Here is a 107,447-nt window from a genome sequence, read left to right on the forward strand (position 1 = left end):
GCGCTGCGCCGCCTCGGGCTGCGCACCTCGCTCGCCGCCACCTTCGGCGACGACGTCTACGGCGACTACTGCTGGGAGAGCCTCGCCGACGCGGAGGGCATCGACCTCTCGCCCTCCCACCGCGCCCCCGGCTGGCACTCCCCGGTCACCGTCTCGATGGCGTACGACGGCGACCGCACCATGGTCAGCCACGGCCACAAGGCCCCGGGCCCCGCGGTCCGCGTCGACGAGCGCCCGCGCTCGCGCGCCTGCATCACCTCCCTGTCGCCGGGACCCGTGGAGGACTGGGTGGTGGCGGCGCACGAGGAGGGCAGCAAGATCTTCGCCGACGTCGGCTGGGACGAGTCCGGCGTCTGGGACCGCGCCACCCTCGACGGGCTCGCGCGCTGCCTCGCCTTCCTGCCCAACGCCACCGAGGCGCAGCACTACACCCGCACCGACGACCCCGAGTCCGCGGTGCGCGCGCTGGCCGACCTGGTGCCGATCGCGGTCGTCACCAAGGGCGCGGGCGGCGCCGTCGCGATCGACTCCACCACGGGCGAGCGCGCCGACGTGCCCGCGCTGCCGGTGGAGTCGCTCGACCCGACGGGCGCGGGCGACGTGTTCGTCGCCGGGTTCACCACCGGCACCCTGGCCGGCTGGCCGCTGGCCGACCGGCTCGCCTTCGCCAACCTCACCGCGGCGCTCTCGGTCCAGCACTTCGGCGGCTCGCTCTCCGCACCTGGCTGGAGCGAGGTCGCGGCCTGGTGGCAGTATGCGACCCGGTGCGGAGGGCAGAGCGAGGACGTGATGCGCCGCTACGGCTTCCTCGACGACCTGCTGCCCGCGGGCACCGGGGCCCAGGCCCTGCGCAGGGCGACCCCGACCATCGGCTTCCGCGCACCGTGAGACCGTTCCCGCGCCGCCGTACGCCCGCAGCCGGGGGCAACGGCGCCGAAAGGAGACTCCCGACGATGAACTCCCACCGCCATCCGGTGGCCGCCAGGCGGCGGGCCGCCGCCGGGGCCGCGCTGGCCGCGGGCTGTGTGCTGCTCGCGACCGCCTGCGTACCGGGCACCGACGGGTCAGGGGCCACCGGGCCCGGCGGGACGAGCACCGCGGTGCCCGACCCGGCGAAGGCGGGCAAGGTCACCCTCACGGTGTGGGACCAGGAGATCCGCGGCGGGCAGAACGCCGAGATCCAGCGGCTCAACGCGGAGTTCGAGAAGGAGTACCCCAACGTCCGCATCAAGCGGGTCTCGCGCAGCTTCAGCGACCTCAAGACCACCCTGAAGCTCGCCATCTCGGGCAACAACCCGCCCGACGTCATCCAGGCCAACCAGGGCTACCCGGACATGGTCGCCTTCGTCCAGGCGGGCCTGCTCCAGCCCCTCGACAACTACGCAGGCATCTACGGCTGGAACACCCGCTACCCGAACACCCTGCTCAACCTGAACCGGGTCTCCGCCGACGGCACCAGCTTCGGCACCGGGCGGCTCTACGGCATCTCGCAGACCGGCGAGTACATCGGGGTCTACTACAACAAGGACGTCCTGAAGAAGGCGAAGGTCGCACTGCCCAGGACGTGGCCGGAACTCACCGCCGCCCTCCCGAAGCTGAAGGCCGCCGGGCAACTGCCCATCCAGTTCGGCAATCTCGACAAGTACCCGGCCATCCACACCTTCGGCGCCCTCGACGCCGCCGCCGGGGGCGGCCCCGGGAGCCGCGACAGCATCCTCGGACGCGGCAAGGGCTTCGACAACGAGGCGACCACCGAGGCCGCCCGCGCGCTCGCCGACTGGACGGCCAAGGGCTATCTGCCGAAGGGCGCCAACGGCACCGGATACGACGACGCCGCCAAGCAGTTCGCCTCCGGCAAGGGCGCCTTCCTCATCACCGGCACCTGGGAGCTGGCCGACCTGAAGAAGCCCATGGGCGACAAGCTCGGCATCATGCCCCCGCCGCCCGCCACCGCGGGCGGCAACCCCGTCACCACCGGGGGACAGGGCCTCGCCTGGTCCGTCACCTCCAAGACCAAGCACCCGGACGTGGCCGCCGCCTACCTCGACCACCTCACCGGCGCCCACGCCGCGAACGTGATGAGCCAGGAGGGCGTGCTGCCGATCATCCCCGGCTCCGAGGCCGCCACGCTGCCGAAGGACTCCGCCGACGGGCAGATGGTCGCGGGCTGGCAGGCACTCAACGCGCACGACGGGCTCGTCCCCTACCTCGACTACACCACCCCCACCTTCTACGACTTCCTCTCCGCGAAGCTCCAGGACGTCATCAGCGGCAAGCTCGACCCGGACCGGCTCGGACCCGACATGCAGAAGGAGTACGCCGCGTTCCTGGCGCAGCAGAAGAAGCGCGGCGGCGCCGAGGGCGGCGGCGCATGAGCACGGCGAAGACCCTGCCCGCGAAGGTGCGCGGCCGCTACCGCCGCAGATCGCCGGGCGAGCCGCGGCAGATCGGCTACCTCTACGTGCTGCCCGCGCTCGCCGTCTACGCCGTCTTCCTGCTCTTCCCCTTCGGCCAGACCGTCTGGCTCTCCCTGCTGCACTGGGACGGCCTGAGCGTCGCCACCTGGGCCGGGCTCGACAACTACGGCGACCTGTTCACCGATTCCTCGCTGCGCGCGCCGTTCCTGCACGCCCTGGTGCTGCTGCTGTTCTACGCGGCGCTCCCGGTGGTGATCGGGCTGCTGCTGGCGTCCGCGCTGACCCGCTTCCGGGTGCGCGGCATGACGTTCTGGCGGACCGTGCTCTTCCTGCCGCAGGTCCTCGCCATGATCGTCGTCGGCGTCACCTGGCGCTCGATCCTTTCCCCGGACGGGCTCCTCAACGACACCCTGCGGCTCGTCGGCCTCGACGGGTGGGCCAGGCCCTGGCTCGGCGACTCCGGGTGGGCGCTGCCCGCGGTCGGCGCGGTCGGCACCTGGGTGGAGACCGGCCTGTGCCTGGTGCTCTTCCTCGCCGGGGCGCAGCGCATCCCGCGCGAGCTGTACGAGGCGGCCCGTATCGACGGCGCGGGCGCGCTGCGGGAGTTCCTCACCGTCACCCTGCCGGGGCTGCGGCCCCAGACGGCGGTGGCGCTCACCCTCACCATCGTGGCCGGGCTGCGCAACTTCGACCTCATCTACATCACCACGAGCGGCGGCCCGGGGGACGCCACCTCGGTACCCGCGTACGAGGTCTACCACCGGGCGTTCGAACTCAGCGACGTCGGCTCCGCCGCCGCGATGGGGGTCGGGCTCACGGTGCTGATCTTCGTGCTGACCGTGGCGGTGTCGCGTCTGGTGGAGGGCCGAAACTCATGACAAGCCGTCTCGAACGCGGTGTCACCTACGTGATTTTGGCGCTGTTCGCCGTCGTCAGCCTCACCCCGGTGCTCGGCATCCTCTCCTCGGCGCTCGGCAGGCAGTCCTCGCTCAACACCGGCTTCTCCTGGCCGTCCTCGCTCAACTGGGGCAACTTCTCGGACGCCTGGAGCCAGGGCCACTTCGGCCGCTACCTCGGCAACTCGGTGCTGGTCACGGTGTGCGTGGTGGTCGGGGCCTCGGTGCTGTCGATCCTGGCCGCGTACGCCTTCGGGGTGATGCGCTTCCCCGGCTCGACCGTGCTGTTCTACCTCTTCGTGATCGGTCTGACGCTGCCCGAGGAGGCGCTGGTCGTCCCGCTCTACTTCGACCTGCGCGAGTGGGGGATGACGGACACCTACTGGGGCCTGATCCTGCCGCAGGGCGCCCAGTCGCTCGCCTTCGGGGTGTTCTGGATGCGCACCTACTTCCGGCAGAGCCCGCGCTCGGTGGTCGAGGCGGCCCGTATCGACGGCGCGTCGAGCTGGGGCACCCTGTGGCGGGTGCTGGTGCCGATGGGCAGGCCCGCCATCTCCACCATGGTCGTGATGCTGTTCATGTGGACCTGGAACGAGTTCCTGATGGCCCTGGTCATGGTCAGCGACGACGCCCACCGCACCGTCCCGCTCGGCCTCGCCTTCTTCCAGGGCCAGCACAGTTCGGACACCGCGCTCCTCGCGGCCGGCTCCGTGCTGATCGCGCTGCCCGTCGTGGTCGTCTACGTGGCCCTGCAACGCCGCTTCATCGCCGGGATGCTCACCGGGGCCGTGAAGGAGTAGCCGCCCGGGGCACGCGGACCGCGCATCCGGAGCGCCGCCGTGCCGGTGCGCGCGGCGGTCCCGGGGCCCGGCTCAGGCCGGGAGCAGCGGGTCGCCCCCGGCCGCCGCGGCCTCCGGCAGCCGCAGCCGCGCCGCCACGAGGGCCGCCTCGATGTCTCGGGTGCCGGTCGACACGCACAGGGTGTACGCGGTGTCGTCCAGCCGCCGCAGCGCCTCGGGCGAACCCTCCTCGGCGTACAGCGCGGTCAGCGACTCGTACCGCTCGATCAGGTTCCGCAGGACCGCGGGGTGGGCCAACAGCATCAGGGTCTCCTTGGGACAGCCGTGCGCCGGTCGTGGCCCCGGGGGTTCCCGGGTCCGTGCCTGGCGCCGTCGTACCGCCAGCATTCTCGTCCATAAGGTGCCTGCGTACGCCCGCGCCAAACCGCCTTGTTCTTCATTTCACATTCCCGGGGCCGCTCCCCGCCTCCCGCCCGCCCACCGCCGTACGCCGGTCCCGGGCGGCGGTGGACGGCCCCGTGACGGCCGGGGCGCCGGGGTCTATCGTCGGATTTCGGCCGCCACCGCACATCACCGCAGGGAGAGCCATGGACGCCGGTACCGATCCGCCCCGCGCGGCGCAGCACCCCGACGCCCCCCGGGAGGCCGGTACCGGGGCGGCGCTCGCCGAGCTTGCCGGGCTGCTGCCCGAGGGCGCCCTCGTCACCGACCCCGACGTGCTGGAGGCGCACCGCGGCGACCGGGCCCACTTCAGCACGCCCGGCGTCCCCGCCGCCCTGGTCAGGGCCCGCGGCACCGAGGACGTCTCCGCGGTGCTGCGGGTCGCCGCCCGCCACCGGGTGCCGGTGGTGCCGCAGGCCGCCCGCACGGGACTCGCGGGCGGCGCCAACGCCGTGGACGGCTGTGTGCTGCTCTCCGTCGAGCGGATGAACCGCATCCTCGACATCGACACCGTCGACCAGGTCGCCGTCGTCGAGGCCGGGGTCGTCAACGCCGAGTTCTCCCGCGCCGTCGCCCGGCACGGCCTGTTCTACCCGCCCGACCCCTCCTCCTGGGAGATGTCCACGCTCGGCGGCAACGCGGCCACGAACGCGGGCGGCCTGTGCTGCGTCAAGTACGGCGTCACCGGGGACTTCGTGCGCGGCATGACCGTCGTCCTGGCCGGGGGAGAGGTGCTGCACACCGGCCGCCGTACCGCCAAGGGCGTCGCCGGATACGACCTCACCCACCTCTTCGTCGGCTCCGAGGGCACCCTCGGGGTGATCACCGAGCTGGTGCTCGCGCTGCGCCCCGCCGCAGGCACCCCGCTCACCGCGGTCGGCTTCTTCCCCACCACCGCCGCGGCCTGCGCGGCCGTCAGCGACTACATGGCGGACGGCACGAGGCCCAGCCTCCTCGAACTGATGGACCGCCCCATCATCGACGTCGTCTCCTCCTACCGCGACCTCGGCTTCCCGCCCGACGCGGGCGCCGTGCTCATCGCCCAGTCCGACCGGGGCGACCTCGCGCCAGGCGACCTCAAGCGGTTCGCGGCGGCGGCCGAGCGGTGCGGCGGCGACACCCTCGTCTCCGGCGACCCCGCGGAGGCCGAGATGCTCCTCGCGGCCCGCCGCCTGGTGGGCACCGCGATGGAGAGCGTCGGGTCGTACCTCGCCGACGACGTGTGCGTGCCGCGCGGGCGGCTCGCCGAGCTGGTGGAGGGGGTCGCGGCGATCGCGGAGCGGCACGGGGTGCGCATCCCGTGCGTGGCGCACGCGGGCGACGGCAACCTCCACCCGCACGTGATGTTCGACCCGGCGGACGAGGAGGAGGCCGCCCGCGCCCACCGCGCCTTCGGCGCCGTCATGGACCTCGGCCTCGACCTCGGCGGCACCATCACCGGCGAGCACGGCGTGGGCAGCCTCAAGCGGGACTGGCTCGCCAAGGAACTCGGCCCCGTGGGGCTGCGCGTCCACCGGGACGTCAAGCGCGCCCTCGACCCGTACAACATCCTCAACCCGGGCAAGGTCGTCGACCTGCCCGGGTGACCCCCGGGGCCGCCGGGGGGGCTCAGCGCGCGGTGAGCGCGTACGCGGGCAGCGCCGCGTTGCCCCGCGAGCGGGCCAGCGCGCGCAGCACGTCGGCCTGGCTCTCCACCAGGTCCACCACCGCGGGCGGCACCCGGGGCCGCCAGTGCGGCGCGTCGAGCAGCGCGAGGCAGGCACCGACCTCCCAGTCCGCGTCCTGGAGGCCCGCCGTGTCCGCGCCCCGTACGCCGTCGGGCGTCCAGCCCGTGGCGGGCAGCAGCCGCAGCAGCGCCTCGCGGGAGAACGGGCTCCTGACGTTGCCGGTGCCGCGCACCCCGGCCGCCTCGACCTGCCCCTGGATCAGCACGGCCAGCAGATGTGGCAGTTGCGCCGGGGCGGTGGCGGTCAGGTCCCACTCGGCGAAGCAGAGCCGCCCGGCCCAGGGCCGCACCCTGGCCAGCGTCGCGGCCAGTACTTCGCGGGACGCGAAGTACCAGGAGCACTGTGACAGGACCACAGCGTCGAAGGCACTGTCAGGAAAGGAGACTGCGGGGTCCAGCACGTCGCAGCCGAAGCGGAATTCGAGCCGACCGCCCAGCGGACCGTCGCGCAGCCGCCGCGCGGAGGCGCCCAGGGTGACCGGCGCCCCGAACGACGGCTGCGCCACATCCACCCCGAGTACGCGCCCCGCGGGCCCGGTGGCCTCGGCCAGAACCGCCGTCATGTCCCCCTGGCCGCACCCCACTTCGAGCACCCGGGCGCCCTCCCGGAGGTCCCAGCCCGTCACGAGGCCCATCCGGAACCGGGTTTGGGCGAGCTGGACGTCCAAGTCCTCCTCGGCGGCGGCCATTTCACGCGCGACGGACTCGGCCCTCCCGGCGCTGTCCCCGGCCACGGCAACCCCTCCCGTCCACACTCCGCGACGCACCACGACCGGTTCGCCCGTTTTGGTGACGCCTGCTCCATTTGCGGGTGTCTGTGACGGATGCAACGCTGGAGGCACAGCCGTAGTAAGGAGATGATCTCATGATTACGGAGCGCACAGAGCCGCTAGAGGCGGCAGCTCTGGCCCCCGAGGTCGAGGAACTGCTGAACGCGGTCGAGCCGGACGGCGTCTTCCGGGACAGCAGGGAGTGCAAGAACGCGGCCGTCCTTCTTGGCGCCCTCGCGCTCGCGCCGCCCACCCCGCGCCCCAAGCCGGACCGCCGGTAAGGAGCCTCCATTGGCAGAGCAGGCAGACGGCACCGCGCCGTTGAGCGCTGTGATTGCCGATGCGGCGACCGGAGTCGCCCTCGCCCTGCGGGGCGAGGGCGACCCCTATGCGCTCTCCCGCCTCGTGCGGCAGGGCGAGGCGCTGGCATCGGCCGCCATCCGGGTGCTGGGCGCGGACGCGCTCGCCCCCTACGCGCTCGACCCCCGCGCCACCACTCCGGGACCCGACGACGAGAGCGCCCTCCTCGCCGTCCTCACCGCGTTCCCGCCCGGCGAGAACGCCACCGACGTGTCCGTGTGGAGCTACCGCGGCCTCGTCGAGGCATCCCACGCATACCTTCCAGGCGGCAACGGCCGCTGGCCCAGGCCGCCCGCGGCCGGCTCCGACTGGATCACCACCGACCCCTGGCCCCAGCTCTCCCACCGCGCCTCCCAGCTCGCCGCGCTGGCGCTGCCCGGCCTCTCCCCGCAGCTCGCCGACGCCCTCGCCACCCGCACCGACGACCTCGCCCGCGGCTTCGTACGCGCCGTGCGCCGCCGCGACTGGCTCCAGGCCGCCGGGCTCGGCCGCTGGCTCGCCAGGCTGCCCGACCCCGAAGGCTCCCTCGCGACACTGGGGCTCGACAACGGGCTCGCCTTCGTCGGCCACATGGGCGGCACCGACCCGCGCACCGCCCTCCACCTCGCCGCCGCCCGGCGCTTCCACGGACGGGGCCGGTGACCGCGCCGGCAGGCCCCGCGGCCGACGCCGCGCTCCTCGACCGGGTCACCGAGGGCTGTCTGGCCTGGCTGTGGGAGCACCGCGCGGGCTTCCTGCTGCCCGAGGACGTCGCCACCGACGCCGACCCCAACTACAGCGTCAAGCCCCTCGGCGAACTGGCGGAACTGAGCCACCTCGTACGCACCCTGCACCCCGACGCCGGGATCAGGGCGGCCGCGGGCGACCTGTTCGCCCACGCCGTGGCCCAGACCCGCGGCGGCGACCTCTTCACCCGGCTCATCGACCGCGACCCCCTCGCCACCTACCCCGTGGAGGTCTACGCCGCCTTCGCCCAGGGCGGCGTGCGCCACCCCGAGGTGGACGCGGTGCTCGCCACCACCACCGCGCTGCGCGGCTGGCAGGTGGCCCGCGGGGACCACACCAGGACCCTCGCCGTGCTCGCCGCGGAACGCCGCCTCGGACTGCCGCAGCACGCCGACTTCGCGACCGTCTTCGCCCACACCGCGCTCGGCTCGCTCCCCGAGCCCTGGACCCTCGACCGGCACGGCGCCTACGGCCTCACCCACGACGTCTTCCACCTCACCGACTGGGGCCGCGACCGCACCAGGATGCCGCCGCCGCTCGCCGCCTACCTCGGGATGTGGCTGCCCTGCTGGCTCGACGCCTGGTTCGAGGAGGAGCTGTGGGACCTCGCGGGCGAACTGCTCGCCGTCGCCGCCTGCCTGCCCGCCGCCCGCTACGACACCGCCGTCTGGGAACGCCTCGCCGCGGCCCAGGAGCCCGACGGCGCCGTGCCCGAGGCGAGCCCCGGCACCCCCGCCATGCGGCGCATGGGAGGCGGCTTCCTGCCGCGCTACCACTCCACCCTGGTCACCGCCTTCGCCGCCACCCTGGCCCGCGCCGCCGACCACCCCCTCGGGCACACCGGCGGCGCCCAGCACACCACCGGGGACCGCCCGGCACCGGAGAGCCCGGAGAGCGAGGTCATCACGTGACCGCATCACCCGCCCTAGTGCACGCCGTCGGCGACCGCGCGCTGACCTGGCTCGACGCCAACCGCGAGCAGTTCAGGCTGACACCGGGCGACCGCGAGAACAACCAGGCGCTGCTGCTGCGCCTCAAACCGGTCGCCGAGCTGACCATCAACACCCACGTCCTCTTCCGCGAGGGCGTCGCCGGCTCCCGCCAACGCGCCCGCGCCGGGGCCCTCCTCGACTTCACCTGGCGCGAGATCCTCGACGGCGGCAACATCCTCGCCGGACTCCAGCACGACGAGCCGCACTCGCCCGTCCCCCTGGAGCTGTACGCCACCTTCCACGAACTCGGCTACCGCCACCCGGGGCTGGAACGCGCCATCGCCGCGGCCCGCTCCACCGCCTGCTGGAGCGCCCTGGAGATCCTGCCCAACCGCAGGCTCGGCATCCTCAACGCCGAGCGCCGTGTCGGACTCACCCCGAGCGAGGACATGGAGGCCGCGCTGCGCCGCACCTGGCTCGGCCGCACCCCCGAGCCCTGGCTCTTCCAGTACCACATCGCCTACGACGTCACCCACACCGTCTTCCACATCACCAACTGGGGCCAGGTACCGGACCGTATCCCCCCGGACATCGCGGACTACCTCGCCCGCTACCTGCCCGCGTGGCTCGACGACTGGGCCGACCTCGAACACTGGGACCTCCTCGGCGAACTCCTCGTCGTGGACGGCTGCATCCCGCGGCCGGGGCTCGACCCCGCGATCTGGGAGCGCTACGCCGCCGCCCAGAGCGCGAGCGGCGCCATGCCCGTGCACCACGCCATGCCCGAGGGCGACCCCGTGGAGGTGTTCGACATCGTCCACCACTCCACCCTGGTCGCCGCGTTCGCCTCCGCCATGGCCACCTCACGCGCCATGGCCGCCGCATGAGCGCCCCGGAACCCGCCGTCGAGGCCGTCCTCGCCCGCGCCGTGGCCCGCGTCGACGCCCCCGACGCGGTCATCGCCGTCACCCGCGCCGGCCGGCACACCCTCGCGAGCGCGGGCGGCGCCACCGAGCGCGCGGGCCACCGCGACAAACTCCGCTACGAACTCGGCTCCGTGTCCAAGACGTACACGGGGCTGCTGCTCGCGGTGCTGGCCCGCGAGGGCACCGTCGGACTCGACGACCCGATCACCGCACACCTGCCGCACCCCGCATCCCGCCGCCGGGCGCTCGGCCGTATCACCCTGCGCCACCTCGCCACCCACACCGCGGGCTTCCACCGCATCCCCCCCGACCTGCTGGCCCTCGCCCTCACCCACCCGGGAGCCAACGTCTACACCGGCTACGGCGCGGCCCGCCTGCTGCGCGCCCTGGCCCGGGCCCACCCCCGGCACCGCCCCGGCACCCGCTGGCGCTACTCCAACTTCGGCGCCGCGCTCCTCGGCCCGGCCCTCGCCCACGCCGCGGGCACCGACTACCCCGCACTCCTCACCCACCGGGTGCTCGACCCCCTCGGGCTCGACGCCACCGGCCTCGCGGCAGCGGGCGACGGCGCCGACGCCCCGGGCTTCCGCGGCGACGGCCACACCCCGGCGCCCGCGGCCGACATGGGCGGCTTCGCCGCGGCGGGCTCCGTGCGCGCCACCCCCGCCGACACCCTGCGTTTCCTTGAGGCCCACCTCAGCCCGGGCCGCACCCCGCTCACCGCCGCCCTCACCGACGTCCAGGTGCCCCAACTGCGCCGGGGGGCCACCCGCGCACACACCCACACCCTCACCTGGTTCCAGCACCCGGCCCCCGGCGGGCCGCTGCTCTTCCATGCCGGGGAGACCCTGGGGCAGCAGGCGTTCTGCGGCTACCACCCGGCCACCGGCACCGGGCTCGCCGCGTTCGCCACCCGCAGGGGCAGGCACTCCGGCCTCGTCGACACCGCGTACGGGGCCCTGTACGAACTGGCGGGCACCGCCGACTGACCCACCACTTCCGGGCACTTACCGCCGCCCGGCGGCCGCCTCCCTGGCCCGCCGCGCCGCGTCCGCCACCGGGCCCCGGTGCAGCGGGCCGTGCCCCGGCAGCACGACGTCCGCGTCCAGCTTCCCGATGATGTCCAGCGACTCCAGGGCACCGGGGCGGTCGTGGTCGAACATCGGCAGCAGCAGTTGCGGGCCGACCCCGCCCACCGTGGCATGCCCGCCGACCAGCGCGTCACCGGAGACCACCACACCCGCCCGCGGCAGGTGGAACACGCTGTGCCCCCTGGTGTGGCCCGGCGTGTGCACCGGCACCGGACGCCCCGGCACGTCCAACTCCCCCTCCACGGGGTACGCCTGAGGGCTCGTCACGGCGCCGCCGTGCAGGGCGCCCAGCCGCACCGCGCCCACCAGCCAGGGCAGCACCCGGGGCCGCCACAGGTTCGGCAGCACCCCGGCGGGTGTCAACTGCTCCAGGAACTCCAGCCTGGCGTGCGGGACTTCAAGCTCGTGCAGCAGCACGGGGACGCCGTGCCTGGCACCGAAGTACTCGGCCGAGCCCACGTGGTCGATGTGCGCGTGGGTGAGGAGCACCGCGGTGACGTCCTCGGGCCGGTGCCCGAGCGCCGCGAGGGACCCTATGACCTCCTCGTGGTTGCCCGGGTAGCCGGTGTCCACCAACGTCACGTCGTCGCCGTCCGTGAGCACCACCCAGTTCACCTTGCGCCCGTACACCAGGTGCACGCCCGCCGCCACCTCGACCACGCCGTCCTGCCCCATGACCATCCCTGCCCGCGCTCGTCACCACCGGGCGGCCCCCGCCCGCGTCGGCCCGAGGATAGTGCTGGTGACGGGCGCTCAAGCACCCGGCCGGGGCAGGGGGCCAGGCAAGCGCGGCGGCGCGGCCCGCGGTCGGACGGAGCGGTCAGCGGGCCGGGCGCTGCCCCCGGGCGGCACCCTCGTCCATACGGTGCCCGCGGCGGGCGTCCCGGTCGAAGACGCCGAGGATGTCGCAGGGGCTGCCGTCGGAGCCGACCGCGTGCGGCAGCATGGTGGGAAACTCGGCCGCCTGGTTGGTCTCCACCCGCAACCGGCGATCGCCCAGCAGCAGCACCGCGGTCCCGGACAGCACCACAAGCCACTCGCGGCCCGGGTGGGCCCGCAGTCGCGAGGGGCTGTCGGGCGGCGGGCCCGTCAACCGCTGCCGTACCACCGTCACCCCCGGCTCCGCCTTCATGGGCCAGCTCATCCGCCCGTGTGCCGCGTCCACGGTGGGGTGTGACACCACGTCCTCCGTGGCCGTCTCGACCAACTGGTCGAGGGAGGTGTCCAGGGCCCTGGCGAGGGTGAGGAGCTGGTCCAGCGCGAGGCGCCGCCGCCCGTTCTCGATCCGGCTGAGCGAGGACTGGCTCAGCCTGGCGCGACCGGCCAGCTCCTCCAGGGACCAGCCCTGCGCCAGCCGCAGGGCGCGGATGCGCTTGCGCACCAGGCTGTCCAGATCGCCGTCTTCTTGCGTCATGGGCAACAGCCTATGCCCGTGCCGCAAACCGCGCCTACCGTCGACGCCGAGGGCCCCACCGACCCGGCAGGGCCCCGCGCAAAGGAGAGTACGGCCATGCCTGGGACCACACCCGACGACGCGAGGGACACCCTGCCAGCCGAGACCGCCGACGCCGTGGTGATCGGGGGCGGCGCCGCGGGCCTCAACGGCGCCCTGATGCTCGCGCGCACCCGACGCTCCGTCGTCGTCATCGACGGCGGCACGCCACGCAACGCCCCCGCCGAGGGCGTCCACGGGCTGCTCGGCCTCGACGGCACCCCGCCCGCGGAGCTGCTGCGCCGGGGCCGCGCCGAGGTACGCGGCTACGGGGGACGGGTCGTCACGGGCGAGGTGGCCTCCGCGGCCCCCGCCGCCCCGTCCGCCGACGGCGACCCGCGCTTCACCGTCACCCTCGCGGACGGCGCGGCGGTGACCGCGCGCCGGCTGCTGGTCGCCACCGGGGTACGGGACGTGCTGCCGCCGGTGCCCGGTCTCGCCGAGCACTGGGGCAGCGGCGTGGTGCACTGCCCGTACTGCCACGGCTGGGAGGTCCGCGACGAGCCCGTCGGTGTCCTCGCGACCGGCCCCGCCTCGCTCCACCAGGCCCTGCTCTTCCGCCAACTCACCGCGGACCTGGTCTACTTCACCGGCGACACCGCACCGGACCGAGACACCCTCGTCCGCTTCGCGGCCCGCGGCATCCGCGTGGTGGACACCCCCGTCGCCGGGGTCGAGTCCGGCGCGGACGGCATCACGGGGGTGCGGCTGGCCGACGGCGAACTGGTACCGCGCCGGGTACTCGCCGTCGCCACCACGATGCTGGTGCGCACCGAGGGCCTGGCAGGTCTGCGGCTCCCGGTGGAGGAGCTGCCGGACGGCATGGGCCGCCGCATCCCCTCGGGCATGGCGGGCGCCACCGAGGTGCCCGGGGTCTGGGTGGCGGGCAACGCCACCGACCCGACGGCCCAGGTGGGCGCATCGGCAGCCGCCGGGGCCCTGGCAGGCGCCCGTATCAACGCCGACCTGGCCGACGCCGACACCCGGGGGGCTTGAGCCGTACGGCGGGGGCAAGGTCCGCCGGGATGCCGGGGCCGTGGCGGAAAACGCGTTGCCGCCGCCGCACCGCCGCTGAGAGGATGCCGCCCGCCACCGACCACACGACGAGGACCACCCGAGAGGGGATCGATGACCGACGGAGCCCTTCCCCTGCGGCCGGCGGCCGTGGCGGACCTGCCCATGATCCTCAGGGCGGAGCGCGCCTACATGCGGGACATCGAGCCCGACCAGGAAGCCGGCTGGCTGAACGCGATCGACCGCAACCTCGAAGCGTGGATCGCGAACCTGGCCCGCACGGCCGTCGTACACGACGCCGACACCCCCGTCGGCTACGCCATGTGGACCCCCGCGGGCGACGACGCGCTCCTCATGACCGTCCACGTGTCGCCCTCCCGACGGCGCCGCAGGATCGGCGCACACCTGATGGACTGGTACGCCGAGGACGCGGCCCGCGCGGGCCACCGCGTCCTCACCCTCGGCGTGCACCGCGACAACCCGGCGAGGGCGCTCTACGAGAGCCGCGGCTACGAGCGTACCCACAGCGACGGCGACTACCTGATGTACCGGCGCACCGTCTGACCGGCCGTCGAGGAGACCGGCGGTGGCCGTCGTCGTGGAGCTGATCAGCTACCCCGTCAAGGGATGCGCGGGAACCCCGGTGAGCGGCACGCCGCTCACCGGGGCGGGCCTCGCCCACGACCGCGCCTTCATGGTCGTCGACGAGGACGGTGTGTACCGCACCCAGCGCCGCCACCCCGGCCTCGCCCTCATCACCCCCGCGATCGCCGCCGACGGCACCCGGCTCACGCTCGCCGCGCCCCGCCACGGCGCGGTGGACGTCGAGGTGACCACCTCGGCGCCGCGCCGCACCGTCGACCTGTTCGGCGCACCGCTCCGCGGAATCGACCAGGGCGACACGGTCGCGGGCTGGCTCTCGGACGTCCTCGGCGCGCCCTGCCGCCTGGTCCGGGTACCGCCGGAGCACGACCGGGTCACCGCCGGGGAACTCCCCGGCCGCCCCGGCTACGCCGACAGCGGCGCCGTCCACCTCCTGGCCCGCTCGTCCCTCGCCCTCCTCAACCGCCGCATGGCCGGGCGCGGCGCCCCACCGCTGCCGATGGACCGCTTCCGGCCGAACATCGTCGTCGACGGCGGGGACGGCGCGGCACCCGGCGAGGACTGGGCGGCACAGCCGCACGCCGAGGACCGCGCGCGCCGCCTCACCATCGGCGAGACCCGGCTGGGCTTCGCCAAGCTCGCGGTGCGCTGCGCGGTCACCCTCGTCGACCAGCGCACCGGCGCGCGCCATGGCCCCGAGCCGCTGCGCACCCTCGCCGACTACCGCAGGACGCCCGCGGGAGGCGTGGTGTTCGGCGCGAAGTTCTCCGTGCTGCGCACGGGCAAGCTCTCCGTCGGCGACGAGGTGGACGTCACCGAGTGGGCCCCCGCGCCGCACTGACCCCGCGGGCGCCAGTGCCCGCGGGCGCCGCTATCCGGGAAGCGGCGGCAGACAGCGGATCGCGCGGCCCCCGCCGGAGACGGTGCAGCGGCCCGCGGCGAACGGGACGAGGCACGCCCGCCCGGCCGGGAGGTCCAGCGCACGGCCGCTCTCCGGAGTCAGCCGCAGCTCCCCCTCCGTGCCCACGACCACCGCGAGGGACGGTTCGAGGACGGCGGGCCCGGCGACTCCCTGGGCCCGGAAGTACGGGTCCGCCGCCTCGGGGAGCAGCCGCTCCACCCCGGGCGCGAGCGGCACGGGCGCGGGCAGCCGCAGCGCCGCCAGCCGCTCGGCGCCCAGCGCGCCCCGGTCCACCGCGCTCAACGCCACGTCGACGCCGAGCCCGAGCCGCCACCCCGGCGACTCCTCCGGCGCCTCGGGGCCGCCGCGCTCCAGCATCAGCGACCAGTCCGTCGGCTCCTGCAACTCGACGAGGAAGATCCCGGCGCCGATCGCGTGCGGCACACCCGCGGGCACCAGGACCGCGTCGCCAGGACCCACCGCGATCCGGTTCATGGCCGCCAGCATCGCCGCGGCGTCCTGGTCGCGCACCCACCCGCGCAGCTCGTCGCGCCCCACCTCGCGCGCGAAGCCCAGGTGCACGGCGCCGTCCTGCGGCGCCGTGAGAACGAGCCACGCCTCCGTCTTGCCGTGCGCGCACCCCAGGTGCTCGCGCGCGAAGCCGCGCGAGGGGTGGTAGTGCACCGCCAGCCGCTCCCCGGCGTCCAGCAGCTTCACCAGCAGCTCCGTACCGGCGCCGAACGCCGCCTTGTGCGCGGGACCCAGATACCCCACCGGGTCCGCAGCCACCGCGTCCGCCAGCAGCACGCCGGAGGCGAGCCGGCTCAGGCCGAGCCCGTCCGTGCCGCCGTACGCCCGTGTGGTCGACCCCACCCAGTCCTCGCCGTCGAACTCCCCCTGGGGCGCCCCGCGGAACGCGCCGAGCCGGGAGCCGCCCCGGTAGAAGCGCGCCACGTAGTTCGGCGGAAGCAGCTCAGGGCCCGCCGCCGCCCCGGCCGGGGCTCCGTCCTCGTCCGGTGCGCCGCTCGCGGATGTCATGCCCGTCCCTCCCGAATCCCTTCGTGACGGCGCCCGTCCCTCGTGACACGGACGGCGCGCCGACCCGCCTCGGCCGTCCCGGGACATGTGGCGCGGCCACCCGCCCGGATCACGGCTGGACCCAGTATGTGCCCCGCGCCGCCAGGGGAGACGGGCGGCGCGGGGGGCGGTCCCGGGCGGGGGTCAGCCGCCCGGCTGGGGCGCGGGCGACGCGGCCCCGCCCGGCGCCACCGCCGCGGGGCGGCCGCGCGCCCACCGCCGGGCGAGCGCCGCGCACACCATCAACTGCATCTGGTGGTACAGCATCAGCGGCAGGATCATCAGCGCCGCACCGCCGCCGAACAGCACGGCCGCCATCGGCAGCCCGTTCGCCAGGCTCTTCTGCGAGCCGCACAGCACCGCCGCCGTCACCGACGGCGCGTCGAGCCCCAGGGCGCGCGCCGCGAGCCTGGTGCCCGCCAGCGCCACCGCGAGCAGCGCCCCCAGCACCAGCAGCAGCGCCAGCAGGTCGGGCGGGGCGATCCGGCCCCACACCCCCTGCTCCATTCCTGCGCTGAACGCCGCGTACACCACCAGCAGGATCGAACCGCGGTCCACCGGCCCGAACACCCGCCTGTGGCGGGCGACGAACCCGCCGATCCAGGGCCGCAGCACCTGCCCGGCCACGAACGGCGCGAGCAACTGCCCGCCGATGCGCAGGAGTCCGTCGGCCGACAGGGTGGCGCCCGCGCCGATCAGCCAGGTCGTCAGCAGCGGGGTGACCGCGAGCCCCAGCAGACTGGAGTAGGTGCCCGCGCAGATCGCCGCGGGCACGTTGCCCCGCGCGATCGACGTCAACGCCACCGACGACTGCACGGTCGACGGCACCACGCACAGGAACAGCACCCCCTCGTGCAGCCCCTGCGTCAGCACCCCGGGCACCAGCACGGCCGTGGCGAGCCCCAGCAGCGGGAACAGCACGAACGTCGCGCCCACCACCATGAGATGGAGCCGCGAGTGCCGCAGCCCCGCCACCGTCTCACGGGTCGAAAGACGCGCCCCGTACAGGAAGAACAGCAGCCCGATCGCGACGTCCGACGCCACGTCCACCCCGCCCGCCACCCGGCCGGACGCGGGCAGTACGGCCGCCAGCGCGACGGTGCCCGCGAGCGCGGCGACATACGGGTCCACGGCCCGCAGCACCCGCAGCGGCGCGGGCGCCCGGGGTGCGGCCTCCTCGGCGGAAGGGCTCATGCGGCGCCCTCCCCGTCCCCGTCGTCCTCCTCGTCGGGTACGTCCCTGTTCACCAGCGTGTCGATGACGTCCACCGCGCTGCCGTCGTGGTCGCTGCCCGCCGTGCCGTCGCCGTTCTCCAGGTTGGCCGTCCTGTCGACCTCAAGCCAGGAGTCGGCCTCGGAGTTGTCGATCTCGATCAGGGAGCCGTCGGCGAACGCCGTGCCCGCGGGCAGGGCGCCGTACCCGAACGCGGCGGCGGCCACGGCCGCCGCCGCGGCCAGGGCGCGCGAGGCGCCGGGCCGCGGCGGCGACGGCCGGGCGGCGTGCCGTCGCCTCACGCCGGAACCGTCACGGGGGCGGTGTGGTGCCGGCTGATGTTCCGCTCCAGCAGCTCGGTCGACTCCCGCACCCCGACCTCCCCGCTGTCGCCCGCGGTGTCCGGCAGCCTGCCGTCGGCGAACTTCAGCTCCGCGAGCGCCGTGTCCATCGCCCGGTGCGCGGCGAACAGGCACGGGGTGCTGTAGATCGCCACGTCCACGCCGAGCGCGGTCAGTTCCGACAGCGAGAGCCGGGGCGACTTGCCGCCCGCGATCTGGTTGAAGAGCAGCGGCTTGTCGCCGATCACACCGCGGATGCGGCGAATCCAGTCCACGCTGCGCACCCCGTCGACCAGCACCACGTCCGCGTCGGTCTCGGCCAGCGCCGCGGCCCTGCGCACGATCTCGGCCTCCTCCGTGGCGTCCGTGCGCGCCACCACCAGCAGGTCACGGCGCGACTCCAGCACCAGGTGCAGCTTCTCCAGGTACTCGTCGAGCGGCAACACCTGCTTGCCGTCGGCGTGTCCGCAGCGACGCGGACGCTTCTGGTCCTCCAGGATGACCCCGGACGCGCCGATGCGTTCGAGCCGCTGCACCACATGGCAGGCGACCTCGGGATCGACGTAACCGTCGTCGATGTCGACGAGCATGTGGTGCTGGGGGAAGGCGCCCCGCAGCCGCTCGGCGAAGGCCACCATGTCGGGCCAGGCGATGTAGCCGATGTCCGGCAGCCCGTAGTACGAGGCCGCGAAGCCGAAACCGGACACGAAGAAACCGTTGTAGTGCCCGGCGGCCACCGACGCCGAGTACATGTCGTAGATCCCGATCAGGGGAGTGGTCCCCGCTGCCGCGACCTCGTCGCGCAGTGCACTTCCGTATGTCACCGTTGCTGCTCCTGTCTGGGAGTGAGCGCCCGCGGCGTTGATGCGCCTTGCATATGTGTGAAGAAATTCCAACGCGGCGCGACGCTTCTTTACCAAGAATGGGACAGGTCTATGTATAGCGGATAGGGGGCCTTTGTCGTTCTTTGACACGACATGCCATGTGATGGCGCGTCAGCTCGGTTGACCAGGGCATCTGTCCCGCTCCGGCCCTTCCGCCGGTGCACGCCCCGGGGTGCGCGGGAACGCCGGGCGCGGTACTACGCCTCAGGCGGGCCGAGGGCGCGCCGGAGGCGCCGGGCGGCGCCAGGCCGCGACACGCGGCGGTCAGCCCTCCTCGCGCCGCAGCCCCATCAGCATCCGGTCGAGCACCGCACCGGCCTCCTCGCGGGCCCGCGCATGGTCCTCGGAGCGCGCGATGTACAGGCTCGCCTCCGAGATCAGGGCGCCCAGCATCCTGGTCAGCGGCCGGACCGGGAGCGGCTCGATCCTGCCCTCCTCCGCGGCCTGCGTCAGCGCCTCCGCCAGCAGCCCATAACCGTGCTTCTCGACCAGCTCGTCCCAGGCGCTGTGACCGAGCACCGCCGGGCCCTCGATGAGGACGATCTGCTGGAAGTCGGGGTCGGCGCAGGCGTCCAGGAACGACTGGAAGCCGGTGCGCAGCAGGGTCCAACTGTCCTGCGGATGCAGCTCCGCGCGGCGGATCTCCTGCTCGATCAGCCGCTCCGCCATCTCACGCGCGCACCGCTCCATGACCCCGCGGAACAGATCGGCCTTGTCCCTGAAATGGTGGTACAGCGCGCCGCGGGTGACGCGGGCGGCGCCGACGATGTCCTCCGTGCCCGTCGCGGCGTAGCCCTTGCCCGCGAACAGCCCGCGCGCGGCCTCGAGAAGGGCCTCCCGGGTGTCGGCGACATGCTCCGCCCGGCGGCTGCGGCCCGCCCTCGATCGCTCCATGCTTTCATTCTGTCCCATACAGGCTGTATGTTTGGCGCACGTTGTACGGGGACGTAAGCGGATCAGCACGAGACCTGAAGCGGGACCTCAGCGGGATCGGAGAAGTGGACCATGTCGCTTCCACTCAACCTCACCATCAAGATGGGCAGCTATCTGCTCAAGCAGAAGCTGAAGCGCCGGGAGAAGTTCCCGCTGATCGTGGAGGTCGAGCCGCTCTTCGCCTGCAACCTCGCGTGTAACGGCTGTGGCAAGATCCAGCACCCCGCGGGCGTGCTCAAGCAGCGCATGCCCGTCGCCCAGGCGGTGGGCGCGGTCGAGGAGTGCGGGGCGCCCATGGTGTCCCTCGCGGGCGGCGAGCCCCTGATGCACCCGCAGATCCACACCATCACAGAACAGCTTCTGAAGCGCGGCAAGTTCGTGGTGCTCTGCACCAACGCCGTCCTGCTGCCCAAGCACCTCCACAAGTTCAAGCCGCACCGCAACTTCGCGTGGATGGTGCACATCGACGGGCTGCGCGAGCGGCACGACGAGTCGGTGAGCAAGGAGGGCGTGTTCGACAAGGCGGTGGACGCCATCAAGCAGGCCAAGGCGGCCGGCTTCGCGGTGTACACCAACTCGACGTTCTTCAACAACGACACCCCCGAGGACGTCATCCAGGTCCTGGACTACCTGAACGACGAGCTGAAGGTGGACCGCCTGGAGATCTCCCCCGGCTACGCCTACGAGAAGGCGCCCGACCAGGACGGCTTCCTCGGTGTCGACCAGACCCGCGAGCTGTTCAAGAAGGCGTTCTCCGGCGGCAGGCGCCGCAAGTGGCGGCTCAACCACTCCGAGCTGTTCCTCGACTTCCTTGAGGGCAAGGAGGACTACGAGTGCACCCCCTGGGGTGTCCCGTCGTACTCCCTCTTCGGCTGGCAGAAGCCCTGCTACCTGATGGGCGACGGCTACGCCACCACCTACCAGGAGCTGCTGGACTCCACCGAGTGGGAGAAGTACGGCCGCGGCAAGGACCCCCGCTGCGCCAACTGCATGGCCCACTGCGGCTACGAGCCCACCGCCGTGCTCGCCACCATGGGATCGCTCAAGCAGTCCCTGCGCGCCGTCACCGGCGGCTGAGCCCCCGGGAAAACCGGGTGCCGACGGTGTCCCACGGCCCCTAGGATGGGGACCGTTCAGGTGCGAAGGCACCGGGTGCATCGTTTGGGGAACGAGAGACGCGGGTTCGAGTCCCGCCGCCGCCTCGCGGTGTAGCTCAACGGGCAGAGCACTGAGTCACCGGCGCCGACCTCGACCTCTGAACACCTGTGCGCGAGCCGCCCGCCCCGGGGGAACGGGCGGGCGGCTCGTCCGCATCCCCACCCCTCCCGGAGGGGCCACACCCCCGCCGGTTTGCGCGCGCCACGAGCCGAGGAGCCCATGGACACCTTCCGCGTCGGCACCCTCACCACCGCGCGCCTCACCCTGATCCCGCTCGCGCCCGAGCACGCCGACGAGATGGCCCGGGTGCTCCGCGACCCCGCACTCCACACCTTCACCGGCGGCGAGCCGCTCACCGCCGACGCCCTGCGCGAGCGCTATACGCGACTGGCCGCCGGGTCGCCCGACCCCGCGACACACTGGCTCAACCACGTGGTGGAACTGCGCGCCGAGCGCCGCCTCACCGGCACCGTCCAGGCCACCGTCACCCGTGACGGAACCGGACACACCGCGGAGCTGGCCTGGGTCACCGGCACCCCCTGGCAGCGCCGTGGCATCGCCACCGAGGCCGTACGCGCCCTCGCCGCCGCCCTCGCGGCGGCCGGGGCCGACGCCCTCGCCGCGCACATCCACCCCGGCCACCACGCCTCGGCCGCCGTCGCCACCGCCCTCGGGCTCACCCCCACCGACGAACGGCACGACGGCGAGATCCGCTGGCACCGCGCCCTGTGACACGGCCCGGCGCCCGATTGTCCGCTCCTTCCGGTTCATCGTACTTTTAGGGGAGTACGGATGATCAACGGGTGGCATCCGCCCGCGCCGCCGCGCAGGAGAAGGAGAGAGCCATGAGCGAGCCCGCCCCCGACGGCGCCGCCCCGTTCGACGTGACCGTGGAGATCCCCGGAGGCTCACGGAACAAGTACGAGATGGACCACGCCGTGGGCCGCATCAGGCTCGACCGGATGCTGTTCACCTCGACCCGCTACCCGGCCGACTACGGCTACATCGACGGCACCCTCGGCCGCGACGGCGACCCCCTCGACGCCCTCGTCCTCGTCGGCGAGCCCACCTTCCCCGGCTGCGTCGTCGCCTGCCGCGCCATCGGCATGTACGTCATGCGCGACGAGAAGGGCCCCGACGAGAAGGTGCTCTGCGTGCCCGCGGGCGACCCCCGCTACGCCTACGTACAGGACGTCGACGACGTCGCGGGCTTCGACCTCTCCGAGATCACCCACTTCTTCGAGGTGTACAAGGACCTCGAACCAGGCAAGTCCGTCGAGGGCTCCCACTGGGAGCCCCGCGCCGCGGCACGCGCCGAGATCGAGCGCTCCCGGCTGCGTGCCGCCACCCCGGGACCGCCCCTGTGAGCCACCGCCGCCCGCGCCGCGCCGCTACCCGGGCCGCCGGTACGCGTGCGGCGCCACCCCGGTCACCCGGCGGAACACCCGGCTGAAGTAGGCGCGGTCGTGGAAGCCCACCGCGCGGCCCACCGTGCCCACACTGTCGTCCGTCAGCAGCAGCCGCTCCTTCGCCCGCTCCACCCGCAGCCGGGTCAGGTAGTCCCAGAGGGTGAGCCCGAGTTCGCGGTGGAAGAGACGGCTGAGATGGTCCTCGCTGACCCCCGCCGCCCGCGCCACCTGCCAGCGCGACACAGGGTGGCGGAAGTGCTGCTCCACATAGACCAGCGCCTGCCGCACCGGGGTGCTGCCCAGCACTCTGCCGGGCCCGGCGCGCCGCGCCATCGCCCCCAGCAGCGCCTCCGTCTCCCGCGGTGTGAGCACCCCGCGGTGCAGCAGTACCAGACCGGGGTGGGGCTCCGCGCGCGGCACGTCCGCCGGGGTCAGCCCGTGCTCACGGTCCGCGAGCAGCAACACCGCGGGGGAAGGCCCCCCGCCGGGCGACGCGATGCGCTCCACCAGGTCGAGCCCGTCCATGTCCGCCAGCGTCCGCGCCACGATCAGCAGACACGGCGTCTCGTGCGCCAGCAGCGCGAGCGCCGCCGTGCCGTCCGCCGCGGTGCGCACCGCACGCCCCGGCAGCAGCCGGTTCACCAGCTCCCGCGCCTTCTGCCTGGCCGCCGCGTCCCCGTCCACGACCAGCACCGGGTCCCCGAGCCCGACCGGCCGCAGCGCCCCCAGCGCGCCCCCGAGGTCCGCCGAGGGGACCGGCTCGGCGAGCCCGTACAGCAGGAAGGGCGAGTGCCGCAGCGCGGACGCGTCGTGCAGCCGCCGCACCGCGGCCCACTCCCCGGGCCCGCCGCCGGCGTCCCACACCAGTGCGCCCGGCGGCCCGCCGCCCTCCGGCACCGCGGCCGTCTCGTCGCCCCCCGTCAGCGTCCGCAGCACGAGCCCGTGCGCGCGTGCCAGCTCCGCGGCCTCCGCCGGGGGCCGCCCCGCCGCGAGCAGCACCTCGCCGCCCGCCCGCCGCCCGTCGGCTCCCTGCCGCGCCGGGCCCGCGGGCGCGGGCAGCGGCAGCGTGAGGGTGAAGCCGGGGCCGCCCGCCCCGTCCGTGTCCAGCGTCACCGTGCCCCCGTGCAGCGCGGCGAGCCGCCGCGCGATGGCGGGCCCGAGCCGCATCCCCGCCCTGGTCGAGCCGAACGGCCGGAACAGCTCGTCCGCGTCCCGCGCGCTGACGTCGAGCCCGGGACACGTCAGCCGTACACACAGCACGGGAAGCAGCACCCGGGCGCTGAGCACCGCGGGCGCGCCGCCCGCCCGGTGCGCGGCGACCGCGCCCATCAGCGTCACCAGGATCTGCCGCAGCCGCGCCGCGTCCGCGCGCACCGCGGGCAGCCGCTGCGGCATGTCGAGCTGCCACAGGCGGTGCTCGCCAGCGGCCCTGGTGGCGGCCGCGTACGCGTCCAGCAGGACGGGGCGCGGATCGAGCAGCCGCCACGACAGGTCGAGCGCGTCGATCTCGGAGCGCGACAGGTCGAGCAGGTCGTCGATCAGCCGCAGCAGCCGCCCGGCCGCCGCGTGCACCCCGCCGGGCGCCCCGTCGGCCGCGGCGCCCGGATCGCGCGGGGCGCGGGCCAGGATCTCCTCGACCGGGGTGCGCAGTTCGTCCGTCGCGTTGTCCAGCAGCCGGGTCTTCAGCCGGCTCGCCTGCTCCGCCGCGTCCCGCGCCCCGCGCGCCTCCTCGAAGAGCCGCACCCCCTTCAGCGCGGCGCTGACCTGGTCCCCGAGCGCCCGGAAGCGCGCGGCCCTGCGCGGCGCCTCCTGCCGGGGGCCCGCGTCGAACAGCGCGAAGCCGAAGTGCTCGGCCCCGATATGCAGCGGCTCCGCCACCAGCGCGAACCGCTCACCGTCCGGCAGCGCCTCGTCAGGCAGCAGCCGCCCCGCGGGAAACGGCGCGTACACCGGGCCCGTGCCCGCCTCTCCTGCCGCCGCGAGCGGGACGAGCCGCGCGGGGCGCGCGCAGAACGCGGGCCGCTCCCCACCGTCCTGCCCACCGGGGCCGCCGTCCGCGAACCCCGCGCCCGCCGCGCCCAACCCGCCCCCGCCGTCCGACTCGTACAGCACCAGACGGCAACCGGACACCCCCGTGCCGGGCAGCGCCCTGGCGAGGGCCGCCGCCAGCTCCCCGGTGGTGACGGTGGTGGACAGCGCCGTGCCCAGTTCCCGCAGCCGCCTGGCGTCCTGCTGCTCGGCCCAGCGCTCGTACTCCAGCAGCCGGTGCGCCTTCTCCGCGACCAGCAGCCTCGCCTGGCCGAAGAGCCGCTCCGCGTGCGCCCTGCCGCTCAGCGGCAGCCGCGGCAGCAGCGCGTCCCTGGCGCGCAACAGCGCCGCGTCCCAGGCTGCGGCCGACTCGGCGCCGGTCACCTCGCCGTTCGCCACCCGTTCGAGCAGCGGCAGGAAGCCGCCGCCCGGCGGCGCGCCCTGGCGCCCCGGACGCGCCCCGAGGTCGGCGCCGAAGGCCGCCGCCAACTGCCGCCCGGCGCGCGGCATCGTCGCGAACCCGGCCCCCAGCGGCACGGGCCCCGCCTCCCGCCCGCCGCCGCCCGGTGCGGCCGTGCGCGGCGGCGACTGCGCCGCCAGCGGCGAGTGGCAGCCGCAGGAGCGGCGGGTGACCAGGGTGCCCGCGACGGCGGAGCGCGCGGGCGGCGCGGTGCCCCGCAGCCTGGCGACCAGGGTGTCCACCGCCTGCGCGCCCAACTCGGCGAACGGCAGCGACACCGAGGTCAGCGGGGGGTCGCTCAGCCTCGCCTCCATCGAGTCGTTGAAGCCGACCACCGACACGTCCTCGGGCACCCGCACCCCGCGCGCCGCCAGCAGCCGCAGCGCGCCGGCCGCCAGTACGTCGCTGCACGCCACCAGCGCGTCGAAGTCGTAGCCGGGCCGCAGGCCCCTGATGTCGAGCAGCACCCGCATCGCCGCGGCGCCCGCCGCGTCCGCGAACTCGGTCGCCGCCGCCACCAGCGACCGGTCGAGCGGCAGCCGGTTCCTGGCCAGGGCGTTCCGGTACGCGTGGTAGCGGTCGAGGGAGACCGGGTTGGCCAGCGGGCCCCTGATACAGGCGGGCCGCCGCCTGCCGTGCGCCGCCACCAGGTGCCCGACGGCCTCCCGCATCCCCGCGTGGCTGTCGCAGCGCAGCGTCTCGTGCCCGTCGAGGACGCTGTTGAGGCTCACCACCGGAAGATGCCGAAGCCGCCGCGCGAACCGTTCGGCCGTAGCCTCGCCCACCGCCGACACACCGAGCGTGGACGTCCAGGAGATGACCCCGTCCAGCCGCGCGGGGCCGACGAGTTCGTACAGCGCCGCGCGCGGCGCGCCGTCCGCGCGGACCTCGCCGCCGGGGAAGCAGACGACGTTGACACCGCTGCGCTCGGCGGCCTCCAGCACCCCCGACCAGAGGGCCGCGCCGACCCCCAGGTGGATGTCGGCGGTGACCAGGCCCAGGGTGTACCGGCCGCCTCGCGGGGGTGCGTGTTCCTGCATGGCCTGGCCTCCCTCGGCGCCGCCCGCGGCCCGCCCGGTGCCGTGCGCGCGTCCCGGCGCCAGGACCCTAGGCCGCGGCGCGTGTCCGGGCAAGGGCGCCTGGCCGCCCTGCCCGGACCGCACCCCCGGTCCCGCGGCCGGGGTCAGATCTTGCCGACGCCCGCCCCCGAGGTCACGATCGACTTGACCTGCTGCGGGTCGTCGACGGTGTAGGAGTACGGGATGTCGGCGACGGAGCCGCCGGTCTCGCCCTCGCCCGAGTCGACGAAGTAGTTGTCGACGGCCACCAGCGAGCCGGGGCCCGACTTGTCCTCACCGAGGTGGAAGGGGTCCTCGACGTTCTCGAAGTAGTTGCCCTCGACGCGGACTCCGGCGTCCTCGGTGGACGCGACGCCGTAACTGCTCACGTCGCTGTAGTAGTTGTTGAGCACGTGGACCGGGTTGCCGAAGCGGACCCGGGGGTTGCGCTGCACGGTGCCGTCGAACCAGTTGTGGTCGTAGGTGACGTGCAGCTTGCCGATGTCCTCGCCGCCGTTGTCGTCGCTGTGCCCGAGGAGCATGTTCTTGTCCTGGTCGTGCGCGCGGTTCCAGGACACGGTGACGTTGTCGGAGGCGCGCTTGATGTCGATGCCGCCGTCGTAGGTGTCGGAGACGTCGTTGTGGTCGATCCACACGTTCGTGGAGTACTGGACGTTGATCGCGTCGTCGTCGGAACCGGTGAGCGTGAGGTTCTGGATGATGACGTTGTCGACCTCGCTGACGTTGAGGCCGCTGCCGGTGATCCGTCCCGAGGTGCCCACGCCGACGACGGTCTTGTCGGAGGCCACCTTGGTCATGTCGTCCAGGTCGATGGTGCCGTTCACCTGCACGATGAGCGGCCCGTCGCTCTGTACGGCGTCCTCGAAGGCGGACGCGTCGGAGACGGTGACGGTGTCGCCGCCCGCGCCGCCCGTGGTGGCGGCGCCGAAGCCGATCGGTCCCGCCGCGAGGCCGGGGGAGTCGGCGGTGGTGGTACGGGGCGCGGCGGAACCGCTGGTGGCCGCGAAGGTGCCGAGGGTCACGGCGGCGACGGTGGCCGCCGCGACACCCGCGATCCGGAACTGAGCGCTCGTCCTGCGCATGACAAAACTCCGTTCATGGGGGAGGGGAGCCGGGCGCCCTGGGCGTCCGGGGACCCGGAAGGTACGGGGGGAAACGCGGGCGTTGAACGGTCGGGCGCGCACGGCCCGGCCGTGTCGGAGAGCAGAAGCGGCGGGAGAGCGCGGACGCGCACGGGCACGTCCCTCGCGCCGCCCCGACACCCGGTCCGGCGCCTGTGGCCGCCGCTCGCCGGTGTCCCGCCCCAGCGATGCTAGAGCGGCCCGTGTGGACGATGCCGGTCCCGGTGTGGACTATGGCGCGCTCCCCGGGTGCCCCCGCAGGCCCGCCCCGCACCGCCCCCGGATCTCCTCACCTGCCGTCCGAGCAGGGGTGACGGGGCGCATTCCGGCCCCCTGACGGACGTCCGCGCGTCGAATCGACCGGCCCGCGCGGCCCGGGGCATTGACCGGCGGGGGGCCCGCTCCTACCGTCGACGCGTCACTTCGTACGTCATATATGAGACATGAACCCGCACGACCCGAGGGGCCCATGACCTCCGTTCCGACGCCGATACCCTCCCGCACCCAGGTGGTGCTCGAAGAGATCAAGCACCGCATCCTGACCGGGCGGCTCAGCCCGGGGCAGGCCCTGGTGGAGAGCGAACTCGCCGCCGGATTCGGGGTGTCCAAGACGCCCGTCCGCGAGGCCCTGAAGACCCTCGCGGGCACCGGGCTCGTGGTGGTGAGCGAGTACCGGGGGGTCACGGTGCGCACGGTGGACGCGCAGATGGCACGGGAGGTGTACGACGTGCGGCTGCTCCTCGAACCCGAGGCGGTGCGCCGCACGGTGCGCGCCGGGGCCCCGCTCGACGCCGCACGCGACGCCCTCGCGCGCTCCGACGCCGCCACCGACACCGCGGAACGCTCCCTCGCCAACCGGGACTTCCACCGCGCCCTCTACACCCCCTGCGGCAACCCGCTGCTGGCCAGGACCCTCGACGAACTGCGCGACCAGGCCGCCCTGGTCGCCGTCGCCGCCTGGGCCGCCGAGGCGTCCTGGGAGCGCGAGGCACGCGAACACCGCCGGATACTGTCCCTGGCCGCCGCCGGGGACGCGGACGGCGCCGCCGCCGCCCTCCACGACCACGTGGCCGGGTTCGTCGCGCGCGCCTACCCGCCCGGCGCCCCCGCCGCACCCCCGAAGGACACCGGCACACCCCCGGCCCGCGCGGCACCCGACACCGCAGGGCCCACCGCTTCCCGCGCCGCGAGACCCCGCAAGTCCCCAGGAAAGGGCGGCAGTCCATGACGTTCGACACCCTGCGCACGGCGCTCGCCGAGGTGGTGGCGATCCCCGTGACGCCGTTCACCCCCGACGGCGCCCTCGACACCGCCGCCCACCGCGCCCTGCTGCGGCGGCTGCTCGACGCGGGCGTGCGCACCCTCACCCCGAACGGCAACACCGGGGAGTTCTACGCCCTCTCACCCGCGGAACGCGCCGCCGTCACCGAGCTGACCACCGCGGAGGCCGACGGCAGGGCCACCGTCATCGCCGGTGTGGGACACGACGTGCCCACCGCCGTCGCCGCCGCCCGCCACGCCGAACAGGCGGGCGCCGCCCTGGTGATGGTGCACCAGCCCGTCCACCCCTACGTCTCGGCCCGTGGCTGGGTCGACTACCACCGCGCCATCGCCGAGGCGGTGCCCGGCCTCGGCGTGGTGCCCTACGTGCGCTCCGAGCGGCTGCCAGGACACCGCCTCGCCGAACTCGGCGCACAGTGCCCCAACGTGATCGGGGTGAAGTACGCGGTCCCCGACGCCGCCAGGTTCGCCGGCTTCGCCAGGGACGCCGGCCTCGACCGGTTCGTCTGGGTGGCGGGACTCGCCGAGCCCTACGCGCCCTCCTACTTCTCCGCCGGAGCCACCGGCTTCACCTCGGGCCTCGTCAACGTGGCACCCGCCCTCTCGCTCGGGATGCTCGCGGCGCTGCGGGACGGCGACCACCCCCGCGCGATGAAGGTGTGGGAGCAGATCCGCCGCTTCGAGGAGCTGCGCTCCGCCGACGCCTCCGCGCACAACGTCACCGTCGTCAAGGAGGCGCTGGCCGCGCTCGGCCTGTGCGGACGCACCGTACGCCCCCCGAGCAGCGAACTGCCGGAAGCGGAACGGGCCGAGGTCGCCGCCATCGCCGCCCGGTGGACCGCGGGGGCGCCCCGATGACCACCACCCCGCCCCCCGAAGGGCCGCCGGGCACCGACACCGCACCGCCCGCGCTCCGCAGCGACCAGTGGTACCGCGGCCCGGGAGTGCGCTCCTTCAGCCACAACGCCCGCACCCGCCAGCTCGGCTACCTGCCGGACGAGCATCAGGGCAAACCCGTGATCGCCGTCCTCAACACCTGGTCCGACATCAACCCCTGCCACTCCCACCTGCGCGAGCGCGCCCAGGCCGTCAAGCGCGGGGTGTGGCAGGCCGGCGGGTTCCCGCTGGAGTTCCCCGTGGCCACCCTCTCGGAGACCTTCCAGAAACCCACCCCCATGCTCTACCGCAACCTGCTCGCCATGGAGACCGAGGAGCTGCTGCGGTCCTACCCGGTGGACGGCGCGGTGCTGATGGGCGGCTGCGACAAGTCCACCCCCGCGCTGCTGATGGGCGCCGCCTCCGCCGGGCTGCCCGCCCTGTTCGTGCCCGCGGGCCCGATGCTGCCGGGGCACTGGCGCGGCGAGGTGCTGGGCTCGGGCACCGACATGTGGAAGTACTGGGACGACCGCAGGGCCGGTCTCATCGGCGACACCGAACTCTCCGAGCTGGAGGCCGGGTTGGCCCGCTCGCCCGGCCACTGCATGACCATGGGCACCGCCTCCACCCTCACCGCCGCCGCCGAGGCCCTGGGTATGACGCTGCCCGGCGCCTCCTCCGTCCCCGCCGTCGACTCGGGGCACGAGCGGATGGCGGCGGCCTCCGGCATCCGCGCCGTCGGCCTGGTGCGCGAGGGACTGACGCCCCGTCATATCCTCACCCGCGCGGCCTTCGAGGACGCCGTCACCACCGTGCTCGCCCTCGGCGGCTCCACCAACGCCGTCATCCACCTCATCGCCATGGCGGGCCGGGCCGGTGTCACCCTCACCCTGGACGACTTCGACCGCGCCGCCCGCACCGTGCCCGTCCTCGCCAACATCCGCCCCGGCGGCGGCCCTTACCTGATGGAGGACTTCTACTTCGCCGGCGGCCTGCCGGGGCTCCTCTCCCGCATCACCGACCTGCTCCACCTCGACCGCCCCACCGTCGCCCACACCAGCCTGCGCGAGCAGCTCCACGGCGCCCTCGTCCACGACGACGACGTGATCAGGACCCGCTCAGAACCTCTCGCCGCCGAGGGCGGCATCGCCGTGCTGCGCGGCAACCTCTGCCCCGACGGCGCCGTCATCAAGCACATCGCCGCCGACCCCGCCCTGCTGCGGCACACCGGACCCGCCGTCGTCTTCGACGACTACCGCCAGCTCACCCGCACCATCGACGACCCCGCACTCGGCATCACCCCCGACCACGTCCTGGTGCTGCGCGGCTCGGGACCGCGCGGCGGCCCCGGCATGCCCGAGTACGGCATGCTCCCGCTCCCCGACTACCTCCTGAAGAAGGGCGTACGCGACATGGTGCGGATCTCCGACGCCCGGATGAGCGGCACCTCGTACGGCACCTGTGTGCTGCACGTGGCACCCGAGTCCCATGTCGGGGGCCCGCTCGCCCTGGTGCGCACCGGCGACCCGATCACCCTCGACGTCGCCGCCCGCACCCTCACCCTCGACATCCCCGACGCCGAGAGGGACCGCCGCCGCGCCGCCTGGACCCCGCCGCCCGAACGCCACGAGCGCGGCTACGGCGCCCTCTACCAGCGCGAGATCACCCAGGCCGACACCGGCTGCGACTTCGGCTTCCTCTCCCGCCCCGGCAGCGTGCCCGACCCCTACCCGGGCTGACCGCCGCCCCGGCCGACCCCGCCGACTCCCGGCGCACCCGCCCACCAGGGGTGCCGCCGCGACGAGCCCTGCCCGACCGCCCCCAGAACGGAGCAACGATGGCCGAGACCGCAGCGGTGGCGCCGCCACCGCCGCGCGGGAGACCCCCCGCGCCACCCGGGCGCCGCGGCCCCACCGCACCCCGGAGGCTGCCGTACCTGCTGCTCGCGCCCGCCGCCCTGCTGATGCTGGGCTTCATCGCCTACCCGGTGCTCAGCGTCCTCTCCACCAGCCTGCGCAACGACAACCCCACCAAACCCTGGCGCAACGGCTTCGCGGGGCTCGACAACTTCGTCACCGCGTTCACCGACGACCCCGACTTCTGGCCCTCCGTCGGCTTCACCTTCCAGTGGGTCGGCGTCCAGATCGCGCTGCAACTGCTGCTCGGCCTCGGCCTCGCCCTCATCGTCAACCAGACCTTCGCGGGCCGCGCCCTCGCCCGCGCCCTCGTCTTCTCGCCCTGGGCCGTCTCCGGCGTCCTCACCTCCACCATCTGGCTGCTGCTCTACAACTCCCAGACGGGGGTGACCCGTTACCTCGCCGACCTCGGCGCGGGCTCGTACGGCACCTCCTGGCTCTCCGACACCGGGACCGTCTTTCCCGCGGTGGTCGTCGCCGAACTCTGGCGCGGCGTGCCGTTCTTCGCCATTCTGCTCCTCGCCGACCTCCAGTCCGTGCCGAAGGACCTGTACGAGGCCGCGCAGATGGACGGCGCCGGAAGGGCGCGGCAGTTCCTGCACATCACCCTGCCCCACCTCAAGCACGCCATCGTGCTGTCCACCCTGCTGCGCGGGGTGTGGGAGTTCAACAACGTGGACCTCCTCTACACCCTCACCGGCGGCGGACCCGCGGGCGAGACCACCACCCTGCCGCTGCGGATCGCGTCCATCGCCGTCGACTCCCACGACTTCGGCTACGCCTCCGCGCTCACCACCGTCGCCTTCGTGGTGCTGCTCTTCTGCTCCCTGCTCTACCTGCGGCTGAGCAAGTTCGGAGGTGACCGGCCATGACGACGAGCCCCGCCGTGGCAGCGCCCCCTGGGAGCGCTCCCGCATCCCCCGTACCGCCCACCGCGCCGCCCCGCGGCCGCCGCAGGCCCTGGGACCGGCCCCCGCGCTGGCAGATCCACCTGCCGCTCGGCCTCTACCTCCTGTTCACCCTCGTCCCGTTCTACTGGATGCTGCTCTTCGCGGTGCGGCCCACCGGGTCCACCTCGCTGCTGCCCTGGCCGATGACCGGCGCGCACTTCGCCAAGGTGTGGACCGAGCGCGGCTTCGCCACCTTCTTCGCCAACAGCGCCGTCGTCGGGGTGTGCTCACTCGTCATGACCACCGTGGTCGCGCTCGCGGGCGGCTACGCGCTCGCCCGCTTCCGCTTCCGCGGCAGGAGCGCCTTCATGCTGGGCCTGCTCTGCTCCCAGTTCATCCCCGGCGCCCTGATGCTGGTGCCGCTCTTCCAGATCTTCGCCCAGCTCCGGATGATCAACTCGCTGGGCAGTGTGATCGTCGCCGAGACCGTCTTCCAACTGCCGCTGTCCATGATGCTGCTCAGCGGCTTCATCCGGAACGTGCCGCAGGCCCTGGAGGAGGCCGCCTGGGTCGACGGCTGCGGACGCCTCACCGCCTTCCGGGTGGTCGTGCTGCCGCTGCTGCGCCCCGGGCTCGTCGCCACCGGCTCCTTCGCCTTCGTGCACAGTTGGAACCACTTCCTGTTCGCCCTGATGTTCCTGTCCGCGCAGGACAAGCAGACCATCCCGGTCGGCCTCGCCACCCTGATGAGCGCCGACAGCGTCGACCTCGGCGCGCTCGCCGCGGGCGGTGTCGTGGCGGCCGTACCCGTGGTGCTGGTGTTCGCGTTCATCCAGCGGTGGCTGGTCACCGGCTTCAGCGCGGGAGCGGTGAAGGGATGACGCCGCACCGCACCGGCGCCGCACCGCGCCGCCCGGGCCACGGACCGCTGCCCGTGGTGCTCGCGGGCGGCCGGGGACACGGCCACTGGCACCTGGCCAACTTGCGCAGACTCCAGCGCGCCGGCCTTGCGAGACTCGCCGGAGTCTGCGACCTCACCCCGCTCTCACCCGCCGAACTGCGCGGCTTCGACCGGGTCGAGCAGTCCCCCGACCTCGGCGCCCTCCTGGACAGCACGGGCGCGGTGGCCGCCGTGCTCTGCACCCCCATCCACACCCACGCCCGCCTCGCCCGCACCGCCACCGACCGGGGCGTCCACCTCCTCCTGGAGAAGCCGCCCGCACCCTCCTACGCCGACTTCCTGCGCATCACCGACGCCGTCGCCGCCTCGGGTGTCGCCTGCCAGATCGGCTTCCAGTCGCTCGGCTCCGCCGCCGTCCCCGCCATCCGCCACCTCGTCGCGGACGGCGCCATCGGCGAGGTCACCGGCGTCGGCGCCGCGGGCGCCTGGGCCAGGGACGAGGCGTACTACCGGCGCGCCCCCTGGGCAGGGCGGCGCCGCCTCGACGGCGCCGACGTCGTCGACGGCGTCCTGACCAACCCCCTCGCGCACGCCGTCGCCACCGCCCTCGCCCTCGGCGGCAGCGGCCGCGGCGACGACGTCGCCCGGGTCGAGACCGAACTGTTCCGCGCCAACCCCATCGAGGCAGACGACACCTCCTGCGTACGGATCACCACCACGGGCGGCCTCCGCACCACCGTCGCCGCCACCCTCTGCGCCGAGCGGCCCGGCGAGCCGTATGTCGTCGTCTCCGGCAGCCACGGCCGCGTCACCTTCTGGTACAAGCAGGACCGGGTCCTCCTCCAGCGCGCGGGACACGGCCCCCAGGAGACCGGCCACACCAGGACGGACCTGCTGGAGAACCTGCTCGCCCACCTCACCACAGGAACCCCGCTGCTGGTGCCGCCCGCCGCCACCGGGGCGTTCATGCGCGTCGTCGAGGCCGTCAGACGCGCCCCCGAGCCCACCCCGCTGCCGCCCACCGCCTGGCACCACGGCCCGGGCCAGCACGCCCCCCGGCGCATCGTGCCCGGCATCGACGCCCTGGTCGACACCTGCGCGGACACCCTCGGCCTGTTCTCCGAGCGCGGCGCGCGATGGGCACACGCCACCGGGGCGGTGACACCGTGACCCGCACCCCCCTGCCCACCGGCCCCGTCGACGTGTACGCGCGCGGACGCGCCGTCGCCCGCTACGAGACCGAGGGCCCCGCCGACCCCCGCCTCGCACCCCGCCCCTACCTCCACCCGGTACGCACCCTCGGCGGCACCGTCGTCACCGAAGCCCTGCCCGACGACCACCCCCACCACCTCGGCGCCTGCGTCGCCCTCGCCGACGTCGCGGGCCACAACTTCTGGGGCGGCAGCACCTACGTCCCCGCAACCGGACCCACCCACCTCGCCAACCACGGCACCCAGCTCCACCGCGCCTTCACCGCCCGCACCCCCGGCGGCTTCACCGAACTCCTCGACTGGCACACCGCCGAGGGGCGCAGGCTCCTGCGCGAGGAACGCACCCTCACCGCCCTCCCCCTCGACGCCCGCTCCTGGGCGCTCGGCCTCGGCTTCACCCTCACCAACACCGCCGGCGCCCCGCTCTCCCTCGGCAGCTCCCACACCAACGGCCGCCGCGGCGCCGCCTACGGAGGCTTCTTCTGGCGCGCCCCCAGGGCCGCCGCCGCGCCCGACGTGTTCACCCCCACCGCGCGGGGCGAGGCGGCGGTGAGCGGCAGCCGCGCCCCCTGGCTCGCCCTCGCGGGCGACGGCTGGACCCTCACCTTCGCCGCCGCGTCCCGCGACACCCTCGCCGACGCCTGGTTCGTACGCGCCGCCCACTACCCGGGCGTCGGCTCCTCGCTCGCCCGCGAGCGGCGCCTCGAACTGGCGCCGGGCGCCGCGGCCCGCCGCCGCGTCCTGACCGTCGTCACCGACGGCCGCCCGCCCGCGGGCGAACTGGCCGCCCTGGTGCGCGCCGCGCTCGCCGCCCTGCCCGCGGACCCGGCCGTGCCCGGGGCCCGTACCGCACCACCGTCATGAGCACCCCGCCGGAGGAAGAAGGCCGACCATGAACAGAGCACCGGGCAGGACCCGGCCGCCGTACGCCCGCAGAGCCCGCGGCGCCGCCCTCGCACTCGCCCTGACCGCCCTCTGCGCGCTCACCGCCGGCTGCGGCGACGACGGCAGCGGCGGCGCGGGCGACAAGGGCGCCGAAGGCAAGGGCAAGGGCCACCTCACCTTCTGGGACAACAACGGCGGGGTGCGCACCGACGTCTGGAAGAAGATCATCAAGGACTTCGAGGCCGCGAACCCGGACATCCACGTCGCGTACGTGGGCGTGCCCGCGGAGAGCGCCCAGTCCAAGTACGACACCGCCATCCAGGGCGGCGGCCTGCCCGACGTCGGCGGCGTCGGTACCGCCACCCTCGCCGAGATCGCCGTCCAGGACGCCCTCGAACCCCTCGACGACCGGCTCGCCGACAGTCCCCTGAACGGCCAGCTCAGCAAGGCGATGCTGGACAGCGTCCGCGCGGCGGGCGGCGGCGACAGGCTGTACTCGCTGCCGACCTCCGCCAACAGCGGCACCCTCTGGTACCGCACCGACCTCTTCAAGGCCGCCGGGCTCGAACCGCCCACCACCTGGTCGAAGTTCTACAAGGCCGCCGACGCCCTCAGCGACCCCGGCTCCAACGCCTTCGGCTTCACCATCCGCGGCGGCGAGGGCTCCATCGCCCCCGCCCTCGACGCCATGTACGGGCAGTCCGGCATCACCGACTTCTGGCGCGACGGCAGCACCACCGTCGACGACCCCGCCAACGTGAAGGCCCTGGAACGCTATGTCGCGCTCTACAAGAAGGACACCCCGTCCGCCGACGTCAACAACGACTTCAAGAAGATGGTCGCCCAGTGGGACAGCGGCCGCATCGGCATGCTGAGCCACAACCTCGGCTCCTACCAGGACCACCTGGCGGCGCTCGGCGCCGGCAAGTTCCGCGGGCTGCCCAACCCCACCCTCGACGACGGCACCCGCGTCCAGGTGTCCAACCCCGTCGACGGCCTCGGCCTGTTCAAGTCGGGCAAGAACAAGGCCGCCGCCTGGAAGTTCATCGAGTTCGCCGCCTCCCACGAGTCCAACAGCGCCTGGAACGAGTCCGCGGGCTCCCTCCCCGCCAACACCGAGGCCGCGCAGGACTCCTGGATACAGCAGGCCGAGGCCACCAGGCTCGCCGCCGACGCGCTCGACGACGGCACCGTCAGGATCGTCCAACTGCCGTACTACCTGCCGGACTGGAACACCATCAGCAAGGCCGACAACGAGCCCGCGTTCCAGAAGGTGCTGCTCGGCCGGATGTCCGTGAAGGACTTCCTCGGCACCCTCGCCGACCAGCTCGACAAGGCCCAGGCCGAATGGCAGGAACAGCACGGCTGACACCCCGAGGAGCCGCACCGTGACCACCCCCTCCGCACACCCCGCCCCACCCGCACGGCCCCAGGCGCCTCCCGCCGCACACCGCGGGAGGCGCCTGCTGACCGCCGCCGCGGGCTGCGCCGCCCTGCTGCTCGCCGCCACCGCCGCCGCGGCCGCCCACACCGCCCCCCACGGCCGGGCCCCCGACCGCGCCGCCCTCGCCGAGCACGACGGCTGGGGCTCCGCCGACGGCGGCACCACCGGCGGTGCCGACGCCGATCCCGCCCATGTCTACGACGTGTCCACCTGGGCTGGGTTCAGGGCGGCCCTCGCCGACGGCGGCGACACCCCGAAGATCGTCAGAGTGCACGGCACCATCGACTCGGGGGCAGGCACCTGCGACGACTTCGCCGCGCCCGGCTACCGCCTCGACCAGTACCTCGCCGACTACGACCCCGCCGTCTGGGGCTACTCCGAGCCCGTCAGCGGCGAACAGGAGGACCTCAGGGCCGAGTCGGCCCACGCCCAGGCCGCGGCCGTCGAGACCGAGATCCCCGCCAACACCACCGTCGTCGGCGCCGGTCACGGCGCCGGGTTCACCGGTGCCTCGCTCCAGATCAAGGACGTCGACAACGTCATCCTGCGCGGCCTCACCCTGGAGAGCCCGCTGGACTGCTTCCCGCAGTGGGACCCCACCGACGGCGACACCGGCAACTGGAACTCCGAGTACGACAGCGCCGTGGCCACCGGCTCCACCCACGTCTGGATCGACCACGACACCTTCACCGACGGCGCCCACCCCGACTCCACCCTGCCCAGCTACTTCGGCCGCCGCTACCAGCGGCACGACGGCGAACTCGACATCGTCAGGGGCGCCGACCTGGTCACCGTCTCCTGGAACGTCTTCACCGAGCACGACAAGACCTTCATGATCGGCAACAGCGACGGGGCGGGGGACACCGACCGCGGCAGGCTCCGCGTCACCGTCCACCACAACCTCTTCTCCCACCTCGTCGAGCGCGCGCCCCGCGTCAGGTTCGGCCGGGTCGACACCTACGACAACCACTACGTGGCGGACGCCGACTACGGCTACAGCTTCGGCATCGGCGCCGAGTCCGCGCTCTACGCGGAGAAGAACGCCTTCACCCTGCCCGCGGGCACCGACCCGGGCACCATCCTCATGAAGTGGAGCGAAGCCCCCGTCACCACCCGGCACAACCTGGTCAACGGCGCCCCGGTGGACCTGGTCGCCGCCCACAACGCCGCCTTCCCCGACGCCCCCCTGACCGGCGGCGCGGGCTGGAGGCCGGCCCTGCGCACCGGGGTCGACGCGCCCGCACGGGTTCCCCACGTGGTGGACGGGGGCGCCGGGGCCGACCGGCTGCGCTGACCGCCAGGGGCCGGCCCTGCTCCTGGGGCCGGCCCCGCACCCGCCCCGGCTCCCGCCGCGCGACAAGGAGGGCTTAAGCCCCGGCCTCCACGATGGCACCGGCCCTTTCGTGGACCCCGTGAGTCGAGGTGGAGTGCTGTGAGCGAAGAGCGCCGTGTGGCGATCGTCGGTGCCGGGCCCTCGGGCCTGTACGTGGCCCAGGCGCTGGGCGCCCAGAAGTTCGCGGGCGGTGTCGACGTCCTGGAGATGCTGCCCGCGCCCTACGGCCTCGTACGGTACGGAGTGGCGCCCGACCACGCCAGGACGAAGTCCGTCACCCGCGTCCTCCAGCGCGTCATGGAGGCCCCGGGCGTCCGCTTCCTCGGCAACGTGCACGTCGGCGGCGACCTCTCCGTACCCCGGCTGCACGCGCACTACGACGCCGTGGTGTACGCCACCGGCGCCCGCCGCGACCGCGAACTCGGCATCCCGGGGGAGGAGTTGGCGGGCAGTGTCGGTGCCGCCGAGTTCGTCTCCTGGTACTCGGGGCACCCGCACGCCGGTGGCCCCGCGCTGCCCGCCGACACCACCACGGCCGTCGTCGTCGGCGCGGGCAACGTCGCGCTCGACGTCGTCCGCATCCTCGCCAAACGCGACGGCGAACTCACCGGCACCGACATGCCCGCGACCGTCCTCGACACTCTCGCCGCGAGCAAGGTCACCGACATCCACCTCCTCGCCCGCAGGGGTCCCGCCGACGCCAGGTTCAGCGTCGTGGAACTGCGCGAACTCGGCGAACTCGCGGGCGCCGACGTCGTCGTCGACCCACGCCAACTGGAGGGCATCGACCCCGAGCGGGCCGACAAGCCGGCCGCCAGGGCCAACCTCGCCCGCCTCCTGGAGTGGTCCGCGAGACCCCCCGAGGGGCGCCCGCGCCGTATCCACCTCCACTTCTGGTCACGGCCCGTCGCACTGCGCGGCGCGGGGCGCGTCGCCCAGGCCGTCGTCGAGACCCGTACCGGACCCGGCGCTCCCCCCGAACGCCGCATCCTGGACGCCGGATTCGTGGTCCGCGCCATTGGCTACCGGTCAACCGCCCTGCCGGGACTGCCCTTCGACCCCGAGCGCGCCCTCGTGCCCAGCGCGGAGGGCCGGGTCCTCGACGCCAACGGGGCCCCGCTGCCGGGCAGTTACGTCACCGGCTGGCTCAAGCGCGGCCCGTCCGGGGTGATCGGCACCAACAAGTCCGACTCGGCGGCCACCGTGAAGTCCCTCCTCGCCGACCTGCCGGGGCTGCCGCACCGCGCCGTCCTGGACCCCGCCGCGCTCCCCGCGGAGCTGGCCGCCGCCTCCGTACGGGTGGTCGACTGGGCCGCCTGGAAGCGCCTTGAGGCGCACGAGGCCGCACTCGGCTCCGAACGCGGCGCCCCCACCGTCAAGATCGCCGACACCGCCCGGATGCTCGCGGTCTGCCTCGGCGGATAGCCCGCGCTCCCGGGCGGCCGCTCAGGCGGGCCGGTCCTGGAGCACCGACAGCACATTGCCCGCGGGGTCGGTGAACCACGCGATAAAGGGGCCGGCCTCCCGCATGATGCCGCGCTCGTCCGCGGGCATCCCCGGGTACCGCGCCATCCGCACCCCGCGCCGCACCAGCTCGTCCACCGCCGCCTCGATGTCGTCCACCGGGAAGTTCAGCACCGTGAACGACGCCGGGGCGTGCTGCTCCCCCTTCGGGTACACCAGCACGGCGGCGCCGTCCGCGAGCCGCAGGGTGAGCATCCCGTTCTCCTCGGTGACGTCGAGGCCCAGGGTCTCCCCGTAGAACCGCCTGGCCCGCTCGGTGTCGTCCACCGAGAAGCCGCTGAACGCCTTGCTCCTGCCGAACATCGCCTGCCCCTTCCCGCACGGGTGCGCGGCCCGCCGCCGCGCCTCACGAAGGGGGGACCGGGGCACGGCCCAGGACTCATCGGCCGCGCCCCGGCGTGCTCGCCGGGGCGCGCGGCCTCAGTGGCGGTGCGCCGTCCCGGCCTCCTCGACGGGCCCGGGCGCCGTGCCCCCGTACAACTGCCGCTCGACCTCTTCGAGCGACCTGCCCTTGGTCTCGGGCACCAGCACCACCGTGAACGCGAGGGCCGCGAGGGAGACGCCCGCGAAGATGAGGAACGTCGCCGAGGAGCCGATGTCCGACACCAGCACCGGGAAGAACTGCGACACCAGATAGTTCCCGCCCCACAGCGCGAACGTCGCCACCGACGCCGCCACACCCCGCACCCGGGTCGGGAAGATCTCCGAGATGATGACGTACGTGACCGTGCCGAAGGACACCGCGAAGAACGCCACGTAGCCGAGTATCAGCGCGAGCAGCAGCGGCCCGTTCGGATGCTCCGCCCGGAACACCAGGCCCGTGCAGGCCAGCAGCACCGTCATCGCGCTCGCCCCCACCAGCAGCAGCGACCTGCGGCCCACCCGGTCGATCAGCCACATCGACAGCAGCGTCGCCGCCACCAGCACCACCCCGATCAGTACCGTGCTCGCGATGGCGTCGTCCGAGCCGACACCCGCGGACTTGAACACCTCGGGGGCGTAGTAGAAGATCGCGTTGATGCCGGTGATCTGCTGGAACAGGGCCACGCCGAAGCCGATGGCGAGTGTCCTGCGCAGCCGCGGCGTCCACAGGTCCCGCAGCCCCGCGCTGCGCTCCCGCAGCGCCGCCTCGATCTCCGCGAGCCCCCGCTCCGCGGCCGACGGCGTCGGTGTGATGCGCCGCAGCACCGCCAGGCCCTCGTCCCTGCGCCCCCGCCTGACCAGCCAGCGCGGGCTCTCCGGCACCAGGAAGAGCAGGAGGAAGAACGCCACCGCGGGCACGACACCCATCGCGAAGGTGTAGCGCCAGCCGTCGCTGGTGTTCCACGCGTCGCTGTGCGCCCGGGTGATGAGGGCGCTGATGCTGAACACCACCAGGTTGCCGATGGTGTTGAAGAGCTGGTTGTAGGAGACCAGCCGGCCGCGCCTGGACGGCGGCGCCACCTCGGCTATGTACAGCGGCGCGATGGTGGTCTCGGTGCCGATGCCGATCCCCACCAGGATGCGCGCGGCGACCAGCCAGTCGGCGCTGGGCGCGAGCCCCTCGCCGACGGCGCCGACCACGAACACCGCCGCCGTCGCGAGCATCACCTTCTTGCGGCCCACCACGTCGCTGAGCCGTCCCGCGATCACCACCCCGGCGATACAGCCCACGATGATGCTCGACGTCACCCAGCCCAGGCCTCCGGCCCCGAGGCCGAAGCGGTCCTGGATGAAGCCCGCGGAGCCCGAGATGGCGCCGTTGTCGAAGCCGAACAGGAAACCGCCGACGGCGGTGACGAAGGTGATGAGGATGACGTTCCTCATGTGTCCCGAGCCCTGCCGGGCGCTGCCGCTGTCCATGACGACCTCCGTCGGTTCCCTGTCGTGGCTGTGCTGTGTCGCCGGGCCGTGCGCGGGTCCGCGGCGCCCCGCGGCGGTCACGAGCGCACCTCCACCCGGGCGAGCAGCGCCGCGGGCGGGGCGTCGGGGGAGAGCCCCGCCCGCTCGCCCGCCGCGTTCGACGCGCCGCACGCCGCGGCCGCCCGCAGATGCCGCTCCCAGCCGCCGCCGGGAGCGCCGAGCATGCTGTGCACCAGGCCCGCGAGGAACGCGTCGCCCGAGCCCACCCCGCTGCGCGCCGCCACCGCGGGCGGTACCACCTCGTAGCGGGCCTCGCGGGTCAGAGCGACCGCGGGGGTCGCGCCGTCGGTGATGATCACGCAGCGGGACCCGGCCGCCAGCCAGCCGCGCGCCACCGTGTGCGGGTCGGGCCCCGGCGGCGGCCCGGCGAGTCCCGCCAACTCCTCGGCGTTCACCTTGACGACGTCGGGTCCCGCGGCGGCGCCCGCCCGCAGCGCCGGTCCGTGCGCGTCCAGCACGCTGGGCACGCCCCGCTCCCGGGCCCGTACGATCCAGCGCGCGTACTGGTCCTCCGGCACCCCCGGCTGGGTGCTGCCGGTGCACACCAGCGCCTCCGCGCCGTCCAGCGCCGACTCGAACGCCTCGTCGAGGAGCGCGAGTTCGGCGGCGGTGACGGGGTCGCCGACGGCGTTGTACACGGTGGCGCCCGCCGGGTCGCTGCGGTCGACGAGCACCTCGTTGACCCGGGTCGCGCCCGCCGTCTCCACCAGCGCGGCGGGCAGCGCCTCGGCCGCGAGCAGCTCAGCGAAGAGCCTGCCGGTGGCGCCGCCGCGGAAACCGAACAGCAGCGGCCCGGGCGCGGCGTGCGTCCGCGCGCTCCCGAGCACGTCGTACGGGCCCCCGGCGCGCAGCGTGGCCAGCACCCGGGCGACGTTGACGCCCTTGCCGCCCGCCAGGGTCGCGTCCCCCACCAGGCGGTGCACGGCGCCGGGCCGGTGTCCCGCGACCACGAGCAGCCGTTCCACGGCGCTGTTCACCGAGGCGATGGCGACGGTCATGAGACGTCCTCTCCGCGTGCCGGGCCCGGCCCCGCGCCGTCGAGCAGCGCGTCCCTGGCGACGGACGCCGCCCCGTGCGCCACCGGCTCCGCGTCCGGGCTCACATACAGCGGCAGCCTCCACCGGGCGCCGCGGTGCGCCGCCATCTCGGGGCGCCGGAACAGCGACCCCATCAGCGCGATCCGCCCGGGCTCCACCCCGGCGACCGCGCACATCTCCGCGAGGGCGCCGCCCGCGGTGTCCGCGAGCAGGTCGAGGCAGCGGCGCGCCACGTCCCCGGGGTGCGCCCCCGCGGTGAGCCCCCCGAGGTCGAGCAGGCCGCCGCTGCCGCCGGGGCCGAGCGCCACCGTGAGCGAGGGCAGCGGGTCCCCCGGCGCGTCGGCCAGCGCGGCGAAGAGGGCGTCGAAGTCGCCGCCGCACAGCAGGTCGGCGAGCAGCCGCACCACCTGTCCCGACGGCACGGGGCGGCCCAGTACGAAGCCGTCGGGCGTCCAGGACCGCTCGTGGTCGAGCCCCAGCTCATGGGAGCGGCGCCCCGGTGTGCGGACGTCCGTGGTCACCATCAGGTACTCGGAGGTGCCGATGGAGTCGAAGGCGCGTGCCCCGCTCACCGCGCCCACCCCGCGCGCCGCGACCACCTGGTCGTGCCCGCCGACCACGGCGCGCGCCCCGGGCGCGAGCGCCACTCCGGGCAGCGCCCGCGGCCGCAGGGCGCCCGCGTCCGCGCCGGTCGGCAGCACGGGCGCGAACAGCCCCGGGTCGAGTCCCAGCAGCTCCAGCGTGGGCCCGTCGGGGGCGAGCGTGTCGACGTCGAAGCACTGGCTGTGCGTGATCTGCGAGGACGCGGCCGTCCACTCGCCGGTCAGCCGGTGGGTGACGACGGTGCAGAAGTCGGCCCAGCGCGCGGTGGACCGCCACACCCCGGGCTCGGTGCGCCGCAGGTGCGCGGTCCGCTCGGGGGTCTGGTCCGCGCGGTGCCTGATGCCCGAGACCCGGTAGTGCCCGTACGAGTCGAGCAGTGCGGCGGTGGCGTCGTCGAGGGAGCTGCCGGGAAGGGTCTGCCACCAGCCGAGCGACGGGTGCAGCATCCGCCCGGCCCGGTCGAGGGCCACCGACTCCTCCTGCCCGAAGGAGGCCACCGCGGCGCCGCCCAGCGGCCCGTGCGGTGCCGCGGTGGTGGCCGCGTACCGGGCGGCGAGGTCACGGGCGCGCCGCCACACCGCCTCGGCGTCGTGGAACACCAGGCCGCCCGAGGTGGTGGTGGGGGTGCGGACCCGGTCGGCGGGCAGCGGGGTGCCGTCCTCGGTGAGGCCCGCCACCTTCAGATGGGTGGTGCCGATGTCGATGCCGAGAAACCACATCGTTCCTTGGCCTTCCTCGTGGAGTGCGGGAGCGGGGGGGGCGCGAGAAGGGGGCTTCGCGGGTGCTTCAGAGGCCGAGCTTGCCCGGGTTGAGGACACCGTCCGGGTCGAGCGCGTTCTTCAGCCGCCGCAGCAGCAGGTGCGAGGCGCCCAGGGAGCGCCGGGTGTACGGGGAGCGGGCGAGGCCGCCGCCGTGGTGGTGGGACAGCTCCGCGCCGTGGGCGAGCGCCACCCGCATCGCGGTGGCCCACACCTCCTCAAGGGCGGCCACCGCCGCGGTGTCGTCCCGCGCGCTGCCGCGCAGGATGAGGTAGAGCGAGGTGCCCTGGGTGTAGACGTGGGAGAAGTGTCCGAAGACCTCGTCGGCCAGCGGCGCCAGCGCCTCGCGCAGCGCCTCGTACAGCGGCACGACCCCGCGCCAGGTGTGGGCCACCTCGATGGTCTCCGCCCAGCCGCCGTCGGTGGCGAGCAGGTTCTCCACACCGGAGAAGTCGAAGCGGCGCTCCATCCATGTCCGCGCCCCCTCCGGGCCGAGCGGGCGCCCGCCGTGCTCCGCCACGATGTCCGCGAGCACCGCGGCCTCCGCCTCCGCCATCCGCCGCGGGCCCTGGACCCCGGTGAACAGCACCGGGCCCTCGATCCCGGGGTCCTGGAGCACGTGCCGGGCCTCCGCGGTGTCGTAAAGACGCAGCAGGAAGGGCCGCAGACCGGCCGCAGCCTGCGCGCGCAGCACGGCCACACCCGCCGCGACCGACGGCACCGCCCAGGTCTCCAGCAGCCGCGTCTCGGGCAGCGGGAACACCTTCAGGGTGACGGAGGTGATGACGCCGAGGGTGCCCTCGGAGCCGAGGAAGAGCTGCCGCAGGTCGGGCCCCATGGCCGCGCGCGGCGACGCGCTCAGGCGCAGCGTCTCCCCGGTCGCGAGGATCACCGTGTAGCCGGTGACCAGGTCCTCTATCCCGCCGTAGTACGAGGAGAACTGGCCGGTGGCGAGCGTGGCGAGCCAGCCGCCGACGCTGGAGCGGTGCAGCGACTGCGGCGAGTGGCCGAGGGTGAGCCCCCGGGCGTTCAGCTCCGTCTCCAGGGCGCCGCCGTGGTAGCCGGCCGACACCGTGACGGTCAGGTCCTCGGTGTCCACCGCGCAGGTGTCGGGCAGCGCCGACACGTCCAGCACGATCCCGCCCCGTACCGGCAGCGGCTGTCCCGTGACCGAGGAGCCGAGCGCCCGCACCGTGACCGGCACGTCGTGGTCGGCGGCCACCGCGAGCACCGTACGGACGTCGTCCTCCGAGCCGGCGGTGACGACCGCCTGCGCCCTGTGCTCGTGGCGGCCGAGCCGGTCGAGCTTGGCCGACAGCGGCCAGGAGTCGTGGCTCGACCGGTCGAGGGCCGCGTCGTCGGTGCGTACGGCACCGGCGCCGAGCCGGTCCGACAGCACGGCGAGGGCGGTCGGGACGGGGGAGTGGTCTGCCATGGGGGCTGCTCCTGTGTCGCACGGGTCCGGCGGCCGCGTGACGGGCACCGCGGGGGCCGCGCGGGGGACGGGGCGGCCGGGCCGGGGCGGCTCGATTGACAGCCGCCGTGCGGAATCCTAATCTCAAAATGCAATTCTCTGCAAGCTGCATATTGGAGTTCTCCTCATGGACGCACGAACCGGCAAGAAGATCCGCCTGGGGCGCCTGGTCAGGCCCGAGACCCACCGCGCCGTGGTGGTCGCGGCCTCCCACGGCGTCATGAGCGGACCGCCCGCGGGGCTGCGCACCATGGCCCAGATGCGCTCCGTCCTCGCCCGGCTGCGCGGGGCCGACGGCGTCATGGTGACGCCCGGCATGGTCCCGTTCGTGGAGGACACGTTCACCGGACGCGACCGGCCAGGGCTGATCCTCCATCTGGACTGGAAGAACCACGCACGCGCGGTCTACACCCCCGGCACCGACCGGCGCGCGGAGGGCGTGCTCGCCCAGCTCTCCGACCTGGAGGCGGTCGCCGCCGCCGGGGTCGACGCCGTCATGACCTACCTCTACGTCGGCCAGCGCGACACCGCGCTGGAGCGCGCCGAGGTCGAGCGCAACGCCCGTGTCGCCCGCGACTGCGAGCGCCTCGGCCTCGGCCTGATCGTCGAGCCGCGCTCGGCCCTCGAAGGCGACGACCCCGAGGCGCTGTCGGCGCGGGTGATGGCCACCTACTGCCGGATCGCCGCCGACATCGGCGCCGACCTGGTCAAGGCCCTGTGGCCCGGCTCGGCCGAGGCGTTCGCCGAGGTCACCGAGGCCACCTATGTGCCCGTGCTGCTCGCGGGCGGCCCCGGCGGCGACGACGCCCGCGGCACCTTCGAACTGGCCGAGCGCGCCGTCGCCGCGGGCGGCGGAGGCGTCATGTTCGGCCGCCGCGTCTTCAGGGCGGACGAGCCCGAGGGCGTGTTGTCCGGCCTGAACGCGATCGTCCATGATGGGGTGTCGGCCGCCGGGGCGGAGCAGTACCTCGGCTGACCGGCGGCGCCCCCGGGCGCGCACCGCACACCCACGGACCCCGAAAGCACCGCGAGACCGATGGCAGACACCGCCCCCACGACGACCGAACACACCGGCCAGGACCCGGCCCAGGCGATCGCCAGGGACGCGCTCAGGCTCGGCGTCGGGGGCCGGCTGCCGACCACCGTGCACTACCAGGAGGCCCTGGCGGTCGGCTCGGGAACCGTGCAGAAGGCGCTGCGGCGGCTACGGGCCGACGGGGCGCTGTCCCTGGTCGCCCGCGGCCACCAGGGCACGTTCATCACCGAGTCGGACACCGCGCTGCTGTGGACCGCGGCCCGGCTCGCCCCCGTGCACCTGCTGCTCCCGCCGAACGCGCCCCCCGAGTCCCTGCGCGTCGCGCTCGGCGTCGCGGACGTCTTCACCGGGGTCGGCGCCCTCACCACCGTCGGCCATCTGCGCGGCGCCGAGCCCCGGCTGCGCGCACTCGGCGAGGGCCGTGCCGACCTCACCCTGATGTCCGCCGGGGCCGCCGCCGACCTCCTCGGCGACGGCGCCCGCGCCGGGCACCGCGCGCTGCGCCTCGCCACCGGGAGCTACTACGCGCCCGGCAGCCTCGCCGTGGTCCGCCGCGCCGCCGCGCCCCCCGCCGCGGGCGGGCGCCCCCGTATCGGCATCGACCCGCGCTCCGACGACCACCAGCGGCTGACCCGGGCGCAGTTCCCGCCGGGCACCGCCGAATACGTCGAGACCGACTTCACGCACGTGCCGCGGGCCGTGCTGCTCGGCGAGATCGACGCCGGTGTCTGGCACACCGTCGACTCCCTCATCCCGCTCGACGCCGCGGGGCTCGCGGTGTCCCCGCTGACCCGCCCCGAGGCGCTGGCCCTCGCCGACGCGATCTCCCCCGCCGTGGTCGTCGCCACCGCGGACAGCATCCCCGGCGTCCTGCTGGAGCGCGCCGCGGGGCAGGGCGCCCTCGCCGCCCTGCCGGCCGGCGGCAGTCTCGCGGCGCTCGCTCCGCTGCCCGACCCGCTGCGGCTGCGCCTCGACACCACGGCACGCTGAGCCCTCAGTCGGGCAGGCCCGCAAGGAAGTCCGTGAGGGCGGCGTCGAACTGCGCGGGGGCCTCCATGTTCGGGTAGTGGGCGGTGTCCGGGATCGCCGTGGCGCGGCCCCGGGGGACGGTGCGCACGAGGCGGTCCGCCATGCCGAGGTGGTCGGGGGAGTCGACGGCGCCGTTGATCGCGAGCACCGGGACGCCGATGCCACGGGCCCGCCGCCAGGTGTCGCGGACGGGCACCCGGTGGTCGGGTTCGTCGCCGGTGTGCTTGGCGAGGGTGCGCAGCGTCATCTCCCGCACCCGGCGCACCACGTCCTTGCCGACCTCGTCGAGCGGGCGGTGCGGGCCCGCCACGAAATCGAGGAAGGCGTCGGCCACGGCCTCGATGTCACCGGCCGCCAGCGCGCGCTGCTGCCGCGCGAAGACGTCCAGGGTCCACGGGTCCTCGAAGGCCGGCTCGCTCGTGCCGACCCCGCTGACCACCACGGCCCGTACAAGATCGGGGTGTTCCAGTACGACGTCGACGGCGGTGCCGCCCCCCATCGAGAGGCCGACGAGGACGGCGGGCCCGGCGTCGAGGTGGCGCAGCAGCGCGGCGACGTCGTCGGCGGCGCGGAAGGGCCCGGTGGCGTTGGAGGTGGCACCGTGTCCCCGCGCGTCCACCGCGACGACCCGGTGGCGGGGCGCGAAGGCGCGCACCTGCTCGTCCCACATGGTGCTGTCGAGGAAGCCGCCGTGCAGCAGCACCAAGGGGCGGCCGGAGCCCTCGTCCCGGTAGGCGAGGGAGGCGTCGGAGGTGGTGAGGGTCACGGTCCGGGCGTTTCTGTCACTGCCAGGCATGCGACTCACGGTGTCAGCGGGACACGGGCGTTGGCAAGGCGGGCACGCCCGTGTCCCGCTGAGAGCGAACAGGCCCGGCCCCGCCCGGGTCCGTACGGCCCACCGTCAAAGAGACGCCGTCAGGGGAGACCAGCAGGGGAAGCGCTCAGAACAAGCGCTCAAGCGAATCAGGAGAAGTCGAGCACCAACCGGCCGCGCAGGCCGCCCGCTTCGAGCCTGCGGTGCGCCTGGGCCGCCTCCCCGGCGGGCATGACCTCCGCCACCCGCAGGCTCAGCACCCCCTGCTCCGCCTGCCGGCTGAGGGTGTCCAGCATCGCCGTGTCGCCCATCACCCCGGCCACGATGATCGGGACGACCCTGATGCCGCGCTCGGCGGGCCCCGGCCAGCCCCGCAGCTCGACGAGCGTGCCGCCGTCGGCGATCGCGGGCAGCACCTCGGTGGTCTGGAGCGATCCGTCCACGAGACCCGGCACCCCGTCGGGGACCAATGCCCGTACGGCGGACGCCACTTCGGCGCCCCGCTCGACCACATGGTCGGCCCCGAAGCCGCGCACCAGGTCGGCGTCGTCCGGGGAGGCGTCGGCGATCACGTGCAACCCGTCCGCCTTCGCCAGCTCGACCGCGTACCCGCCGACGGCACCCGCGGCCCCGGTCACCACCACGCTCGCGCCGCGTGGCAGGCCCAGGGCGTCCAGGGCCATCCGGGCCGTCGCCGCGTTCATCAGCAGGGTGGAGGCTTCGGGGAAGCCCACCCCTTCGGGCGCGGCGACCACGGAGGCGGCCGGGACCACGACGCGCTCCGCGTAGGCCCCGCCGTGCGCGCCGGTGAACAGCGTCATCGCCACCACCCGTTGGCCCACCGCGAGCCGTTCCACTCCGGGCCCGACCTGGTCGACCACGCCCGCGGCGTCCATGCCGGGCACGAACGGGGGCGCGGTGCCCTCCAGACGGGCGGCGTGGCCGCCGGTACGGAACATGACGTCCGTGGGGTTCACCGCGGCCGCGTGCACCCGGAGGCGCACCTCGCCGGGGCCCGCCTGCGGCTCGGGGAGGTCCAGCACCTCAAGGACGTCGGGACCGCCGAATGTTGTCAGACCGATAGCTCTCATGCCGGGCCAACCAGGCCGGGCACGATCTGATTCCGGCCCCGGCGCCCGTGTCTGCTGACGGGGTGTCAACTCACCGGCCTGCACAGCTCCGTGAGCAGGGGAGCGCCGAGCGGGCGGGTGAGCCAGTCCGCGGTGCAGGCGCGGTCGGCGAGCGTGCAGGTGAGGGCGAGGCGGTGCGGGGTGTCCAGGAACGCCACCTGGAGGCCGAGCGCTCCAGGCCCGCTCCAGCCGCCGCTCACCGCGACCGGCACCGGCCCCTCCGTGTCCACCGCCCAGCCGGGCTCCGCGGCGAGCCGCAGCCGCAGCGGCCGACCGCGCTCGGTGAGGGTGACCTCCCCACCGCCGCCCGCGGCAGCCACGCGCACACCGGTCAGCCCCGGCTGCGCCCCGCACCCACCGCCGCGCGGTGTGAACGACGCGTCCCGCCAGGCGTCCGCGGCCTCCGGCGGGGGAGCGGGCGCCCCCGCCACCGGGTCGAGCCGCAGCCGTTCCAGGCGCCGCGCAAGACCCGCGTCCCCCGACCCGTCGAGCGGCCCCGGCGCGAACGCGGGCAGCAGCTCCTCCCAGACGGCGTCGAGCACCTCCTGCATCCGCTCGGTGCCCCCGGTCAGGGCCACCACCGCGTCCTGCTCGGGCAGCACGAGGCAGAACTGCCCGTACGCCCCGTCGCCCCGGTAGCCGTGCCGCGAGCGCCAGAACTGGAGCCCGTACCCCTGCTGCCAGTCGGAGCGCGCCGCCTGCCCGTCGCGCGCGTTCGGGGTCTGCACCCGGGTGGCCTCGCGCACCCAGGACGCGGGCAGCAGCCGCCGGCCGCCCCACACGCCGCCGCGCAGATACAGCAGCCCAAGACGTGCCACGTCCTCGACGGTCGCGAACAGCCCGCTGTAGCCGATCTCCAGGCCGTCGGGGCCGCGCTGCCAGCCCACCGGGCCGATCCCGAGCGGATCGAGCAGCCGCGCGCGCAGATAGCCCGTCAGGGACCGCCCGGTCACCCGCTGCACCACCGCGGCCAGCGCGAAGGTCGCGGGCTGGTTGTACGCGAACACGGACCCCGGGTCGCGTTCCGGCGGCAGCAGCAGAAACCCGCGCAGCAGGTCGTCGGGCGACAGCGCGTGGGCGCGCTCGACGGTCTCCTCCTCGTGCCCGCTCGCCATCGAGGCCACGTGCCGCACCGTCATCGCCCTGCTGCGGGGGTCGGTGACGGCGCCGTCCAGCTCGGGGAAGTACGACAGCACGGTGTCGTCGAGGCCGAGCAGCCCGTCCCCGGCGGCGAGCCCCGCCGCGGTGCCGGTGAACGACTTGCTGAGCGAGTACAGCAGCCGCGGCCTGTCCCACTCGTACGGGGCCCGCACACCGGCGGCGACGAGCCGGTCGTGGCGCACCACGGCGAGGCCGTGCAACTCGATCCCGGTGCCCTCCACCCGGTCCAGGAAGGCGTGGACACCGTCCGCGTCGAGGCCCTGCGCGGCGGGGGTGCTGACGGAAAGGGGGGCGGCGGGCATTCCTCGGCTCCTCGGTGTCGGTGACAGCCTTGCGTACCACGCGCCCCGCCGCACCGGCGCCCCCGCACGGTGCCGCGGGGGCCGCGCTCAGAGCTTCCCGAGGTACCGGGCGTGCTCGTGGCGGGAGCTGAGGGTGCTGTGGTGGTCGGGGCCCAGCACACGCGCCCGGTCGGCGGCGACCTCCGCCATGAGCCGCGCCGCCAGCGCGTGGTCACCCGTCCGCGCGATGTTCAGGGCGTGCACATGGCGGGAGGTCAGGGTCCTGCGGTGGTCGGCGCCGAGCGTGCGGGTGCGGCCCGCCACCACCTCCGCCATGTGGCGCACCGCCTTGGCGTGCTCGCCCGCCTGCCCCAGGTAGTACGCGTGCTGGTGGCGGGAGACCAGGGTGTCCGGGTGGTCGAGCCCGTAGACACGGCCCTCGGTGGCGGCGACCTGCGCCATGAGGAGGGCGCCTTCCGCGTACTCCCCGGCGTCCGCGACATAGCGGGCGTGGTAGTAGCGCGACAGCAGCGTGCTGCGGTGGTCGGGCCCGAGGGTGAGTTCCTCTGCCGCGGCGACCTCCGCCATGAGCCGGGACGCCGCCGCGTACTCGCCGGTCTCCGCGAGGTTGCGGGCGTGGTAGTAGCGGGACGTCAGGGTCCTGTGGTGGGTGGCGCCGAGGACGCGGGCGCGGTCGGCGGCGACCTGCGCCATGAGGGCGGCGGCCTGCGCGTGCTTGCCCGACTCGCCGAGGTAGTAGGCGTGTTCGTGGCGGGAGAGCAGGGTGTCGGGGTGGTCGGGGCCGAGGACGCGCTCCCGGTCGGCGGCGACCTCCGCCATCAGGCGCGCGGCCCGCGCGTGCCCGCCGTCCTTCCCGAGGTCGCGGGCCTCGTTGTGCCGGGAGGTCAGTGTCTCGGGCGACTGCTGCCCGGTTACCGGCGGCTGCGGCGGCTGTCCCGCGGGCCTGGTCGGCGCGGGCACGGCGGGCCGCCCCGCGGGGCGCGGCGGCGCCTGCCGGTCGGGGGCCGTGGCGGGCGGCGCCTGCGCGGCGGGCTGCGGGGGGCCCGCGACGTGCCCGGGATCGGTGTACGCGACCGTGGGCGGCACCGCACGGTTCTGGATGAGCGTGGTCACGGCGGGCGGCCACGCCGAGGCGCTCGGCAGGTCCTCGGGCGGGTCCCAGTGCGCGGTGATCCGCTCCAGCAGCTCACCCAGCGTCGGCCGCTCGCGGGCGTTCTTCGCCAGGCAGTCCACGACCAGGGCGCGCAGCGGGCCGCGCAGGGACTCGATACGCGGCTCGGTGCTGATGACGCGGTACAGGACGGCCAGCGGCGGCCCCTGCCCGAACGGCTCGCCGCCGGTCGCGGCGAACGCGATCACCGCGCCCAGCGCGAACACGTCGCTCGCCGGGCCCATTTCACCGCCCTCGGCCTGCTCGGGGGACATGAACCCCGGTGTGCCGATGGCGAGTCCCGTGCCCGTCAGGGCCGTGCCCTCCAGCGCCCGCGCGATACCGAAGTCGATCACCCGCGGCCCGTCCGTGCCCAGCAGCACGTTCGACGGCTTCAGATCGCGGTGCAGCAGACGCGCGGCGTGGATGTCCCGCAGCGCCTCGACGAGTCCGGCGGCCAGCGGCCACACCGCACTCTCCGGCAGCGCACCGGCCTTCGCCACGGCCTCGTCCAGCGTGGGACCCGGGATGTAGAGGGTGGCGAGCCACGGCGACTCCTCCTGCGGCCCCGAGCCGACCACCGGCGCGGTGAACGCGCCGCTGACCGCCCGCACCGCCGTGATCTCCTGCTCGAAGCGGCGCTGGAACTCCGGCTGCAACGCCAGGTGCGGGAAGACCACCTTGACCGCCACGAGCCGCCCGCTCGGCGAGTGCCCGAGGAAGACCTCGCCCATGCCGCCCGCGCCGAGCCGCCCCCGCAGCACGAAGTCCCCCACCCGCCGCGGATCTCCCGCCCTCAACGGCTGCACCCGCGCCCCCCTTCGTCATGGCCGGCCCACGGGTGTGACCGCCCACCCGAGCCTTACCCAAAACACCCGCACGGCGCCACCGCACAGATGGACGAACCGGCGGCGCGGGCAGAATAAGGGGCGCCGCCCACCACCGTGGACGGCGCCCCCCGGGTCGCGTCAGCCGCGGGCCAGCGCGATCGACCCCGCGAGCCGCTCGCCCGCCTCGTAGACCATGTACGGGACCCCGTTCATGGTGCCGAAGCTCGGCGACGCGGAGCGCCCGTTGTCCGGCGCGCCGTCCAACGAGTCGTGGAAGACGCCGAGGTGGTCGCGGCGCGAGAAGTCGTTCCCGACCTCCGTGATCAGCAGGTCGCCCCCGCTCTCCTTGTCGGTGTTGTAGACGACGTACGCGCTCGACCCGTTCGTCAGCAGATGCGGCCCGCCGACGTTGACCGCGCCCACCGCCGCGTGGTCGATCAGCGCCTCCTGAGCGAACGTCCAGGAGCGCCCGTCGGCCGACCAGCCCCAGGCGATGTCGCGGTGGTCGGTGGTGTTGTTGCGCATGAACACCATCACGTAGCGGGCGTTCTTCGCCGGCAGGTCGTGGCGGAAGACGCGCGCGTACGACGTCTCCGTGGTGCCGGCGGGCTGCGTGGCCGTGGTCAGCACCTCGGTGTCGTACGTGAAGTGGACGCCGTCGGTGGAGCGCGCGAGCCGGGTGGTGGTGTTCTCGCCGTGGAAGTACAGCCACAGCTCCCGCTCGTCCTCGTTCCACAGCACGTGCGGCGACGAGACATGGCTGACGTCGTAGTGCGGGGACCACACGTTCGACACGATCGGGTTGTCGGGATATTCGGTGAACGGGCCTTCGAGGGAGTCGCCGTAGGCCAGACAGATCCCGCCGGGCGCGTCGTGCGGCGCGTAGTACAGGTAGTAGCGGCCGAGCGGCGAGGCCAGCTTGTCGTAGACACCCCGTATACAGGGGAAGATGATCTCCCCGGTGGGGTTGTACTTGAGCTGGTCGGGGCGGAGCAGGGTGCGCACGTACCGGTAGTCGGGGAAGCCTCCCGGCACCGCGGCGGCCTCCGCGGCGGCGGCGCCCGGGGCTGCGGCGGCGCGCGCCGCCGCACCGCCGAGGGCGAGCGCTCCGCCGCCCGCGGCGGCCCGGCGCAGGAAGACACGTCGGTTCACGGCCATGTTCCGGTCTCCTCAGGGTTGGGGGAGGTGCGAGAAACAGGACGGGACGGTTCTCGTGCGGCGCGCTACAGGTACGTCGCCGCGGTGACGCAGAGGCCGCCGAGGGCCACGCACCACACGTACGGCAGCGTGCGCGCCATGACCGCCTGGGGGCTGACGCCCGAGTACTGGGCGGCCCAGACGGTCTGGGTGCTCGTGGGGTCCGCGACCCCGAACACCTGGTTGTAGGAGGTGGTCAGGCCGAGGACCGCCACCGCCGGGTAGATCCCCGCGGCGATCAGCACCCCGGCAATGCCCGCGCCGAGCCCGTACACGTTCAGCGGCCCCCGGTACAGGCACAGCGGCACCAGGACCGTGAACACGATCACGAACAGCACCGGGTTGCCCGGGCTGACCGCCTTCACCAGCGGCTCCAACGCGTCGATGGAACCGGGCAGTTGCACCGCCGCCAGCAGGATGCCGATCGCCACGAACAGCACCATCGGCGGCGCCGCCACCTCGAAGGCGGAGTACAGCGTCCGCAGCATCCGCCGCGCCATGTCGCGGGGCCCCGTGGTGGTCAGCACCCCGAAGAGCACCCCGGCGAGCAGCGACGGAATGATCGCCAGCTCGAAGCCGAGCGCGAGCACCAGCGGCACCACCGGTGTGAACAGCGCGTACCACGGCGCGTCCCCGAGCCTGCGCGACCGCTTGGCCGGGGCGTCGAGCGACCGCAGCGACCAGGCGTGCTCCACGCCCCGGCGGCGGGTCTCCACCACGACGAACGCGATCGCGAAGAACGCCGCGAACGGGAACAGCTTGATCATGAAGTCGCGCACGGTGTCCACGGGCAGGTGCAGCGCGGTCGAGAAGAACTGCCACACCGGCAGCTCGAACGGCATCCCGGCGGCGATCCCCATCAGGATCGTGCCGCCCGCCGTCACCTTCGGCACCCCCACCGCGATCATCGCCGGGATACCGATGATGCCCGCGAGCATCGCCGCGGGCGCGGACCCGGTCACGGTGCCGACCAGCGCGGACACCACCAGCACCCCGAGCGCGACCACCGTCGGCCGGTCGCCGCCGAACTCCACGATCTTGCGGACCAGCGTCCCCGCGATCCCGGTGTCCTCCAGCAGCCTGCCGAGCCAGGAGCCGAGCAGCACCGCGATCATCGTGGACGCCAGGGCCACGGAACCGTCCTGGAGGACGGTGTCCATCAGACTGTTCTTGCCGGTGAAGGGCGCCCCCACCACCAGCGCGACCACGACGGCGAGCAGCACCAGCGCGAAGGCGGTAGGCAGTTTGCGGGTGAGCATCGCCGCGACGGCGGCGAGCATCAGCAGCAGGATCACGATTCCCATCGGGGACCTCGGCTCTTCTCACTCGTGGGCCCCTGGAGGCCGGTCATGGCGACGGCGCGGGCCAGCGCCGCGGTCAGCAGCAGCGGACCGCGTTCGAGCCCCTGGAGCCGCTGGGCGTAGGCGTGCGCGGCGACCTCGTCCGCGCCCGCCACATGCCCGAGGACCCTCAGCCGCCCGGCGCTGAACACCCGGTGCCCCAGCGCCTCCTTCAGCCCGCGGCGCACCGCGGGCTCGTGCAGCAGCCGGTGCGCGCACTCGTGCGCCACCGCCGCCGCGCGCACGGAACCCGGCGGGAAGAGGCGCTCCCAGCCGAGCAGCGCCGTCAACTCCCCGGCGAGCGCCAGGGTGTCGGCGTACAGCACGACCGTGGGACGCGGCCGGGACACGAAGCGGGCCAGCAGCAGCCGGGAGTCGGCGAGCCCGCCGCCCCGCTCCTCGACACGCGCCGGGCCGACGGCCGCCCCCCGCTCCTCGGCGAGCCCCGCCCCGAACGCGGCCGCGGCCCCCGCCCACCCGCGCAGCAGCTCCGTCTCGCGCCCCTCGTTGGTCGGCGCCGCCGCAAGCAGCCGCACCGCGAGACCGGTGTCGTCGCCCGCCAGCAGCTCGTCCCCGTACGCCCGCAGCGCCCGCGCCCGCGCGACCGGCAGCCGGGCGAGTCGCCCCGCCGTCACCGCGGCCGCGCTCACGACCGTGCCTCCACCACGGCCACCAGCGGCTCCTTCGGGGAGCGCGAGCGCAGTTCGCTGCGGGCCAGCGCCAACAGCGGAGCCTCGTCGAGCACCCCGGACAGGTCCGCGATGCGCGAGCCGAACAGCAGCCGCACCGCGGGCGCCCGCACCCCGCCGTCGCCGTAGCTCGTGGTCTCCGTGACCACCCGCGACAGCACCTCGGGCGCCTCGCCGACCGTGGTCGCCACCACCCGCGCGTCCCGCGCGTGCAGCCGCACCACCCCGTCGGCGTCGACCACCCGTACCGGGTGCCGGCTCGCGCCGAAGCGCCGCCTCGACTCCGTCCCGTACACGGTGTGCGCGGGCGTCGACGCCAGCACCTCCACCGCGTCGGGGCGTGCCTTCAGGCTCTGCGCCGCCGCCGCGAGGCGCTCCGCGTCGTCCGCGCGGTGCCCGCGGTCCTGGGTGCGCAGCTCGGTGGCGCCGGTGGCGACCGCGCGCACCGTGTTGGTCTGCGGGTCCACCGTCACCTCCACCTCGACCGCGTCGGGCGCGGCGCCCTGCGCGACGACCGCGTGCTCCGCCTCGTCGCGCACCGCGAGGATCTGCTCCTGGGAGGCGCCCGGGATGATCCGCTCGATCTGCTCGCGCACCAGCGCGAGCGCCACCCCGATCGGGCTCACCACCTCGCTGTTGCGGGCGATACGCCCGGTGAAACCGGTGACCGCGGCCAGGTGCGGCGTCACCGAAGCGGCCCCGCCGCCGCCCCCGACCAGCACCACCGCGTCCTTGTCGAGCCGGTAGTCGCGCACCATGGCCCGCACCGTCGACTCCACCTCCCGGGCCCCGGCGTCCAGCACCGCGGCCGCCGCGCCCGCCACGTCCGTGCCCAGCGCCGCCGCGAGCGGTGCGAGCGCGAGCCGCGCCGCCTCGGCGGCACCGCGCGCGAAGTCGCCCTCGGGCACCCGGCCGAGCGCGTTCGCCGCACACGTCATCGTGATCGCGAAGCGCCCGCCCGCGGCGTCCAGCACCGCGTAGTCGTCCGGGTCGCCCTCCATCGGGCGCACCGTCGCGAGACGCGCGTCCCGCAGCTCCGCCACCCCCGCGAAGCACGCGTACGGCAGCCCGGCGATGTGCGCGCTGCGCGGCCCCGCCGACACCACCTTCCCGTCCGCCACCCGCACCATGGAGCCGCCGCCCACGCCCACCGTGCGCACATCGAGCGCCGGGAGGTACGACCCCTTGCCGAGGATGGTGGCGTGCCGCACCGCGACCTTGCCGCGGTGGATGACGCTGATGTCGGTCGAGGTGCCCCCGGTCTCCAGGAACACGCCCTCGCTGACCCGCTCCTGCATCAGCGCGCCCGCGACCCCGGCCGCGGGGCCCGAGAGCACCGTCAGCAGCGGCCTCCTGCGCATCTCGTCGAGCGACATCACACCGCCGTCGCAGCGCATCACCATCAGCGGCGCGGTCACCCCCGCCTTCGCGATGCTCGCGTCCACGAGGTCGGCGGTGCTCAGCATCCGCGGCAGGATCGCCGCGTTCACCACGGCGGTACGTGTCCGCTTCCGCAGCCCGTACAGCGAGGTGATCTCGTGCGCCGCCGTCATCGGCAGCCCGTAGGGCCGCGCCGTGTCCAGCACCGCGCTCTCGCCCTCCGGGTCGTCCACGCTGAACGGCTCGCTCGCCACCAGCACCTCGGCCCCCGCGCCGCGCACCTCCTCCACGGCCGCCCGCACCGCGTCCGCGTCCAGCGGCTCCGCGATGTGCGCGTAGTGCAGCGGAAGCCGCTTGCCCGCGGTCAGTTCGAGCCTGGCGAGCGACGCGAGCCGCTTCGTGACCGCGGCGCCGGGGCCGCGGCCGATGCCCAGCAGCCCCACGGGCGCCACGTCGCCCTCCAGCAGGGCGTTGGTAGCCTGAGTGGTGCCGTGGGCCAGGAACGCGACATCCCCGGGCGCGCTGCCGGTCTCCTCCAGGAGCCGGTCGAGCGCCTCCACGATGCCGTGTGCGACGCCGTCCAGGTGCCGGTGGCTCGTGGGCACCTTGACCTGCCCGACGAGTTCCAGCGTCGTGGCGTCGACGGCCACGGCGTCGGTGAAGGTTCCGCCCACGTCGATACCGACGCGGATGCGGCGAGTGGTCATCTTGGGACACCTCCTCGTGTCGTGTCGGTGGCGCGGGCGGCGGCCGGGCGGAACAGCTCCACCTGTTCCGTCCGGCACTCGCGCCGCCCGCCCCTGCCGCGGCCCTCAGTAGCCGCGGACGTCGGGCCAGTGCCGCTGCACCCCGGCCCGGTCGAGCACCCGTGCGAACTCGTCGTAGCGCTCCGGCTTCTCCCGCACCTCGTGCGGCCACACCCCGTCCGCGAGGCAGTGCGCGGCGAGCGCGCCCGCCGCCTCGCCGATGTTCCACTCCACCGGGTGCAGCCGGTAACAGCCGTTGGTGAGGTGGGTGGTGCCGATGTTCTTGCCGGCCGGCAGCAGGTTGCGCACCCGGCGTGGCAGCAGCGCCCCCAGCGGGATCTCGAAGGGCACGGAGCCGATGTCGACGTAGTTGTCGCCGCCGGTCGAGGGGTGCAGGTCGATGCGGTAGCCGCCGACCCCCACCGAGTCCCGGTGCCTGGTGCCGCCGTAGGGCCCCACCAGGTCGATCGCCACGTCGTGCTCGGTGACCGTGGTGACCGCCTTGATACGGCGCGCCTCGCGCACGTACGCCGACTTGGCCAGCCCGTCGGGCGTCCCCGTCACATCGGGCCGCGGCAGCAGCCCGGGGAAACCGGTCCCGCCGTCGGGCCGCGGCGCCTCCGTCTGGAGCCAGTACAGCACCGACAGCGTCAACTCCCGTGCCTCCGCGAGCGCCTGACGCGCCGTCTGCTCGCCGTCGCCGATGAGGGGCTTGAGCCAGTAGTCGTTCAGCGGCCAGTTCACCAGCGTGACATCGGAGCCGAACGCGCCCTCCCGGTGCAGCTTGCGCGCCAGGATGCGCCGGAAGCCCCACAGCTCCTTGTCGCCCGCGTCCGCGCTCTGGTCGGCGGCCACGGCCAGCGGGTCCTCCCGCGGGTTCGGCACGAACGTGCGCGGCACCGGCTCCAGCGTCCGCGGGTCGGGCGCGAGGAACCCGAGCAGCGGGCCAGGCCAGAAGCCGGGGCGGTACGAGCGCCAGAAGTCGTACGACGCCGGGCGCTCCACGGTGTGGTCCTCGCCCTCGTGGTGGGAGAGCGCGAGGCACACCGTGAAGCCCTGCTGGTTCAGCGGCTGCGCGGTGTCGGGGGCGTGCGGCTCGTCGAACTCGTCGCGGCCCTCCGCGCCCACCGTGTGCTCCACCCCGGCCAGTTCGAGCAGTTCGCCGGTCTCGGTGGCGTCCACGACGAACGGCGCCGCCACCGTGTGCCGCTCGCCGTCGCGCACATCCTGGAGCGTCACCGCGCGCACCAAGTCGCCCTCGGTGTCGGCGGCGACCGCCCTGACCTCGGTGAGCACCGTCAGCAGCCCCGCGGAGCGGTACGGCGTCAGCATCCCCTCAAGCACCGCCAGCGCCACCCGCGGCTCGTGGCACAGCTTGCTGACCCGCCCGCCGCCCGGGTTCAGGTACGGCGCCGTGAGCGCTTCCGCACGCATCGGGTACCACCTGCGGTAGTGCTCCCTGATGCCCTCGCGCAGCGCGCGGTACGAGGCGGTGGTGCCGAACTGCTCGACCCAGGGGTGCTCGTCGGGCGGCACCGCCTGCGCGGTGAGCTGGCCGCCGATCCAGTCGGTCTCCTCGGTGAGCACCGCGCGGCGGCCCGCGCGGCAGGCGGCCAGTGCCGCGGCCACTCCGCCGAGCCCGCCGCCCACGATGAGCACCTCGGTCGCTGCGGGTGCGGTGATCGGTATCGGCATGTGCGGTTCTCCTTCTGTGCTGCGGCGGTGCCGGTGGTGCTGTTCCGGTCGGTACGTGGCCGGTGTCAGTGCGGGGTTCCAGGCGGTGGCCCCGAGGTCAGCCCGGGGCGGAACGCGCATCCGACGAGGCGCTCGCCCGCCGCACGCCCCGACAGCAGGGCGATCAGCAGCCGCACGGCGGCGGCGCCCAACTCGGCGCGCGGGGTGTCGAAGCCGGTGGGCTCGGGGGCGCCCGCCAGATCGGAGGGCGGGGAGCCGAGCAGCGCCAGCGACAGGTCACCGGGCGCGGCGAGGCCCGCCTCGGCCACCGCCGCGCTCAGCGCCCGCCACGCGGTGCCCGGGTCGGTCTCCTCCGCGACGAAGGCGGTGACGCCCTCGGCGAGCCTGGCCCGCAGCCAGTCGGCCGTGATGGCGCCCCCGGCCCCGGGCGCCGCCGGGACACGTACCACCGAGTCGCCGTCCCCGCCCAGGCCCTCGGCGGCCAGCGCGGCGAGGAAGCCGCGCTCCCGGTCGGTCGAGGCGGGCGCGTCGTCGTCCTCCCTGATCAGCATGATCCTGCGGTGCCCGAGCCCCACCAGGTGCCGCACGACCTCCGCGGATGCGGCCACGTAGTCGGCGCCGACCCAGACCAGGCCCTCCAGCTCGTCCCTGCGCCCGATGTGCACCAGCGGGAACCCGTCGTCGACCAGCCGCCGCAGGTCCTCGGCCGGCACGTGCCGCCCCAGGAACAGGCAGCCGTCGGCCAGCCGCACCCGGTCGAGCGAGCCAGGACGGTCCGCCCCCGCGCCGCCGGAGCTGGAACCGGTGAACAGCACCAGGTCGAAGCCCTCCTCCGCGGCCTGCTGCTCCACCCCCACAAGGAACGGGTAGTACGAGTGCTCGACGGCGGTGGGGAAGGTCGCGGTGAAGCTGAAGACCCCGAGCAGGTTGTTGCTCGACGTGGCGAGGCTGCGCGCCGCAGGGTCGGGCACGTAGCCCAGCTCGCGCGCCGCGTCGAGTACCCGCCGCCGGGTGGCCTCCTGGAGGACGATGCCCTGCTTGTTCCCGCCGAGCACCAGCGACACGGTCGTCTGCGACACCCCGGCGAGCCGGGCGACCTCGGCCTGCCGCGGCCGCCCGGGGCGCGCCCCGCCCGAACCTTTTCGCGCCATGCCACTCCCGTCGCCTCATGATCGAACCAGGGGACTAATACGTATTAGCTGATGCTGTGACTCCGCGAAGGCTGAGCTAATGCGGATTAGCGACGACTGTGGACCCGGAGGGGCGCCCCCGTCAAGAGGTGTGACGGCCATGCCCCGAGTCCGGCGAACGAGCGGGCCCCGATGTCACAGGCGGGTGTTAGCGTCCTGCGCATGACCCCAGAAGAGCTGGCGAACCTCGCGCACCTGCGCCGGGCCAGGGACCTGATCGACCGGGAGTTCGCCCGCCCGCTCGACGTGCCGACCATGGCCGGGCGGGCCCTGATGTCGCCCGCTCACTTCTCCCGCCGCTTCCGCGCCGCCTATGGCGAGACGCCGTACGGCTATCTGATGACGCGCCGTATCGAGCGCGCGATGGCGCTGTTGCGCGCCGGGGTGAGCGTGACCGACGCCTGTATGCGGGTGGGGTGTACGTCGCTCGGCTCTTTCAGCTCGCGCTTCACCGAGGTGGTCGGTGAGACCCCGAGCGCCTACCGGGCGCGGGAGCACAGCGCGGTGCGCGCGATGCCCGCCTGCGTGGCGAAGGTGACCACCCGCCCGAGCAGGCACGGGGCGCGCAGGATCGAAGAAGCGCCCGGAGGGGCCGCGGCCTAGCGTTGTCCGTATGAGCATCGCACTCCAGTACAGCCACATCACCGTCAACGACCCGGACGAGGCGCTCGGCTTCTACCGCGACGCGCTCGGCCTCGAAGTACGCAACGACGTCGCCTCGGGCGGCTTCCGCTGGGTCACCCTCGGCAGCCCCGACCAGCCGGGCCTTGAGATCGTCCTCTCGGAGCCCCACGCGGGCCGCTCCCAGGCCGACGGCGACACCCTCCAGGAGCTGCTGACCAAGGGCGTCCTGCCGAACATCGTCTTCAGCGTCGACGACGTCGACGCCGCCTTCGAGAAGGTACGGGCCTCGGGCGCCGAGGTGCTCCAGGAGCCGATGGACCAGCCCTGGGGCCCCCGCGACTGCGCCTTCCGCGACCCGTCGGGCAACCAGGTGCGCATGGCCAAGTCGCGCCCGGCCTGACGCCCCAGCCGCGCCCCGGCAGGCCGACTCCGCCACGGCACACCCGGCCCGACTCCGTCCCGGCACGCCGGGGCCCGGCGGCGACCCGCCACGCCCGCCCGCCGGGCCGCACCACCGCGCGGGCGCCCTCCGCACCGGCGCCCGCGCGCTCGCTCCCGCCGCGACCGCGCCCCCTCCCGGCCACGACCGCGGCGGCCTACGATCGCGGCCATGGTCAAGGGCGTGATGTTCGACTTCTCCGGAACCCTGCTGCGCGTCGAGTCGACCGAGGAGTGGCTGCGCGCGGCAGCGCCGGACGCGGCGGGGGACGGCGCCGCGTTCGCCGGCCTGGTGCGGCGCCTGGCGGAGTACGGGGCGCTGCCAGGCGGACCGCCGCCGCGGCGGGTCCCGGACCGTCTCAGGCGGCTCTGGGACGAGCGGGACCTGAGCGCCGACGGGCACCGCGCCGCCTTCACCGGACTGATCGCGGAGGCGGGGCTGCCCGCGGAGCAGGCACGGGCCCTCTACGACCGCCATAGGGACCCGGCCGCCTGGCGGCCCTACCCCGACACCGCGCCGACGCTGCGGGAGCTGCGCCGCAGGGGCGTTCCGGTGGCGGTGGTCAGCAACATCGGCTGGGACCTGCGCCCCGTCTTCCGGGCGCACGGGCTCGACGGCCTCGTCGACGCCTATGTCCTCTCCTTCGAACTCGGCGTCCACAAGCCCGACCCGGCCATCTTCCGGGTCGCCTGCGACGCCCTCGGGCTGCCGCCTTCCGAGGTGCTGATGGTCGGCGACAGCCCGTCCGCGGACGCCGGGGCCGCGGCGCTCGGCTGCCCGGTGCACCTCGTCGGCCATCTGCCGGCCGACGAGCGCCCCGCGGCCCTCGCGCCCGTCCTCGACCTGCTCGACGGGGAGGACGCCGCCTGACCCGGCGCCCCGCCCGGCAGCAGCGGTCAGCCCGCCGCGGCCAGCCGCCACAGGGACGTGGTCTCGGCGGCCCGAGCGGTGTGCAGCGGGTCGGCCGCGTCCCGTGACCCGGGGTGCCGCGGCCTGGTGCCGAGCCTGTCCACCACCCGCAGCCCCCCGGACCCGATCGCGTCCGGCAACTCCCGCCGGGTCCGCAGGCCGAGATGTTCGGCGAGGTCGGAGGGGACGAGCCAGCCCTCGCCGCCGGGCCGCAGCCGGGCGCGGAGCCCGGTGAGGAAGCCGTGGAGCATCGCACCGTCCGTGTCGTAGACGCCCCGCTCGACGGGGGTGGCGGCGCGGGCGGGAAGCCAGGGCGGGTTGCACACGACGAGGTCGGCGCGGCCCTCGGGGAACAGGCAGGGGCCGACCACGTCGATACGGCCGTGCGGCGCGAGCCTGCGGGCGTTCTCCCCGGCACACGCCAGGGCACGCGTGCTGATGTCGGTGGCCACCACACGCCCGGCCCCCCGCGCGGCCAGCACCAGCGCCACGACACCGGTGCCCGTGCCGAGGTCGAACGCGCTGCCCGCCGCGCCGGGGCGCCGCAGTGCCCGAGGCGGCGGCGCGCGGGCGACCAGGTCGACGTACTCGCCCTGACCGGCGCGAACACCCCGTAGTGCGGATGGATACGGGCGCCGAGCACCGGTACCTCCACCCCTCGCAGCCGCCACTGATGGGTGCCGACCACCCTGAGCAGCTCCCTGAGGGAGACCACCATGGGCCCGTCGGGCGGGCCGTAGGCGCCCCGGCATGCCTCGCGGACGTCGGGGGCACCGCGCAGCGCGAGCGCGTGGTCGTCCGTCAGCGCCACCAGCAGCCTGCCGAGAACGCGCGCGCGGTGGCCGCGGGCCTCCCGGTGGCGGCGGAAGGCGTCCGCTCCCACACCACGCCCCGCGTACAACCCGTGCCCTGCGCACACACCCCGCGCCCGGCCGTACCCCCTGACCACGGGCCCCGTATGGAGCCCCCCTCGCTCCCATCCCCTCACCCCACGGCCACCTCCACCCCGCCCCCGGTGCCGCGGGGCGGAGCCGGTGGTGGGCCGAACACCCCGGCGCAGACGGCGAGTTCGGCGTCGATCCGGGCGAGCGCGGCCAGCGCCTCGGCGGCCGGGCCCCGCGCCGCCCCGGCCGACGGCACCGCGCCCGGCCGGTACGGTGCCCCGGGCCTGGCGCCGAGCGCCCTCCGTACCGCCGCCGTGTTCGACCGCACGCCCCGCAGCGCCGCCGCCACCGGTGGTTCTGAGGCGGCCGAGGGGTGTGCCGCCGCGAGCCGCGCCAGGGCGGCGACCGGGGCGCCGAGCCGCCCTACGGCGTCCACCGCGTCCGCACGGTGCGGCGCCCCGGGCCGCCACCGGGACCGCAGCGCGCGGTGTGCCCGCAGCGGTCGCGCCACGGCCTCCAGGTCGTCCGCCCGCGCTGCGAGCAGGTCGCGGGCGTGCGCGGGGGAGCGGCCGTCCGCCCAGTCGGCGGCGAGCAGGGCGTCGAGCGCCGCGAGCACGGGCGCGGTGCGCGCCCGCAGCACGTCGCGGGTGCGCAGCGGCAGTACGAGGCAGGACGCCGCCATACCGAGCGCGGCGCCGGTGGTGATGGCCGCGAGCCGGGTCGCCAGCACATCCGCGGCGTCCTGCCCGAGCCAGCCGTACAGCAGGGACAGCATGGCGGTCGCGCCGCCCGCCCAGTACGCGTAGCTCACGGAGCGCAGCCAGGTGGCGAGGGCCATCACCACGAAGATCAGCACCACCGGCGCGGACTCCCCGGGGCCGAAGGGCGCGGCGAGCGGCAGCGCGAGCAGCGTGCCCGCGGCGGCGCCCACCGCCCGCTCCACCCCCTTCAGCACCACGTCGCCGCGGCCCCGCGCGCCGCTGCACACGATGAACGCGGTGAGCACCACCCAGTTCCAGTGCCCGGGCCACAGCGCGCGGCCCACCACGAACGCGGCCGTGAGCGCCAACGCCATGTGCAGCGCGAGCCGGTCGGCGGGCGCCACCCGCCGCCCCGCGCGCCGCGCCGGGGCCGCCGCCAGCGCCGCCGTGCCGGTGCGCCGCAGGAGGCCGACGCGCTCGGCGAGCCGGGGCAGCAGCGTGCCCCAGCAGCACGCGACGAGGCCCGCGACCCCCGCCCACAGCGCCCGCCCGGCGCCTGGGCCCGGGTCCACCACGAGCGAGGAGACGAGCGGCACCACCGTGAGGGTGCCCACCCGCGCCGCCGCGGGCCCGAACTGTCTGACCGCCACCGAGCCCGCCGCGACCAGCACGAACAGGACGTCGCCCAGACCGGTGCCGGAGTGCAGGGTGCGGCCGATGCCCGCCGCGCAGACAGCGGCGAGCGGCAGGGTGACAAGTGCCACGGCGAGCCCGCCGCGGTGCCGGCGCTGCAATACCCGGCTCGACGGCACCGCCAGCACCACCGCCGCGATCACCGTCTCCACGGTGAGCCCCGCAAGCCGCTCAAGCAGCAGCGCACAGCCGTACGACGCCAGCACCGACGCCATGGTCACCACCGCCGCGCGCAGCCCCTCCCACCCGGGGTCCACCTCGGACACCCTCCGCAGAACACGAGCCAAAACAGTACGCATCCCATTACCATCCCGGGTGTGAAGTTCCTGGAAATACGGCTTCTCCAGGCATCATCGCTCGCGATGATAGTAAGAGTTAACGTAGCAATGGGGAAGATGGGAAAATGCCCGGGCACGGCAGGGAAGGCGAGGGAGGGCGGAGGAGGTGGTCATGGCGGCCGGACGGGGCGACGTACCGCGGCGGCGGGCTCCCGCCCGGGGTGACGGTGACGAACTCGCCGTGGAGGCCGCGCGGTTGCGGCACGCGGTGATGCGGCTCGGGCGGCGGCTGCGCGCCGAGCGCTCGGCCGAGGCGCTGAGCGCCAACAAGCTGTCCGTGCTCGGGCACCTGTGGCGCGGCGGCCCGATGTCGGCGGGGGCGCTGGCCGCCGCCGATCACCAGCAACCGCAGTCCCTCACCCGGGTCTTCGCCGAACTGGAGCGCGACGGGCTCGTCTCACGGGTGCGTTCGCGCGAGGACCGGCGGCAGTGGGTGCTCGACCTGACGACGGACGGCCGCGCCGCCCTCACCCGCGACATGGCGGAGCGCGACGCGTGGCTCGCGCGGGCCCTCGCTGGGCTCACCACGGCGGAGCGTCAGGTGGTGGGGGCGGTCGCAGGGCTGCTCGAAGACCTCGCCGACACCGACACCGACACCGACACCGCCGCCGGGGCCGGACGCGACGCGGGGCGGCCGCCCGAAGGCGGCCGCCCCACTGCTTCCTGAGGGCCCGTCAGTTGAAGGTGTCGGGGTCGAGGCCGGTGCGCATGCCCTCGTCCAGGGCGTCGATCGCGGCAAGCTCCGACTCGTCCAGCTCGAAGCCGAAGACGTCGATGTTCTGCCGGATGCGCTCGGGCGTCACCGACTTGGGGATGACCACGTTGCCGATCTGGAGGTGCCAGCGCAGCACCACCTGCGCCGGGGTCACACCGTGCCGCCCGGCGATCCCGGTCACCGTGTCCGCCTTCAGCAGCGCCCCCTGCGCGAGCGGGCTCCACGCCTCCGTCGCGATGCCGTGCGCCCGGTCGTACTCGCGCAACTCCCGCTGCTGGAGCCCCGGGTGCAGCTCGATCTGGTTGACCGCGGGCACGGTGTCCGAGGTCTGCGCGAGCCGGTCGAGATGGGCGGGCTGGAAGTTGGACACGCCGATGGCCCGGGTGCGCCCCTCGGCGAGCAGCTTCTCGAACGCCCGCCAGGTGTCGACGTACTTGTCCCTGGCCGGGGTGGGCCAGTGGATCAGGTAGAGGTCGACGTAGTCCATGCCCAGCTTGTCGAGCGAGGCGTCGAAGGCGGCCAGCGCCTCGTCGTGGCCCTGGTCCGAGTTCCACAGCTTGGTCGTGATGAACAGCTCCTCGCGGGCGATCCCCGACGCCCGCACGGCCTCACCGACGCCGCGCTCGTTGCCGTACAGCGCCGCGGTGTCGATGCTGCGGTAGCCCGCCGCCAGCGCCTCGCTCACGGCCGGGGCGGTCTCGTCGTCGGGCACCTGGAAGACGCCGAAGCCGAGCTGGGGCATCACTACGCCGTTGTTCAGGGTCACGGTGGGGACGGAAGGCACGAGTTCTCCTTGGACGGTGTGGCGCCGCGCGTGGACACGGACGGGAACCGGTCGGCGGCTTCGCCCCGTCCGGCCGCACGAGTGCCCGGGGGCCGGACACTCACACCGCGCGAGCGCGTTACTTTCGAGCACAATAATTGCATGCGCGGGTTAACGGCAAACCGCTGCCATTTCCGGCCGAGGCCGCCGCATGCCTACCGCGCGTCGACCGCCCACCGCCCACCGCGCGCGTCGACCGCGGCTGCCATTCGCCTAAGGCAGCAGAGCAGGTCAGGGCAGCAGGTCAAGCGCCCCCGGCCGCAGCGACTGCTCCGTCCAGATCGTCTTCCCGCGCTGCCCGTAGCGGCTGCCCCACCGGGACGCGCACTGCGCCACGATGTACAGGCCGCGCCCGCCCTCGTCGGTGTCGGTGGCGCGCACCAGGCGCGGCTGGGTGTTGCTCGGGTCGGACACCTCGCAGATCAGCACGGGGCCCCTGATCAGCCGCACCCCCACCGGGCCGCCCGCGTAGCGCACGGCGTTCGTCACCAGCTCGCTGACGATCAGCTCCGTCGGCAGCGTCAGATGCTCCAGGTCCCACCGCTCCAACTGCCGCGTCGCCTCCTCCCGGGCGACCCCCACCGAGCTGGGGTCGGCCGGGAGCTGCCAGTGCGCCGTGTCGGCCGCGGGCACCGTCCTGGTGCGCGCCACCAGCAGCGCCGTGTCGTCCCGCGGCGGGTTGTCGCCGCCGGTGCCGCGCAGCAGTCCGTCGCCGATCTCACCGAGCCCGAGCCCCGTCTCCTGCAGCGACCCGAACCGCTCCCTGACCCGCGTGAGCCCCGTGTCCACCCCCACGCCCCGCGGCCCGAAGAGCCCGTCCGTGAAGAGCGCGAGCACACTGCCGGGCGCGATCTGCCGGGTGACCGACTCGAAGGGCACCCCGCCCACCCCGAGCGGGGGCCCCGGCGGCACGTCGATGAAGGCGGGCTCGGCGCCCGGCTCGGAGATCAGCGGCGGCGGATGCCCCGCGTTCGCCACCGTCAGATTCCGCTGTACCGGGTCGTACACCGCGTACAGGCACGTCGCGCCGAAGGTGTCGGGATGGTCGCCAGGGGAGTCGGCCGCGAGCCGCTGCACCAGGTCGTCGAGGCGGGTCAGCACCTCCGCGGGGTCCAGCTCCAGATCCGCGAGGGTCAGGATCGCGGTGCGCAGCCGCCCCATGGTCGCGGTGGCGGTGAGCCCGTGCCCGATCACGTCGCCGATCACGAGCGCCGCCCGCAGCGACGGCAGCGTGATCACGTCGTACCAGTCCCCGCTGATGTTCGCGCCGCCCGCCGCGGGACGGTACGTCCCCGCCGCCTCAAGCGCCGGGGTGTCCGTCACCGCCCTCGGCAGCAGCCGCCGCTGTAGCGCCACCGCGGCGCGGTGCTCCCGGGTGTAGCGGCGCGCGTTGTCGATGCCGAGCGACGCCCGCGAGCAGATCTCCATCAGCAGCCGCAGCTCGTCGGCCACCGGCTCGGACAGGCCCATGTGCCACAGGGACACCGTCCCGAGGCCCCGGCCGCGCGCCAGCAGCGGTGCCACCGTCACCGAGCTGGCGCGCTCGGGCACGAGCCGCCGCACCAGCGAACCCCCGCCGAGCGCCCGCTCGATCTCCGGGCGCCGCATCGTGACCATCCGGCCCTCCTGGAGCCGCCGCAGCTCCGGGCTGTCGGGCACGGCGGGATACGAGTCGCCCGGCGTCAGCAGGTCCTGCGGCCACTCCCCGCTCGCCGTCGCCACCGCGGCCCGCACCAGGTGCGGCGTTCTGCCGCCGAGCGTCCGCGGCGGCTCGTCCCCGGCGAAGACCGCCTCCGCGAGGTCCACCGTCACCAGGCCGCCGAGCGCCGGCACCAGCACGTCCGCCAGCTCCTGCGCGGTACTGCGCACATCGAGCCGGGAGCCGATGTGCGCCGCCGCCTCGTACAGCAGCGCCAGGTGCTCGCGGTCGCGCTGCTGCTCCGTGGTGTTCGCCGCCTGCACCAGCACGCCCGCGGGCCGGCCCCGCGCGTCCTCAAGCCGGAACGCCGACACCGCGTAGCTCCCGGGCTGCTCTAGCGGGGCGTCCGCGGGCCGCAGCAACTGCCGCCTGGCCTGCGCGGGCTCGCCCGTGCGCAGCACCTCGGTGAGCAGCCTGCGCAGCGCCTTCGCGTCCGGCGCGAACAGCGCCTCGTCCCACTTCGCGCCCGTGCGCACGTCGGGCAGGCTCAGCTCGGCGGCCGGGGCGTTGCCGAGGACCAGCCGCAGGTCCCGGTCGTGCAGCCCCACCCCCACGCGGTCCTGCCGCATCAGCGCCCGCAGCACCGACAGGGCCCGCTCGTCCTCCAGCTCCGCGGCCGCGGAGCGCACCAGCACCACCCGGTACGGCGTCGGCGGCTGCGGCAGCACCGTGAACACCACCGGGAGCCCGCCACGCGCCTCGCCCCTGCCCCGGAACGGCTCCTCCGCGTCCATGGCGGGCGCGGGCGCGTCCCGCGCGGGTACCAGCAGCTCCCACAGCGGGCGGCCCACGGCCTCCCGCCTGCCGGTGCCGAGCAGCCGCTCCGCCGCGTCCGGCCACGACACGACCGTGGCCCCCGCGTCCACCACGACGGCCGCGGCCTCCTCGGGCCCGACGCCCGGGTCGGGGGCGCCCCCGGCACCAGCGGCCATGCTCGCTCCTCGGGTCACTGCGAGTGAAATGGGTAACAGATTCCTTATACCCGTTTCGTTCCCCCGGCAGTCGTGACGGCGGCCCCGCCACCCGCACTCCGCGCACCCGTCGGCGCGGGCGCCGGGGCCGACGGGCGCGCAGGTCACACGCCGGGCGGCCCCGCGTCGGGCACCGTCGCGGCGTAGTGCGCGGCGATCTCGTCGCTTGTCGTCACCCACACCCCGGGGTGGCCGACCACGTACGCGAGCACCTCGTCGAGGTAGCGCCGCCTGAACGCCTGCCCGATGACGAAGGGGTGCAGCACGAGCGGCAGCACCCGGCCGCCGCCCGCCGCGTCCGACTCCGCGTACAACTGGTCGAACTGGTCCTTGACGATCCGCACGTACTCCGGGCCCGACAGGTTCTTCCCGACGAACAGGGTGATGTCGTTGACCTCGATGGCGTACGGCACGCTGAGCATGCCCGGCACGTTCAGCCGGTACGGCTGGTCGTCGTTGGTCCAGTCGAGTACATAGCCGAACCCGAGGTCCGCGAGGATGCGCGGGGTGTGGAACGTCTCCGTGAGCCCGGGGCCCAGCCAGCCGCGCGGCCTGGCCCCGGTCGCCCCGGCGATGGTGTCGACCACCTCCGTGAGGTGCGCGCGCTCCTCGTCCGGTGTCATCCCGGTCTCGAAGCGCGAGTTGTTCCTGCCGTGCGCGAGCCACGCCCAGCCGCGCTCCACCCCGGCCCGCACGATCTGCGGATAGTGGTGCACGACATCGGAGTTGAGCAGCACGCTCGCCCGCACCCCGTGGCGGTCGAGTGCCTCCATGGTCCGCCAGAAGCCCACCCGGGGCCCGTAGTCCCGCCAGCCGTGGTTGAGCGGGTCGGGCGCCAGGGCGCTGGTGCTGTCGGAGATGCTGATGGCCGGCCTGCCGACCTCGAAGTGCTCCACGTTGAGGCCCACGTAGAACGCGACACGGGCGCCGCCCGGCCAGCGCAGCGGGGGCCGCTCGGTGATGGGGCTGTAGTCGAAAAGCTCGTTGTCCATGGCGCTCTCCTGGTAGTTGGGCCGCCACCGGCCCGGTTCCGGCCCGGTTCCGGCTATGGTGAAACCTTCACATTGATGTGAGGGTCAACGCGGGCACCGCCCGTCGGATGTGAGGTGGGTCACATGCGTATCGGGGAGCTGTCGGAGCGCACCGGCACCCCGCGCAGACTGCTGCGCTACTACGAGGAGCAGGGCCTGATCGCCGCCGGCCGCTCGCCCAACGGCTACCGCGACTACGACGAGCGCTTCGCCGACCGCGTCCTGCAGATCAGGGGACTGCTCGACGCGGGCCTGCCCACCCGCATCATCCGGCAGATCCTGCCCTGCCTCGACAAACCGAGGGAGATCTACTTCCCCGACGCCACCCCCGAGATGATCGCCACCCTGGAGCGCGAGCGGGACCGCATGACCGAGCGCATCGCCTGCCTCGTGCACAACAGGGACGCCATCGCGGAGTACCTGGACGCCGTGCTGGCGTACGACCCCGGGACCGGGCCCGGCTCCGACTCAAGTGATCTCGGTTCCGGCTCCGGTGATTCCGGTTCCGGTCCCCAGCCCGGGGGCCTCGCGTCGGCGTCCGTGTCCGGGGTCGCCTGACTGCCACGCGTCCGCCCGATACGGGGTGTGGGGGAGGGAGCCGATGGTCGCGCCCTCAGGACATGGGATGACTCGGGCCGGGTCGTACGGGTGGTCACCGTGGCGCTTCATCGCCACTCCCTCCGACCGGTCCCGTATTGCGTCGTTTTGCGTCGTTTGCGGGGTGATTCCCCCACCGCCCGGACCGGTCGACCCCGGTTCACGTCTTCCCAGACATGGGATGTCGCGTTACGTTGGCACCGAGCCACCCACGACAGCCCACCGACGACAACCCACGAACCGCAGCCGCGCCCTCCCGCCCCCGGAGGCCATCCCCGTATGTCCCTCACCGACCAGGCGATCCTCCGCATCCGGGAGATGATCGGCTCAGGGCGTCTGCCGCCCGGCGCCAAGCTGCCGCCCGAGCAGCAGCTCGCCACCGCGCTCGGCCTCTCCCGCAATCTCACCCGGGAGGCCGTCAGGGCCCTGGTCGCGGTGCGCGTCCTGGAGATCCGCCGCGGCGACGGCACCTACGTCACCAGCCTTGAACCCGCCGTGCTCCTCGACGGCATCGCCGACGCCGTCGAACTCCTCCGCGGCGACACCGTCCTCGAACTCCTCGAAGTGCGGCGGCTGTTCGAGCCGCCCGCGACCGCGCTCGCCGCCACCCGGATCACCGCGGCCCAACTCGCCGACGTGGCGGGCCACTTGGCCGCCATGCGGGCCCACATCGACGACCCCGAGCAACTCAACAGGCACGACGCCGACTTCCACAGCGCCATCGTCGCCGCCACCGGCAACGCCACCCTCACCACCCTCCTCGACGGCATCGCGGGAAGGACCCTCGGCGCCCGCATCTGGCGCGGCCTCGTCGACACCAGGGCCTCCCACCACACCGTCGAGGAGCACCAGCTCATCCATGACGCGCTGACCGCACACAACCCCGCGCTCGCGCACGCCGCCTCCCTCGTCCACGTCAGCACCACCGAGCAGTGGTTGCGCACCCACCTCGACCCCGCCGCCGCGCCCGGCGCCCGGCCGCCGGCCACCCGCACAGACCTCCAGGACAGCCCATGAACCGTGTCACCCTCGCCTACGGCGAGACCGGCCTGCCCCTCGACTACGACCCGGCCGTCACCACCGTCGTGGAACCCGTCCACCACCCGGCCGCCGCCGACCAGGCCGTCGAGATCCGCCGCGCGCTGCGCCACCCCGTCGCCGGGCCGCCGCTGCGGGAGCGCGTCGCCCCGGGACAGACCGTCGCCATCTCCGCCTGCGACGGCACCCGCCCCCAGCCCAGGGAGCTGATGATCCCCGCCCTCCTCGAAGAACTCGACGGCGTCGTACGCCCCGAGGACATCGTGGTGCTGGTGGCCACCGGTACCCACCGCGGCAACGACCCCGCAGAACTGCGCCGCATGTTCGGCGACTCGGTCGTCGACACCGTCCGCGTCGTCAACCACGACGCCCGCGACCGCGCCTCCCTCACCTGGATGGGCCGCCTCGGCGACGACGTGCCCGTCTGGCTCAACACCGCATGGGCCGACGCCGACGTCCGTATCACCACCGGCTTCGTCGAACCCCACTTCTTCGCCGGGTTCTCCGGCGGCCCCAAACTCGTCGCGCCCGGCCTCGCCGCCCTGGAGACCGTCCTCGTCCTCCACGACGCCCGCCGCATCGGCCACCCCGACGCCACCTGGGGCGTCCTCGACGGCAACCCCGTCCACGACGACGTACGCGCCATCGCCGCGGCCACCGGCGTCACCTTCGCCCTCGACGTCGTACTCAACCGGGACAAACACGTCGTCGAGGCGTTCGGCGGCGACCTGCCCGCCATGCACCGCGCCGCCACCGCCCGCGCCCGGCAGCTCGCGATGCGGCCCGTCGAGGCCCCGTTCGACGTGGTGGTCACCACCAACTCCGGCTTCCCGCTCGACCAGAACCTCTACCAGGCGGTCAAGGGCATGTCCGCCGCCCACAAGGTGGCACGCCCCGGCGGCACCATCATCTGCGCGGCCGAGTGCCGCGACGGCTTCCCCGACCACGGCTCCTACCGCTCCGTCCTCGCCTCCGCCGACTCCCCGCGCGCCCTCTTCGACGAGATCAGTGCCCGCCGCGAAACCGTCCCCGACCAGTGGCAGGTCCAGATCCAGGCCCGTATCCAGAGCGCCAACCGGGTCGTCGTGCACAGCGCACACCTCAGCGACACGGACCTCGCCTCCGCCCACCTCGAAAGCACCCCCGACGTCTCCGCCGCCCTCGCCGACGCGCTCGCCGCGGCAGGTCCCGGCGCCCGCGCCTGCGTCCTGCCCGAGGGCCCCCAGACCATCCCCTACATCGCCGAGAGCACCGCATGACCCCCGAACCACCGCCCGACACACCCCCGGCACCCCCTCCCGCCGCGGGCGGGGACCCCGGCGGCATCCTCGACCTGGGCTTCGCCCGCCTCGACCTCGACCGCGAGCGCCGCCAGGGCCTGCCCGAGGTCGTCTACGGCCCCGGCAAGACGCCCGAGCAGATCGCCGCCATCGTCACCGGGCTGCTGCGGCACAACACGGGACCCGTCCTCGCCACTCGCCTCGGCCCCGACGCCGCCGACACCGTCCGCGCCGCCGTGCCGGGCGGCAGCTACGACCCCGAGGCCCGGCTGCTCACCCACCGGCCCGCCGCCACCGGCACGTTCGCCGTCACCGTGGTCTCCGCCGGTACCTCCGACCGGCCCGTCGCCGCCGAGGCCGCCGCCGTCTGCACCGCGCTCGGCCTCGCCACCGACACCGTCCACGACGCGGGCGTCGCAGGGCTCGACCGCATCCTCGCCGTGCGCGACCGGCTCACCGCGGCCGACGCCGTCATCGTGGTCGCGGGCATGGAAGGCGCCCTCGCCAGCGTCGTCGGCGGCCTCGTCGGCTGCCCCGTCGTCGCCGTGCCCACCTCCACCGGGTACGGGGCCTCCCTCGAAGGGGTCACCGCGCTGCTCGCCATGCACGCCTCCTGCGCCGCCGGGGTCACCGTCGTCAACATCGACTCGGGCTTCGGCGCCGCCATGGCCGTACACCGCCTCGCCGCCACCGCGGCCCGCACCCGCACACCCGAGGACGCGCCGCCACCGGGCCGCGGGAGCCGTCGATGATCTGCTGGATCAACCCCTTCACCGGCCTCGCGGGCGACATGCTGCTCGGCGCCCTCCTCGACGCGGGCGCCCCCCTTGACCGTGTGCGCACCGCCATCGCCGCCACCGGCCTCACCGGCTGGGACCTCACCGCCGAGACCACCACCGACCACGGCATCCGCGCCACCCGCGCCCGCGTCCACGTCACCGACGACGCCACAGAACGCCGCGCCGCCGACCTCCTCGCCCTCGCCCGCCGCGCCGGGCCCGCGCCCGTCGCCGCGCTCGCCACCGCCGCGCTCACCGCACTCGCCGAGGCCGAGGCCCGGCTGCACGGCGCCGACCCCGACACCGTGCACCTCCACGAGATCGGCGGCCACGACACCATCGTCGACACCGTCGGCTGCGCCGCCGCCCTGCACCACCTCGGCGCCACCGCGGTGTTCAGCGCGCCGCTGCCGCTCGGCACCGGGCGCGTCGACTCCGCCCACGGCATCATCCCCGCACCGGCCCCCGCCACCCTCGCCCTGCTGACCGGCGCCGCCGTCACCGGCAGCGACCTGCCCATGGAGACCGTCACCCCGACCGGCGCCGCCCTGCTGCGCGCGGCGGGCACCCGCTACGGGCCCCCGCCCGCCATGACGGTACGTGCCACCGGCTACGGCGCGGGCACCCGCCGCCTGCCCGACCGCCCCAACATCACCGCGGTCACCCTCGGGGAGCCGCCCGCCACCACCGGGGACGGGCCGGGTGCCACCGGCGAGGACGTCCTCACCCTCACCACCAACCTCGACGACGTCTCCGCCGAGACCCTCGCCCACACCATGGCACTCGCCCTCGACGCGGGCGCCCTCGACGCCTGGACCACGCCCGCCGTCATGAAGAAGGGCCGCCCCGGGCACATCCTCCACGTTCTCACCCGCCCCGCGGGCGCCGACGCCCTCGCCCTGCTCGTGCTGCGCGAGACCGGCAGCCTCGGCATCCGCCGCACCGCACACCGCCGCACCGCCCTGCCCCGCGCCTTCACCACCGTCGACGTCGACGGCTGCCCCGTGCGCCTCAAGCACGGCCCGTACGGCCACAAGCCCGAGCACGACGACGTGGCACGCGCCGCCCGCACCCTCGGCCTGCCGCTGGCCACCATCGCCCACCGGGCCCGCCGCGCGGCCGACGACACCCCACCGCCCGACCTCGTTCCCGCGCCGCAACCACCCGCCGAAGGCGACCACCCGCGGGCCCGACCCGCGACACGGGCCCCGGAAGAGGAGGACCCCACCGCATGAACGGCCACCCCGCACCCCACACCTGCGACCCGGCGCCCGCCCCGCACCCCGCAGAACTCGCCGAGCGGCTGCTCGCCGCGATTACCCCCACAGGCCCGCTCGCCGTGGCGTTCTCCGGCGGTGTCGACTCCGCCCTGGTCGTCGCCGCCGCGGCCCGCGCGCTCGGCCCCGGCCGGGTCCTGGCCGTCACCGCCGTCTCCGAGTCCCTGGCCGCCGCGGAACTCGCCCCGGCCCGCGCCTTCGCCGCCGGACTCGGCGTCACCCACCTCACCCCGCGCACCCGCGAACTCGACAGCGCCGGCTACCGCGCCAACGGCACCGACCGCTGCTACTTCTGCAAGGCGCACTCCCTCGCCGCCGTCGCCGAACTCGCCGCGGAGCACGGCTTCCCGCACTGCGCCACCGGCACCAACGCCGACGACGCCGCGGACCCGCACCGCCCCGGCATCCGCGCCGCCGCCGAACTCGGCATCCACGCACCGCTGCGCGAGGCCGGGCTCACCAAGTCCGACGTGCGCCGCCTCAGCCGCCACTGGGCGCTGCCCACCTGGGACAAGCCCGCCCAGCCGTGCCTGGCCAGCCGCATCCGCTACGGGATCGAGGTGACGGGGCACCGGCTCGCCCGGGTGGACCGCGCCGAGACCGCGGTGCGCGCCCTGCTGCGCGACGCGGGACTCGCCGTGCGCGACCTCAGGGTCCGCGACCTCGGCGACACGGTACGCGTCGAGGCCGACGCCCCCGCCCTCGCCGGGCTCGCCCGCCTCGACGGCCTCACCGCGGCCCTGCGCACCGCGGGATTCGACCAACACCGCGTCACCACGGACGTGTTCCGCTCCGGCCGCCTCAACACAGAACCCCACTAGGCGCGTCAGCACCGTGCCCCGACACACCGTCAGAGACCGAGCAGGCCCGGGTCCTTCGCCAACTCCCGCAGCCGTGCCCGGGGATCGGCCACCAGCCGACGCGCCGTCAGATCCATGATCCCGCTGACCGCGTCCACCTCGGCCGCCCGCGTCCCGTCCGCCCGTACGAGGGCCTGCTCCACCCGGAAGGACTTGCCCTCGCCCCACACGAAACCACAGGTGACATCGATCTCGTCGCCCGCGCGCAGCTCCCGCAGAAAGCGCACGGTCGCCTCCATGTTGACCGGCCCCACGCCCGCCGCGAGCAGGTCCTGCTGCCGGATGCCGGCGGCCTGGAGCAGGCTCCAGCGCGCATGCTCCGCGTACTGCACATACACGGCCGTGTTCACATGGCCCTGGGCGTCGGTCTCGTAACCGCGCACACTGATCCGCACGCTGAACGGCTCGGCCACCATGCTCCCTCCCGCGCCCGCGTCCACGCCGCCCTGGCGGGACCGGCGGACGGCGATCATCCCACCAGTCAACCAGACCGGGCCCGTCCCCCCACACCCGCCGGGGGCCCGCCGCCCGCGCCGGGGCGGGCACGCCGCACGGGCGTGCCGGTTGGTAGCGTCGGCGCCGTACCAGCCAGGCCGTGCCGGACAGGGACGGCGCCCCCGCGCGACCAGGAGAGAACAGAAGATGCCCCCGACGATCCGCAGGGCGGTCATCCCCGCCGCAGGGCTCGGCTCCCGGCTCCTGCCGCTGACCAAGGCCATCCCGAAGGAAATGCTCCCCGTCGGCGACAAACCCGTTATCGAGCACACCGTCCGTGAGCTGGTCGCCTCCGGTATCACCGACATCACCATCGTGGTCTCCGGCGGGAAGTCCCTCATCCAGGACCACTTCCGCCCCCACCCCGCCCTCGTCGAGCAACTGCGCGCGGACGGCAAGCACGACTACGCCGACGCCGTCGAGGAGGTCGCGGAACTGGCCCACCACGGCCACATCACCTACCTCGACCAGCACGGCCCGTACGGCAACGGCACCCCGGTCCTCAACGCGGCCCGCAACACCGGCGACGAACCCCTCCTGGTGCTCTGGCCCGACGACGTCTTCGTCGCCGATGAGCCCCGCGCCCAGCAGCTCATCCGCGCCTACGAGGCCACGAGCTGCCCCGTCCTCGCCCTGCTCCCCATGGACCCGGCCGACTCCCGGCGCTACGGCGTCCCCCTCGTCCAGGAGGACCTCGGCGGCGGCCTGCTCCGTATCACCGGCCTCGTCGAGAAGCCCCAACCCGCCGACGCGCCCTCGTCGTTCGCGGCCATCGGCGGCTACGTCATCACCCCCGGCATCATCGACGAACTGCGTGAGCAGACCCAGCGCTGGTACGAACACCGCAGCGGCGAGATCTACCTGACCCACGCCATCAACGCCTACGCCCGCACCCGCGCCACCTACGGCCAGGTCATCAAGGGCCGCTGGTACGACACCGGCAACCCCGCCGACTACCTGGTGGCCCAGATGGCGTCCGCCCTCGCCCACCCCGAGTACGGCCCCCTGCTGCGCAGCCTCACCGACGACCCCACCGGACGACCCCCGGCCTGACCGACCCACGGCGGACGTTACCCCGGCGCCCCGGAGCCTGCGTCGGCGGGCGGCACGAGTGCCCCGCCCGCCGACGCCTACGGCTGCCGTTCGAGCCCCGCACCACCGGCCTCCCCGCCGACGCCGTCCACCGGCGCCGCCGCGTCCGCCCCGCCGCGCCGCCCGCGCAGATGCGGCGGCTCCTTGATGAAGAGCGCCCCGAGCGCGGAGAGCAGACACAGGGCCGCGGAGTAGAGCACGATGCCCCAGCGGCCCCCGTCCGCCCACTCGTGCAGCAGCGTCGCCACGAACGGGATGGTGCCGCCCACGACACCGCCGGTGATCTCCCGGGTGAGGGCGACCCCGGTGTACCGGTGCTCCACCTCGAACAGCTCCGAGAGCATCGTCGCCTGCGAGGTGAGGGTCAGGTCGTTGCAAAGCGTGTAGATCATCACGAACGCCGCCCACACCACCACAGGCGTACCGGTGTCCAGCATGAAGAGGAACGGGTAGAACAGCGCCGCCGCCGACACCGCCCCCGTCACCATCACGGGACGCCGCCCGAACCGGTCGCACAGCCAGCCCGCGGTCGGCACCGTCACGAACTTCAGGGCGTTGGCGATCGCGAGGCCGGTGAGCCCGATCCACGACGCGGCGCCCACGTCGTCCGCCAGATACGTGAGCGCGTACACCGACGGCAGATAGCTGATCACGTTCGGCGCCACACTGATCAGCATCGCCGGGGCGATCTTCCGCCGCGACGACGAGAACAGCGCGCGCAGCGGCGAACGCGGCAGCCTGCCCGCGCTGCGTGCCGCACGGAACTCCGCACTGTCCGAGATCCGCAGCCGGATGACGATCCCCGCCACCCCGATGAGACAGCTCAGCAGGAACGGCACGCGCCAGCCGTACGACTCGAACGCCTCCTGCGACATCACCACCGTCATCAGGTAGTACACGCCCGTGGCCAGCAGCGCCCCCGCCGCGTTCCCGAGCGTGGGCGCGCTCGCGTTGATCCCCCGCGCCCTGGTCTCGGCGTGCTCGGCCGACATCAGCAGGGCGCCCGAGTACTCGCCGCCCGCGCCGATGCCCTGGAGCACCCGCAGCACCACCAGCAGCGCGGGGGCCACCGCGCCCGCCGTCGCATAGCTCGGCAGCACCCCGATCAGCGTCGACGCCACCGCCATCAGGACCAGCGTGAAGAACAGCATCGCCCGGCGGCCCAGCCGGTCGCCGAGCACCCCGATCACCACCCCGCCCACCGGGCGCGCGAAGAAGCCCACCGCGAACGTCGCGAGCGACGACAGCGTTGCCGCGAGGTCGTTCCCCTCGGGGAAGAACACCTTCGGCAGCACCAGCGCGGCGGCCGTCCCGTACAGGGAGAAGTCGTACCACTCCAGGGCCGTGCCCACGGTCGAGGCGACCGTCTGGCGGTTGACGTGAAGCTCCATCGAAGAACACCCCTGACCTCGCACTACGGCAACAGCGGCCCCGGTGCATTAACGTTAATGGTCGCGAGGTGAGGCTAGGAGTGCCTTGTGAGAAGCGTCAAGGGAGAGCTAGGGTCCAAAGAAAGTTAACGTTCACGGCCCGAGGTGCGGTCGGCCCCACGAGCGGCCGGCCGCCGACCCACCGGAGACCCGCATGAGCCCAGGCGCCCGCGCCCTCCCGTCCGCCCGCGACACCGACCTTGAGAAGTTCGACCCGCTGCCCCGCGTCCTCGCCTTCGACCGCTTCGACTCCACCACCCACGGCTGGACCGAGCTGCTCGGCAACTACGACGGCGAGGGCAACCTCGACACCGTCGACGACCACATGCGCGACTTCCGCCCCCCGCAGCTCTCCTCGTGCACCTTCTTCGACGTCGGCACCCACGGCACCCTCAGCGGCAACCTCGCCCTGAAGCTCGCCAGCCGCGCCCACACCGGGCACACCGCGACCGGCATCCGCCGTCTGACCATGGCGGGACGCGGCCAGGTGCAGATCGAGACCTATTTCGCCTTCAAGGCCGAGGCCAACGTGGGCCCCGCCCGCACCGGCACGGTCGCCTGGGACGGCAACCGGCACCCCGCCGAGGCCGAGTTCGGCGCCTTCACCGTCGCCACCGACATCTGCTCCGACGGCGGTGTCCGCTACCACAACGTGATGCGCTACGAGAACACCGACCTCGACGGCAACCTCACCCGCCGCTGGAAGTACCCCGTCGTCCCCGAGCCCACCCCGCGCGACCACCACGAGGGCAAGTTCGCCCTGCCCTACGCCGCCGACTTCACCGCCCCCGACCCGGGCGACTGGCGCTACGTCGGCGACCCCATGGAGCTGTGCGTCAACGAGGTCCCCACCAAGATCAACTGGCACTATCTGCGCTGGCGCATCGACACCGCCCGCCGCGCCAACGTCGAACTCCAGGTCAACGACACCGTCGTCGACCTCGCCGACACCCCGGTCCCGGTCTACCCCGACCGCTACCAGACCCTCGACAACCTCCTCAACTTCTACTTCTCCGTCCGTACCCACACGGACGTCAGGAACTTCCTGTTCCTCGACTCCGTCCTGATCTCGGTGGACTGGTGAGGCCCCCCATGCGATCGACGATCACCGCCGTCCTGGAACGCAACACGACCGTACGCGCCGACTTCGCCACCGAGCCGTACGAACTGCCCTGGGCCGCCGAGGCCCGCTTCTTCGTCCAGGCCCTCGACATGGCGGGGGAGGACACCGCCCTCGACTTCACCACCGAGATCTCACCCGACGGCCTCCACTGGTGCCCCCTGGACATCCCGCCCGCCCGCGTCACCGCCCCAGGGCTCACGAGCTGGGGCGCCACCGGCTTCGGACAGTGGCTGCGCCTCGGGTGCCGTGTGACGGGCACCGCGCCGGTGGCTAAACTGCGCATCTACCTCGTGGGCAAGAGCTGAGCCGAAGCCCGGCAGGACGTTGGACCCGGAGCCGAACGGAGCGCTCGACGACGATGGTGCATCCACAGCGGGTGACGCAGCGTCATATCGCCGACGTGCTGGGCCTGTCCGTGAACACCGTCTCCCGGGCGCTCGCCGGCAAGGGCCAGGTCAGCGACGCCACCAGGGACGCCATCCGCACCGAGGCGGAACGCCTCGGCTACCACCCCAACAGCCACGCCCGCTCCCTGGTCTCCGGCACCACCATGGTCGTCGGCCTGGTCATCACCAACCCCTCGAACCCGTTCTACGCGGCCCTCATCTCCGCCGTGGAGCAGCGCTGCCGCACCGCGGGCTACTCGGTGCTGCTCCTGGTCACCGAGGAGTCCGAGCAGAACGAGCAGGAGGCCGTCCAGCAGCTCCTGCGTTTCGGCGTCGACGCGGTCCTCGGTGTCCCCATCCAGAACCGCCCTGACGCCTGGGAGAGCCTGGCCAAGGCCGGGCTCCCTGTTGTCCTGCTCAGCAGGGACATCCCGGCCCTCGGCTTCGACTTCGTCGGCATCGACGCCGAGCAGGGCATCCACGACGCGGTCCTCGGTGCCGTGGGGGAGGGGGGCGTACGGCGGGCGTGGCTGTTCGAGGAGGACCTGGAGATCAGTACGACGGCGGAGCGGATCGCCGGTTTCGAGCGGGCCCTGTCCGACCTCGGCGCCGCCCCCGCCGACTCCCTCGTCATCAAGGTCCCCACCCGCCGCACCGGCGGCGCCAGCCTGCCCTGGCGCCCCGACGACGCCTACCGCATGGCGGCGGGTCTGATCACCCCCGGCAACCACCCAGGACTCGTGGTGACCGGCAACGACTACTTCGCCCTCGGCGTCTACAAGGCCCTGCGCGAGTGCGGTCTCCGGGTGCCCGACGACATCATGGTGCTCGGCTACGGCGACCACCCCTTCGCCGCCTATCTGGAACCCGCGCTCTCCACGGTCCGCCTCCCCGCGCACGCCATGGGCACCCGCGCGGTCGACTTCCTGCTGGCCCGCCTCGCGGACCCGGACGCGCCGCGCCGCGCCGCCCTGCTGCCGCCCGACCCCGTGCACCGCGCCTCGACCCGGGGCGCCGCCTGAGCGGAGGGACCGGGTCCGCGCACCGCCCGCGCGCGACCCGCCCGCGCGCCGGGCCGCCGATCTTGACATGGGCATGAATCGGTGGTGGTTTAGACCACGTCGCCCACCCGTGTGGTGGCGGGAACCCCCTCGCCCAAGGAGCCCCCCATGGCCCGTGCAGACAACCCCCCGCCCACCCCGCCCGCAGGCCCCGGCCGACGGCGCGTGCTGACGGCCTCGCTCGGCGCCCTCGCCGCCCTCGGCGCGACCACGCTGCCGGCCGCCGCCACCCCCCGCACCCCCACCGCCTCCAGGGCCGCGGCCGCGATCACCGGCGCCAAGATCAGGAACCTCACGGGCCCGGCCGAGACCGGCCCCTTCGCGGCCCCCTGGACGGATCTCGGCATCCCCGCCCGCTGCCCCGACGGCACCATGCTCTTCGTCTGCGGCGACACCTTCGACGGCGGCGGCGTCGGCGGCCCCGACTGGCGGGCCCCCGTCGGCCTGCGCGCCCACGACCCGGCGCTCGGCTCCCTCACCATCGACGGCAGCGTCGGCGGCGCCCACGCCGTGGGCCTCGTCCCCGAGGGCCACACCGGCGGCACCACCGCCATCCCCTCCGACGTCTTCACGGTCGGCGGCTCGATGTACATGCACCTCATGCGCGGCGTCATCTACCAGACCGACCACTCCGGCTTCTGGCGCTCCGACGACAACGGCGAGACCTGGCAGTACCTCTGCCAGTGGCCGGGCGACCAGTACGGCGGCCAGTTCCAGCAGAAGACGTACGCGGTCGCCGACGACGGCCACTGCTACGTGCTGTCCACCGTCTTCAACCGCGGCGTCGACTCCGACCTGCTGCTGCACCGCGTCCACCAGGACCAGCTCGGCGTGCCCGCCGCCTACGAACCCTGGGGCTACGCCGGCGGCGCCTGGGCCTGGGGCAACGCCCCCACCACGATCAGCCCGCGCCGTAAGTGGGGCGAGATCTGCTTCCGCGCCATGGGCGGCAAGTACGCCTTCACCTGGCTCAACATGGACGCCCTCTCGATGCGCGCACAGGTCTTCGCGCTGCCCACCAGCGACCTCTTCGCCACCCCCGAGCAGACCGTCATCGTCCCCACCACCCCGGGCAACGAGGCGGGCAACGCGGTCGCCAGCCCCTACGGCGGCTTCATCATCCCCGGCTCCACCTTCGACGACTTCCACCTCGCGGTGAGCCAGTGGTTCGACGACCAGAACTACCGCGTGATGCAGTACCGCATCGACGGACTGGCCGCCTGACCTCGCGACGGCGGCGGCGACGCGGGGACGGCAGCGCGCCGGGTGGCGGTGTGCCGAGCGGTGGCGCGGCGGCGGAGGCTTCCACGGGTGCGTGGCGGCGGCCGCTCAGCGCGCCGCCGAAGTGATCGCCCTGGTGACGGCCGTGACCGCCGGGGAGGGCGGGCCGGGGAGGCGGGCCACGTGGACCCGGCGGATCTCGGGCGGTGCGCCCTCGACATGCAGCAGGCTCACCCCGGGCGGCAGCGCGGGCGAGAGCCGGGACGGCACCGTCGTCACACCGAAACCGCCGGCCACCAGGTGCAGCTTCGTCAGCCAGTCGCGCGCGGAGTGCACGACGCGCGGCCTGCCGGGCAGCCCGGGCCAGACGCCGAGCAGCGGCTCGGAGCGGGACGACGGGGTGGCGATCCACGCGACGTCGGCAAGTTCGTCGACGTGCACCGCGGTGCGCCCCGCGAAGTCCCCGGCGGCGGGCGCCGCCACGACCAGCTCCGCGTCCGCCACGGTCGCGACGTGCAGCCGCGGCGACTCACCGTCCGACGGCCGGTGCGGCGGCCGGGACGTCAGCACCGCGAGGTCGACGGAGCCCGCGCGCAGCGCCCGTACCAGCGCGGGCGTGGTGCCCTCGGTCGTGGTGACGGTGATCTGCGGATCGGCCGCCGCGAGCCGGGCGAGTGCCGGAGGCAGGAGCGCCGCGCCCGCGCTCAGGAACACACCAAGCCGCACCGTCTCGGTCCCCGGAACGGTGCCCGTGAGGTCACGCTCTGCTGTGTCGAGTGTGCTGAGGATCGTGCGGGCGTGCCGCAGCATGACCAGGCCCGCGGTGGTGAGCCGTACCCCGTCGGAACGGCGCTCGAACAGCGCGGCTCCCGCACCGCGCTCCAGCGAGGCCGCCTGCCGTGAGACTGCCGACTGCGTGTAGCCCAGGCGGACGGCGGCCGCGGTGAAGCTGCCGGACTCCGCGATCTGCCGCAGGACCCGCAGCCCCGCACTGGAGACATCCATGCGTCCTACGCATACCACGGATGCCAGATCATCGCTTCCGTCATGCCCGGCGTCCTCCTAGGGTCGGTTTCGAGAGAACAGCGTCAGAAGCGAGCAGACCGGTCCAAGTGCCCGCAGGCGCAGATGAATTCTGGCAAAGGGCGTTGACGGTTCTCGGCAGGTGTCGGCAGTCACAGTCGTAATCTCAGCTACGGCCATTGAGAGGGGTCATCGCGTGCGAGCAGTGGTTCTGACGGAGTTCGGTGCTCCGCTGGTGGTAGGGGACGTGCCCGATCCCGTGGCGGGGGGCGGTGAGGTTGTGGTCGAGGTCCTGGCCGCTTCCGTGGCGCCGTATGCGGCTGAGGTTTTCGGTGGTGCACGGAGATACCCCCTCGTGCCCCCGGTCGTGCCCGGGACCGGCGGTGTGGGCCGCGTGCTCACTGTCGGCTCCGACGCCACCCGGCTGCGTCCCGGTGACCCGGTGTGGTGTGACCCGACGGTGCGTGCGCGTGACGATGCGCTGACGCCCGATATCGCGCTCCAGGGCTGGAGTTCACGGGGTGAGGGCGGCGCGAGGCTCGCCCGCCATCTGCACGACGGGGCGTTCGCCGAGCGGATGCGGGTCCCGACGGAGAACGTCTACCGGCTGCCCGCCGGGGCGCTGGACGACCCGGCCCGCTGGGCGGCGCTCGGCGTGTACGTCATCGCCTACGGCGGACTGCTCGCCGGCGGGCTCGAAGCGGGGGAGACGCTGCTGGTCAGCGGGGCTACCGGGAATCTCGGCAGCAGCGCGGTCGCGGTGGCGCTCGCGATGGGGGCGGGCCGCGTGGTCGCCCCGGGCCGCAGCCGCGCCGCGCTCGGCCTCCTCGCCGAACGGTTCGGCCCACGCGTACGGCCGGTCCGCCTGACCGGTGACGGGGACACCGACCGTGCGGCGATGTCCACGGCGGCTGAGGGGCCGGTCGACATGGTGATCGACCTGCTCTCGCCGGGCGCCCCGAGTGTCGTGGCGCGCACCGCGGCCATGACTGTGCGTGAGTACGGGCGTGTCGTTCTCATGGGCGGCGTCGGCATGCTCGGCGGTGACGACTTCGCGCTCCCTTACCCATGGATCATGCGCAACTCGGTCACCGTGCGGGGTCAGTGGATGTACCCGCGTACGGCGAACGTCGGCATCGTCCGGCTTCTTGCCTCCGGCGCGCTGGACCTCGCCCCGGAACGGGTCCGCACGTTCGGCCTCGACGCCGTCAATGACGCTGTTGCGTATGCCGCTGAGCATGGCGGTCCGTACGAGCGCACCGCCCTCCTCATGGGCCGAGCCGTCAACAACCGCGCGCAGCACATGGCATGACGGCGAGTCAGAGGCGGAAGGCGGCCGCGACCTCCCCGGTGAGGTCGTCCTCCGTCATGCCGGTGTCGACATGGACGGCGCGCAGCCGAAGACGTCGGGTCTCCTCCCGGAGGCGTCGGGTGAACATGGCGTCGCGTTCGGCGAGGTTGTGCCGGGCCCGTGCCGGGTCGCTCGTCCGCCACACGAACCCTTCCCCCGGCGCTGACCGGCCGCTGAAGGCCGCCTCCCGGAAGCGGCGCGTGGGCAGCAGCCAGACGGCCCGCTCGGGGGCGGCGAGAAGCGGCCGCACCAGACGCGGAAGCAGCCGGAACCCCTCCACCACCACGCACGGCTCGCGCGGCAGGCGCAGCAGGTCCTCGATGATCAGGCCGAACGCCTCGCCCTGGTACCAGTGGAACGTCTCCAGCATCACTTTGGGGGAGCGGTTCACCCACCGCTCGTCCATGCTCATGCCGGGGAAGCGGTGGAGGAAGGGCGCCTGGGCGGGAGTGGTCCGCTGGGCGTGGTCGTGCATCGTGTCGTCGGTGGCGTAGCGCCGCCAGCCGTGCCGGTCGGCGAGTCGGCGCGCGGTTGTCGATTTGCCCGCGCCGCTGCCGCCGCCGGTCCAGTAGACGTGCCGCAGCCGCGCCGCCAGCTCCACGGCCCCGCCCGTCCCTTCGTACGACTCGGCTCCCACGCTGCTCCTCTCCCCGGCGGCGACCTGACCGAGCCCATGGTGCGCCCGCCCGCGACTGCCTCTGTCGGCGGGCCCCCGCACCCCGATGCGGTAACCGGACAACCCGCCCCATCATTACGTTCACTGACAAGAAGTAACAGACAGGGCCTTCGAATGACGGAACGGGGGGAGGTGGCGCATATGAGCTGGGCGATGCGGATCTTCCGCAGGCGGGTGCGGGCGGCCGAGGAGCTGGAGGGCGTGGCGGGGGCCGAGGCGCGTACGGAGGCGGTACGGGTGCTGCTGGCCGCGGGGGCGGACAGACACCAGGGGCCACGTCGAGGAGATCGGTGAGCAGTTTCTGGCCATCGCCGATGTCCGTACGGGGGCGGCGGTCGAGGCACTGGCCCGCGCGGTCGGCCGGGTCACCGGCTCGGTGGAAGCCGGCCGCTGTTCCCTGGTCGTCACGGGTCCCCGATTGCGCGGGCTGGCGCGGCGCTGGCTGGCGGATCCCGGCCCGCCCGGGGAGCCGCGGCTCGGGGGGCTGGGGGAGGGGTGGCGCCACTGGGAGAGGATCGTACCGGGCGCCGGGGGGCATCTGTTCGCCGCGGTCCTCGCCGAGGCCGGCCCCGCCTGCCTCGACGTCCTCCCGTCGTCGGCCAGGGACTTTGCCGCCCGCAGGTTCTGCGGGAGCGCCGCCGGGGAGCGGCAGGCCACGGAGCCGGACACCCCGTTCCCCGGCAGCGGCCCTGCCGCGGTGGAACACTCGGGCGCCGCGCCGGGCGAGAGGGTCCTCAGCCCCCTGCGCGTGGTGGCCGCGCTGAGCGGCATCACGCATCTCTGTGACGCCGTCTGGCTGTGTGTGCTCGGCGGCGAACGGGAGCGGTGGAGTGTGGGCACTGCGGTCCACTGCTATCGCGCCGCGAGGACACACGGCAGCAAGGTCGCGGACGCCGGACTGCGGGCGAAGGAGGCGTCGTTGGGCAGCGGCAGCCTCCGCACCGCGTCGCCCGGACTGGCATGGGAGTACCTCACCTGTGCACACGACGCGAACGCCGCGCCCGGACTGCGCCTCAGGTGGCTGATCGCGGGATTCCTGACCGGGAGACTGGCACCGGCCGTGGTCGCCGAGTGCCTGTATGCCCTCGCCGCCGGCGGGCTGCGGCACGACGGTGTCCCGCTGTGGATCGGTGTCGCCCGGGCGGCCGCCTGCTCCGGCGCGGGCTGCCGCGGCCCGTTCGCCGTCCCCGCGGCCCTGCTCACACCGTTCCTGGCACCACGGCCCCCCGGCGTGGGGAACGTCCCGGACCCCGGGGCGGCCAGGGCCCGCCGTGACCTGGCGGCGGCATGTGACACCGCGTCGCCCGACGGCGCCCTCGACGTCGGCCCCTTCCTCCTGCTCGGACTGGTGGACCTCCCCCCGCTGCCCCGCCCCCGGATCGACCCTCTCTGGGAGCTGCCGAGGTGTCCGGCGCCGGGCGGCGACGGTCGAGAGCCTGCTTAGGGTGGGGAGGGACCGCGCGCTCCGCCCGGAGGGTGCGGGAGGGAGTGAGGCCCCCGTGAGGACACGCCCGTTGAGCGTCGCGGTGGCGCAGCCGGCCTGCAGGGCCCACGATGTGGAGGGCAATGCGTCGGCCCATGCGCGGGCCGTGCGGACGGCCGCGGCACGCGTCGTGGTCTTCTGCGAACTGTCCCTGGCCGGCTACGGGTTGGACGCCGCGCCGATCGCCCCCGGCGATGGCCGGCTGGCACCGCTCGTGGCGGCCTGTGCCGAGGCCGGGACCTTCGCTCTGGCCGGGGTGCCGGTACCGGGCCCCCGCATCGGTGTCCTGGCGGTCGACGGCGGCGGTGCGCGGGTGGCGTACCGCAAGACCCGCCTCGGCGCCGACGGGGCGGCCCGCTTCGTGCCGGGCGCCGGCCGGGCCGCGACCGACGTCGACGGGTGGTGCGTCGGGATGGCCGTGTGCCGCGACACCGGCGTCGCGGAGCACGCGGCGAAGACCGCCGCACCGGGCGTCGACGGCTGCGTGGCGGGACTCGTCCACGACGAGAGCGAGGCCGAGGCCCACGGCGCACGTGCCCGCCGCATCGCCGCCGACCACGGCGTCCGGGGCGCCATGGCGGTCTTCGCGGGCCCGACGGGAGGCGGCTGCCACCGTGCGTCGGGCCGCTCGGGCATCTGGTCGTCCACCGGCGAACTCCTCGCGGAAGCGAGCACCGCCCCCGACGACGTCGTACGAGCGGACTTCACCAGCACCCCCTGCCCCCCCCACGCCCCGCCACGGCCCGGCCCCGCCAACTCCCGCGCACATCACGGGCGGAACGGGACAACCACCCCCCCCGGGGCCGGGTGGCACGGTGGACACGGCCGCGCGTGGTCCCCACGATGGCTCTCGTGGTCGATGTCTCCCTGTACGTGACGTTCCTCGCCGCCGCCTTTGCGCTGTGTGTCACCCCGGGCCCCGACATGATGTTCGTCATGGCGATGGGCGCAAGGGGCGGTCCGGCCACGGGCGTATGGGCCGCGGTGGGTGTGGCACTCGGCGCGCTGGTCCACGCCGGAGCCGCCATGCTCGGCCTGTCGGCGCTCTTCCTGTCACTGCCGACGCTTTATCACATACTGCGCTGGGCGGGCGCCGCCTGCCTCATCTGCCTGGCCGTCAAGGCGTTCCGCGACCGCCCGGGACTGGGTGCCGAGGGTGCGGCGTCCGCCGCGGCCCCGGGCCCCGGCCGACGGCGCGCCTTCTGGCAGGGCACGATAACCAACCTGCTCAACCCGAAGGTGATCCTGTTCAACGTGGCCTTCCTGCCGCAGTTCGTGAATCCCCAACTCGGCCATGTGGTCGGGCAGTTCATGGTCCTCGGTCTCACCCTCGTACTGATGGGCCTCGCCGTGGACGCGGCGATCGGCCTGTCCGCGGGCCGCCTCTTGGCATTGCTGCGCCGCAGCCGCCGCATGGCCCGCGGCCTGAACGTCCTGTGCGGCACCGTCTTCACGGGTCTGGCTGTACGCCTGCTCGCGGCCCCCGGGTAGCCCGCCCGCGCATGTCCGTCCGGCGGCGGGTTCCTGGAGAAGCCCTGACGGCCGCACGTGTGGATTCAGCCCCCTTCAACGGGCCGGGCCTTTTCGCACCGCCACTCCTCACGTCCCCTCCCTCCCTGTGTCACCTCGACGGTCGTCCCCCGGCGCTCCCCGCCCCTGCCGCCTTCCGGGGCCGTCCTGGGTGCCCGGGGCCGTGGAGTTCGTGAGCGCGTGTTCGAGCCGGTCGAAGCGATCGTGGAGCGCGCGGAACGCCTCCTCGGCCTCCCGCTCCCCGCTCTGCCCGAGGCGCCCCGCGTCGGCCGCCAGCCGCCGGGCGTCGCGGGCGGCGTTGTTCACGAACCACGTCGCGATCGCCGCCGTGACGATGCTGAACGTGGCGATACCGACGAGCATCACGAAGGCGGCGATCACCCGTCCCCACGCCGTGACCGGATAGGTGTCCCCGTACCCGACGGTGGTCGCCGTCTCGATCGACCACCACAGGGCCCGCGGGTATGTGGTGATGGTGGCCTGCGGAGCACCCCGCTCCACGGGCACGATCACCAGGGAGGAGGCGAGCAGGAAGAGGGCGGTGAAGGCGGACGCGGCGGCGGTGGCCTTCGCATGGAGGCCCCGTCCATGGGCTCCGGTCAGCAGCCTTCTCAGAACGTAGAGGAAGGAGGACGGCGGCATGGCGCACCTCGGCCGGGCTCGCGGGCGGTGGGGGGTCGCGCCGGGAAACGTACCGCTGCCCAGGTCGCACCCCCGTCCCGACACGCATGTCTCCCGTCCCCCGGGGGCCGGCCCGCCCCGCCCGGTCTTGCTGTGCGGCGGAGTGGTCCTCTCGGAGGCATGTTCGTCGTGTTGTCATGTTATTAGCCGGGGTGGGGGTTACCGTCCGGCCATGAGCGCTATGCACCCACCGGTCCCATACCTTCGCCGCGGGGCGGGGTGGTGAGGGCGTGGACAGGCCGTGGTTGACGCAGCGGGAGGCGGCACAGGCGTGCGGTGTGAGCCGGTCGACGATCCGCCGCCGCCGGGAGGCCGGCGACCTCCCGGACTCGCGGCGTGACGCACAGCGCGGCTGGCTGATCCCCGTCGACGACCTGCTTGCGGCCGGCCTGCGCCTGCACGCACCGGCCCCCGCGGAGAGCGAGGCGGCCACCCCGGCCGGACCGCCGGGGCCGGCGGCCACGGTCTCGGCCACGGCCGGGTCCGAGCCGGCCGGGGAGGCCGGGGAGGCCGGGGCGCGCGTGGCGGACCTTATCGCCCGGTTGGAACGTGAGCGCCACCGCTCCGCCCTGGCCGAGGCCGAGGCCCGGCATCTGGCCGCCCGTCTGGCCGACAGGACCACCCATGTGGAAGACCTCCGCCGCGCCCTGCGCGCCCTGTCCCCGGCACCCGCCCCCGCTCCGACCGGGGGCGACGCGGCCTCCCCGGCGGGGCCGACGGAGCCTTCCGGCCGGGTCCACGGGCACACCCCGGCCGCCCATGGGCCCGGGCCTTCGACACCCCTGTCCACGGCCCCGGCCGTGTCTCCGGCGGGGCCCGCCACGCCCTTGCTCACGGCCCCGTCCGCCCACGGCGCGACCCCCGCCACGGCCTCCCCCGTGGTCACGGGTACGCCCCCGGTCCCCACGGCCATCCCGGCCCCCGCCGCAGGGCCGTCGGCCCCGGTGGCCGTGCACGCCGTGGCCCCGACCGCTTCACGGCCGGTCCTGGACACCCCCGGCGTGGAAGCCCCCCGTGGCGGTGCGTTCATCCGCCGCCTCCGATGGCCCTTCCGCCGCAAGCCCCAGGAGACCCCGGCCCGTCCGGTCCAGGGAGCCTCCTGACGGTGTGACGCACCGTCGCCCCGGCCCCCTCGCCGGGGGGGGCGGCGGCCCGGGCCCCGGGGGCGTGGCAGCCCGGACCGGCCGGCGGCCGCGAGCCGGCCTCAGCTCTGCTTGTCGCCGAGCTTTTCCACATACTGCTGGGCCTTGTCGACGGCCGTGTCGATCTTGTCGCTGTGCTTGCCGTCGGTCTTGTCGTCGACGAGGCCGCCGGCCTTCTCAAGCCCCTGGGAGATCTTGTCGCCGTGGTCCTCGGCGAGGTCTTCGGCCTTCTCCTTGAGGTTCTTCAGAGCGTCGAACATGCGGATGTCCTGTCTCCTTCGCTGATCCTGCCTGGTGAGGGCAATGATTCCATGGTCGACAGCGCGGCGGGGGCACTACGTGCCGCGAGGGTGTGGTGTGAGTGGGCGAGGACGTCCGACGGGTCACCTTCCGCGCCCGCCCCACCGCCCGGGCCGTGCGCTACGAGCTGTTCACCGCCCTCGACCTGCCCGGTGAACCGCCCCGCCACCTCAGCGAGTTCGACCGCCTGCTCAAGAACGCCCTCGCCGCCCCCCGCACCTTCCTCGTCGACGAGGCTCAGTGGCTCAACGGCGAGGCGTTCGAGTACTTCCGCTACCTGTGGGACGAATCCTCAACCCAGCTCGCGATCATCTTCGTCGGCGGCGAGGGCTGCCACACCGTGCTGCGCCGCGAACCGATGCTCTCCTCCCGCATCTTCATCCGGCAGCACTTCACCCGCCTCACCCCCGGCGAGGTCCTGGAGGCCATCCCGCTGTTCCATCCGGTGTGGGCCGACGCCGATCCCGACGACATAGCCTTCGCCGACCAGCATGCCGCGCACGGCAACTTCCGAGCCTGGGCCCAGTTGACCGCCCACACCCGCACCGGCCTGGCCCGCACCGGCCGCCCCCGTGTGGATCAGGAGCTGCTGCGCTGGGCCTTCAGTCGTCTCGCCTGACCGCCACGCCGTCATGCCGTCGCCCGTCGCCGTGGTCATCGACCCGGGCGACGATGCGGTTCACACGCACACCGCCCTGGCCGCCCACCACGTGCCGCCCGGCCGGATCACCCTCCACCCAGGCCCGGGCACCACCAGCGAGACCGGCCTCGCCCACGACCTTCTCGCCGCCCTGGGCAAACCGCCCCTGCTCCCGGGCGGCTTTCCCGCCGGCCGTCAGCCCGCCTGGGAAGCCGCCACCGCATGGATCACGGCCCTGCCCGTCACCCGGCTGACCGTCCTGCGCGCACACCGCCTCACCGCCCGCCGCACGATGCGCCTCCTGCAACTGCGCACCCTCACCGGCATCCACCTGACCCTGGTCTGCCACCGCCCCCACCTGCCCGCCGCCCTGCACCAGGCCCTGCAGACGGCCGACTACTGCGTCACCGCCGACTTCCAGGCCGCCCGCCGCCACTACTACGGCACACCGGCCGCCGTATCCCCGCTTGTTGACGAGCCCGCCCGGCCGGCCAACCGGTGGCTCACCCTGCCCGTGCTGGACCGCCTCGTCTCCTACGACAGCCCCGCCGCGTGTACCGCCCCGTGCACGCCGCCGCCGCTCTAGCCGCCGCGCTCTTCACCGGCGTCTCCTTCCAGCAGCTCGCCACCGCCCGCCCTGGCGACTACGACGACACCGCGGCCACCCTGGCCCTGCACGACCGCACCCGCTACACCGACGGCTGCGCCACCCACCACGTGCCGCCGTGGGCGCGCGTCTTCCTGAAGGCGGCCGTCTGCTTCGCCCGGCTCGCAACCGCCCAGGACCAGCACCTGCTGGCCGGCCCCCACGACCGCACCCACCTGTTGCGTGTGGCGGAGGCAGCGAGGCTTCGCCCGCCGCAGCCGCCCGCCAGCCAGCGCACCGGCCCTGCCGGCCGTATCCAGTGAGACTGGCGCGAACGCAAGGAAGCACGGTGCTACGACGCGATGCTGACACGGCACCAGTCCCCGTCCTCGCGCTGAGTCCGAACCCGCGTGCACGGTCAGTCGATGGAAAAATCGGCGAACTCGACGTCGGTGAAGGCGATCCCGAGACCGTGGGCGCGCAGGCCTCCGTTGCGGAAGTGGGCATGCCCCAGCGCTCGGGCGAGGATCACCATCTGCTGCTGCTCGCCTCCGCCGGCGTCCCGGGCAGCGAACAGTTCGCGGGCCACTTCTCCCGACAGGTACTGGGTGATCAGCCGGACCCGCGGGTCGTCCGACGAGCCTGCCGGAGCGGCGAATCCGAACCGCGCCCTGGTGTGGAGGACAAAGCCGTCGGCCTCGGCCCGGGCCCGTCGGCGGGCGCGTACCAGGGGCTGCCACCGTGCCCTGGCGGCCTCATCGATCAGCCCCGCATGCACGGCACTGGGGCGGCGGCGCATTCCCGGCCGGGTGGTGACCCATCTCTGTACCGTGCGCTGGGAGATCCCCAGGAGGACCGCCACGTTCTTGGTGGAGCCCTTCTCCGCCCTGAGCAGGAAACGCACGGCGGCGTCACTCGTAGGCACGGGACGGGTCAGCAGCGCCCGTTCGAGCCCTTTGACGATCTCACCCATGCCCGCTCCCGAGCGTTCTGCCACCGCGACGGCTGGTGCACGGCGGCCGTCTGCTGTCCCAGATCTCTCACACCACGCCGTTGTCCCTGGCCAGTTCAGGCATAGCCAGGACACCGGCTGCGGCCCTCGGTTAGAGAGCCAGTAGTAACCCAAGCCCGAGAACGCCCTTCCCGAAGCAACCCCCAACCCCCAACCCCCAACCCCCATTTACGCCATCCGTACGTGTTTGGTACGCGAAAGGTGCGCTTCACGCTAGGGTCTGGGCAGGAGGTGCCGTATGTCCGAGCTGTTCGATGCGGTCGACGCGCTGGTCTCGTCCCGCTCCCCGTTGCCGCCCCCGGCGGAACGCAAGCGGCTGCGCCAGGCGCACGGTCTGACGCTGGACGAGGTGGCCGCCGCACTGCAGGTGCGGCGCGCGACGGTCAGCGGCTGGGAGGCCGGCAAGACCGAGCCGAGGCCGCCGGAGCGTGATGCCTACGCCCGCATGCTGAAGCAGCTCGCCCAGCTCTACCCCGCCAACGCCCCCGTGCTCTCCGGGGACACGGCAGTCCCCGAGACGCCTGCCGTCTCGGCTGTTCCTGTGCCATCGGTCGGTGAACCGGCCCAGGCTCGCACCGAACCCGCAGACCCGATTCCGGAGCCTGTTTCCGAGGACACTGCGCTGCGCCCCGCCGCTGTGCCGCATCCGGTGGCCACGACCAGGCCGGCGTCGCGTCGGCCGCCCGCGCGTAGGGCCGCCCCTGTCGGCAGCCCAGCCGGTGGTGTCGATGCGCGGTTCGAGAACGGTCCGCTCGCGGTCGTCGACGTCGACGCAGATGGTCAGGTGCTGGCGTACTGCGTCGGCGGCCTGGTCCTGGACGTACCCGCCAAGTCCATCCCGGCGCTGGTGGAGTGGACGCTGAAGGAAGCGAAGCTCGGGGCGCCGAAGCTGTCCGGGCCGGGCAGGGACGCCGACCCTCTGCTCGTGCTCACCGAGTCGGCGCTGGAGCGTTACGGCCTGCCCGTCGCCCTCACCGATGAGGAGCGGCTCGCCGGCCGGATCCCGGAGGGCCACAAGGTCATCAAGCAGCTGACGCGTGCCGACTGGAAGCTGACCAAGAGGGGCTTTGGGCCGTGGGCGAGGATCTACCGCCCCGCGCAGGGGGCGGAGCGTGCGTGCGTGCAACTGTGCATTCCGTCGTGGGACGCGCTCGACACCCGGCACTGGGCCGATGCGGGGCAGCTGCCGCCGGCGGACCTGGCCCGGCTGCTGGGCACGTATGCGGCCCGGGTGATGACGCCGCGCGGATCGACCGCCGTGACGGGCCTGGAACTGATGACCGCGCTGCACCCGCCGACCCGCGCCTCCGAACCGGACGCGGACGGCAGGCGGCACTCCGAGCACAACCCCGGCTCGCTGGGGAAGGATCCGGTGGACTGCGCGCCGTGCGAGGCTCCCGACGGGCACCCGGTCCTGGCGGACCTGCCGCGCTTCCACCGGCGCACCCCGGCCGAGGTCCTGGTGGAGGAGGCGTACGACTGGGCGCGCCCGCTCACCGACGCCGAATGCCTTCGCCCCCACCTGGTGGGCATCGACGTGAACATGGCCTTCGCCGCCGGCGCGAACGGCCTGGTGGTCGGCCTGGGCGCGCCGACGCACGTCAAGAACCCCGTCTTCGACGCGAAACTGCCCGGCTCCTGGCTGGTCGACCTGGGCCACGTCGACCTGTCCCGCGTGAAGGTAGCCAAGGACAAGTGGACGGAGTTGGACGGCGAGCTGCTGCCCAGCCCGTTCACGCCGAAGGGCGAGCGCCCGACGGGGCCGGCCTGGTACGCGACGCCGACGGTGGCGTACGCGGTGGAGCTCGGCTACGACGTTGCCCCGATCGAGGCATACGTCCGCCACGACAACGGCCGCTACCTGGACGCCTGGTACAACCGGCTGCGCGACGCTTACCTCGCCACGATGGCCGACCTCGGCGTGCACGCGGACATGCCGCCGGCCGACTTCCTCGCGGCGATGGACGGCTACCGCCAGCGTGACCCTGAGCTGGCGATCGTGGTGTCCGCGATCAAGGCGACCGTGAAGGGCGGCATCGGCAAGCTGCGCGAACGCCCCCGCGGGGAGGGCTGGAAGCCCGGGCAGCCCTGGCGCGCCCTCGCCCGGCCCACCTGGCGCCCCGACATCCGCGCCGCTGTCATCTCCCGGACCCGGATCAACATGCACCGCAAGATCGTCAAGCACGCCGCCTTCACCGGGCAGTACCCGGTCGCGGTTCTCTCGGACTGCGCCGTCTACGCCTCCGACGGACCTTCCCCGCTGGACTTCCTGCCTTACCGGGACGGCAAGCCACTGCCCGGCGGCTTCAAACTCGGAGTGAACCCGGGGCTGGTCAAGTGGGAAGGCACCCAGAGCGTGCTGTGGGGCGAGGGCGTCCGCGAGCAGTTCAACGCCCCGGACCTCAACCTCGCCCGGTACATCAAGGACGGCACCATCACCGACGCCGACACCGGGGAGTAGGAGGGGGCGATGAGCCTGTTCGGCAACGGCCTGGACGCCGCGGTGCAGAAGGCGTTCACCCGCCCAGCGCCCAAGAGCGCGCCCGCGCAGATGCGGTACCTGGTCAAGCAGTTCAAGGGCACCAGGGCGGTCGCCCAGATGCTGCGGATCTCGCAGCGTACGGTCGAGCGGTACGTGAAGGACCAGATCAAGAAGCCCCGTCCGGACCTCGCCGCCCGCCTGGAGGCCGAGGTGAAGAAGCGGTGGCAGCCGCAGATCCGTGCCAAGGCGCGGCAGAAGGCGGCGACCACCGGCGGCATCGTCATCGACACCCGCGCCCGGATCGGCTACACCGCACCCATCGGGACGACGGACGAAGACCGCCTGCGGCACCTGACGGTCGCCCTGCCGCCGCAGCACGCCGCCCGCCTCTTCGACGCCCAGCAGGCCGGCGCCACCGACCAGCAGCTCCAGCAGATCGCCGCCGAAGCGCTCAAGGAGGTGTACTTCCAGGACCACGGCCGCCGCGCCGGACAGCTGGAGGAAGTCCGCTTCACCGACATCGAGCACCTCAAGTTCGACCTGTAGATCTCGAACGCCCGCGAGCCCTGTCGACTGCGATGCGACTCACTGCTTCAGTTGGTGAGTCTGAGCGTTGTAGTTGGCTCCGGCCTGGCTCACTGCAACCGGCGCCTCCTATCGCCGGGCGGGTATCCGTTGGCGAGCCACCAGCTTTCGATGTCCCCCAAGCCGGACAGGGCCGGCTCCGGCAGACCTGGGTCCACCGTCGCTTCCGTACCTTCGGGTACCAGCTCCACCTCAATGGTCCCCGCGTCCGATCCACGGTCGAACGTTTTCAGGGCCTTCAGCGCTTCCGCCTGGCTGCTGCAGATCGGGAGGCGAACGGCGAATACGCGCGGAGTGCCCCCGTTGTGTGCCCCGGCGCGGATCAACAGGCACATCGCCTCGTTGAAGTTCTCCAGGCCGCCCACTGTGATCCGGTAGTAGGGGTCGTCCTCCTCCGCGTGATCCCCTTTGCACGCGGGTTCGGTGACGTGCGGGCGGCAGGTTTCGCACTGAGCGCCCTCGGCCACCACACGTACCCCGGTCACACGATGCGCACAGCCAGAAGTCGCACCCCTTGCAGCGATTCGGGGCAGGGTAACGCGCGAAGTGCATTCCCGCTTTTTCGGGCAGCTGCTCCTTGCACGGGCAGGTTGCCAGCCGCGCGCTGTTCGGCCTCGGCTTGGGCAGCGAGGCGTTGCCGTTCCGGCTCTCCCTCTGCCCAGATCCTTGCCCGTTCCGCGCTCTTGAGGCCCCGTGCTCGGGCGCAATTCTCACGTTCCTCTTCGCTGAGGTGGGTCCAACAGGCAGCTACAGGCGCTGGCTCTCCCGGGATCGCGGGCCACTCTGTTGGCCTGTTCTGACAGTGGCGCGTCTTGTTCTTCGTCATCCGGGTGCATGTTATTTCGTTCGCCGGTCGGGGGAGCATGGCGGGGAGAGGGAATGCCTGCGGACCCTGCGACTCCTGCGGGGTGGAGCACGCCCCGCAGCGGACACCTGCACTCGCTACGGGCCTGTCGCCGCAGCTCGCGCACAGCCATGCGTCGCACGCTGAGCAGCGGTACTGCGAGCGGTAGGCCAGCGAGTACCGGCCGATCGAGTCCGGCACCGACCCGCCCACTCTGCGCGTCATGCACAAGGGACAGAGGTTCGGCTGCGTCGGCGGCGGTGGATTTTCGGTGCGCGGCATCCGACCATCATGCCTACCTTGGAAGAGCCGAGCCGGCGCTTCACACCGGGGTGGACCCGATCGAGATCGGCGGGTTGGCCCGTCGTCACCAGCACGGCTACGACTGCGGATTGTGCTGGATCACTTACGCAGGAGTCATGGTTCGTGCTACTCGTCTACCGGGATGATTTGAGTGAGATGTGGCGGGGGCGTATGACATCGGAGGGCGTGGAGGTACGGACGCGCAGGGCGAGCCGAGTCCAGGACGCTGTGCGCATCCTCTTCCTGCTGGATCACTGTCCAAGGCCGGATGGCGAGTGCTCAGATCATCCGGACGCGGTGGCGATGCTGCGTGGGCAGAAGAAGCTTCAGGCGCTCGACTTCTGGCTCCGCAACCCCGATTACCTTGCCGATGAACTGTTGAACGCCGCTGAGGCCGGCCGGAGCGTTCCGGGAGTCAGCCCGGTCGAGCGGGCGGCGGCGCTGCTGGAAGGTGATGAGCCGGACCTCAAGTCCTATCCCATGATCCGCTGGCGCTATGGCGCCTACGAGGCGCTCGATGACGCTCTGGCGCTGCTGGTAGCGCATGGGCTGATCGGCATCGACGCGATCGGTACAGCGCCCGACATCGACCGCTGGGATTACTGCCTGCTGCCGGCGGGCCGACAGGACGCACAGGAGATGCGCTCGCAGGAGCCGGATCTGTCTTGGTACGACGAACGAGCCGCACTGGTGTTGCTGCTGGCGGGTGACCGCAGTGGCAGTGCCCTGAAAGAGCTCCAGTACGCGCAGGGTGAGTACGAGCGCACCCACTTTGGCGACGACATCGTGGGCATCCTCCCGCGTGTCCGGGCCCGCTTGGCAGCGCTGCAGAGCAAGACGAGAGGGGGACTGGGCGCATGAGCAACTTCACCGAGGCCGTTGCCCGCCGTGCCGGTGTGGACATCGCGGAAGCCGCAGCAGTGCTCCAGCATCACCGGGTACGGGAGAGCGGCGTACTGCCGAAGCCGCACCGCCTGGCATTGACCTCGATCGAGTTCTCGGGCACCAAGGCAGGCAAGTTCACCGACGACTTCCGCTTCAGCTGGCCGCTCAGCGACGGCTTGTGGTGCCTGGCCGGCGACAACCTCAAGGGCAAGAGCACCGTCCTGGAAGTGATCTGGTGGTGCCTTCGCGGCAAGAACAAGCGACTGCAGGACACCGCACGCAGATGGATCACCCACGTCCGGCTCGAAGGCCACATCGACGGTGACCCCTTCAGCGTGGAGTTCCGGCACAAGGACGGTGTACCGACCGGACGTCTGGAGACCGGAAAGACCACCCCCGGAGTCGACTTCGCCGGCGAAGCCGAGTTCGCCTCCGTGATGAGCCAGTTCATGATGAACCGCCTCAACCTGGAGATCCTCCGAGGGTGGCACTCCGACGTCAAAGGCGAACAGGACGGCAAGGCCACCGTCACCGACTGGGCGCTGTTCAGCCACGCACTGATCTGCCGCAATCGCAACGCCGAAGTCCTCCTTGGGGAGACCACCGAAAACGGATCCGTCGTCAGTCTGCTGCAGATGTTCATCGGCCTTCCCTGGACCAGCACACGCCGTGACGCCGAGACGGCCCTGAAGACCGTCCGCCAGCAGCAGCGGGGAGAAAAACGACGAGCCACCGAAGACATCCAGGCCCGCGCGGACTCCCTGCAAGAGCTCAGAGACCAGATCACCGCAGCCGAAACTGCCCTCGCCGACACCGGTGCCGCCCCGGCCCTGGAAGATCAGGCCACGGCACTGGAACAGGCTGCGGCCCAGGTGGCGTCCTGCGCGGAGCGCCACGCCACTGCCGTGCAGGTGCACCTCACGATCCAGCAGAACTGCACCGAGCTGCACCAGGCCCTCGTGGAAGACCGGAAACGGCTACGCGACCTGAAAGAGAACACGGCCGCCAAGCGGTACTTCGGAGCACTCACCCCCACGTGCTGCCCGCGCTGCACTACCCCCGTCGCTGACCTGATTTACGCGCGCGGAGACCAGACCGCGGACCATTGCTCCGTATGCGGAAGCGCTCCTCCCGAGGACGCTCCGGCGGACACCACAGCCATCGACCAGCTCACCGAAAGTATCGCTTCTCTGACCACCGCGGACAGCCAGACCCGAACTGCGGTGCGGCGCGCGGAGAAGCAACGGAAAGAAGCTGAAACCCAGCTTGAGGCAGCTCGCCACGCGATGGCCGCTATCCAGGGATCTCTGCCAGACGTCTCTGTCCTGCGACGCCAGCTTGACCTGGAGCGCCTGCGCGGCGCCTTGGCTGAACGTGCAGCTACCCACGCTCGTGCGGGTGGAGCAACGCCCCCGGATCCAGAGGAGAAGATTCTGGAGGAGGCCTACAAAGAAGCCGACGTGCGTACCGGAAAAGCCAGCAAGCCCATCATGGACCGGGTCAGCAGCGAAATCTTCGACCTCGCCGTACGACTGGGGTACAACAACCTCCAGGGCGTAGCACTGCAGGCCAATGGTCCCATGAAGCTCCGCCTGGACGATGGGCCCTCTTCCTTCCAGAAGGTGACCGACGGAGAGCAGCTGCGCCTGCGCATGGCCACCCTGCTCGCTCTCCTTCGCGTCGGCCAACAGCACGGGGGCCGCCATCCGGGCCTCTTCCTCATCGACTCCGCCGGCGCACAAGAGATGATCCAGACCGACCTTGCAGAGACGCTGCAGCAACTACAGGCCATCTGCGAAGAGACCGAGGGACTGCAGATCATCGCCGCCACAGCCAACCGAGAACTCGCCCGTGCCGTCATCCCTGATGACCGCACGAAGATCGCCGAAGCAGGTGCCTTCATGTGGTGACCATCAATCTGTTGACGCATTAGCGCGCCAGACCCCGCAGGCCGCCGCACGACAAGGAGGGCCCAACCGTGACGCCGCTCAAGACACTGCTGGCTCGCCGCGGAGACGCCCCCACACTCGAAGACTTCGGCGGCGAAGATGGTCTCTTTGCCCAGGTAGATGAACTCTCTGCCTCTCGGCTGTGGTTCCGTGCGGCCGAGACTCTCCTTGTTGCCTGGAACCGTCTCAACAGCCCAGACCGTGCCGCGGCCTTCATCACCGAAGCACTCACGACCGAGCGCCGGCCGGGTGTCGTCGGAGACCTTCTTGACCGACTGTGCGACCACCCCGGATACCTAGAGCACCACTCCACCGCGCTGAATCGAATCGCCCTGCGCCGGACCGAGACTCACGACACGGCCCTTGAAGCCGAGACCGCGGGCCTCTTCCTTGAAGCCGCACTCCGCCTGGCACTCGCCGGAGGAGCCATCAAGCGTTACGGGCTCTTTGGCGTCCTCACTGACCCACAAGCTCCCTCCGCTCCCATCGGGTACGCGCGCCACGTCGTCCGGGCGCTCGGAGCCGCATATGAACAATGGCGCGACGCGGACCTGACCACCGCACTCCACGCATTCCTCGACATACCGCAGCTACGATCCGACGCCTCGTTCGAACTGGCCATGTGCCACGTCTCCGACGCCTTCAACGCCGCAGACCGGCCCAGCCTCCTCACCCAGCTCACCACCAGCCGCACCCACTTCACTGAAGCCATCAACTCCGACGAGGACCGCCCCGACGCCACGGCATACCGGGCCGCGATCAACGCCGTCCTGGCGTTCGAAGCCAACGACAACGAAGCCCTCAGCACCGAGGCAGCGCAACTACGTCGCTCCACCTCTGAACACGCGCTCTGGCTAACTGGTCTGCGAACAGGCTGGAGAGATGGCCGCTACGACACCGAAGCAGCGTGGTACACCCTCAGCACCGACCTCGAGCATGCGGCTGCCCACCTTGATTCACCCCTCCCCACCTGGCCAAGCCAGACGATCCAGCACATCCTCGCCGTCTACACCGCTCACCGCTCCGTACGCCTCACCTCAACGGGGGATGCCTCAGCGCTGCAGTTCCTTCTAGCCCCCCGCATCGAGGACGCCTTTGCTGCTCGCGAAGGACTCCTACTGCACGTGCACGCGCTGCTCGCCGACGCCCCACCCGACTGGGACAGGCAGGCTGCCCAGGAACTCCGGTCAGCAGTCGAGTCCCGGCTCGGGCTTCCGCCTGAAGAACCCGAGGGCGGCCCGGGAAAAGATGGAGCGGCCGACGACTTGGCCGCCGCACTTGGTAGGCAGGTGCTAGCGGCCCTGCCTTCCGACATGCTCAACGGCCTACATGAGCAGCTCACCGACACCGACAGCAGTCACATCACGACACTGCCCAAAGTGGAGCAAGACCTCTTCAATGAGGTCATCAGAGGACTACAACCCTGCCCGGACTTTCAGTCTTTTTCCGTACGGAAGCACTTCATCCGCCTCGTCACCGCGACGATTCGATTCCTCGCGAACAGGACGAACCGCGGCCGTGACAAACACACGAAGAAGACGGCCTACCTCTTCGCGCCCAAGCCTGGGGAGAACCTCCCGCTGGAGATCGAACTACAGGAAGACCTGCACGACTACCTCGACAGCGCCTGCTTCGAAGTACAGATGGAAACTATCGACCGCAGTGGGGGTCGCGCCGACATCCTGGTGATATTCCCGGGATTCAGCATCGTGATCGAGTGCAAGCGCGAACTCAGGAAGGCAGAACCTGAAGACCTCAGGCGCTATTTGGGGCAAACGGTGGCCTACCAAGCCGCAGGAGTCACGCTCGGCATGCTTGCCGTTCTGGACCTTACGCCGAAGCCCCGATGGCTCCCCAACCTGCGCGACAACATGTGGACCGAACACATCCCCGCCCCCGATTCCAGACAGCTGGATCGCTGGGCGGTTGTCGTGAGGGTCCCAGGAAACCGCACTACCCCCCACGACATGTCATGACAGAGCGGACCCCGGACGGTCATCGCCAAGGACCTCCGTGTCTGATGAGTTCCAGAGACCAGGCAGCAACGTCATGCCCAGTTGACGCCCAGCTCCGCCAGCGCGCCGCGCTGGTCCTGGGTGAGCTTATCCCGCCTTGACTTGGTGTTCGATACCCATACCCCCAGTTTCACGGTCACCAGCTCTGCTTCGCCGTCGACCATGATCTCTTCGTTGTGGCCGCGTGGTACCGGCCGGTGGGCGCCTTCCCGCTCCACCCACTGCGCGAGGGCCTGTACGCCCCGCTGGAACGCCTGCTGAGCCTTCCCCGCCCCCTTCGTCGACCGGGTGGCCGACGGTGCGGGAGACGGCGCCTCAAGCGGTGTGATGCCCAGCTGGGACAGCCGCTCCTGCTGCTCGGCGGACAGCTGCGCCCAGGTGCCCGGATTCTTCTGCCTCTCCAGCCACCGCCCGATGTCGTCGCCGTCCATGAGCACGCCGGGCTGGATCTCGGGCAGGACGCCGTCGGCGTCGACCAGGTCGGCGAGCACGCGGTAGTGGCGTTGCCAGTCCAGCGGCCACGGGCAGCTCCAGTCCGGGTCGATCGCGGTCAGCTGCTCCGCGCGCTCCCGGGTCCGTTTCTGGTCCTTGCCGAGGCCGCCCTTACGCCGGAGATTGGCCAGGTGCTGCCCCACGGGCACCATCGCCTCGCCCTCGCCCCAGACCGCGTCCTGACGCGGAGCAAGGTGCCCCGTGGCCCGGTGGTACGAGCGCAGCGCGGAGACCTTGGTCTCCCAGGCTTCCTCGCCCGGCTCCCACACCATCCCGGCCTCTTCGGCGTCCAGCAGCTCCTTGCGCCGCTCCTTCAGCTCCCCGGCCCGCAGCGATTTCCGCTGCTGGTGGACCCATCGCCCAAGGGGAAAATCTTTCGTGAACCCGACCTGGGTCTCGGTGTCGTAGGGAACGGCGTAGATGCCGGTGATCTCGTTCTCCGCCCGCCATCGGATGAGGGCCTGGTAGCCCTCCAACCAGACGAGGCTGTCCGGCCGGTAGACGCGGGTGCGCAGGAAAGCGGCGATGGTGGCAGCGTCCCGGGGAGTGGAGAAGTGGAGCAGAGCCGATTCGGCGGCGGCCTGGGTGTCGTCGTGCTCCTGGCCCTCGCCGTCACCTTCGCCGTCGGCGCCGACGATCCGGCCGTCCTCATCGCGCTGGACGTGGACCTTGCGCGCGTGCTTGCCCCGGCTGAGAGCGCGGGAGGCGAGCTGCTCGACAAGTCGTTCATCATGACTGCGAAGCCCTTGCAAAATTGCTACAAGGGGGCGAAAACTGGCGGAGGCGACCATGTCGGTCGGGTCCTCGTTCGGCTCCAGAAAGATCGGCGCGATGATCCTGGCCACCTTGGTGGACCCGTCGCGGTTCAGCCTGAGTGCGCGGCCGATGTTCTGCACGATCTCCACCTGCGAGCCGCGGGTGTCCGCGAAGCAGATCGCCTCGACACCCCTGGTGCCCACGATGTCCACCCCTTCACCGAGCACGCGAACGCTGGCGAGGAACGCCCTGTGCACGCGCCGGTTGTTGGCGTCGATGCCGTTGGCGAACTGCCGGATCGCCTCGCGGCGTTCGGCCACCAGGTGGTCACCGCACAGCCATGCCGACCACACGCGGTCCGGGGGTACGTGGCGGCCGGTCTCCAGGCCGTAGAACTCCGCGTCGATCGACGACGCGGGCAGCGACTTTTCCGCCCTGACCATGGTCTCGTCATCGGTCTCGGTGACGTACAGCTCGGCAGCGGTCTTCGGCAGTGCCTCCGCGAACGCCTGTGCCTCCTCCACCTTCTGATGGAAAGTCATAATGGTCCGCAGGTCGAACGCGGCGGCGTGTTCCAGGAGGGCGGTCTGCAGCAGGGCCAGGCGCCGGCCCCGCAGCGCTTCCTCCGACAGTCCGAGGACGGGGGAGGGGTCGCGGATCTCCAGCACGTCGATCTCGAACGGGGCGAGGATCTCCCGCTCGATCGCCTCGCTCAGCCCGAGTTCGGCGAGCCACGTGCCGTAGGTGCCGTCCGGGTCGTCGCTCATGCTCGCGATCTCCAGCTCCTGGCCGTCCTTGCCCTTCTGCGGGCGGGGCGAGGCGAGGATGCGCGGGGTCGCGGTGAGGTAGAGCCTGAAGTCGGCGGGGATGCGGGCGTTGTCGTGGATCGCCGCCCACGGCCTGCCAAGATCACCTGCGGTTCCGTGGGCTTCGTCGATGATGGCGAGGCCGAAACCGCTCATTTGCTGGCCGTAGAGCCGCTGTCCGCCCACCAGAGCGGCCTCAAGCGGGCCGCGCGTCTTCTTCGCCGCACCGTTCCCGTTGCCCTGCCAGGGCCCGTAGGGGCGTTCCTGCTCCTGGAGGGCCTTGTAGTCGTCGCGGTCCACGAGAGAGGCGTACGTGGCGAACACGATCACGGGTCCCGAGCCCGCCCACAAGGCGAGCTGGATCGGGTTGGTGGTGGTGCGCACCCCGAGTTCGTTCAGCACGGAGTCGTTCTCCAGCGAGCACACCGCGACCATGGGGGAGCGGTGACCGACCGCGCGCCACGCCTGGGCGGTCTGCACGAGCAGGTCCAGGGTCGGCACGGTGACGAGGATCCGGCCCTCGGGGAAGCACTCCAGGGCGCTCGCGGCAGCCATGATCGTTTTTCCGGAGCCGGTCGCTGACACGATCGTTCCACGGGCACCCTGAGGGGGCACGGATGACCTTGCGGGGAATCCGACCCACTTACGGATACTCGACTTCTGGTCGACCTGGTGTTTCTTAAGCGGGATATTAGACATTGCTCCGCCCCCCTTCCCCCGAATTCACGGTGTCCGCCGGGCCGTCCTGCTCTGCTGTCTGAAGGCGGTTATGGATGATTTCTCCGAGCTTCATCACGGCGCTTGTGGTGAGCGCCCGTCCGCGCTGCCGGTACGCGCTGTCGGCGGTGGAGACGAGCGTGGCGGTCGCTGCGCTGACGCCGCCGTCCCAGCCCTCGCCGTATGCCTCGCCCCGCTCATCGGGGGCCATGGCGAACTTCTCCTCGACCCAGCAGTGGCCCCCGGCGACGGCGCCGACCTCGACGGAGCGCACCAGCTCGTCAGCCTCACCGGGTTCCAGTCCGGCGGCCGCGAGGACCGCGCAGATCCGCATCCGGGCGTTGACCGCCATCGTCTGGTAGTTGCCCATCCGCTGGCGCGGGTCAGTGCTGAGCTCGGGCGCCGATGCGGCGGATTGCCTGCTCATCGCCCGCCGCCCTTGTCGCTCGTGTCGTACAGCCAGCTGTCGCTGAACCGCTCCAGCGTGGTCTCCTCCTGGCCCTCCTGCGTCCAGAGACCTTTCGAGCCACAGCGGGCTGTTGTCGATCCTCTCGCACAGCACGAGACACCCAGGCAGGTCGATCAGCACGACCTCGCCCGCGAACATGCCATCCGGCCCGTAGCGCTGCCACAGCCGCTCCAGCCGCGCCCGGTGCTCGCTCAGGTACGTCTCCAGCGCCTGCGGGTAGGCGTTCCGCTCCGTAATGCGCACGGTCCGCAGAGCGATGCCCACGACCTCCCGGGACGACTCCTGGTCCCACTGCTCGGGGCTGGTACCGGTCACGGCCGCGTAGTGCTGTCCGCAGATGTCCATGACGCGCTCGACGATCTCCGGCGCCGCCTCGCCCCCCTCTGCTCCGCGGGCTGAAGGCCAGCCCTCGCCCACCGGCGAGGCAACGGACCGGTCACCCGTGCGGACGGCCGCCCCCAGCTCCAGGCCATAGTGGTCCAGATAGGCCAGGAGGAACAGGGCCAGGGCACGGCCGGGGTCGCTGGCGTGCTCGATGTAGGGCCGTTCGCTGGTCCAGCCGAACGTGGCCTGGTGAGGGCGAGGACGCCCACCGCTCCCGTGAAGGTCGGGGAAGGTGACAGCGCGGGTGAAGAAGTCGTCCAGGCGGCTGACGAGGCCCGCATCCGGGTTCTGAGGCTCACGGCCGCGCACGGTGGTGGTGGCGCTCTCCAGGATGGTGGTGAGGTACCGCCGGCGGGTCTCCTCCTGCTGCCGGAGCCCGCTTTCCCAGCTCTCCTCGGCGACTTCCACCACGCGGTACATGCCCTGGTCCCCGTACACGCCGCCCGGCTTCTCGTGCGCCTGGCGCACCTTCGCCACGGCCTCCTCCGCCGACTGCGCATACGCGTAGTGCGTCAGCGAGACGGCCCCCGGGTGCTCCGGATCGGTCCGCTGCGCCACGATCCGATAGCGGATCAGCTCCGGCTCCGGCCCTACCGCCGCAGCGCTCTCGCGCTCCTGACGATCACGCCGCGCCTGCTCCCACCGGTGCACGTCCGGGTCACTCTCGGGGGAGTACGCCTCCCAACCGTCCTCGGGCATCAGGGTCCAGATGCGCTTCAGCTCGTTCCGCCGTACCGCCGCCAGCCGGTCCTCCGTGCTGAGCGGTCCCGGCCGGTCCTCGCGGCTCTCCAGGCCGCCAGCGGCCACCCAGGGCCCGTGAATCTGTTCCGCCGTCAGCCCGGTAACCTCACGATGGATTTCCTTCCGCATTTCAAAGCGCCTTTCGAATCCCAGCAAATTCAAAGCGTCCTCGCTTTCCCGCGCTCCATCCGGGTGGTTTGGGGGTGTCTCGTGTTTCCGCCAACGGTACATGGTGCATCAACTTGATGCACCCACTACACTGGAACCCACCCCAACAGCGACCCCCACTCCACAGTCGGCCCGGCCCGCGCTAGCGCTCCCCCGCAGTCCTGGAGGCGCAGCCGGAAGGACTGCCAGGCGGGGGAGCGCAGCGGACCCGCCCGGAGTGCGAAGCACTCCCCAACTCCTTTACTTAAAGACCCACAAGCCCGCAGGCGACATCCCGTCAGCATGGCCGCGCATCGCGCGGCAGCCGGGCGCGCAGCGGCCGGCTCCACCGGATCCCGGAGCGCAGCGAAGGGATCCGCCCACGCATCGCGTGGGCAGTGGGAGCGCAGCGACCGCCTCCCCTTGCACATCGCGCAGCGATGTGGTACCCGCTGCGCGGG

97 protein-coding genes and 1 pseudogene (1 of these 98 cut by a window edge) are annotated in these 107,447 nt (G+C 73.4%); 57 read left to right on the forward strand and 41 right to left on the reverse strand.

Translation table 11 applies throughout. The annotated features are described in order from the left end of the window. From ACIBIW_RS24325 to ACIBIW_RS24340, 4 genes are all read left to right on the forward strand, one after another. Positions 1 to 888: the 3' portion of a carbohydrate kinase family protein gene (locus ACIBIW_RS24325; protein ID WP_399339110.1), read on the forward strand. It extends 216 nt beyond the left edge of the window; only the last 888 of its 1,104 coding nucleotides appear in the window; its start codon lies beyond the left edge, outside the window; its stop codon occupies positions 886 to 888. A 65-nt stretch (positions 889 to 953) separates the two neighbouring features. Then, the gene (locus tag ACIBIW_RS24330) at positions 954 to 2,375 is read left to right on the forward strand and encodes an extracellular solute-binding protein (protein WP_399339111.1); all 1,422 of its coding nucleotides are present in this window, start codon (positions 954 to 956) and stop codon (positions 2,373 to 2,375) included. After that, positions 2,372 to 3,295 (forward strand): carbohydrate ABC transporter permease, encoded by a 924-nt coding sequence (locus ACIBIW_RS24335; RefSeq protein ID WP_399339112.1) that lies wholly within the window; start codon positions 2,372 to 2,374, stop codon positions 3,293 to 3,295. The genes ACIBIW_RS24330 and ACIBIW_RS24335 overlap by 4 nt, the downstream gene beginning before the upstream one ends. Continuing rightward, positions 3,292 to 4,113 carry a carbohydrate ABC transporter permease gene (locus tag ACIBIW_RS24340; protein ID WP_399339113.1) on the forward strand — a complete coding sequence of 274 codons (822 nt, stop codon included), beginning with the start codon at positions 3,292 to 3,294 and terminating at the stop codon, positions 4,111 to 4,113. Before ACIBIW_RS24335 ends, ACIBIW_RS24340 begins: the two co-directional genes overlap by 4 nt. Before the next feature lie 72 nt (positions 4,114 to 4,185). Here ACIBIW_RS24340 and ACIBIW_RS24345 read toward each other — a convergent pair whose 3' ends face one another. After that, positions 4,186 to 4,416 carry a DUF5133 domain-containing protein gene (locus ACIBIW_RS24345; protein ID WP_399339114.1) on the reverse strand — a complete coding sequence of 77 codons (231 nt, stop codon included), beginning with the start codon at positions 4,414 to 4,416 and terminating at the stop codon, positions 4,186 to 4,188. 284 nt (positions 4,417 to 4,700) lie between these two features. Here ACIBIW_RS24345 and ACIBIW_RS24350 point away from each other — a divergent pair, with 284 nt between their 5' ends. Further along, entirely contained in the window at positions 4,701 to 6,140 is a 1,440-nt protein-coding gene (locus ACIBIW_RS24350; protein ID WP_399339115.1) for an FAD-binding oxidoreductase, read from the forward strand. Between the two features lie 22 nt (positions 6,141 to 6,162). On the opposite strand, the gene ACIBIW_RS24355 is transcribed toward ACIBIW_RS24350, so the two are convergent. Next, positions 6,163 to 6,969: a methyltransferase domain-containing protein gene (locus ACIBIW_RS24355; RefSeq protein ID WP_399339212.1), complete on the reverse strand. Its 807-nt coding sequence runs from the start codon at positions 6,967 to 6,969 to the stop codon at positions 6,163 to 6,165. 176 nt (positions 6,970 to 7,145) lie between these two features. Between ACIBIW_RS24355 and ACIBIW_RS24360 the strand changes: the two genes are divergently transcribed. From ACIBIW_RS24360 to ACIBIW_RS24380, 5 genes are read left to right on the forward strand one after another with little or no spacing between them, the layout of a single operon-like run. Next, positions 7,146 to 7,331: a hypothetical protein gene (locus ACIBIW_RS24360; RefSeq protein WP_399339116.1), complete on the forward strand. Its 186-nt coding sequence runs from the start codon at positions 7,146 to 7,148 to the stop codon at positions 7,329 to 7,331. Between the two features lie 10 nt (positions 7,332 to 7,341). Continuing rightward, positions 7,342 to 8,052: a hypothetical protein gene (locus ACIBIW_RS24365; RefSeq protein ID WP_399339117.1), complete on the forward strand. Its 711-nt coding sequence runs from the start codon at positions 7,342 to 7,344 to the stop codon at positions 8,050 to 8,052. Next, positions 8,049 to 9,047 carry a DUF6895 family protein gene (locus ACIBIW_RS24370; protein WP_399339118.1) on the forward strand — a complete coding sequence of 333 codons (999 nt, stop codon included), beginning with the start codon at positions 8,049 to 8,051 and terminating at the stop codon, positions 9,045 to 9,047. The genes ACIBIW_RS24365 and ACIBIW_RS24370 overlap by 4 nt, the downstream gene beginning before the upstream one ends. Next, on the forward strand, positions 9,044 to 9,955 hold the full coding sequence (locus ACIBIW_RS24375; RefSeq protein WP_399339119.1) for a DUF6895 family protein: 912 nt from the start codon (positions 9,044 to 9,046) through the stop codon (positions 9,953 to 9,955). The genes ACIBIW_RS24370 and ACIBIW_RS24375 overlap by 4 nt, the downstream gene beginning before the upstream one ends. Beyond that, entirely contained in the window at positions 9,952 to 10,983 is a 1,032-nt protein-coding gene (locus tag ACIBIW_RS24380) for a serine hydrolase domain-containing protein (RefSeq protein WP_399339120.1), read from the forward strand. The genes ACIBIW_RS24375 and ACIBIW_RS24380 overlap by 4 nt, the downstream gene beginning before the upstream one ends. Positions 10,984 to 11,001: 18 nt before the next feature. Here ACIBIW_RS24380 and ACIBIW_RS24385 read toward each other — a convergent pair whose 3' ends face one another. Both ACIBIW_RS24385 and ACIBIW_RS24390 read right to left on the reverse strand, forming a co-directional pair. Next, complete coding sequence (locus ACIBIW_RS24385; protein WP_399339121.1) at positions 11,002 to 11,760, reverse strand: MBL fold metallo-hydrolase; 759 nt, start codon at positions 11,758 to 11,760, stop codon at positions 11,002 to 11,004. Positions 11,761 to 11,905: 145 nt separating this feature from the next. Further along, positions 11,906 to 12,499 carry a helix-turn-helix domain-containing protein gene (locus ACIBIW_RS24390; protein ID WP_399339122.1) on the reverse strand — a complete coding sequence of 198 codons (594 nt, stop codon included), beginning with the start codon at positions 12,497 to 12,499 and terminating at the stop codon, positions 11,906 to 11,908. 96 nt (positions 12,500 to 12,595) lie between these two features. On the opposite strand from ACIBIW_RS24390, the gene ACIBIW_RS24395 reads away from it, so the two are divergent. From ACIBIW_RS24395 to ACIBIW_RS24405, 3 genes are all read left to right on the forward strand, one after another. Further along, on the forward strand, positions 12,596 to 13,573 hold the full coding sequence (locus tag ACIBIW_RS24395; protein ID WP_399339123.1) for an NAD(P)/FAD-dependent oxidoreductase: 978 nt from the start codon (positions 12,596 to 12,598) through the stop codon (positions 13,571 to 13,573). Positions 13,574 to 13,705: 132 nt separating this feature from the next. Beyond that, the gene (locus tag ACIBIW_RS24400) at positions 13,706 to 14,155 is read left to right on the forward strand and encodes a GNAT family N-acetyltransferase (protein ID WP_399339124.1); all 450 of its coding nucleotides are present in this window, start codon (positions 13,706 to 13,708) and stop codon (positions 14,153 to 14,155) included. Between the two features lie 22 nt (positions 14,156 to 14,177). Continuing rightward, complete coding sequence (locus ACIBIW_RS24405) at positions 14,178 to 15,035, forward strand: MOSC domain-containing protein (RefSeq protein WP_399339125.1); 858 nt, start codon at positions 14,178 to 14,180, stop codon at positions 15,033 to 15,035. 30 nt (positions 15,036 to 15,065) lie between these two features. Here ACIBIW_RS24405 and ACIBIW_RS24410 read toward each other — a convergent pair whose 3' ends face one another. The 5 genes from ACIBIW_RS24410 to ACIBIW_RS24430 all read right to left on the reverse strand — a co-directional run bounded on the left by ACIBIW_RS24410 (position 15,066) and on the right by ACIBIW_RS24430 (position 19,503). Further along, positions 15,066 to 16,133, reverse strand: a complete 1,068-nt coding sequence (locus tag ACIBIW_RS24410; RefSeq protein ID WP_399339126.1) for a carbohydrate kinase — start codon at positions 16,131 to 16,133, stop codon at positions 15,066 to 15,068. A gap of 183 nt (positions 16,134 to 16,316) precedes the next feature. Continuing rightward, on the reverse strand, positions 16,317 to 17,366 hold the full coding sequence (locus ACIBIW_RS24415) for a bile acid:sodium symporter family protein (RefSeq protein ID WP_399339127.1): 1,050 nt from the start codon (positions 17,364 to 17,366) through the stop codon (positions 16,317 to 16,319). After that, positions 17,363 to 17,686 (reverse strand): hypothetical protein, encoded by a 324-nt coding sequence (locus tag ACIBIW_RS24420; protein WP_399339128.1) that lies wholly within the window; start codon positions 17,684 to 17,686, stop codon positions 17,363 to 17,365. The genes ACIBIW_RS24415 and ACIBIW_RS24420 overlap by 4 nt, the downstream gene beginning before the upstream one ends. Then, positions 17,683 to 18,549 carry an oxaloacetate decarboxylase gene (locus ACIBIW_RS24425; RefSeq protein WP_399339129.1) on the reverse strand — a complete coding sequence of 289 codons (867 nt, stop codon included), beginning with the start codon at positions 18,547 to 18,549 and terminating at the stop codon, positions 17,683 to 17,685. The genes ACIBIW_RS24420 and ACIBIW_RS24425 overlap by 4 nt, the downstream gene beginning before the upstream one ends. Before the next feature lie 324 nt (positions 18,550 to 18,873). Then, positions 18,874 to 19,503, reverse strand: coding sequence for a TetR/AcrR family transcriptional regulator (locus ACIBIW_RS24430; protein WP_399339130.1), 630 nt, complete (start codon positions 19,501 to 19,503; stop codon positions 18,874 to 18,876). 111 nt (positions 19,504 to 19,614) lie between these two features. On the opposite strand from ACIBIW_RS24430, the gene hpnH reads away from it, so the two are divergent. The 3 genes from hpnH (at position 19,615) to ACIBIW_RS24445 (ending at position 22,067) form a co-directional block, all read left to right on the forward strand. Next, positions 19,615 to 20,619 carry an adenosyl-hopene transferase HpnH gene (hpnH, locus tag ACIBIW_RS24435; protein ID WP_399339131.1) on the forward strand — a complete coding sequence of 335 codons (1,005 nt, stop codon included), beginning with the start codon at positions 19,615 to 19,617 and terminating at the stop codon, positions 20,617 to 20,619. A 300-nt stretch (positions 20,620 to 20,919) separates the two neighbouring features. Beyond that, positions 20,920 to 21,432: a GNAT family N-acetyltransferase gene (locus ACIBIW_RS24440; RefSeq protein WP_399339132.1), complete on the forward strand. Its 513-nt coding sequence runs from the start codon at positions 20,920 to 20,922 to the stop codon at positions 21,430 to 21,432. A gap of 113 nt (positions 21,433 to 21,545) precedes the next feature. After that, on the forward strand, positions 21,546 to 22,067 hold the full coding sequence (locus ACIBIW_RS24445) for an inorganic diphosphatase (RefSeq protein WP_399339133.1): 522 nt from the start codon (positions 21,546 to 21,548) through the stop codon (positions 22,065 to 22,067). A gap of 24 nt (positions 22,068 to 22,091) precedes the next feature. Here ACIBIW_RS24445 and ACIBIW_RS24450 read toward each other — a convergent pair whose 3' ends face one another. Beyond that, a complete protein-coding gene (locus ACIBIW_RS24450; RefSeq protein ID WP_399339134.1) occupies positions 22,092 to 25,637 on the reverse strand; it encodes a substrate-binding domain-containing protein in 3,546 nt (1,181 codons plus the stop codon). 143 nt (positions 25,638 to 25,780) lie between these two features. Then, entirely contained in the window at positions 25,781 to 26,758 is a 978-nt protein-coding gene (locus ACIBIW_RS24455) for a polysaccharide lyase family 1 protein (RefSeq protein WP_399339135.1), read from the reverse strand. A 508-nt stretch (positions 26,759 to 27,266) separates the two neighbouring features. Here ACIBIW_RS24455 and ACIBIW_RS24460 point away from each other — a divergent pair. From ACIBIW_RS24460 to ACIBIW_RS24505, 10 genes are all read left to right on the forward strand, one after another. Further along, a complete protein-coding gene (locus ACIBIW_RS24460) occupies positions 27,267 to 28,025 on the forward strand; it encodes a GntR family transcriptional regulator (protein ID WP_399339136.1) in 759 nt (252 codons plus the stop codon). Beyond that, the gene (locus ACIBIW_RS24465) at positions 28,022 to 28,936 is read left to right on the forward strand and encodes a dihydrodipicolinate synthase family protein (protein ID WP_399339137.1); all 915 of its coding nucleotides are present in this window, start codon (positions 28,022 to 28,024) and stop codon (positions 28,934 to 28,936) included. Before ACIBIW_RS24460 ends, ACIBIW_RS24465 begins: the two co-directional genes overlap by 4 nt. Then, positions 28,933 to 30,693, forward strand: coding sequence for an L-arabinonate dehydratase (araD, locus tag ACIBIW_RS24470; protein WP_399339138.1), 1,761 nt, complete (start codon positions 28,933 to 28,935; stop codon positions 30,691 to 30,693). Before ACIBIW_RS24465 ends, araD begins: the two co-directional genes overlap by 4 nt. A 98-nt stretch (positions 30,694 to 30,791) precedes the next feature. After that, complete coding sequence (locus ACIBIW_RS24475; RefSeq protein WP_399339139.1) at positions 30,792 to 31,742, forward strand: carbohydrate ABC transporter permease; 951 nt, start codon at positions 30,792 to 30,794, stop codon at positions 31,740 to 31,742. After that, positions 31,739 to 32,641: a carbohydrate ABC transporter permease gene (locus tag ACIBIW_RS24480; RefSeq protein ID WP_399339140.1), complete on the forward strand. Its 903-nt coding sequence runs from the start codon at positions 31,739 to 31,741 to the stop codon at positions 32,639 to 32,641. Before ACIBIW_RS24475 ends, ACIBIW_RS24480 begins: the two co-directional genes overlap by 4 nt. Further along, on the forward strand, positions 32,638 to 33,831 hold the full coding sequence (locus ACIBIW_RS24485) for a Gfo/Idh/MocA family protein (RefSeq protein WP_399339141.1): 1,194 nt from the start codon (positions 32,638 to 32,640) through the stop codon (positions 33,829 to 33,831). The genes ACIBIW_RS24480 and ACIBIW_RS24485 overlap by 4 nt, the downstream gene beginning before the upstream one ends. After that, on the forward strand, positions 33,828 to 34,736 hold the full coding sequence (locus tag ACIBIW_RS24490; RefSeq protein WP_399339142.1) for a PmoA family protein: 909 nt from the start codon (positions 33,828 to 33,830) through the stop codon (positions 34,734 to 34,736). Before ACIBIW_RS24485 ends, ACIBIW_RS24490 begins: the two co-directional genes overlap by 4 nt. A 28-nt stretch (positions 34,737 to 34,764) precedes the next feature. Next, the gene (locus ACIBIW_RS24495; protein WP_399339143.1) at positions 34,765 to 36,126 is read left to right on the forward strand and encodes an ABC transporter substrate-binding protein; all 1,362 of its coding nucleotides are present in this window, start codon (positions 34,765 to 34,767) and stop codon (positions 36,124 to 36,126) included. Between the two features lie 94 nt (positions 36,127 to 36,220). Beyond that, positions 36,221 to 37,495: a polysaccharide lyase family 1 protein gene (locus ACIBIW_RS24500; RefSeq protein WP_399339213.1), complete on the forward strand. Its 1,275-nt coding sequence runs from the start codon at positions 36,221 to 36,223 to the stop codon at positions 37,493 to 37,495. 138 nt (positions 37,496 to 37,633) lie between these two features. Continuing rightward, the gene (locus tag ACIBIW_RS24505; protein WP_399339144.1) at positions 37,634 to 38,959 is read left to right on the forward strand and encodes an FAD-dependent oxidoreductase; all 1,326 of its coding nucleotides are present in this window, start codon (positions 37,634 to 37,636) and stop codon (positions 38,957 to 38,959) included. Between the two features lie 21 nt (positions 38,960 to 38,980). On the opposite strand, the gene ACIBIW_RS24510 is transcribed toward ACIBIW_RS24505, so the two are convergent. The 5 genes from ACIBIW_RS24510 to ACIBIW_RS24530 all read right to left on the reverse strand — a co-directional run bounded on the left by ACIBIW_RS24510 (position 38,981) and on the right by ACIBIW_RS24530 (position 44,793). Next, positions 38,981 to 39,361, reverse strand: coding sequence for a VOC family protein (locus tag ACIBIW_RS24510; protein ID WP_399339145.1), 381 nt, complete (start codon positions 39,359 to 39,361; stop codon positions 38,981 to 38,983). Positions 39,362 to 39,478: 117 nt separating this feature from the next. Further along, positions 39,479 to 40,900, reverse strand: coding sequence for a sugar porter family MFS transporter (locus tag ACIBIW_RS24515; RefSeq protein ID WP_399339146.1), 1,422 nt, complete (start codon positions 40,898 to 40,900; stop codon positions 39,479 to 39,481). 77 nt (positions 40,901 to 40,977) lie between these two features. Then, the gene (locus ACIBIW_RS24520; protein ID WP_399339147.1) at positions 40,978 to 41,958 is read right to left on the reverse strand and encodes a 1-phosphofructokinase family hexose kinase; all 981 of its coding nucleotides are present in this window, start codon (positions 41,956 to 41,958) and stop codon (positions 40,978 to 40,980) included. Further along, positions 41,955 to 43,319 carry an FGGY family carbohydrate kinase gene (locus ACIBIW_RS24525; protein WP_399339148.1) on the reverse strand — a complete coding sequence of 455 codons (1,365 nt, stop codon included), beginning with the start codon at positions 43,317 to 43,319 and terminating at the stop codon, positions 41,955 to 41,957. The genes ACIBIW_RS24520 and ACIBIW_RS24525 overlap by 4 nt, the downstream gene beginning before the upstream one ends. A 67-nt stretch (positions 43,320 to 43,386) precedes the next feature. Further along, positions 43,387 to 44,793 (reverse strand): FAD-binding oxidoreductase, encoded by a 1,407-nt coding sequence (locus ACIBIW_RS24530; RefSeq protein WP_399339149.1) that lies wholly within the window; start codon positions 44,791 to 44,793, stop codon positions 43,387 to 43,389. Positions 44,794 to 44,959: 166 nt separating this feature from the next. Between ACIBIW_RS24530 and ACIBIW_RS24535 the strand changes: the two genes are divergently transcribed. Together ACIBIW_RS24535 and ACIBIW_RS24540 are read left to right on the forward strand one after the other, a co-directional pair. Beyond that, entirely contained in the window at positions 44,960 to 45,808 is an 849-nt protein-coding gene (locus ACIBIW_RS24535; protein WP_399339150.1) for a class I fructose-bisphosphate aldolase, read from the forward strand. Between the two features lie 60 nt (positions 45,809 to 45,868). Continuing rightward, on the forward strand, positions 45,869 to 46,858 hold the full coding sequence (locus ACIBIW_RS24540; protein ID WP_399339151.1) for a YhfZ family protein: 990 nt from the start codon (positions 45,869 to 45,871) through the stop codon (positions 46,856 to 46,858). Between the two features lie 4 nt (positions 46,859 to 46,862). Here ACIBIW_RS24540 and ACIBIW_RS24545 read toward each other — a convergent pair whose 3' ends face one another. The 10 genes from ACIBIW_RS24545 to ACIBIW_RS24590 all read right to left on the reverse strand — a co-directional run bounded on the left by ACIBIW_RS24545 (position 46,863) and on the right by ACIBIW_RS24590 (position 60,482). Then, positions 46,863 to 47,693: an alpha/beta fold hydrolase gene (locus tag ACIBIW_RS24545; RefSeq protein ID WP_399339152.1), complete on the reverse strand. Its 831-nt coding sequence runs from the start codon at positions 47,691 to 47,693 to the stop codon at positions 46,863 to 46,865. Positions 47,694 to 47,860: 167 nt separating this feature from the next. Beyond that, positions 47,861 to 48,802, reverse strand: a complete 942-nt coding sequence (locus ACIBIW_RS24550; protein ID WP_399339153.1) for an NADP-dependent oxidoreductase — start codon at positions 48,800 to 48,802, stop codon at positions 47,861 to 47,863. A 65-nt stretch (positions 48,803 to 48,867) separates the two neighbouring features. Next, on the reverse strand, positions 48,868 to 50,304 hold the full coding sequence (locus ACIBIW_RS24555) for a serine hydrolase domain-containing protein (RefSeq protein ID WP_399339154.1): 1,437 nt from the start codon (positions 50,302 to 50,304) through the stop codon (positions 48,868 to 48,870). Positions 50,305 to 50,391: 87 nt separating this feature from the next. Beyond that, positions 50,392 to 52,230, reverse strand: coding sequence for a tetratricopeptide repeat protein (locus ACIBIW_RS24560; protein ID WP_399339155.1), 1,839 nt, complete (start codon positions 52,228 to 52,230; stop codon positions 50,392 to 50,394). A 192-nt stretch (positions 52,231 to 52,422) separates the two neighbouring features. Beyond that, on the reverse strand, positions 52,423 to 53,442 hold the full coding sequence (locus ACIBIW_RS24565) for a hypothetical protein (protein WP_399339156.1): 1,020 nt from the start codon (positions 53,440 to 53,442) through the stop codon (positions 52,423 to 52,425). A gap of 65 nt (positions 53,443 to 53,507) precedes the next feature. Then, the gene (locus ACIBIW_RS24570) at positions 53,508 to 54,785 is read right to left on the reverse strand and encodes a TRAP transporter large permease subunit (protein WP_399339157.1); all 1,278 of its coding nucleotides are present in this window, start codon (positions 54,783 to 54,785) and stop codon (positions 53,508 to 53,510) included. Further along, on the reverse strand, positions 54,773 to 55,471 hold the full coding sequence (locus tag ACIBIW_RS24575; protein WP_399339158.1) for a hypothetical protein: 699 nt from the start codon (positions 55,469 to 55,471) through the stop codon (positions 54,773 to 54,775). The genes ACIBIW_RS24570 and ACIBIW_RS24575 overlap by 13 nt, the downstream gene beginning before the upstream one ends. Next, positions 55,468 to 57,597 (reverse strand): hydantoinase/oxoprolinase family protein, encoded by a 2,130-nt coding sequence (locus tag ACIBIW_RS24580; protein ID WP_399339159.1) that lies wholly within the window; start codon positions 57,595 to 57,597, stop codon positions 55,468 to 55,470. Before ACIBIW_RS24580 ends, ACIBIW_RS24575 begins: the two co-directional genes overlap by 4 nt. Positions 57,598 to 57,702: 105 nt before the next feature. After that, positions 57,703 to 59,331, reverse strand: a complete 1,629-nt coding sequence (locus ACIBIW_RS24585; RefSeq protein ID WP_399339160.1) for an FAD-dependent oxidoreductase — start codon at positions 59,329 to 59,331, stop codon at positions 57,703 to 57,705. Positions 59,332 to 59,396: 65 nt separating this feature from the next. Then, positions 59,397 to 60,482, reverse strand: a complete 1,086-nt coding sequence (locus tag ACIBIW_RS24590) for a LacI family DNA-binding transcriptional regulator (RefSeq protein WP_399339161.1) — start codon at positions 60,480 to 60,482, stop codon at positions 59,397 to 59,399. A 201-nt stretch (positions 60,483 to 60,683) separates the two neighbouring features. On the opposite strand from ACIBIW_RS24590, the gene ACIBIW_RS24595 reads away from it, so the two are divergent. The 3 genes from ACIBIW_RS24595 (at position 60,684) to ACIBIW_RS24605 (ending at position 62,454) form a co-directional block, all read left to right on the forward strand. Continuing rightward, positions 60,684 to 61,124 carry a helix-turn-helix transcriptional regulator gene (locus ACIBIW_RS24595; RefSeq protein WP_399339162.1) on the forward strand — a complete coding sequence of 147 codons (441 nt, stop codon included), beginning with the start codon at positions 60,684 to 60,686 and terminating at the stop codon, positions 61,122 to 61,124. 10 nt (positions 61,125 to 61,134) lie between these two features. Further along, complete coding sequence (locus ACIBIW_RS24600) at positions 61,135 to 61,545, forward strand: VOC family protein (protein WP_399339163.1); 411 nt, start codon at positions 61,135 to 61,137, stop codon at positions 61,543 to 61,545. Positions 61,546 to 61,755: 210 nt separating this feature from the next. Then, entirely contained in the window at positions 61,756 to 62,454 is a 699-nt protein-coding gene (locus tag ACIBIW_RS24605; protein WP_399339164.1) for an HAD family hydrolase, read from the forward strand. Positions 62,455 to 62,480: 26 nt separating this feature from the next. Here ACIBIW_RS24605 and ACIBIW_RS24610 read toward each other — a convergent pair. Together ACIBIW_RS24610 and ACIBIW_RS24615 are read right to left on the reverse strand one after the other, a co-directional pair. Beyond that, a pseudogene (locus tag ACIBIW_RS24610) lies at positions 62,481 to 63,370 on the reverse strand (methyltransferase); the annotation flags it as partial. Between the two features lie 107 nt (positions 63,371 to 63,477). After that, positions 63,478 to 65,037: an FUSC family protein gene (locus ACIBIW_RS24615; protein ID WP_399339165.1), complete on the reverse strand. Its 1,560-nt coding sequence runs from the start codon at positions 65,035 to 65,037 to the stop codon at positions 63,478 to 63,480. 184 nt (positions 65,038 to 65,221) lie between these two features. Here ACIBIW_RS24615 and ACIBIW_RS24620 point away from each other — a divergent pair, with 184 nt between their 5' ends. Beyond that, a complete protein-coding gene (locus ACIBIW_RS24620; RefSeq protein ID WP_399339166.1) occupies positions 65,222 to 65,776 on the forward strand; it encodes a MarR family winged helix-turn-helix transcriptional regulator in 555 nt (184 codons plus the stop codon). A 7-nt stretch (positions 65,777 to 65,783) separates the two neighbouring features. On the opposite strand, the gene ACIBIW_RS24625 is transcribed toward ACIBIW_RS24620, so the two are convergent. From ACIBIW_RS24625 to ACIBIW_RS24635, 3 genes are all read right to left on the reverse strand, one after another. After that, a complete protein-coding gene (locus ACIBIW_RS24625) occupies positions 65,784 to 66,608 on the reverse strand; it encodes an aldo/keto reductase (RefSeq protein ID WP_399339167.1) in 825 nt (274 codons plus the stop codon). A gap of 270 nt (positions 66,609 to 66,878) precedes the next feature. Further along, positions 66,879 to 69,278, reverse strand: a complete 2,400-nt coding sequence (locus tag ACIBIW_RS24630; protein WP_399339168.1) for a SpoIIE family protein phosphatase — start codon at positions 69,276 to 69,278, stop codon at positions 66,879 to 66,881. Between the two features lie 143 nt (positions 69,279 to 69,421). Further along, positions 69,422 to 70,309, reverse strand: coding sequence for a polysaccharide deacetylase family protein (locus ACIBIW_RS24635; RefSeq protein WP_399339169.1), 888 nt, complete (start codon positions 70,307 to 70,309; stop codon positions 69,422 to 69,424). A gap of 123 nt (positions 70,310 to 70,432) precedes the next feature. On the opposite strand from ACIBIW_RS24635, the gene ACIBIW_RS24640 reads away from it, so the two are divergent. The 6 genes from ACIBIW_RS24640 to larE all read left to right on the forward strand — a co-directional run bounded on the left by ACIBIW_RS24640 (position 70,433) and on the right by larE (position 76,140). Further along, positions 70,433 to 70,906 (forward strand): MerR family transcriptional regulator, encoded by a 474-nt coding sequence (locus tag ACIBIW_RS24640; protein ID WP_399339170.1) that lies wholly within the window; start codon positions 70,433 to 70,435, stop codon positions 70,904 to 70,906. 318 nt (positions 70,907 to 71,224) lie between these two features. Beyond that, complete coding sequence (locus tag ACIBIW_RS24645) at positions 71,225 to 71,962, forward strand: FadR/GntR family transcriptional regulator (protein ID WP_399339171.1); 738 nt, start codon at positions 71,225 to 71,227, stop codon at positions 71,960 to 71,962. After that, complete coding sequence (gene larA, locus ACIBIW_RS24650) at positions 71,959 to 73,242, forward strand: nickel-dependent lactate racemase (RefSeq protein WP_399339172.1); 1,284 nt, start codon at positions 71,959 to 71,961, stop codon at positions 73,240 to 73,242. Before ACIBIW_RS24645 ends, larA begins: the two co-directional genes overlap by 4 nt. Further along, positions 73,239 to 74,015: a nickel pincer cofactor biosynthesis protein LarB gene (larB, locus tag ACIBIW_RS24655; RefSeq protein WP_399339173.1), complete on the forward strand. Its 777-nt coding sequence runs from the start codon at positions 73,239 to 73,241 to the stop codon at positions 74,013 to 74,015. The genes larA and larB overlap by 4 nt, the downstream gene beginning before the upstream one ends. After that, positions 74,012 to 75,277, forward strand: coding sequence for a nickel pincer cofactor biosynthesis protein LarC (gene larC, locus ACIBIW_RS24660; protein WP_399339174.1), 1,266 nt, complete (start codon positions 74,012 to 74,014; stop codon positions 75,275 to 75,277). Before larB ends, larC begins: the two co-directional genes overlap by 4 nt. After that, positions 75,274 to 76,140 (forward strand): ATP-dependent sacrificial sulfur transferase LarE, encoded by an 867-nt coding sequence (gene larE / locus ACIBIW_RS24665; protein WP_399339175.1) that lies wholly within the window; start codon positions 75,274 to 75,276, stop codon positions 76,138 to 76,140. The genes larC and larE overlap by 4 nt, the downstream gene beginning before the upstream one ends. 29 nt (positions 76,141 to 76,169) lie before the next feature. Here larE and ACIBIW_RS24670 read toward each other — a convergent pair whose 3' ends face one another. Beyond that, positions 76,170 to 76,592: an acyl-CoA thioesterase gene (locus ACIBIW_RS24670; protein ID WP_399339214.1), complete on the reverse strand. Its 423-nt coding sequence runs from the start codon at positions 76,590 to 76,592 to the stop codon at positions 76,170 to 76,172. Between the two features lie 229 nt (positions 76,593 to 76,821). Between ACIBIW_RS24670 and ACIBIW_RS24675 the strand changes: the two genes are divergently transcribed. Continuing rightward, complete coding sequence (locus ACIBIW_RS24675) at positions 76,822 to 77,727, forward strand: UTP--glucose-1-phosphate uridylyltransferase (protein ID WP_399339176.1); 906 nt, start codon at positions 76,822 to 76,824, stop codon at positions 77,725 to 77,727. 77 nt (positions 77,728 to 77,804) lie between these two features. On the opposite strand, the gene ACIBIW_RS24680 is transcribed toward ACIBIW_RS24675, so the two are convergent. Continuing rightward, positions 77,805 to 79,157 (reverse strand): MFS transporter, encoded by a 1,353-nt coding sequence (locus tag ACIBIW_RS24680; protein WP_399339177.1) that lies wholly within the window; start codon positions 79,155 to 79,157, stop codon positions 77,805 to 77,807. Positions 79,158 to 79,350: 193 nt separating this feature from the next. Here ACIBIW_RS24680 and ACIBIW_RS24685 point away from each other — a divergent pair, with 193 nt between their 5' ends. From ACIBIW_RS24685 to ACIBIW_RS24700, 4 genes are all read left to right on the forward strand, one after another. After that, complete coding sequence (locus ACIBIW_RS24685; RefSeq protein ID WP_399339178.1) at positions 79,351 to 80,280, forward strand: DUF6772 family protein; 930 nt, start codon at positions 79,351 to 79,353, stop codon at positions 80,278 to 80,280. An 8-nt stretch (positions 80,281 to 80,288) separates the two neighbouring features. Then, the gene (locus ACIBIW_RS24690; protein ID WP_399339179.1) at positions 80,289 to 80,624 is read left to right on the forward strand and encodes a hypothetical protein; all 336 of its coding nucleotides are present in this window, start codon (positions 80,289 to 80,291) and stop codon (positions 80,622 to 80,624) included. A 53-nt stretch (positions 80,625 to 80,677) separates the two neighbouring features. After that, positions 80,678 to 81,727 (forward strand): LacI family DNA-binding transcriptional regulator, encoded by a 1,050-nt coding sequence (locus ACIBIW_RS24695; RefSeq protein WP_399339180.1) that lies wholly within the window; start codon positions 80,678 to 80,680, stop codon positions 81,725 to 81,727. 147 nt (positions 81,728 to 81,874) lie between these two features. Continuing rightward, a complete protein-coding gene (locus tag ACIBIW_RS24700) occupies positions 81,875 to 82,990 on the forward strand; it encodes a DUF4185 domain-containing protein (RefSeq protein WP_399339181.1) in 1,116 nt (371 codons plus the stop codon). A 105-nt stretch (positions 82,991 to 83,095) separates the two neighbouring features. Here ACIBIW_RS24700 and ACIBIW_RS24705 read toward each other — a convergent pair whose 3' ends face one another. Then, positions 83,096 to 83,992, reverse strand: coding sequence for a LysR family transcriptional regulator (locus tag ACIBIW_RS24705; RefSeq protein ID WP_399339182.1), 897 nt, complete (start codon positions 83,990 to 83,992; stop codon positions 83,096 to 83,098). Between the two features lie 214 nt (positions 83,993 to 84,206). Between ACIBIW_RS24705 and ACIBIW_RS24710 the strand changes: the two genes are divergently transcribed. Beyond that, positions 84,207 to 85,322 (forward strand): alcohol dehydrogenase catalytic domain-containing protein, encoded by a 1,116-nt coding sequence (locus tag ACIBIW_RS24710; protein ID WP_399339183.1) that lies wholly within the window; start codon positions 84,207 to 84,209, stop codon positions 85,320 to 85,322. A gap of 7 nt (positions 85,323 to 85,329) precedes the next feature. On the opposite strand, the gene ACIBIW_RS24715 is transcribed toward ACIBIW_RS24710, so the two are convergent. Beyond that, positions 85,330 to 85,998, reverse strand: coding sequence for a hypothetical protein (locus ACIBIW_RS24715; protein WP_399339184.1), 669 nt, complete (start codon positions 85,996 to 85,998; stop codon positions 85,330 to 85,332). A gap of 153 nt (positions 85,999 to 86,151) precedes the next feature. On the opposite strand from ACIBIW_RS24715, the gene ACIBIW_RS24720 reads away from it, so the two are divergent. The 4 genes from ACIBIW_RS24720 to ACIBIW_RS24735 all read left to right on the forward strand — a co-directional run bounded on the left by ACIBIW_RS24720 (position 86,152) and on the right by ACIBIW_RS24735 (position 89,011). Beyond that, positions 86,152 to 86,331, forward strand: a complete 180-nt coding sequence (locus ACIBIW_RS24720) for a hypothetical protein (protein ID WP_399339185.1) — start codon at positions 86,152 to 86,154, stop codon at positions 86,329 to 86,331. A 124-nt stretch (positions 86,332 to 86,455) separates the two neighbouring features. Further along, positions 86,456 to 87,481 (forward strand): hypothetical protein, encoded by a 1,026-nt coding sequence (locus tag ACIBIW_RS24725; protein WP_399339186.1) that lies wholly within the window; start codon positions 86,456 to 86,458, stop codon positions 87,479 to 87,481. Positions 87,482 to 87,563: 82 nt separating this feature from the next. Beyond that, positions 87,564 to 88,397, forward strand: coding sequence for a nitrilase-related carbon-nitrogen hydrolase (locus ACIBIW_RS24730; RefSeq protein WP_399339215.1), 834 nt, complete (start codon positions 87,564 to 87,566; stop codon positions 88,395 to 88,397). Next, the gene (locus ACIBIW_RS24735; protein ID WP_399339187.1) at positions 88,373 to 89,011 is read left to right on the forward strand and encodes a LysE family translocator; all 639 of its coding nucleotides are present in this window, start codon (positions 88,373 to 88,375) and stop codon (positions 89,009 to 89,011) included. Before ACIBIW_RS24730 ends, ACIBIW_RS24735 begins: the two co-directional genes overlap by 25 nt. Before the next feature lie 108 nt (positions 89,012 to 89,119). Here the strand turns inward: ACIBIW_RS24735 and ACIBIW_RS24740 are convergent, their stop codons facing one another. After that, a complete protein-coding gene (locus tag ACIBIW_RS24740) occupies positions 89,120 to 89,692 on the reverse strand; it encodes a potassium channel family protein (protein ID WP_399339188.1) in 573 nt (190 codons plus the stop codon). Between the two features lie 269 nt (positions 89,693 to 89,961). Between ACIBIW_RS24740 and ACIBIW_RS24745 the strand changes: the two genes are divergently transcribed. Next, a complete protein-coding gene (locus ACIBIW_RS24745; protein WP_399339189.1) occupies positions 89,962 to 90,834 on the forward strand; it encodes a helix-turn-helix domain-containing protein in 873 nt (290 codons plus the stop codon). A gap of 101 nt (positions 90,835 to 90,935) precedes the next feature. On the opposite strand, the gene ACIBIW_RS24750 is transcribed toward ACIBIW_RS24745, so the two are convergent. Then, positions 90,936 to 91,133, reverse strand: a complete 198-nt coding sequence (locus ACIBIW_RS24750) for an antitoxin (RefSeq protein WP_399339190.1) — start codon at positions 91,131 to 91,133, stop codon at positions 90,936 to 90,938. A gap of 101 nt (positions 91,134 to 91,234) precedes the next feature. Between ACIBIW_RS24750 and ACIBIW_RS24755 the strand changes: the two genes are divergently transcribed. From ACIBIW_RS24755 to ACIBIW_RS24765, 3 genes are read left to right on the forward strand one after another with little or no spacing between them, the layout of a single operon-like run. After that, entirely contained in the window at positions 91,235 to 91,792 is a 558-nt protein-coding gene (locus tag ACIBIW_RS24755) for an AAA family ATPase (protein ID WP_399339191.1), read from the forward strand. 13 nt (positions 91,793 to 91,805) lie between these two features. Beyond that, positions 91,806 to 92,399: a hypothetical protein gene (locus ACIBIW_RS24760; RefSeq protein WP_399339192.1), complete on the forward strand. Its 594-nt coding sequence runs from the start codon at positions 91,806 to 91,808 to the stop codon at positions 92,397 to 92,399. Then, entirely contained in the window at positions 92,366 to 92,722 is a 357-nt protein-coding gene (locus ACIBIW_RS24765; protein WP_399339193.1) for a hypothetical protein, read from the forward strand. Before ACIBIW_RS24760 ends, ACIBIW_RS24765 begins: the two co-directional genes overlap by 34 nt. A gap of 95 nt (positions 92,723 to 92,817) precedes the next feature. Here the strand turns inward: ACIBIW_RS24765 and tpg (ACIBIW_RS24770) are convergent, their stop codons facing one another. After that, on the reverse strand, positions 92,818 to 93,372 hold the full coding sequence (gene tpg / locus ACIBIW_RS24770; protein ID WP_399339194.1) for a telomere-protecting terminal protein Tpg: 555 nt from the start codon (positions 93,370 to 93,372) through the stop codon (positions 92,818 to 92,820). A 277-nt stretch (positions 93,373 to 93,649) separates the two neighbouring features. Between tpg (ACIBIW_RS24770) and tap the strand changes: the two genes are divergently transcribed. Both tap and tpg (ACIBIW_RS24780) read left to right on the forward strand, forming a co-directional pair. Beyond that, positions 93,650 to 95,872, forward strand: a complete 2,223-nt coding sequence (tap, locus tag ACIBIW_RS24775) for a telomere-associated protein Tap (protein WP_399339195.1) — start codon at positions 93,650 to 93,652, stop codon at positions 95,870 to 95,872. Positions 95,873 to 95,881: 9 nt separating this feature from the next. Then, positions 95,882 to 96,439, forward strand: coding sequence for a telomere-protecting terminal protein Tpg (gene tpg / locus ACIBIW_RS24780; protein ID WP_399339196.1), 558 nt, complete (start codon positions 95,882 to 95,884; stop codon positions 96,437 to 96,439). A gap of 89 nt (positions 96,440 to 96,528) precedes the next feature. Here the strand turns inward: tpg (ACIBIW_RS24780) and ACIBIW_RS24785 are convergent, their stop codons facing one another. Beyond that, entirely contained in the window at positions 96,529 to 96,945 is a 417-nt protein-coding gene (locus ACIBIW_RS24785) for a hypothetical protein (protein ID WP_399339197.1), read from the reverse strand. A 908-nt stretch (positions 96,946 to 97,853) separates the two neighbouring features. On the opposite strand from ACIBIW_RS24785, the gene ACIBIW_RS24790 reads away from it, so the two are divergent. From ACIBIW_RS24790 to ACIBIW_RS24800, 3 genes are all read left to right on the forward strand, one after another. Next, on the forward strand, positions 97,854 to 98,486 hold the full coding sequence (locus tag ACIBIW_RS24790) for a hypothetical protein (RefSeq protein ID WP_399339198.1): 633 nt from the start codon (positions 97,854 to 97,856) through the stop codon (positions 98,484 to 98,486). After that, positions 98,483 to 100,420, forward strand: a complete 1,938-nt coding sequence (locus tag ACIBIW_RS24795) for an AAA family ATPase (protein WP_399339199.1) — start codon at positions 98,483 to 98,485, stop codon at positions 100,418 to 100,420. Before ACIBIW_RS24790 ends, ACIBIW_RS24795 begins: the two co-directional genes overlap by 4 nt. Before the next feature lie 68 nt (positions 100,421 to 100,488). After that, a complete protein-coding gene (locus ACIBIW_RS24800) occupies positions 100,489 to 102,435 on the forward strand; it encodes a hypothetical protein (RefSeq protein WP_399339200.1) in 1,947 nt (648 codons plus the stop codon). A gap of 71 nt (positions 102,436 to 102,506) precedes the next feature. Here the strand turns inward: ACIBIW_RS24800 and ACIBIW_RS24805 are convergent, their stop codons facing one another. Together ACIBIW_RS24805 and ACIBIW_RS24810 are read right to left on the reverse strand one after the other, a co-directional pair. Continuing rightward, positions 102,507 to 105,227 (reverse strand): Helicase associated domain protein, encoded by a 2,721-nt coding sequence (locus ACIBIW_RS24805; protein WP_399339201.1) that lies wholly within the window; start codon positions 105,225 to 105,227, stop codon positions 102,507 to 102,509. Then, positions 105,220 to 106,995 (reverse strand): hypothetical protein, encoded by a 1,776-nt coding sequence (locus tag ACIBIW_RS24810; RefSeq protein WP_399339202.1) that lies wholly within the window; start codon positions 106,993 to 106,995, stop codon positions 105,220 to 105,222. The genes ACIBIW_RS24805 and ACIBIW_RS24810 overlap by 8 nt, the downstream gene beginning before the upstream one ends. Positions 106,996 to 107,447: the final 452 nt, after the last annotated feature.

Origin of the sequence: Streptomyces sp. NPDC050560 (assembly GCF_044457285.1) — a bacterium.
Classification (GTDB): Bacteria; Actinomycetota; Actinomycetes; order Streptomycetales; family Streptomycetaceae; genus Streptomyces.

Excerpts from the sequence above, each read along its gene's own strand:
- ACIBIW_RS24760 (WP_399339192.1), top strand. The coding sequence starts at position 91,806 with ATGCCGTCGCCCGTCGCCGTGGTCATCGACCCGGGCGACGATGCGGTT.
- ACIBIW_RS24345 (WP_399339114.1), bottom strand. The coding sequence starts at position 4,416 with ATGCTGTTGGCCCACCCCGCGGTCCTGCGGAACCTGATCGAGCGGTAC.
- larA (WP_399339172.1), top strand. The coding sequence starts at position 71,959 with ATGAACCGTGTCACCCTCGCCTACGGCGAGACCGGCCTGCCCCTCGAC.
- ACIBIW_RS24520 (WP_399339147.1), bottom strand. The coding sequence starts at position 41,958 with ATGACCGTCGCCATCGCCTCGGTGAACAGCGCCGTGGAACGGCTGCTC.
- ACIBIW_RS24475 (WP_399339139.1), top strand. The coding sequence starts at position 30,792 with ATGGCCGAGACCGCAGCGGTGGCGCCGCCACCGCCGCGCGGGAGACCC.
- ACIBIW_RS24395 (WP_399339123.1), top strand. The coding sequence starts at position 12,596 with ATGCCTGGGACCACACCCGACGACGCGAGGGACACCCTGCCAGCCGAG.
- ACIBIW_RS24430 (WP_399339130.1), bottom strand. The coding sequence starts at position 19,503 with ATGGAGCGATCGAGGGCGGGCCGCAGCCGCCGGGCGGAGCATGTCGCC.
- ACIBIW_RS24510 (WP_399339145.1), bottom strand. The coding sequence starts at position 39,361 with ATGTTCGGCAGGAGCAAGGCGTTCAGCGGCTTCTCGGTGGACGACACC.
- ACIBIW_RS24440 (WP_399339132.1), top strand. The coding sequence starts at position 20,920 with ATGGACACCTTCCGCGTCGGCACCCTCACCACCGCGCGCCTCACCCTG.
- tpg (WP_399339194.1), bottom strand. The coding sequence starts at position 93,372 with ATGGGTGAGATCGTCAAAGGGCTCGAACGGGCGCTGCTGACCCGTCCC.
- ACIBIW_RS24380 (WP_399339120.1), top strand. The coding sequence starts at position 9,952 with ATGAGCGCCCCGGAACCCGCCGTCGAGGCCGTCCTCGCCCGCGCCGTG.
- ACIBIW_RS24595 (WP_399339162.1), top strand. The coding sequence starts at position 60,684 with ATGACCCCAGAAGAGCTGGCGAACCTCGCGCACCTGCGCCGGGCCAGG.
- ACIBIW_RS24795 (WP_399339199.1), top strand. The coding sequence starts at position 98,483 with ATGAGCAACTTCACCGAGGCCGTTGCCCGCCGTGCCGGTGTGGACATC.
- ACIBIW_RS24705 (WP_399339182.1), bottom strand. The coding sequence starts at position 83,992 with ATGGATGTCTCCAGTGCGGGGCTGCGGGTCCTGCGGCAGATCGCGGAG.
- ACIBIW_RS24485 (WP_399339141.1), top strand. The coding sequence starts at position 32,638 with ATGACGCCGCACCGCACCGGCGCCGCACCGCGCCGCCCGGGCCACGGA.
- ACIBIW_RS24685 (WP_399339178.1), top strand. The coding sequence starts at position 79,351 with ATGAGCCCAGGCGCCCGCGCCCTCCCGTCCGCCCGCGACACCGACCTT.
- ACIBIW_RS24695 (WP_399339180.1), top strand. The coding sequence starts at position 80,678 with ATGGTGCATCCACAGCGGGTGACGCAGCGTCATATCGCCGACGTGCTG.
- ACIBIW_RS24340 (WP_399339113.1), top strand. The coding sequence starts at position 3,292 with ATGACAAGCCGTCTCGAACGCGGTGTCACCTACGTGATTTTGGCGCTG.
- ACIBIW_RS24640 (WP_399339170.1), top strand. The coding sequence starts at position 70,433 with ATGCGTATCGGGGAGCTGTCGGAGCGCACCGGCACCCCGCGCAGACTG.
- ACIBIW_RS24335 (WP_399339112.1), top strand. The coding sequence starts at position 2,372 with ATGAGCACGGCGAAGACCCTGCCCGCGAAGGTGCGCGGCCGCTACCGC.
- ACIBIW_RS24530 (WP_399339149.1), bottom strand. The coding sequence starts at position 44,793 with ATGGCAGACCACTCCCCCGTCCCGACCGCCCTCGCCGTGCTGTCGGAC.
- ACIBIW_RS24630 (WP_399339168.1), bottom strand. The coding sequence starts at position 69,278 with ATGGCCGCTGGTGCCGGGGGCGCCCCCGACCCGGGCGTCGGGCCCGAG.
- larB (WP_399339173.1), top strand. The coding sequence starts at position 73,239 with ATGACCCCCGAACCACCGCCCGACACACCCCCGGCACCCCCTCCCGCC.
- ACIBIW_RS24635 (WP_399339169.1), bottom strand. The coding sequence starts at position 70,309 with ATGGACAACGAGCTTTTCGACTACAGCCCCATCACCGAGCGGCCCCCG.
- ACIBIW_RS24460 (WP_399339136.1), top strand. The coding sequence starts at position 27,267 with ATGACCTCCGTTCCGACGCCGATACCCTCCCGCACCCAGGTGGTGCTC.
- ACIBIW_RS24570 (WP_399339157.1), bottom strand. The coding sequence starts at position 54,785 with ATGGGAATCGTGATCCTGCTGCTGATGCTCGCCGCCGTCGCGGCGATG.
- ACIBIW_RS24450 (WP_399339134.1), bottom strand. The coding sequence starts at position 25,637 with ATGCAGGAACACGCACCCCCGCGAGGCGGCCGGTACACCCTGGGCCTG.
- ACIBIW_RS24445 (WP_399339133.1), top strand. The coding sequence starts at position 21,546 with ATGAGCGAGCCCGCCCCCGACGGCGCCGCCCCGTTCGACGTGACCGTG.
- ACIBIW_RS24720 (WP_399339185.1), top strand. The coding sequence starts at position 86,152 with ATGACGGAACGGGGGGAGGTGGCGCATATGAGCTGGGCGATGCGGATC.
- ACIBIW_RS24355 (WP_399339212.1), bottom strand. The coding sequence starts at position 6,969 with ATGGCCGCCGCCGAGGAGGACTTGGACGTCCAGCTCGCCCAAACCCGG.
- tpg (WP_399339196.1), top strand. The coding sequence starts at position 95,882 with ATGAGCCTGTTCGGCAACGGCCTGGACGCCGCGGTGCAGAAGGCGTTC.
- ACIBIW_RS24415 (WP_399339127.1), bottom strand. The coding sequence starts at position 17,366 with ATGAGCCCTTCCGCCGAGGAGGCCGCACCCCGGGCGCCCGCGCCGCTG.
- ACIBIW_RS24465 (WP_399339137.1), top strand. The coding sequence starts at position 28,022 with ATGACGTTCGACACCCTGCGCACGGCGCTCGCCGAGGTGGTGGCGATC.
- ACIBIW_RS24805 (WP_399339201.1), bottom strand. The coding sequence starts at position 105,227 with ATGTCTAATATCCCGCTTAAGAAACACCAGGTCGACCAGAAGTCGAGT.
- ACIBIW_RS24410 (WP_399339126.1), bottom strand. The coding sequence starts at position 16,133 with ATGACATCCGCGAGCGGCGCACCGGACGAGGACGGAGCCCCGGCCGGG.
- ACIBIW_RS24550 (WP_399339153.1), bottom strand. The coding sequence starts at position 48,802 with ATGAGAGCTATCGGTCTGACAACATTCGGCGGTCCCGACGTCCTTGAG.
- ACIBIW_RS24750 (WP_399339190.1), bottom strand. The coding sequence starts at position 91,133 with ATGTTCGACGCTCTGAAGAACCTCAAGGAGAAGGCCGAAGACCTCGCC.
- ACIBIW_RS24515 (WP_399339146.1), bottom strand. The coding sequence starts at position 40,900 with ATGGACAGCGGCAGCGCCCGGCAGGGCTCGGGACACATGAGGAACGTC.
- larC (WP_399339174.1), top strand. The coding sequence starts at position 74,012 with ATGATCTGCTGGATCAACCCCTTCACCGGCCTCGCGGGCGACATGCTG.
- ACIBIW_RS24390 (WP_399339122.1), bottom strand. The coding sequence starts at position 12,499 with ATGACGCAAGAAGACGGCGATCTGGACAGCCTGGTGCGCAAGCGCATC.
- ACIBIW_RS24385 (WP_399339121.1), bottom strand. The coding sequence starts at position 11,760 with ATGGGGCAGGACGGCGTGGTCGAGGTGGCGGCGGGCGTGCACCTGGTG.
- ACIBIW_RS24600 (WP_399339163.1), top strand. The coding sequence starts at position 61,135 with ATGAGCATCGCACTCCAGTACAGCCACATCACCGTCAACGACCCGGAC.
- ACIBIW_RS24525 (WP_399339148.1), bottom strand. The coding sequence starts at position 43,319 with ATGTGGTTTCTCGGCATCGACATCGGCACCACCCATCTGAAGGTGGCG.
- ACIBIW_RS24540 (WP_399339151.1), top strand. The coding sequence starts at position 45,869 with ATGGCAGACACCGCCCCCACGACGACCGAACACACCGGCCAGGACCCG.
- ACIBIW_RS24455 (WP_399339135.1), bottom strand. The coding sequence starts at position 26,758 with ATGCGCAGGACGAGCGCTCAGTTCCGGATCGCGGGTGTCGCGGCGGCC.
- ACIBIW_RS24535 (WP_399339150.1), top strand. The coding sequence starts at position 44,960 with ATGGACGCACGAACCGGCAAGAAGATCCGCCTGGGGCGCCTGGTCAGG.
- ACIBIW_RS24565 (WP_399339156.1), bottom strand. The coding sequence starts at position 53,442 with ATGGCCGTGAACCGACGTGTCTTCCTGCGCCGGGCCGCCGCGGGCGGC.
- ACIBIW_RS24350 (WP_399339115.1), top strand. The coding sequence starts at position 4,701 with ATGGACGCCGGTACCGATCCGCCCCGCGCGGCGCAGCACCCCGACGCC.
- ACIBIW_RS24480 (WP_399339140.1), top strand. The coding sequence starts at position 31,739 with ATGACGACGAGCCCCGCCGTGGCAGCGCCCCCTGGGAGCGCTCCCGCA.
- hpnH (WP_399339131.1), top strand. The coding sequence starts at position 19,615 with ATGTCGCTTCCACTCAACCTCACCATCAAGATGGGCAGCTATCTGCTC.
- ACIBIW_RS24690 (WP_399339179.1), top strand. The coding sequence starts at position 80,289 with ATGCGATCGACGATCACCGCCGTCCTGGAACGCAACACGACCGTACGC.
- ACIBIW_RS24585 (WP_399339160.1), bottom strand. The coding sequence starts at position 59,331 with ATGCCGATACCGATCACCGCACCCGCAGCGACCGAGGTGCTCATCGTG.
- ACIBIW_RS24740 (WP_399339188.1), bottom strand. The coding sequence starts at position 89,692 with ATGCCGCCGTCCTCCTTCCTCTACGTTCTGAGAAGGCTGCTGACCGGA.
- ACIBIW_RS24360 (WP_399339116.1), top strand. The coding sequence starts at position 7,146 with ATGATTACGGAGCGCACAGAGCCGCTAGAGGCGGCAGCTCTGGCCCCC.
- ACIBIW_RS24555 (WP_399339154.1), bottom strand. The coding sequence starts at position 50,304 with ATGCCCGCCGCCCCCCTTTCCGTCAGCACCCCCGCCGCGCAGGGCCTC.
- ACIBIW_RS24590 (WP_399339161.1), bottom strand. The coding sequence starts at position 60,482 with ATGGCGCGAAAAGGTTCGGGCGGGGCGCGCCCCGGGCGGCCGCGGCAG.
- ACIBIW_RS24330 (WP_399339111.1), top strand. The coding sequence starts at position 954 with ATGAACTCCCACCGCCATCCGGTGGCCGCCAGGCGGCGGGCCGCCGCC.
- ACIBIW_RS24675 (WP_399339176.1), top strand. The coding sequence starts at position 76,822 with ATGCCCCCGACGATCCGCAGGGCGGTCATCCCCGCCGCAGGGCTCGGC.
- tap (WP_399339195.1), top strand. The coding sequence starts at position 93,650 with ATGTCCGAGCTGTTCGATGCGGTCGACGCGCTGGTCTCGTCCCGCTCC.
- araD (WP_399339138.1), top strand. The coding sequence starts at position 28,933 with ATGACCACCACCCCGCCCCCCGAAGGGCCGCCGGGCACCGACACCGCA.
- ACIBIW_RS24580 (WP_399339159.1), bottom strand. The coding sequence starts at position 57,597 with ATGACCACTCGCCGCATCCGCGTCGGTATCGACGTGGGCGGAACCTTC.
- ACIBIW_RS24620 (WP_399339166.1), top strand. The coding sequence starts at position 65,222 with ATGGCGGCCGGACGGGGCGACGTACCGCGGCGGCGGGCTCCCGCCCGG.
- ACIBIW_RS24645 (WP_399339171.1), top strand. The coding sequence starts at position 71,225 with ATGTCCCTCACCGACCAGGCGATCCTCCGCATCCGGGAGATGATCGGC.
- ACIBIW_RS24700 (WP_399339181.1), top strand. The coding sequence starts at position 81,875 with ATGGCCCGTGCAGACAACCCCCCGCCCACCCCGCCCGCAGGCCCCGGC.
- larE (WP_399339175.1), top strand. The coding sequence starts at position 75,274 with ATGAACGGCCACCCCGCACCCCACACCTGCGACCCGGCGCCCGCCCCG.
- ACIBIW_RS24545 (WP_399339152.1), bottom strand. The coding sequence starts at position 47,693 with ATGCCTGGCAGTGACAGAAACGCCCGGACCGTGACCCTCACCACCTCC.
- ACIBIW_RS24400 (WP_399339124.1), top strand. The coding sequence starts at position 13,706 with ATGACCGACGGAGCCCTTCCCCTGCGGCCGGCGGCCGTGGCGGACCTG.
- ACIBIW_RS24605 (WP_399339164.1), top strand. The coding sequence starts at position 61,756 with ATGGTCAAGGGCGTGATGTTCGACTTCTCCGGAACCCTGCTGCGCGTC.
- ACIBIW_RS24680 (WP_399339177.1), bottom strand. The coding sequence starts at position 79,157 with ATGGAGCTTCACGTCAACCGCCAGACGGTCGCCTCGACCGTGGGCACG.
- ACIBIW_RS24495 (WP_399339143.1), top strand. The coding sequence starts at position 34,765 with ATGAACAGAGCACCGGGCAGGACCCGGCCGCCGTACGCCCGCAGAGCC.